The organism is Limibacter armeniacum (assembly GCF_036880985.1).
Taxonomy (GTDB): Bacteria; Bacteroidota; Bacteroidia; order Cytophagales; family Flammeovirgaceae; genus Limibacter; species Limibacter armeniacum.
Window position 1 is genome coordinate 2017594 of sequence record NZ_JBAJNO010000008.1, and the last position, 115343, is coordinate 2132936.

Sequence of the window (115343 nt, forward strand, 5' to 3'; positions counted from 1 at the left end):
CATCGTCCATCTTGATAAGTTCAACTAAACCTTCTATCTGGTTGAGTGGACTTTTCAAATCGTGAGCGACAATGCCAATCAAATGATTTTTTTCACTGTCAAGCTCCATCAACTCTTCATTTTGTTTCTGAAGGACGATTTGCTTTCTCTTAAGTGACTTCCTGCTGTTTTCAAGCTCTTCTTTTTGCTGAAGGAGCTGTTCTTTTTGTGCCTGAAGTTCTTTGGTGCGCTCTGCTACTTTTATTTCAAGCATCTTGGCGTCTTCTTCCAACTGGGAGTAGGCAGCCTTTAGATTCGTGAAAAGTTTCTTGTTTTCCTTCTTTAGTTCAAATGCTTCAATTGCATTATCCAAAGTGACTTTCAGTTCATCACGATCCCAAGGTTTGGTAATATACCTGTAGACTTCTCCTTTACTGATTGCATTGATGATGTCCTGAACATCACTGTAACCAGTCAGAACAATTCTCATAATATCAGGGTAGAGTTCTCTTACTTGTTCAAAGAGTTCTACACCCGTCATTTTCGGCATTCTTTGGTCCGATATGATTACACTTACTTTTTGGTGATTGTCTGTTAGTATTTCAAGTGCTTCATGCCCACTGTTTGCAGTCAGGACATTGTAGACTTTTCGGAACCCTGCTCTAAAGGATACAAGGTTCTGCTGTTCATCATCTACGTATAGGACAGTTGGTTTCTCTTTCGGCGTTGATTCTGTATTCATGGTGTTCCCAACGTTGTTTAGGAAGAGGTGCATTCCCTTCCAATTCAATTAAGTGCAATATTCCTGTTACGAATCACAGATTCTGTTTTTCGTTGAGGTGATGCGGTAAGTTAGTTGTCATATTTCATCAGTATTACAAAAATACTGTATAATCTATAAACTGAAAATATAAAGTATAAGATGCTTTAATCTAATGATTAACTGATTGAATATCTGATATTTTAGGCAGGTTAGAGACTTTTGATGCTTCCATTCTTTTGCTAGAAGGTGTCAAGCCTTGGATACACATTGATTGAAGTTGCTCCAAAGTGCCTCGGAAGACATTTAAATCTACAGAACCTGTAATTCCATTAACAGAACCGCTGTCTGTATGTTGCCAAAACATCCAGTTTTCTTTTCTATTGGAAAGCTTAGGTGGTATTATTTTGTTATAGGCAGCAATCCATATTGGATATTCCACAAAGTTACCTTGTAGGTAATCCTGATAAAAAGACACATTGGTGTATAGGATTGGTTTGATTTGGTAGTGACTTTCGATCAATTCAACCCATTCTTTTACAGCTTTTCTGAAAATTTTGGGAGGAATACCATCCAATGTCTCCAGATCAAGGACTGGAGGTAAGTCACCTTCTTCAAGCTTTACATTTTCAATGTATTTTTTTGCTTGTATATGCGGCTTCACTGTTGGTCTGAAAAAATGATAAGCCCCTCTGATAATACCAGCCTCAGATGCTTGTGCCCAATTGTGGTGAAATTTTGAATCCTGAATGCTGATACCCTCTGTAGCCTTGATAAAACAAAATACTATTTCATCCTGACTAACCTTACTCCAATCAATTTGTTCTTGGTAGTACGAAACATCGATGCCATGAATTTGAAAACCAAACTTCTTTTGGTTAATCATTTTGTATAAAAGAAAGGCGCATAAAAATGCCATACAGCATCTGAAAGCTGTCTTTATTCTCATTGATTTTAATTACGTCTGCTAATGTTAAAATGATAGTCAGCGCGAAATAAATATTTTTTATTTAGTTTTCATTTTTGAAATAGAAAAAAACCGGATAGTTTTTTTGAAAAACTACCCGGTTAGAGTTTTGTATACTATCTTTTTTGTTTGATTTTTTTCATTGTCTTATAAAGCTTTCCTTGCTTTTTGTCCTTTTTTCGTTTTTCAAAATTGTTCATTGAGAACCTTTCTGCTTCCCGCTTTAATTTTATGTAGCTTTCATATCTATGTTTAGAGATGGAGCCATCTTCTAGTGCTTCTTTGACAGCACATCCAGGTTCATGGATATGCGTACATTGCTGAAACCTACAGGATGAAGCTAAGGCTGAAAGTTCATGGAAACTTTCCTCAATTCCATTTTCATCTGCCGTAATGCCAAACTCTCGCATGCCGGGAGTGTCCATTAGGATACCTCCTTCAGGCAAGAGTATGAGCTCTCTTGAGACAGTCGTATGTCTCCCTTTGTTGTCATAATGGCTTACATGACCTGTCTTAAGAGCGTTCTTCTGAGTTAACGTATTGATAAGCGTAGATTTCCCAACTCCTGACGAACCTACAAAGCCAATAGTCTCACCCGTATTAATTAGCAGTTTGATTTTTTCAATTCCTATGCTTGTAACTGTACTTACAGGGATGACGGTTGTTTTCTGAATGATCTCCTTTATTTGGTTGAGGTACCCATCCAGATTTTGGCATAGGTCAGCTTTACTCAAAATGATCACAGGTGTAATGCCGCTTGAGATTGCTTGAGCCAAGTAACGTTCCAACCGTCTCGGGTTAAAGTTTTCATTGAGGCTTTGTACAATGAATATTTTATCCAAGTTGGTTCCCAAAACATGCTCTTGACCGTGACTACTTACGGATTTACGGGAGAAAACAGTTTTTCGCTCCAGTACTTCGTGAATAAATACTGTGTCATTGTCAAACACTGTACAGTGTACCCAATCACCCGTTTTTGGCAGTTCTGTAGTTGAGTCACTGCAGAATAGGAGTTTGCCCGTAATCTGAGCGTTAAATGTTCCTTTTGAGGGAATGACGATTGTATAATTATTTTTGTGCTCTGATATGACTCTAGCGATATCAAATGAAAGATTTCTTTGCGCTTCAAAAAAGGCATTCCAGCCTAATGATTCTTTAGATGGATTTTCCAATGCTTTAAGAATTTTGGTGAGCCAACACAATGTCTGTTGGCGGAAAATAGGGTAATATGATTCAGGGCAGGTCTTGAATAAGGCCTGCAAAAGGTAGGAGTGTCACTTTATCCGGCTTTGTTAAGAAGCAGGGATAAAGTGCCTTAAGCTATTGGAAGAGTGATATGTAGTACTGATTTTGTCATACAATGTAAAATTAACTCCAAAAAATAGGATTGCAAAATTTATAGATAAGATCAACGTGAAATGTATGAGAGAGAAAGGATTTTGCGTAGATTTGATTTTGTTAAAAAAAGTTAGTCTTGATTAGGTAATTCAGAAGACAGGAATTTTATACTATTTTTGACCAGTTAACTAATGCTTTTTTGTAGCATTAGGTTTGGTTCGGCAGTTGTATTTTACTGCGATATGCAGTTGCTGTTCGAAAGAAAGTATGGAGCATTCCCAAATTCTGATAACAGAGGTTTTTATATGATACTGAAGGCAGATAATCTAGTTAAACATTATGGCGCACGTACTGTAGTCAATGATGTGTCAATTGAGGTAGAACAAGGTGAGATTGTAGGTTTGTTGGGGCCAAATGGAGCAGGTAAGACTACTTGTTTCTATATGACAGTTGGGCTTATCAAACCGAATAATGGTATTATTCATCTTGACGGAAATGACATCACTAAGCTTCCGATGTATGAGCGTGCCAAGTTGGGAGTAGGTTATTTGGCACAGGAGCCATCTGTATTCAGAAACCTGACAGTGGAAGAAAATATTTTGCTTCCGTTGGAGATGAGAAAAATCCCGAAGGCCGAGCAAAAACACAAGGCGCAGGAACTGATGGAAGAATTCAGTTTGACGCATGTGAAAGACAATTTGGGTATGTCACTTTCAGGTGGTGAGAGAAGACGTACTGAGATTGCACGTACTTTGGCGACAGATCCTAAATTTGTCTTGTTGGATGAGCCATTTGCAGGGGTGGACCCGATTGCAGTAGAAGAAATTCAACGCATTGTCTATAAACTGAAGCACAAAAATATTGGTGTGCTGATCACTGACCACAACGTAACGGAAACACTTTCGATTACGGATAGGGTTTATATCCTTCAAAGTGGTAAGCTATTCAAAGAAGGTACACCAGAGCAATTGATCAATGATGTTGAAGTAAGAAAAGCATACTTTGGGGAATACGCTGAGTACAAAAAGAAAGATTTTTCTAACTCTTAAATCATGATATATCAGTAGATTGAGAGTTTAAGGATTTGTTAATAATGAAAGGGATGTGATTTCACATCCCTTTTTTATTGTACTTTTTATATATTTCGCAATAAGAAATAACCAATATTAGTCCATAGAGACACTCTTTAAAAAAGAATAGAACAATCAATTGACAAACCCAGTCATTTGGAATTCGGCTTGATTAATGCATTTTGTAAATACTAACTGAAATCAGTTGTTAAAAGCTGAATTTTGGATTCTGCTACTACCAAACACATGTAATGCAGTCAGGCTGGAGACTGAAAGCTAAGTTACGAATCAATGATTATGGCAATACATCTTTTTAATTCCGCAGTAAATTGGATGCTTAAGCGCAGGATGGAAGAAGTGGAATACTTCATGCAAAATCCTTTGGAAGTGCAGGAGCGGACTTTTCAGCAGTTGATTAAAAGTGCAAAAGACACTGAGTGGGGTAGAAAGTATAATTACCGTAACATAAGAAATGGGGAAGATTTCAAAAGGGATGTACCTGTTTCTACCTATGAAGAACTTTACCCATATATCGAACGCCTCATGCAGGGGGAACAAAACCTGTTGTGGCCAACTAAAATCAACTGCTTCTCAAAGTCGTCCGGCACTACTAACGCCAGAAGCAAATTTATCCCAGTATCGGGAGAAGCCTTAGAAGAAACCCACTACAAGGCTGGCAAAGCCATGTTTGCTATTTATGTTAACCGCTACCCTGAAACTAAATTCAGTATTGGAAAGTCTTTGGGAATCGGAGGGTCATATCAGCAGAACCATCTTAATGATGAAACCTATTATGGGGACGTTTCTGCCTTGATTATGAAAAACCTGCCTTTTTGGGCTGAACTGATGCGTGCTCCCAGTATTGAAATTGCTTTAATGGATGAGTGGGAGAGTAAAATAGAAAAGATCGCCAGAACAACCATTAATGAGAATATTACGAGTTTGGCAGGTGTGCCAACTTGGACTTTGGTGTTGCTTCAGCGTATTCTGGATATAACAGGCAAAAACAGTATTGCAGAGGTTTGGCCTGGTCTGGAAGTGTTCTTTCATGGTGCTGTTGCTTTCGGTCCGTACAGAGACTCATTTCAGAAGTTAATACAACATCCTGATATGCATTATATGGAAGTTTATAATGCTTCAGAAGGCTATTTTGGTATTCAGGATACAAATGTCGCCGATGAGATGCTACTGTTACTGGATTATGGTGTTTATTATGAGTTTATCCCAATGGATGAGTGGGGGAAAGAAAACCCTAAAGTGATAGACTTAGGAGATGTGGAAGTGGGGAAGAACTATGCCATGATTATCTCTACCAATGCAGGACTTTGGCGTTATCATATAGGAGACACCGTGAGGTTTACTTCAACCTCACCATACAGAATTAAGATTACAGGACGAACCAAACATTTTATCAATGCATTTGGGGAGGAGCTTGTAATTGAGAATGCTGAAGAGGCCATTACGGCTGCGTGTCAGGTTACAGGAGCATTAGTCAATAACTTCTCGGCAGCACCCATATATTTGGAAGCAGGGAAGCAAGGAGGGCATGAATGGGTGGTGGAATTTGAGCATTCTCCAGAGAATATGGATATATTTGTCAATGTACTCGATTCTAAACTCAGGGAAATTAACTCTGATTATGATGCGAAGCGTTACAAGGACATTGCACTTATAAAGCCAATTATCCATAACGCACCCAAGGGTACGTTCTATGAGTGGATGAAAAGAAAAGGAAAGCTTGGAGGACAACACAAAGTGCCAAGGTTAGCCAATAATCGGGAACATATTGATAGCCTCATAGAGGTGATGAATTCAGTAAAAATATAATTGAAGGAAAGCAACTGTAGAGGTTGCTTTTCCTTGTTTAAGCTAACAAGAACAACAGACAACAAATTCAGCAGATGATGATGAAAAAGGAAAGAGAAATGGCCTTCCACACTGCTTATATGCAATGTGCAGAGGCAATTGCAGACTTGAGTAGGTGTGAGCGGCTTAAAGTGGGGGCAATCATTGTTAAGGATGGAAACATAATTTCTATGGGGTATAATGGAACCCCTAAAGGTTTCGACAACTGTTGTGAAACTGAAAAGATGGTTGAAAACCCTGAGACAGGGAAGTTGGACAGAGTGCTGGTCACCAAACCGGAAGTACTCCATGCTGAGGCAAATGCCATTACTAAGGCTGCAAAGTCAACTTATGCTACAGATAACTCTACATTGTACTGTACCAATAGCTGTTGTTTTGATTGTGCGAAGCTGATCGTGCAGGCGGGGGTCAAAGTCTTTTGCTTCAAGCATGCTTACAGAGACCTTTCGGGATTAGAGCTGCTGGAAAAAGCAGGAGTGGAAGTTATCCAATTGCCATAAGCCCATCTTAAAAAAAGAAGCCCTTGTTTTCTGTCCCGAGAACAAGGGCTTCTGCTTTTTTTTAGGAGAGGTAAATTGCTTTATGTGTCTTTGGGAACTTCGAATTGTTATAAATAGTGTGTAAGCTGTGTTGAGCGAAAGTGAAAAGATTCTTCTGATTCTCGGCAAACAAAAAGCTGCGACAACTTGTAGATAGTTCGAAGGAAATATGGAGGTGATCAAAAAAATGTCACTGAAAATAAAGAAATAATGATACTTGATAGGTAAAAAGTATGATGAAAATCACTTCGGTTAGAAAATGTTTGATATATTTGGGCGATTTTCCTGTATGGGCACATGCGAGATATATAGTGTTTACATTTTTGATCAAAGGTTTTATACAAACTTCACACTCGGATTAGTATGACAGCTTTATTAGTAATTACCGGTACGATTCTAACAATTGCGGTACTCGCTTTGGTGTATCGTATCATTACATTGGTAGGAATCGCCAAGGGGGATTCGGAGCAAAAGGTCGGGACCAGCAACAAGATCAACGCGATCCTGTTCCCTATTCTTTTCTTTTTAGGTTTTGGGGGCATTTTCTGGTATTCCGGTATTGCTCAAGAATACTTCCTTCCTGAGGCAGCTTCTATTCATGGCAAAGAAACAGACCAACTTTTTTGGGTAACAATGGGTGTAGTATTCGCTGCATTTATGATTACACACATCCTGTTGTTCTTCTTCCCATTTATTTATCAGTACAATGAAAAAAGACCAGCACACTTTTATCCACACAACGATAAGCTGGAAATCATCTGGACAATCGTTCCTGCGCTAGTAATGACAGGACTTGTATTGTCAGGATGGAGTCTTTGGTCAGAAATTACTTCACCTGCTTCTGACGATGCAGTGAAAGTAGAACTGATGGGTAAGCAGTTTGCTTGGGAGATCAGATACCCTGGTAAAGATCAGGATCTGGGAAGGTACAGCGTGAAAAACGTTGACGCGACAAACTCAATGGGTATTGATTTCAATGACAAAAGCAGCTACGATGACTTCACTGCAAGAGAAATCTATCTTCCTAAGGGTAAAGAAGTAGAATTGAACATCAGAGCTTTGGACGTGCTTCACTCTGTATTCATGCCACACTTCAGAGTAAAAATGGATGCCGTTCCTGGTATGCCAACTAGATTCAAATTCACTCCTACTACGACTACAAAGGAGATGAGAGAGAAACTGAACAACCCTAAATTCAACTTTGAACTTGCTTGTACTGAGGTATGTGGTTACGGTCACTTCGGTATGAGAAAAGTAATCGTGGTTGTAGAGCCAGAAGAATATGAAGTATGGGTTGCTTCTCAGACACCTTGGTCTGAGAAAAATGCAGACTACGTAAGTGAGTGGAAAGCCAAGAAAGCTGAGAAAGCAGCTGTGGCTAAGAACTAATCACTAACTGAGAAGGAATCAAATTGTAAATCAGTTTAAAGAACTTTTATAGATATGTCATCTGTAGCTTTAGATATTGAAAACACAAAGCCGGAAGCTCATCACGACGAGCATGAGCACCACGGCAACTTCTGGACGAAATACATTTTCTCCACAGACCACAAGGTGATTGCTAAGCAATACCTGTTCTCAGGTATTTTCTGGGCATTGATCGGTGGTTCATTGTCTCTTTTGTTCCGTATTCAGTTAGGTTTTCCTGATGCTGACCTTTCTTGGTTGAAGCCGTTCTTAGGTCACTGGATCAACGATGCTGGTAAACTGGATACAAACTTCTATTTGGCAGCTGTTACAATGCACGGTACTATCATGGTATTCTTTGTATTGACAGCAGGTTTGAGTGGTACTTTCTCAAACTACCTTATTCCTTTGCAAGTAGGAGCTAGAGATATGGCTTCAGGTTTTATGAACGCCCTTTCTTACTGGTTCTTCTTTATTGCATCAGTAATCATGTTGATCTCTCTGTTCTTGGAGACTGGTCCTGCTGCTGGTGGTTGGGTAATCTACCCTCCATTGTCTGCACTTCCTCAGGCTTCTCAAGGTTCAGGAGATGGTATGACACTTTGGTTGGCTTCAATGGCAATCTTTATTGCATCTCAGTTGTTGGGTGGTATCAACTACATTTCAACTGTGATCAATATGAGAACGGCAGGTATGTCATTCTCTAAACTGCCTCTGACAATCTGGTCATTCTTCATTACTGCGGTTATCGGTACACTGTCATTCCCTGTACTGTTCTCAGCAGCACTGTTGCTGATCTTTGACAGAAGCTTCGGTACTTCATTCTTCCTTTCGGATATCTATATCCAAGGTGAAATGCTTCACAACACAGGTGGTAGCCCAATCCTGTTCCAGCACTTGTTCTGGTTCCTGGGTCACCCTGAGGTATATATCGTACTGTTGCCAGCACTTGGTCTGACTTCAGAGGTAATCGCAACGAACGCTCGTAAGCCTATCTTCGGTTACAGAGCGATGATCGGTTCAATGTTGGGTATTGCATTCCTATCGTTTATCGTATGGGCGCACCACATGTTCGTTTCAGGTATGAACCCATTCCTAGGTTCAGTATTTATGTTCCTGACTCTGATTATTGCGGTACCTTCAGCGGTAAAAGCATTTAACTATATTACAACGCTTTGGAAAGGTAACATCAGATTTACTCCAGCGATGTTGTTCTCTATCGGTTTGGTATCATTGTTTATCTCTGGTGGTGTAACAGGTATCATCCTTGGTAACTCTGCATTGGATATCCAGCTGCACGATACTTACTTCGTAGTAGCTCACTTCCACCTTGTAATGGGTTCTGCATCATTCTTCGGTATGTTGGCAGGTGTATACCACTGGTTCCCTAAGATGTTCGGACGTATGATGAACGACAAGTTGGGTTATGTACACTTCTGGTTGTCATTCGTAGGTGCTTACATGGTATTCTTCCCAATGCACTACATTGGTATTGCAGGATTCCCAAGAAGATACTACTCTTACACGAACTTCGACTTTACGCAGTCTTTCACTGACTTGAGCGCTATTATTTCAGTAGCAGCAATCATTACAGTGAGTGCACAGTTGTTGTTCCTGTTCAACTTCTTCTACAGTATATTCAAAGGTAAATTGGCTCCTAAGAACCCTTGGGGTGCTAACTCACTGGAGTGGACAACTCCAAGAGTTCCCGGTCACGGTAACTGGCCAGGTGCTATCCCAGTGGTTTACAGATGGCCTTACGACTACTCTAAGCCGGGTAGTGACAAGGACGGTTTTGGTGACCACATTCCTCAGCACATTCCTTTCTCTCAAACTCCTGAGTCTAACTTGGAAGGTGAGAAAGACCTGATCGCTTTGGAGCCTGAGCTGAAGAAGCTTGGAGAAGAGATTTACAAGAATGAAGACTTTCACTAAGAATCAGTGATAGTTCAGATATAAATGAAGCCCCACAATTCAATTGTGGGGCTTTTATTTTTTTGTAGACTAGCATTGAACCTACTATTTTAGCCCTTGATAGAAACATGACTGAAACCAGTTTTTTTAATATATGAGAAGGTATTTTTATTGGCTAATAATGCTTCTTTTGGGTGCTTGTAACCTAGGAGCAGTTGAAGACCCAAATTACTCGATCCAGTCCAGTTACTTCCCTTTGGAGGAAGGACGCTATGTTCACTATAATGTTACTGAGCGTAAGGTAGCAGAGCTAGGTGGAGAGCTAGGAGGTGGGTATGACAGTCTTTTTCAATATCAGTTGAAAGAAAAAATAGGAGCGTCATTTTCAAGCCTTGAAGGAATTGAAACCTATGAAATGCTGCGTTACAAAAGGACTGGAGATGAGGAGTCTTGGTTACTTGATTCTGCATGGTATGCCTATGTAGATAAGGGAAGGGTTGTGAAAGTTGAAAAAGGCTTGCCTTTTATTAAGCTACTTGTACCGCCACGTAAGGGACAGACTTGGGATGAGAATGCCATGAGTGAGCTGGAGACCAGTACAAGGGAGATTATAAGAACGCAGGCACCATATCTGTCAGAACAGGATACTTTCTTAAATACTGTCGTGATAGGCTTCTTAGGAGATCAAGAGTATTTGACTATCCAATATGCAGACTATACTGGTCTTAGATCCCTGTCACAGGATGTGTATGCAGATACTGTGGGGTTGGTTTCCTCTAATAATGTTGATTACAGGTTTGAGTTTGAGCCATTCACTTTTGACAATAAGATGGAAACCATTGAAGGAAATCCATTTTGTGAGTACCCTCAATCGTACATTTTTAATGATTCTACGCAGGTAAATGTGCCTAACCCTTTTTATATCAATGACAAGCTAGAATGTGAGGATAACCCGTACTTTGGGAAAACCTATGAGGAAATTGAAACAATGCTGACACCTATAAAAAGCTTCATTAGCCTGACGGCAGGAGCGGATGGTTTGGTGACCATCGAATGCATGGATCCTACCAAAGGAAAAGTGCTTAGTGGGTACTTTTCAGTACAGGAAGCATATCAATATGGTAAAGAATAACATATTTTAGCGTTATTCTGGCAAGCACTTTTTTCTATTTAAGAAACAAGGTGTAAATTGCAGATTGCATTAATTAAAGGGTATTTTTCACTTTTTTTGACCTCTATGGCACAAACAGCAGAGTCTGTTCTTAAGGATTTAGAAGCAAAGAAGTTCGCTCCTCTGTATTTTCTACAGGGTGACGAGCCTTATTTTATAGATAGCATTACAGAATTTATTGAACAAAATGCCTTGACTGAGGCTGAGCGTAGCTTCAATCAGTCTGTGGTATACGGTAAAGATGTTACCATGAATCAAGTACTGGAAAGTGCACGTCGCTTTCCAATGATGGCAATGAGACAAGTACTGATTGTCAAAGAGGCACAAGGAATTCAGGATATAGGAAGAAAAGCAGCGCAGGAGCAGTTGATTACCTATGCTCAAAACCCTGTACCTTCGACAGTATTGGTATTTGCTTTCAAGAACAAGTCCCTTGATGGACGTTCACAGCTGAAAAAGACCCTTGAAAAGCATGCAGTATTCGTTGATTCCAAAAAGCTGTATGACAATAAGGTACCAAGCTGGATCAAGCAACATTGCAAGCTGAAAGGTTTCAATATCAAGGATAGGGCAGTAGGGCTGTTGGCAGATCATATTGGTAATGATTTGGCGAGAATTGCCAATGAGTTGGACAAGATGATGCTCAATTATGAGGACGGCAGTGTGGAGATCACTGAAACAATGATCTCAAAACACGTAGGTATAAGCCGTGAATACAATGTATTTGAGTTGCAGTCTGCATTGGGTAAGAAGGAGGTTTTCAAAGCGAATCAGATCTTGAATTACTTTGAGGCAAATCCCAAGAATAACCCGGTTATACCTATTATCTCGATGCTGTTCTCTTACTTTTCAAAAGTAATGTTGGTACATCAGAATAGGAGTCTTCCTAAAAATGAGTTGGCTAGGCTGTTGGGGGTAAATCCATATTTCGTTTCTGAGTATATGTTGGCTTCCCAAAACTATCCACTGAATACAACACTTAATATTATCAAGTATTTGCATCAGGCAGATTTACAGTCGAAAGGTGTAGAAAGTGTCGCTTCAGAGAGTCAGCTGTTAAAAGAACTTGTATTTAAGATTATGCATGCTTAAACGCGTTAGCACAAAAATATAAAGCAACTTTCGGTTGCCTTTTAGACCTCTGGAGATAAATATTCATCCAGAGGTCTTCTTAATTCAGTGATTATAATTCTTAATTTTTCTAAACTATAGAATTATACCAAGAGTGATTTTTGTTTTGCAAGGGTTGACGACAATAGTATTGGAAAGAAAATTCTATTATTGTTAACAGTTCCCGATAATTGAGAGATTGATGAAAAAAGATATTCAACCAACGCCACCAGTTGAGGATGTGGCAATTGTAGCAGTAATTGAAGAGGAGCATCAGGGTGAACTGGAATGGAGTATTTACCTGTTCAACATGAAAGAGCATGAAATCCAAACCGTATTGGTCTCATCGTCAGGGTATGGTCAGGTAGACGGCAGAGATGTGAAAACATCAACTTTAAGATACTTTTTGGAAGATGTGCCTAAACTTTCTTTCAGAAAGATTGAACCGATCAAAGATGACCTGTTTGTGTTGCACAATGAATATTGGGTAAGCTTTTATGAGAATGGTCGACTGTTGGATAAGAAATTTACATTTGAACCAGGACAGATTACGCAGGAAAACACAATCCCATTACCTTTCATTGGAAAGAAAGGTGTACTTATTCGCTAGCTTCTATCTGAAAATTTGGTTGACTTTGTAAGTGTCAACCCATTTATATTAAAAAAAGCCCATACATCGGGATGTTTTTTGTTTTTTTTAAGACTTAGTAGCATCCTTTTTGCTAAAAAGTGGATGTTATGATAATATCATTTCAAGGTATTGTTGATCTGAAAAATTGATTGTTAATTATGGCGTAATTATCTAGGCGCCATCATAAAGTATTATTTTCTATGAGGTCTATTAAAATTTATTCAATCCTATTTCTATTGACACTAGCTGTATTCACTTCTACTTCAGTTTCGGCACAGGAGACAGAAACTACTACAGAGTCAGTTACTGAACAGCAGCCTGAAACGCTGACACAGCAATATCAGACACTGAAGCAGAAAGCCAATACTTGGAAAAAGTGGAAGCTGATCAAACCTGAAGACTTGGATGCTCTTTGGGGGCAGGTACAGGACTCATTGGGTGCGGAACGCAATGAGATTATAGAATCAAATAAGAAATTAACTGAGTCACGCAGTGAAGTTGAGTCTCTGAACAAGGAACTTGAGACGAAGAAGAACGAACTGGCTCAAAGCGATTACATTAATGTTTTGGGTATTGATATGCTCAAGCCAAGCTATGTAACGTTTAACATGATCGTTATCTTGGTGCTGATTATTCTGTTGGCTGTTGCTGTACTTAAGTTCAAGAGCAGTAATAAATTAGCTTCAGAAAAACGCAAAGAGGCTGAAAAGATAGAGGAAGAGCTGAAGTCAATCAGAAAGAGAGCACAAGAAAAAGAAATCCAGCTTAGAAGAGAGTTGGTGACAGAAAGAAATAAAGTGGAAGAGCTGCAGCAGAAAGTGATCTCAATGAAGAAAGACCGTCTGTAATCAGTGATTTCAATAGAATACATAAAGGTGTGTAAAGCCTCATACCTGTAAATAATGATTAAAGGAAATTTCAGCGATGGAATTTCCTTTTTTCGGTTTTTTCAATTAGTGTTTGAACAGTTATGCAGATTTTTAAAGAGTACACTTTTGAAGCCGCTCACAGGCTTCCTTATATGCCAGAGGGACACCCTTGTGGGCGTATTCACGGACATTCATGGAAAGCAGTATTGTTTCTTGACGGTGAATTGGAAAGCCAGAAAGGGTGGGTGTTGGACTTTAACGTTCTTGACGAGTGTTTTAAGCCGACTTTGGCTCTAATTGACCACAATTACCTCAATGAGATTGAAGGACTGGAGAATCCAACTTGTGAAGTAGTGGCAAAGTGGATTTGGGAGCGTATTAAACCTGAGATTCCCCAGCTGAGTAGGATAGAGGTTTGGGAAACCAAGGATTGCGGCAGCTCATATGCAGGCAGCTAAGTGAGTTGTATTTTGGCAGGAATGGTAAAAAGGTCGTAAATTATTGTAGCTGTTGATGCAGCATTAGTCAACAATTCAACCAATCAGCGCTACAATATGAAAAATGGATCAATTGTCAAATCATTCCTGTCAGCACTCAATGAGGCAGACTATGACGGAATCATGAAGCTGTTTGCCGAAAATGCTTCTGTTTCTGCTCCACATTATGGAGAAATGACTGCTACCAGATTTGCAGAAGCACTCAATGGTGATACCAATCTCTCAAATACCACATTACTCAATGTCTTTGAAAATGAGAGTGGGAATACGCTAGCAGGTCACTTCGAATTTGAATGGGAGTTGACTAATGGGGAGAATACCAAGTTTGAGTGTGTAGGTATATTTGAGATTGATGGCCATAAAAAGGTTACAGCCTTATCTATCATATTTGATACAGCTAAGATTCCACTCGATAAGATAAAGGTACTGTAAATACAAAACCCTGACAGATATGTAAAAACTGTCAGGGTTTTGTTTATTCAGGCACGACAAGTTGCACCCGCTCTACTGAATAGGCAACGGGTTTGTCATCAAAAAGTACTTTTGTTTTAGCCCAAGTACTTTTAAACAACTCGGAGTGCCTATATTTCTCCAAAGCATCTGGGCTGTCCCAATAGCTGTATGTCATCAGGATGTTAGGTTTATCCATATCTCGCATCAGCTCAAGGTGGTTGCACCCCTCAAATGAGCGGATATGTTTTTTGGCTTCATTAAAGACGGAAAGAAAGGTATCGATTTCTTCTTTCCGAAAAGTCATTCTTACAATTCTTACCAACATATTGGTTTGTTTTAGGTTGTTTAGTATGTATTTGCGATTGGGGCAGCAGTCTTCAGAAAAAATTACGATCTTTGCACCTCAAATCGGAATATCCGGTACCCGATTAGGGAACTGATTATATAATTGACAAACTATTACACTGGACAATGAGAGAATCAGATATCAGATTCAAAGTAGAACTGGACGACCAGAACGTACCTGAAAAAATCATGTGGGCAGCTACTGACGCCCCTCACGTAGGTCTGTCAGAGACAAGAGCAGTAAACATCTCACTTTGGGATCACCTTAATAGAGAAACACTTGCAATTGGCTTGTGGGGTAAGGAAATGACCACAGATGAAATGAAGTACTTTGCAATCGATACCATAGGCAATATGGCCAATACCATTATGACTGCCACAGGTGATCAGGTGATGGCAAAGGAAATGCAGGCACTTTGTCAGAAGCTTGCCAAGCACATTGAAGAAACAAGAAACAAAGAAGAGTAGTCCTCTTACAGATAAGTATAAAAAGGCAGAGTGGGTAATTAACCTTCTCTGCCTTTTTTGTTTACTTTTTCCATTGCACAATTGCGTCTGCAATTTTCCTGTCATTGGAGAGCCTTGGTACTTTATTTTGACCACCAAGCTTTCCAATAGATTTCATATACTGCTGAAAAGCATCCTTTTGTAGGGAGGTGATTTTCAGTGTGCAATTGATATTTCCTTGGATCAGGTCTTCGTAGTATGAATTCAGTTCACAGAGTTTGCTGTCTATGTCCTTTGCAAACTGTTCAATATCATTTGGTTCTTGTTCAAATGCGATGAGCCATTCGTGATGAGGAAGCCCTTCAGCTGGGCTTACCTGAGGTGCTACGGAAAACTCCAGTACTTCGGTCTCAGGGTGTTTGGACATGCCATATCGTAGAGCCTTTTCTACTTCCTCCCCAATTACGTGCTCACCAGAAGCAGAAATAAAGTGCTTGATCCTGCCGCTTACCACAAGTTTATGTGGGTATTTACTGACGAATTTGACTGTGTCGCCAATTGAATAGCCCCAAAGACCAGCGTTTGAGTTGATGATTAAGGCATAATTTTTACCTACTTCGATATCATGAATGCTCAGTCGGGTAGGGTTTTCGTCAAAAAACTCTTCAGCAGGGACAAACTCGAAGAAGATACCAGACTTAAGCTGCATGAGTAGTCCTTCGTCCTTTTGGGAGTCCTGAAATGCAATAAACCCTTCTGAGGCAGGATATGTCTCTATTGTATCTACTCTTTTACCAATAGACTCAAATAACTTTTTCTCATATGGCTTGAAGTTGACACCTCCATAAATGAACAGTTCAAATTCAGGGAATACATCCTTGATTTGTTTGCCGGTACGCTCCTGAATTCGGTCAAAGTACATCTGAACCCAAGGCGGGATACCCGAAATCAAGGACATAGGCTCTTTCAGCGTTTCATCTATGATATGATCCAATTTATCTTCCCAATCCTCAATGCAGTTCGTCTCATAACTAGGCATTTGATTGGTACGGAGATATGCCGGAACAAAATGATTGGAAATACCAGAGAGTCTACCTGTAAGGATGCCGTTTTTCTTATCCAGTTTTGGACTACCCGAAAGAAAGATCAGTTTTTTGTCCAAAAACTCAGACTTTCCTGTCTCATGGATATAGGAAAGCATCGCATTTCGAGCAGAGTTGATATGATTGGGAATAGAGTCCCTCGTGATTGGAATATATTTGGCTCCTGAGGTAGTTCCTGAGGTTTTTGCAAAATAGGTTGGTTTCCCTTTCCAAAGGATATCGCTTTCACCTGCAACTACACGGTCTATATAAGGCTTCAGGTCTTCATAATCCCTGATAGGAACATGTTTCTTGAAGTCTTCATAGGTGTTGATCTGATCAAAATGATGATCTTTTCCAAACGCTGTATTTTTTGCTCCAGCAATCAGGGAGGCAAATACCTCATCCTGAGATTTTTCAGGAGCCAATGACCATTTCTTCTGTTGCCATGCTACATAAGCCGCAAGCGGTTTGCTTAGCAATGATTTAATCCCCATTCCAGTCTCTTTTTATTTTATGCTTCGAATTATGCAATTCAGAGCAATAATAATACATTTTAGGGATTCGACAGCTTTTCATCTATGACTCTTTGGTGTAATTATTTTCAATTAACAGATTCTTAAAATTTAAATTTAACTATACAGGAAACGGAATAATATATTAAATGATTTTTTCTCAAAAGAAATAGGGTGAAGGCTCTAGGGTTTTTTACTAATAATTTAGTTTGGCAAGTCGGTTTGATTTGAACCTTCTGAGCCATTCGTTTCTATGGTTGAGATCAAATTCTTTATTAAGGGATTGTACCTCAATCATAAACCTGTTTCCAACGAGCATAACAGTTCGCTCATCGTCTGTATCTAAAACAGGGCACTCATTGATGGTTTTCTTTGCATGTTGAAAATCTGCAATCATATCAGGATCATTGGCAATATCCAAAACCATGAATTTTGCCATTTCTACACTGTCCTTGGTTAAAATAGCTTCAGCGACTCCCATTTTTTTCTCTGTGAACGCCATTTCATAGACACCCAGAAATTCAGGAAAGCAAGGGGCAAATTCTTTCCCTTTATGCAATGCTTCTTCAGGGCTGCCTCTTTTGATTTCCGTGTCTTTTTGCATGGTAATTTCACCACTGTCATTTACATCTTCTTTCTTGTCAGAGTGGCAGGCTACTGTGCGGGTTAAGGATATAGCCATAACTATTGCAATCACCTTATGAGTAGATAATAATTGTACTATTCGCATACTGAGTAGGGGATGTAGTTAGTAATAGATGCTTTGCAATAGAGAAACACCAGATAGTAAAAGAGCATTCTTATGAAAAATAAATATGTTGTCGATGTTCTATAACTCATTGGAATAGTGCTGAAAATTGATCAGAAGAAGTACTGAAGTAGAAATTATTCAGGATGTTAAATTGTCTTATTCTTTGGTAAAGTTGTCTCAACAACAAGAAGGAGGAGCCAACACCCTTGCTTTTTGGCAAGGTTTTGTAGCCTTTGAAGGCATACAAAAAGAAATAACCGTAAAGCGACCAGTACTTATTTCTCCATTATTTTTTCTAAAGAGAACAACTATTTAAACCAATTACACCATGAAAAGACTTTTGTCTTCAGCCTTATTCCTGGCTTTAATATTTCTGATGATTTCTTGTTCTGATGATGAGGGAAAAGGCTTTTTGCCGCGTTATGAAATGTCCTTGATTGATCAGGATGTTTTGCCTGAGAAAAGAGAAGTGAAAATACTATTTCAGGTTTTGGATGAAAACGGGGGAGGAAAGCCAGACCTGACCGTAAGTGATTTTACGATCATTGAAAATGGAAATCCAATTGATACAGAAGGACGCCCAACTATTGCGCCTGACAGTATTCCATTCGAGATGAAAACAGTCTTGTTGCTGGATATGTCAAGCAGTGTAGAAACCTTTGTTGACAAGATCAAGGAAGCTTCTTCTGCCTTGATTGATGCGAAATTGGATAATCAGGAAATTGCCATTTACACTTTTGATAAGCAGCTGACCTTATTGCAGGATTTCACAAATGACAAGGAGCTACTGAAAGAAAAGGTCAACATCTTGAATGGACAGGAGTTAACAAACTCAACCAATCTTTATGGAGCGATTATTAACCTGACTGATAATAGCAGGTTTATTTGGGATGAAAAGCAGGATATTACTGAAATTCTGAAAAGAAACCTGATCGTTTTCACTGATGGGAGACATAATGCAGATCCAGGTATCGAAATCAATGATGTGTTGCAGGAAATCGCAGATAAAGAGGTTTATGTAGCAGCTTTGAACAGTCAGGATCTTGATGTAAATAACCTGAAAAAAATAGCAGGTACTTCTAATCGTTATTTGTCTGCTGATAATGTAGGAAAACTGAGAGAGCAGTTTGTGGGTATTCAGCAGCAAATAATAGATTACTCCAAAAGTATTTATTATTTGTATTATCAGAGCCCGATTACAGTCCCTGATAGCCGTGAAAACTCATTGGAATTGAAATTGAAAGTCAATGGCAACCAGTCAGAAACAGGTTACATCGAGACAGCTTTCAATAGTGAAGGATTTGAATAAATATTATTTGTTGGATAAATAATAAAAGAAAGCCCTTCGGAAGTAATTCTGAAGGGCTTCTTTGTTCTGTCTATATTTTGAATAGTTGCTTATTCAGCGTTTTGCTGTGCTTTAGCCAACTCTTCTTTTCTTTTAAGACCTCTATATGGATTGTAACCGTTTTGCTCTTTCGCATAGTACCCTTCCATATTGTAAGGGCGTTTGTCTGGAGACTCTTTACACTCATGAGAGCAAGTACCTTCCATCTCAACCATACAGCTTTCGCAAATTGGAGCATGGCGGTTACAAACTGAATTGGCACAGTTTACCATGTGGTCAGATTTTGTGCCACATACATAGCATTCACTTACCACTGAAGGGTTTACTTTGTTTACATCAACTGTTACCCGGTTATCAAATACATAACACTTACCTTCGAAGTCTTCACCTTCTGCTTCAATGCCGTATTTGATAATACCTCCATGTAACTGATAAACATCCTCAAACCCATTTTCAAGTAGGTAAGCTGATGCTTTTTCGCACTTGATACCACCTGTACAGTAAGTCAAAACCTTCTTGCCTTTGTATTGCTCTAGGTCCTTGATCTTGTCAGGGAATTCACGGAAGTTATCAATGTCCAAGGTAACAGCATTCTTGAACTTACCCATCTTGTGTTCATAGTTTGAACGAACGTCAAGGATTACAACATCATCGCTGTCTTTCAGTTTTCTGAACTCGTCTGGCTCAAGGTGTTTACCTGTTTTTTCGTAAGGTTTTACTTCAGGCAAACCAGCATGTACGATTTCAGGTTTGTAACGTACATTCAGTTTTTGGAAAGCGTGTCCTTCATGCTCCTCTATTTTGAATTCCAATGCATCAAATCGAGGATCAGCCTTCACGATCTCCATATATTTCTCACAGTCTGCTTTCAGACCTGATACAGTACCATTCAAACCTTCTTCGGCGATAATGATTCTACCTCTCAGGTTTAATGACAGACACAGTCTGTGGTGCTCTTCTCTAAAAACTGCTGCATTTTCAATCGGTGTGAAGCAGTAGTACAGCAGTACGTAATAATCTTTCATTGTCTTGTTTTCCATCTTTCTTAGTTGCCGGCTAAGTGATTAACTGATACATGAAACAGGTGACTTTTATCAACCCTTTCGTTTTAGTGGTGCAAAGGTAATACTTCAAATTGAAATAGAAAAAGTAACCTTGTGTTCATCAAAGGTAAGTTAAGGTTACCTTAGTTTGAATTTGCAGTTTGGATTCTTTGTAGTTGCATGGCATGTTTTATAAAAATGGGAGGAAATTTATTGTATTTTCATGATTTTTAGTAGCTTAAGTTTAATAGCGAATTGTTCCTAAGCAACAATTGAAATCTATTTTGGGATACAAATGAGGTTTTAACATGGCTATTTAATTATTAGGAGCGGTTTTCGTTATTCACTATCGTTGAATTCAGTACTAAATTTAGCAGGACAGGTATTTTAGTTTGTATAATATATCTGTCCCCAAATCGTGTAACCACACACAGTTTTTACCTACTATTGTTTACCAATTCAGAGATGAATTTATGCGTTTAAACACTTTTACCCTATTGTTTGCCGTCCTTGTTAGCTTCGGCATTGCTTACTCTTTTGCACAGACAACTCCTGAGCAATTACGGCAAAATGAAATGGCTAATGCTGCTTCTGAAAAATATTCAGAAGCGATGCAGGAGATAACTCACCTTCAGCAACTACTCTCCATTCGCAATCAAGAACGATATGTAATGGGCGGGATCATAGCTGGCTTGATATTCCTTATTGTATGGTTGTTCGGTAAAATGTTTTCATTGAAAAACGACACCGTAAGACGATTGGAAGCCAAAAGAACCGAAATGGCTGAGTATAGAGCTCGTATCCATTACTTAGAAAAGCATCTTGAGGAACTGAAAGAAGAGTTAGAAACCCGAAAGGCCTCAGAAAACCAAATCAAAAGCACTGCTGAAAAAATACTGGACTTTGCTCATGGAAAGTTGAAAAGCCTTAAATCTGCAAGTACTTCTGCCCATTCTGATTTGACGGACTTCTTGGTAGAGGAAGAGTTGTTACCTGTAGAAGACCTCAATCACCTTCGGAAGTTGACCGAATTAACAGAAGCAGGAAACAAGGAGGCTACACAATCAACTACCATTGAAAGCATTGTAAAAAGAGCATTACAACTTACTGGAAATACTTATGACCCTGAGAAAATTACTTTTAAACTATCTTTTGCTAAACTCCCTGACCTTTCTTGTCACCCAAAACAATTGAGTGCTGCTTTTGCCCAAATCTTAGACTTTTCAATACATTCGATTAAAGATAAGGGTACAATTGTCATCTCTTCCTATATGAGTATGGGAGATTTGCAGGTCAGTATTTCTGATAACGGAGAAGGCTGTTCAGAATCACTTTCAAGATCTGTGATGAGAGGTGAAAGTGGTAAAATGGCTTCCAATGAAAGAGAGAAAGGACTGTATGAGAGCAGAAAGGTAATCGAAGAAGATCATGGTGGCAAAATGGAAATGGGAAGTGTAGAAAATGTAGGAACCGAATTTGTTATTACTCTTCCTTCCAATAAATGACTTACAAAATTTTCAAAAGAAAAGCACTTAGGCATTTTTAGGCTTAAGTGCTTTTTTATTGTTTTTTTACACTGATCAGATAATGAAATCGATAGGTGAGTTAGCTTCTGATTTCTTGTTGTTCCTTACCTTGACCTTACTAGTATGATAAACGATGGAGTTAGGGGCGACACTTTCCGTTAGCCAAACATTACCACCGATTACGGTTCCATGTCCAACAACAGTGTTACCTCCTAAAATAGTACTACCCGCATAAATGACAACATCATCTTTAATGGTTGGATGGCGCTTAGTTTCAGCAAGGCTCTTGTCTACACTAAGCGCACCCAACGTTACCCCTTGATAGATTTTAACGTTGTTGCCGATCTCTGTAGTCTCACCGATTACGATACCTGTACCGTGATCTATGCAGAAGGAACGTCCTATTTTTGCCCCAGGGTGCAGGTCAATTCCCGTTTTACCATGAGCATATTCAGAGAATAGTCTAGGAATTACAGGTAGCTTTATTTGGTATAACTCATGTGCTATACGGTATACATATATACCAAAGAAGCCTGGGTAGGCCAATATTACTTCTTCCAAGTAATTGGCTGCTGGGTCTCCTTTCAGGATAGCTTGTGCATCCTCCAGCAATAGGGTATAGGCTTTCGGAAGGTTTTCAAAAAAAGCCTGACTGATAGCATTACAATCTATGTCAAATTCAACTCTGATAGGGATCAGTAATTCTTGAAACTGCCCTTTCAGCTGATGAAACTTTACTTCTGCTGCATATTTACCTTGTTCCATGCCTGACACTACAGGAAACAGAAATTTATAGAGTTCATCAATAAATTCTTCTGCTTTCTTTTTGGAAGGCATGTTGACCATGCATTGGTTTTGCTGAATGTGATTGTAGATATCTTCGAACTCCTTCATGACGCTGTTGTGAATGGTTTGGAATAGGCTAACAGCTCCTGTTGCCGGATTGTTTAGAATAATTTGGTTTGAGATAAAAATAAAGGAATTCCTTACAAATAAGGAGGTATCGACTAAAAATAAACCCTTTCAGGTTCTATTGTATTGAACCTGAAAGGGCTATGCTATCTCTTGCTATATTATTGTTGTCAGATTGCCTGAAGAGCAGCAGCTTTATCTTTATCAAGCTGTTCAACAAGGTGTTCTACACTTTCAAATTTCTGTTCATCTCTCAGGTGTTTGACAAATCGGATGGTGAGACTTTTACCATAGATGGATTGGTTAAAGTCAAAGATATTGACTTCCATAGTGCGTTTGCTTCCATCCGTTACGGTCGGTTTGTTGCCAATATTTAGCATGCCCCCATAAGTGTTGCCTTCAAATTCTACTCTTACAGCATAGATGCCATTTTTAGGAATCAACTTGTAAGTCTCTTCCAAAGCGATATTAGCTGTCGGGTATCCAATGGTTCTTCCTAGCTTGTTACCATCCGTTACAGTTCCTGTGACAGGGTATTCATACTCTAGGTAATGATTGGCTTTATCTACTGCACCTTCTTCAAGGGCGACTCTGATCTTTGTAGAACTTACCGCAACTTCTTCCAGTTCCTGTTTTGGGATTTCTTCCACTTCAAAGCCAAACTTGCCTGAGTTTTCTTTAAGGTACTCAAAGCCACCCTCACGGTTTCTGCCAAATCGATGATCGTATCCGATGACCAGCTTGGTGGTGTTGATTCCTTTGATCAGAATCTTATCGATAAATTCGAGTGAAGTAAGCTGTGAAAATGGCTTGTCAAACTTTAGGATGATCAGGTGATCTATACCTAGTTTTTCCAACAGTGAGATCTTCTCTTCAAGAGTTGATAGGAGCTTCAGTGAGTCGCTTTTTTCGGGTGCTAGCACAAAACGAGGATGAGGCCAAAAAGTAATCATAACGGTTTCCGCTTGCTGTACACGTGCAATTTCCTTTAGCCGTTCTATGATTTTGCGATGTCCATAATGAACACCGTCAAAAGTTCCGCTTGTTACCACCGCTTTTGGGAGTGCGGTGAATTCCTCAATAGAGTAGTAAACTTTCATATTGTGAAGGAGAGAGATTGAATGTGGCTCAGCCTCTTTTACTCCTTTGTATTATTGCTCTTGGATGATATCAATAAACTCTTCCAGCTGATAGGCATCTTCCAGCTTGTATTCTCCGATTCGGGTACGTTTCAGTGCTGACATATATGCACCAGCCCCCAATGCTTCACCAAAGTCCCTGACAAAGCTTCTGACGTATGTGCCTTTTGAGCAAACCATACGGAAATCCACTTTCGGGAAATCTACATTGATGATCTCAAGCTCACGGATTTCTACCTCACGTGGATCGAGCTTGATTTCTTTACCTTGTCTGGCTGCACTGTAAGCACGTTTTCCGTTTACTTTAATGGCAGAATGAGCAGGTGGAATTTGCTGAATTTTCCCAGTAAACCTAGGGAGCAATTCATGCAGGTTTTCAACTGTAATATGTGAAATGTCCTGCTCATTTTCCACTTCTGTTTCAAGGTCATGCGAAGGTGTGGTTTGACCGATCACCATTTGCCCAATATACTCTTTTTCTTCAGCCTGGATAAACTGAATTTGTTTGGTCATTTTACCTGTACAAAGGATCAGCAATCCTGTTGCCAATGGATCCAGTGTTCCAGCATGACCCACTTTTTTGACTTTTACTTTATAACGCACCTTGTTGACTACATCAAAGGAAGTCCATTTATAAGGTTTGTCGAAAAGGAGAACTTCTCCACCTGCAAAATCAAAATCTTCTAGTCTCGTCTTTTTCTCCATAACAGGTTGAAGTGTTATCGCAAAACATGCGTCACTTCATGAATTTATACTTATTCGATAATCATTGCATAAATGATAGACCCTGCGCCTACGGCAAAACAATATGCTGCAAAATAGCTAAGCTTACTGTTCTTAACCAATGAGATCATCCATTTACAGGCAATCAATCCTGCAAAGAATGCCGCTACAAAACCAACAACCATTGGTAAAGTAGCATTAGTCTCGGCAGTCAGTGCTCCATCCAAAATGTCTTTAGCCATTTTTCCCATAATCAATGGAACAACCATCAAGAATGAAAACCTAGCAGCTCTTTCTCGGTCAATTCCCAACAATACTGAAGTGGAAATTGTTGCTCCAGATCTAGAAATTCCTGGCAAAATGGCAATTGCTTGAGATACGCCTATCACTACCGCACTGAAAAAACTCACTTTCTTTTGGGTAACTTGAGATTTATCAGCCAATAGCAGCAGTGCAGAAGTAACAACCAACATGCTACCGACCAACATTACCTGTCCGCCGAAGAGTAATTCTATGTAATCGTTGAAGAATACACCAACGAATGCCGCAGGAAACATCGAAACCAAGATTTTAAAGACAAAAGCCGTTTCTTCGTTAGCCTCAAACTTGAACAGTTGCTGAAGGATGTATAAGATGTCTTTACGGAAAACAACAATAGTACTCAATGCTGTAGCTGCATGAAGCACAACCGTAAAAAGCATACTTTCTTCAGGAACACTGTTGCCTCCCAAAATTTCTTTAGCCAGCTCAAGGTGACCGCTGCTGCTTACAGGTAAAAATTCAGTAAGGCCTTGAATGATACCTAGGATGATAGCGTCAAAAATGTCCATTGAAAGAATAATTTAGTCAATAGTAGGATAGATTGTTTGTTAATGTGCTGCGTCCAGCACAAGGATTATAATTGTATAAGGTTTCTGTATTTCATGTAGGTAATGAAAGCAGCAACTTATAATTCTTCTTCTGTGGTTTCACCTTTCTTGCTGAAGATGGCGTAAAATTCGAGAATAAAACCTGCCATTACTGTAATTGGTCCGGCAGTCAGTCCAAGGAATCCAAATCCATGAGGTGTACTGTCCATTCCCATCAAGATAAAGCCTAATGCAATGATTACTATACCTGCAACCATGATGGTATAGTTCTTTTTACCGAAAGCCAAGTCTTTTTTTGATTCACTCATTGTATAAAAAGTTTTCAGTTATTAGTTCCATTTTCATTTATCAGACAAAGTAGCAGTAATGGTATCTTGCCTAAGAAATTAATATAGCTCGTCCAGTTTCATTTTTAGGTAGCGGTTGACTGCGAAATGAACGCTTAAACAACCAATTGCGATACCTGAAAGCATAAGTCCAGCACCTACCAAAGCGGTGAATGGATAGTTAACAAGGTCATTGAGTTCTGGCCATGTTTTCCCTAAGCCATACTGAAAGCCAATCAGCATCACAAATGCGATAAGTCCTCCAGACAGTCCTTGAAGCAGTGACCTTATCAGGAATGGTTTCTCAATAAATAAAGATGTGGCCCCAACAAGCTGCATACTCCTGATCAGGAATCGCTGCGAGAAAAGTGCCAACTTGATGGCATTATTGATTAACACAACAGATGTTATGATAAAAGCAATAGCCATCAGGCCGAGAATGGAGCTAATACGCTGTACATTTCGGTTTATTTCCTGAATAATCTGTTGAGTATAGATGATCTCGTGGACTCCTTTTACTTTTCTGAGGTCGGCAGCAACCTGCTTAAGGCTTCCATTTACAAGAAACTCCCGCTTTACCCTGACTATGAAAATATCTCTAAGTGGATTATCTTCCAGCAAATTCATAAAGTCTTCACCAGTCTCCTCAAGAACCCTTTTAGCTGCATCTTCCTTAGACACAAACCTGATAGCTGATTCCTTGTCAATAAATGGGAGGGAAGTCAAATTGGCTTTTACACTTTCCAACTGTTCTTTATCCTGCCCTTTGCTTAGCACTACCTGTACTTCAACAGCATTCTGCATAATGCCAGTCAGCTTATTGGCATAAAAAGCAAACAGGGAGATCAGCCCAATCATAAATAGGGCGCAAGTCATACTGAACAGCACATTGGCATAAGGGTAACTACCAACTCTTCGCTTGTTATAAGAAGTCATTTAGTCACTTTAAGGTTTTCTGATCTGGGTGAGCCTTTTTCACTCAATTGCAAAGATACTACGAAAATGCATTTATCATAGAAGGAATAGGGGATTAGCGTAGGAAAGAACGGAGAGTGTTAACGAGAAAGGCGATTGCAGGAGGGAATAATAAGTAATTGTTTACAAAATTCAGTCTAGTTCCTTTCAGGATAGAAATGAAAAGCCCCTTGCAGCAATGGCCACAAGAGGCTTATTATTAGCTTGTAAATTCAACATTTGCAAAGTCATTTAGAGTTGACTGTTTTGTTAGGTTTATCTGATGGCATTTTTCAGAAGTGTGACCGTTATCAGCGCTTCTTCACCCGCCTCACTTCTTATAAGTTTACTGCCTACTTTATTACCCGAATGACTTCTCCATTCATCCATCTCTTTTCTGAAAACATCTTCCAGTGAAGTAGTTTCTTTCTTGTTTTCATTAGAATGGTCTTTTGTTTTCTTTTTAGTTTTTGCAGTCAAGAAAAAGATGACCGCAAAAAACAGTAACAGAAACAAAAGTGGCAATATCGCTTTGAGCCAGGTTAAGAAAAGTGCTTGCCAAACAGTGGCTGTTACAGCCAAAGCTATACAAAACAACAGTGTGAATATTTTTATTGTCTTTTTCATTTTGTCCTCCTTCGGTTTGGAGGGCATAGTCCTTTGACCAGTCTAAGGGTACGTATGATGGCTATGCCCAGGTGGTTGATAGTTATGGTTAGGTGTTAGTTCTAGCGTTAAGCTGTCGGGAGCTGCTATTTTGCTGTCGCCGTTTGCTCCGTAGTAGGCGATAAATACTGATGCTTGCATTTGAATTTGTTTTAGAAATTGATTTGAAAAATATATAAACGAAAAAAGCCGGTTACTCCTGAAGAGAACCGGCTTTCGTCAATGTATTGTTTATTGAACGAAGTTCTATGTATGGATTAAATCGGTTTTCAACCATACAGCCGGTCTCTCCTGTACAACTTTTAAGCTGACAGTAGCCTCATCTCTGAGGTACATTGGAGTGGCAATAATATGTTGGAAACGCGATTTCATTTCAAATTAAAGTATTAGTGTGATTTTTACGTGACGCAATTATGAGGTTTTTCCTATTTATTCCAAATACTTCCTCTTAAAAAAGTGTTATTGAGAACTTTTCTAAAGTAAAAACACCCCTTTCAATATAAAGTACTGAAAGGGGTGTAGTGAATGCGAGTTCAATAAAATTCTTACTTATTGATATCTAATTTCGCTCGAAGGTTCGGATCAATAGGTAGGTTAGGAGGAGTGTTTTTCCTGTTCCTAAGCCTTTTGATTATTTCTTCCCTTGCTGGACGTTCTTCTGTTCTCAGTCTGAATCCAGGTAAATGACTATTTTGTTTGTTGATATCTCCTGCTGGTAATAGTTGACTGTCGTTTTTGTCATTGTAAATAAGGTCTTTTAAACTACCTTTTTCTTCGAATGTCATGGTCATTTTAGAGCACTTTACAATATTCAGATTCTTGATTTGACCTTCTTCTAGTATATAATATATACTTTGGCCATTGCCATTGACATTCACATTATCGAGTGTTTTACCATCCTTGAAGTTGGCAACAATCTGTCTACCTTTTACTTGGTTGTGGTTTTTCAGAGAGTCTTCCGAAATCACAAAGGCGTTTTTGTCAAGGTATAGCTTTTCCATACCTCTTGAAGTCATCATCGCTCTAATGGTACGACCTACCATTTGAGTCCCTTGTGCCCAAATTACAGGATCTTCATAGAAATAGATCATTGAGTCATTGTAGAAATACACCAATGAGTCACATTTTGCTTGAAGGTCTCTGTTTTCAACTTCAACTGAGTGGAAAGCATATAATGTAGTTTCCTTTGAAGTACTATCATGAACTGAATGCAATGTATCAGCAGCCATGTAGAACATGTTTTCAAAGTTACCTTGGATTGGACGGCTCATCAATGCGTTTCCGTATGCTCTAGTGTCATTACCTTGGTGGAAAAGCTCATCGGCATAGATCGTTACAGAGTCAGTTTTGCTATAGAAAATGACGTTTCCTTTTGCATAGCTGTCTCCTGTATCCTTTTGTGTGTCAATAAAATCACCAATGATTAGGTAATCATCATTTTCTACAACCGCATCACCTTTAAACTTCACATCACCTGTTTTGGTGTTGTAAGTACCTGATTGAGCTACTACATCACCATCTTGAGATGTGATATGTGTTTCTGTATTGAAAGTGGCAATTTCAGTATCACGCATATAAGTGATGGCTTCACTTTCAAGGTGTCTGTGCTTTTCAGGGTCATCAATGACAACATTTCCTTCAAAGTCCAGCTGCTTATCTTTCAAGTAACCTTTTTTACTTGTCAGGATCATGCTCTCCTTGTGAACTTCACCGCCAGTAAGGTACTTGGCAGTTTGTGTATCGGAGTAGTAATAAAGCTTGTCAGTATAAAGTGTTACCTCTTCGTCCACTAGCTTTACACGCTTATTGTCCGTGATTACAATTTCGCCTTTGGTACGGTCATAAGTTAGCATATCACCGTAGATCTTGGTTTTCTTGTCAATTACAATGACGTTACCTGTAGCCGTTACAAATTTTGTTTGGGTGTTTTCTTTTGCTTTGTCACAGTAAACAGTTGAAGTTCCCTTTTTGATAATTACTCTTTTCTCAGGAGAACTATAGAATACCCTGAATTTCTGTGAACCTTGTGTCTCACCCTTTACTCTTGCAGCACTGAACTGAACCTGATCGCCATTTTGTGCAAATGCACCAGCTGTAGTCAGTGTCAATAATATCATTAATAAGATATGTGCTTTAGTCTTCATTAGCATAGCTATTCAATGATTGATTTGATATACCGTTTTTTCTTGACAGTCCTTGTTTGTTACTATTTGTGTTTTGCCTATTAACTCAGCAAAGATAAAACGAACGGTAAAATTACGTCTATAAAGATAAAATATAGGCTGTTTTTGTATTTTTTAGGGATTTTTATCCTTTTCTTGCTGTCATTTAACACCTGATTTGACAGTGTAAATATTTAAAATCCTTAATGATAAAACAATATAAAGCTGTCATAGAGAGCAGTACTGTTTTACCTTTGTACTAGCAATGACAAGGAAATTATCATGGTTGACCAATTTTTAACATACATTAATTCACATAAACTCTTCGAACGTTCCAATAAACTGTTGCTTACTATCAGTGGTGGAGTAGACTCTGTCGTTTTAGCATATTTATTGAAAAGAGCTGGGTTTGAGTTTGCAATGGCGCATTGTAATTTTTGTTTAAGGGGAGAAGCATCAGACGGTGATGAGTCATTTGTGAAAACAATGGCAGCCAATTGGGATTTACCTTTCCATACTGTGAAATTTGACACAAAACGATATGCTAAAGAGAATGGCGTATCAACACAAATGGCGGCAAGAACCCTTAGGTACGATTGGTTTCAGGAGCTGATGAGTGAAAATGGTTATGACTACCTGCTAACAGCACACCATAAGAATGATATTATAGAAACTGTGCTGTTCAATCTGGTGAAAGGAACAGGGATTGAAGGGATACATGGGATTCTTCCTAAAGCAGGGACAACAGTTAGGCCGATGCTTTTTGCAGAAAAAAAAGCCATTCTTGAATTTGCTGAACTAAACGAACTGAGTTGGCGGGAAGATGCGTCGAATGCTGAAGATAAGTATGCCCGTAACCTGATTCGGAATCAGGTTGTGCCATTGCTGAGGCAAATCAACCCGACGCTTGAAGAAGGGGTAGGCAAAACTGTAGAGAGAGTTTCTCAGGTAGAAAAGGCATTTTTTGCAGATCTGGAAATCCTTCAAGAGAAGGTGATGTATGTAGAGGAGGGATTGACTTATCTAGATTTGGGGTTGTTGTTGGAAGAGCAAAACCCTTTCATAAAATTGTACTATCTTTTGAAACCTTTTGGATTTCATTATGATCAAGTAGAGCAGCTATTTGAACGTTTAGGGTACGGTGCAGGAAGGAAACTAGTGTCTAAAGCGTATCAGCTTTTTACAGATAGAGGAAAGTTGGTGATTGAAAAAAGATATGAAAATAGCGATACTGATAATACAGTAACTGAAATTACGGAGGATTTTGAAGAGATTCAGCTATCCTACGGTAAATTGAATTTGAAAGTATTTGAAAGCGAGCATTATCATTTGGAAATAAGTCCAAAGATTGCTGCTTTGAATCTAGAAAAATTGATTTTCCCATTGCAAGTGAGAAATTGGCAAGAAGGAGACAAGTTCCGCCCAATAGGGATGAAAGGTAAAAGGAAGGTCAGTGATTTTCTTAAAGACTTGAAATTACCTCTTCCGATTAAGGAAAAAGTACAGGTGATGTTGTCTGGAAATGAAATTGTGTGGGTAATAGGGTACCGTATTGATGACCGTTTTAAGTTAAATAGTAAGACCAAAAATGTATTAAGAGTAGAACTGAGCTAATCAAAATGACTATTTTGATGTGTAATAAATAAATCCTTAAACTAACAATAACCAACTATATACCGATTACAAAATTGAAGATGTTTAATCCATTCAAGAAGACATACTCTGTTGAGGATAAGCGAATTTTCAGATTTCTGAAGCAGAATACTTTTTTTAATTCTCTCAATGAGGATGAGATGGCGGAGTTCCTTCCATTTATGCATATGAGGCATTATGAGAAAGGAGAGGTGATTTTCTTTAGAGATGACCCAAGTCAAGCCATTTACCTGATTAGTAAAGGAATTGTGACGCTGAATATCGATATCGAAGATAAGTTTGAAGAGCTGACTCATATGAGGCAGACGGAGGCTTTTGGCGTAAATGCATTTTTGGAAAACCGAAAGAGAACCTACAATGCGATTTGCTTCTCCGACAGGTGCGATTTGTATGTGATTCCCACCACGAATATTCAGGAAATATTTGAAGCAAGCCCAAACATTAAAGCCAAACTTATGACGGCTATGGCTGAGTACTATGATCGTTATATGGTGAATCTGTTTCGAGTGTATAAGGAATCTTTTGGATTTTTTGATTTGGGAAGAACTTTTTCTGAAGGGAGTTAGTCCATTCTTTTGAGAAAACTACTTGTAATTTATTGTGCACCAGTGTTGTCAGTTTTGATAACCTAGTTATACTTCAATGTGTTGATGGGAAAAGGCAAAAGGCTTTTTTGCCTTTATTTACTCGCATATTAAGGAGAAGGTAGCTATCTTTGCACGAAATTTTACAAATAGTTATGAAAATCAGTCAAAATAATTCGCAGGGTCATTGGTTCCGTAAATTTGGCGTTATCACGATTGCTGCGGTATTCTTTCTGGTACTTGTAGGTGGCATTGTGAGAAGTACAGGTGCCGGACTTGGTTGCCCTGACTGGCCAAAATGTTTTGGTCAATGGGTTCCTCCTACAGATGTAAGCCAGCTTCCTGAAGATTATAAAACTATCTATGCGATTCAAGGTAAGCAGATAGCGGATTTTTCAGCTGTACATACTTGGATCGAATATGTCAACCGCCTGGTTGGTGTCGTGATAGGCTTCCTGATTCTTACTACACTAATTTTATCAAAATCTTATTGGAAAACCGACAGGGTAGTTGTGTGGCTTTCATTCCTAGCCTTTATTCTTGTTGGTTTCAATGGATGGTTGGGTTCTGTTGTTGTCGCAACGAACCTGAAACCTGTTACCATCACTTTGCATATGATAATGGCACTGATGGTAGTAGGTACATTGATTTTTGCAGTGGCAAGGTCTTATAAAGGTGTTTTGGATATTCCTGCATTCAGTGACAAAAAGAAACTGAACCTATGGCTAGGGATATGTGTAGGACTTTCCTTGCTGCAACTGGTGTTTGGTACGCAGGTGCGTGAAGCTATCGACCATATTGCAGCCTCTTACGGAGGAGAAACCCGTCAGTTATGGGTAGGAGAAGTAGGGCTTTATTTCTATATCCACCGTACATTCTCAATCATCGTGCTTTTGGGTAATGTATACTTGGCAAAACTGTTTTTCAGTAGTGTCAAAGGATCTCAGAAAGTGAAGATGCAAATGTGGAGTTATGTGCTGGTAGGACTTTTGGGCATGGAGATCATGACTGGAGTTATCATGGCTTATTTTGCTATTCCGGCATTCTTACAGCCTGTACATCTATTGTTGAGCTCATTGCTGTTTGGTTTGCAGTTCTATATGGTGCTGTTGGTTAACTATGAAAGTGTAGTTAAACAAAATGTTGAATCAGAAAGAAAGGCAGCAAAGCTTCATAGCTAGTGACAAAAAAAAGGGCAGTTACCTGTTCCTATTTTGACCTTGAAGAATATAACTTGAGATGGTGAAAGAGACATTAACAATTGAGCAAGATAAAATAGTAGCACCAAAAGCTAGCAAACCCAAGCTTTATTGGGAACTGGCTAAGCCAAGATTGACTTGGCTAGTCGTGTTTTCAGGGGCTTTTGGTTTCTTGTTGGCAAGCAAAGGTGATATTGAGTGGGGTAAGTTACTTTCATTAGTTGTAGGTAGCTTTATGATCACTAGTGCTGCCAATACGATAAACCAGATTATCGAGAAAGAGCTGGACAAAAAAATGAAGAGAACCTGTAACCGCCCGCTACCTTCTGGAGCGCTTACAGTAAATGAAGCGATCATTTTTACATTGATAATGTCTGTAGTCGGGACATTTATACTTTGGTTCTTTGTCAACGGGATTGCCGCTTGGCTTTCATTGCTTTCATTGTTGCTGTATGCATTTGTATACACACCAATGAAGCAGATTTCTCCAATTTCTGTACTTATCGGAGCTTTTCCTGGTGCATTTCCTCCAATGATTGGTTGGGCAGCTATGACAGGAGAGGTTTCGACAGAAGCATTAATCCTGTTTGGAATTCAGTTTTTCTGGCAGTTCCCTCACTTCTGGGCAATCGCATGGATAGGGGACACGGAATACAGAAAGGCAGGTTTCAAGATGCTTCCTTACAAGGAGAAAAATGAGACTACAGTAATTCAGATTATCATCTATACACTTATTCTTTTGCCGCTTGGAGTAATGCCTGCTCAGTATGGTATTACAGGGATTGCATCGGCATTTGTAGCAATTTTGGCTGCTCTAGGAATACTTTGGCAGGCTTATGGACTTCTGAAAGACCGTTCGGACAAAGCTGCCCTGAGAATTATGTTTGCTTCGATTATCTATCTGCCTGTGGTGATGATCGCCTTCTTGGTGGATAAGATTTAAGATAATTTTAATAACCAAATTGTTATAAGGGTAAATAAAATGGACAACACAAGTATTGAAAAACCGGAGAACACGCTGAAAATGCACCCGCAGAAGTTTGCGTTGTGGATATTCATCGTCAGTGTGGTGATGATGTTCGGCGGTTTCACAAGTGCCTACATTGTAAGGCAGGCTGAAGGTAACTGGGATGTTTTTGAGTTGCCTAACATATTGTATGTGAGCACTGCAGTGATTATCCTGAGCAGTGTGACGATGCATTGGGCTGTGATGGAGGCAAGAAAAGACAACTTTGCTAAATTGAAGTTGGCAATGGTGGTAACCACAGTACTTGGTGCTGCATTTTTGGTGCTTCAGTTTTTAGGATGGGGTGAGTTGGTAGACATCAACGTTTATTTCTCATTCTCGAATCCATCCAACTCATTTGTGTATGTACTTACAGGGCTGCATGCAATTCACGTAATCAGTGCAGTGATTTACTTGCTTGTTACGTTGTACTCTGCGATCAGCATGAAGGTACACTCAAGAAATATGGCTAGAATAGAGATGTGTGCAACGTATTGGCATTTTCTGGATGGCTTGTGGGTGTATTTGTTCCTGTTTATGTTATTAAATAGATAATGGCATAGGGAATCCTGATGCAATGCTTTCTTATGACACCGTGCAAAAGCAGACAATCTTCCATTGAAACTTCCATAGGTGAAGCGAATGAATAGTGTTAGGGTAAAGGTTCGGTTTCATTTATGAATAAAAAATAATCTAATAACTGATTAATAATCAGTGTAAAAAAGGATCTTTATTTGCCAAGCGTGATAAAAATCACCAAGAAATGTTGATTTAATCCAAAAACACACGTTTTTTTGTGCTTGGTTATACTGTTACGTAAGTATTACAAGTATCCTTTTGAAAGTAAATCGTTAAAAAGTAATCTCAATAATTTTAAACTACTTTTTGGTATGTCATCAACAGCGACACTTACAAAGACTCCTAAAAAAAGTATCTGGGATGGGGGCGTGGAGCCGATGAAGGCAAGCTACGGAAAACTAATGATGTGGTTTTTCTTAGTTTCTGATGCCTTCACATTTTCGGCGTTTTTGATTAGCTACGGTGTGGTAAGATTCATGCACCCAGCTTATGAGGGAGCTTACAGCGCCTTCGAATTTGCAACAAGTACTGACAATCTTTATTGGCCAATTCCTGAGAAAGTGTTCAATGCTTTCCCTTTCCTTCACGGAGTTGATATGCCATTGGTTTTTGTTGGCTTGATGACATTCATTCTAATCCTGAGTAGTGTGACAATGGTATTGGCTGTAGAAGCTGGTCAGAGAAAGTCACAGAAGGAAGTAGAGAAGTGGATGCTTTGGACTGTCATCGGTGGTATTACTTTCTTGAGCTGTCAGGCTTGGGAGTGGTCTCACTTTATCACTGGTTCTGATAGCGGTGTGATGAGAGACGGTCTGAAGATTGTGGGTGCGAACCTGTTCGAGAACCAATACGGCCCTCAGCTGTTTGCAGATTTCTTCTTCTTCATTACAGGTTTCCACGGTATGCACGTATTTAGTGGTGTAATCCTGAATATCGTAATCTTCTACAATGCAGTTGTAGGTACTTACGAAAGAAGAGGACATTACGAGATGGTAGAAAAAGTAGGTCTGTACTGGCACTTTGTAGACTTGGTGTGGGTATTTGTATTTACATTCTTCTATCTGGTATAATCAAGACTTTGTCGATAAGGAGTGAGTAATTTTAACAATAATTGCTCACTCCTTGATATAAGCATATTTGTTAATCTGCAAAACAAGAACCGAAATGGCTAATTACGATACTACGCTATCTCCTGAGGAGTTGAAGAAAAAAAATGTATTGCATATCTGGAAAGTTGCAGGCATTCTGGCAATTATTACAGGTATCGAATTTGCTTTGGCATTTATGTGGCCTGAAAGCATTGACAGAAGTATCCTGAACGTATTGTTCGTTTTACTGACGCTTGTAAAGGCATTCTACATTGTGGCGGAGTTTATGCACCTTAAGCATGAGATGAAGTCACTGATCTGGTCAGTATTGCTTCCACTTGCATTCCTTGTTTGGTTGTTGGTGGCGCTGTCAAAAGAAGGTAGCGCTATTACAGAAATGATCATGCAGGTGATGAAATAACACAGGCAATTCTCCAATTCTGTTGGTAGATAATAAAAATGGTTTAGTAACTTTGCAGCGCTTGGTTACTAAACCATTTTCTTTTTTATAGGAACTTGGTTTTGTGGCAGACAAACAAACACAAGTTTTTTCAACTGGTTATAGCTATAGGCACTAAGAGAAGATCTTACTTTGCCAACTGTAATCATCATAATAAACTAAGCTTATTCACATATGAAGAGAGGTACTCAAATACTCTTATTAGCCATACTTCTATTAGCACCGGTACTGATTTTTGGTTTCCTGAAATTGTTTGGAGAAAACAAGTATGCACTGAACATGATCAATCCGGCTGAATTGAAAGTCTACAGCATGAAGGCTGTAAACTGTGAGTCAAACGAAGTGGATGGTGTACACAGAATTCCTGACTTCAGTTTTACCAATCAGGATGGAAAGGTAATTACCAATAAAGATTATGAAGGGAAGATCTATGTAGCAGATTTCTTTTTTGCTACTTGTCCGGATATCTGTATAGTAATGACTTCTGAATTGTTGAGGGTTCAGGAAAAATACAAGGACAATCCTGATGTGAAAATTCTTTCACATACAGTAAACCCAGAGCACGATACACCAAAAGTATTGAAGGAGTATGCGAAAAGCTATGGGGCTGATACGAATATGTGGAACTTTGTGACAGGACCTAAAGAAGCTATTTACGAGCAGGCGAGATGTGGTTATTTTGTGACTGCAAAACCTGAAGAGAATAATCCGGATGATTTTATTCATAGTGATAAGTTAATCCTTGTGGATAAGGAAAACCGTATCAGAGGTTTTTACAGCGGAACTGACCGTGATGATGTAGACAGATTGATTACTGAGATCAACCTGTTGATGCAGGAATATGAGTAAGCCAAAAACATTTTTGGCTGACAGTCTATTTTCAACTGAAAGATAAGCGCCTATATACGGCATAAACAATATTCTAAACGATGAACACGATTACCAAATCTCAAGAGAAAAAGTACCTTACCCTAATTGGGGTCTTGTCAGTGGCTATTCCTGTTGTGGTCGCAATTTTGCTTTTTATTCCGCAAACAGGGAAACTGGGCGATCTTGATGTATCATTTTTGCCACATTTGAATGCTGTGATGAACTCAGCTTGTGCTGCTTGTTTGATTGCAGGTTTTATAGCTATCAAACAAGGGAATCAGGACCTGCACAGAACTTTGATGATGGCTGCTTTTGTATTGGGTTCAATCTTTTTGGTATCTTATGTAGTTTACCATTTTCAAGGTACTCCAACCTACTTTGGTGATTATGATGGAGATGGTGTTGTTACAGATATAGAGAAGGCAAATGCAGGTGTTTCTCGTACCATTTACTTAGTGGTATTGCTTACACACATTGTCTTGTCTGCCATTGTAGTTCCTCTTGTACTGCTGGCTTTGTACTTTGCATGGACAAAGCAATGGCTAAAGCACAAAAAGATTGTGAAGTGGACTTGGCCTGTGTGGACGTATGTAGCAGTTACAGGTGTAGTTGTTTACATGATGATCAGACAGTTTTACGTGTAAGGTTTCATCAGCAAAATTTTTCCTAATTTCACCAGCTAAATACAGTTATGAAGTTAATCTATAAATATATCGCAGTTGTACTGTTATTCGTTGTGGCATTCTCACAGCAGGCTATGGCCCAATGTGCTATGTGTCGTGCAACGGTTGAGAATAATATCAGTACAGGAGAAAGCTCTATTGGAGCAGGCCTAAATACAGGAATACTTTATCTGATGATATTGCCTTATATACTGATTGCTTTGGTGGGGTACTTCTGGTACAAAAACAGCCAAAAGCAAGCTGCAAACAGAAGGCAAATAGATCAGGCTCTTAGCGGTATCCGTTAGTAAGAGATTAGTTATGGTGGCTAGGTCTGGAGAGGCCGGAAAGAATTTTACTTTTTTCCGGCTTTTTTCGTACAATAGTTGCTGATGTAAGAAAAAGTCGAGATAGACAATGAATGTGAGATTGAACAGAAACCCTTTTGTATACCTGACAATATCTGTATGTATGTTGTTGCTGGCAGTGGCCGGAGTTGGACTTTTTCAGCAGCAGCATGATGAAGATGCGTACGTTCATGGTGTGCAAAATGGAATGACTCAACTTTCCAATACAGCTCAGGTAGGAATTTATAATCTGAAGCAACAGATCAAATCTGATGGAGGGTTTAATTTTTCAAACCTTCTGCAAGTAGGTGGGGAAGAGGTTTCCTTGGTTTACTTTATCTACAATGATAAGAAGGAACTGATCTATTGGTCTGATAACCGTTTGGACTTGACCTATGAGGATTTTAAAGGTTATTACCTTGAACGTTGCTTGCAGAAAGGAAAGTCAGTTTATTTTGTCAGGAAGTCGAATATCGTTTTTTACAATCAGGACTACGAAATTGTAGCCGTTAAGCCTATCTTTTTTGATTACCACTTAGAAAACTCTTACCTGCCGAAGGGAGGAGATATGAAGGTGTTTCCTGAGACTGATAATATCCAGATCAGGGTAGATAGAAACTATGACAGAGGAGAGAAGATAACGAATAGAAGTGGTGCATACTTGTTTACTCTTGAGGTGGCTTCTGATGCTGTTGCTATCAAGGAAATCCGTTGGTTTGCCTTACTATGTTTGTCTATATCACTGGTCTCATTCTCTTGTGGTTTCTTTCTTTTGTTGAGGAAGTTAGTTAGGGCAGAGAAGGTTGTGACAGGCTTGCTGGTACTAACTGTAACAGCCTTGCTAATCAGGTTGGTGATGGAGTCTTACAATTTTATGTATGACCTGTTTCCATATGAGATGTTCAGACCGCATGATTTCAACTTTGTCACATTCAGCAAAACACAATTTGGAACTGTTCTGAATGCTGTAGCGATCCTTTTGCTGCTGATCTATATATCAAAGACATTCAGCTTTTTGGTGCCACTAAGAGAGGTGTTTTCGATGCCACTCATGAAGAAGCAGATACTAGGGGGGATAATAACTTTCTTGACTTACTGTATCAGCTATTACTTGGTGGATGTGTTACAACATTTTTTCAAGCAGGCCAATACTTCTGTTGCCATATTTGACAGTTTTCAGAACATGCCATCCTTTACATTGGGGGTATGCCTGTTAATCTGTTGTGCTGCGGTTTACTTCTGGACTTGTCATGTTGGAGCAAAGCTAATCCTGAAAATGCTGCCAGTTTCATCCATGATGATCACAATGGCAGTGAGTACATTGCTCTTCTTTATGACGGTGGTGTTTCAGGATAATGTCAGTATGACCATCTTCAATGTCAACGCAGTTTACTTTACTTCCATCGCATTGTTAGGGTTGCCTCGACGGTTCCTTTTAGGTCATTATACAGCATTCTTATATGTGGTAAGTTGTGCATTGGCGATGTCCGTTTTGGGGACATATGCGGCATATGAATACAGTAAGAAGAGTTCTGTTTATAATATGAGGCAGTTTGCAGCGGGGTTGCTTAATAATGAGGATATGTTGGAATCTTACCTTGGTGAGATTGTGACTGAATTGCGCAATGATAATGAGTTGCCTGAAATTATAAGAGAGCATAGGTCTGAATATTGGGAGAAAGACAGATTCCTGCAACGTCTGTATTTGAATAATTACTTTGAGAAGTATGATATAACAGTTTCATTCTTTGATGGCATTGGGAAACCATTGAACGGAAAGAAAACACTGAATCAGGAAGTTCGCCCGTTTATGAACTCCCAATCTGAAAAAATCAGAAAGTATGTATTTGCACTGAATGACCCTAATACAGGTACACGTAGTTACATCTGTGCAGTTCCTATTGAGCAGCAAAACAGTGACCGAATCGTCGGTTATGTATTACTTAAGATGAAAGCAAAAAGGTTCAGCTTCAGTAATGCGCATCACTTCTTTATCAAGAATGGTCATTTCAGGGCTTGGCAAAATGACTACAGTTACGCTATTTACTACAAGAATGAACTGGTATATAGCTTTGGTGACTTTAAGTACTCCAATGATTTCTTGAACTCCTTCCGCTATAAGGACTTACCTCATTTGATGAGAAGGGAGACAAGTGCAGAAAATCATAGCCATTTGAGGATACCTGATGGTATTGATAAGAATATTGTTGTTTCTGTCGCAGATTACTCATTCAGAGATCTGTATGCCATTTTCTCTTTCCAATATCTCTTGCTGGTGTTTGTCCTGTTGACAGCACTTTCAGCTTACAATTACATGTCAAAGCCAAGAGATTATCAGGTGAATTTCTCGACAAAGATTCAACTTTACCTGAACGTGGCATTCTTTGTCCCAATTATCATTGTAGGTATTGTAGTTATGACTGTAATGAGTTCGCAAAATAGTCAGGAACTCAAGGATACTTATATTGATAAAGCCCAAAGTGTGGCAACTTATCTTTTTAATGATGTTCTCAATTATAATAGAGGAGATATCCAAGCAGATAAGCTGAAGGAGAAAATTTATGACTTGTCAGGTGTTGTACAATCGGATATTCACTTCTATGATAGAAGTGGTAAGTTGGTTGCTTCAAGCGATGATTACCTATTTGAAGTCGGGTTGTTGTCTGTCAATATCAACCCTGAGGCTTATGCAGGTATTGCGGAAGATAAGCTGGATAAATTGATGCTGTTCGAGTCAGTAGGTTCATTGGATTACAATACAGTTTATGTTGGTATCAAAGCCTTGAATACAGGCGAGTTGCAAGGGTTTTTCAGTATACCATTCTTCAGGTCTGCATATAATCTTGATAGGCAGGTGATAGAGGTACTGGCAACAGTGATGGAAGTGTTCTCAGTTGTGTTGATGCTACTGCTTCCATTATCGTTTATGACTTCATATTCCCTGTTGAAACCGTTGAAGTTGATAAGGCAGAAGCTTAGTAATACAACCTTCAGTGCGCAAAATGAGCCTCTAGAATACCATGCGAGGGATGAGTTTGGATTGCTGATTGGAGAGTATAACCGAATGCTGAACAATCTCGAAGATAGTAAGAAAGCACTCTCAAGAAGTGAAAAGGAGTCTGCTTGGAGAGAGATGGCTAAACAGGTAGCACATGAAATCAAGAACCCATTGACACCTATGCGTTTGACTATTCAGCAGTTGCAGCGGGTAATCAATACACAGGAAGATCATCGAATAGATAGGGCGTTGAATATGATGCTTACTCAGATAGATACTTTAAGTGATATTGCTACTTCTTTCTCAGCTTTTGCACAGATGCCGCTTCCAAAAGAAGAAGTGTTTGAAATCTCAAGAGTATTGAAACAAGCAGTTACACTACACCGCTCTCAGGAGGATGCCAGCATTGATGAAATTATTCCTGAAGGAAAGTATCTTGTACTAGGAGATGAAAAATTGATGGGGCGTGTGTTTACCAACCTAATTCTGAATGGTATTCAGGCTGTTGAAGAAGGAGTGTACCCTCATATAGTCGTTTCACTTAGGGTAAATGCAGCGAATAAGGTAGTGATTGAGTTTAAGGATAATGGTCAGGGAATTCCAGAAAATATTCAACCGAAGGTATTTACACCAAACTTCACAACTAAAACTACTGGATCTGGTGTTGGATTAGCTCTCTCTAAAAGAGGTATTGAACATACGGGTGGTAGTATTTGGTTTGAAACAGAAGATGGAAAAGGAACCTCATTCTTTGTGGAAATGCCTTTAGTAGAAATTATTGAAGCCAATGTAGGTCAAACGTATCCATCTTTGAAAAAATAATAGAAGAGAATTGAAATTAAATATAAAAGCGACTGTATAATATTGATTATGCAGTCGCTTTTTCTTTTTCAAATATGAAGCTTGAGAAATTGATGTATACATTACTTTCTGTCAGGTGGGTAAAGCAGGTCAACAGGTTGTTTTCGAAGTAGGGCATTAGCAGCATATCCTGCAACACCCAAAAGGAAGGACGCAACACCTAGAGCAAACCCTGCTCGAAGGACTTGTCCACTACTTTGTTCACCTGTAATAGCCCATTCAACAAAATGCTCACAGTTATTGCCCCAAAGGGTGTAGCCGTTTTCACCAAGTCTACTAAAAGCCCTTTCAACAGCTTCAGTAGGTGAAAACTTACGCTTACCATATTGTTTGATTTTAATTTCTGCACCACGAGCAAACTCATTGATAGCAATTATTTCTACTGGTCCTATTTCCCAAGCTTCAGAAAAACCGGCATAGTGGATTACACGATGATCATCCAAACCAATACCATGATGGGTGTAAATACCCTTATCCACGAAAATGTGTTGTCCGTAATATTCACTCATATTCGATATGGTTATGTTCTGAATAAAGTAAGCTTTGAAAGCTGAATGTAGGATAGGTATAGAATAGATGTGAGATTCTCTAAATATGAACTGATTGCAGCGTAGAAAGTTTTAGAAATAGATAGTGATTTGTTTGAGATTTGATAATGAAAGCGAATGTTGAAAAACATTGCACTATTATAATTTACTTATTTTTTGATTAAAAATAAAAACACATTGATGAACCAGTCCTTCTCAAATAGGACATTTTAAAAAGGAAGTATGTCAATTAGAAGTAAGGGTAAGTCTGAACTAGGTGAGTATGTACTTTTTTCCAGGAAGTGGTTTTACAATTCCATGAAACTCCAGTTGTAACAAAATTCCCGACAACTTACCCATAGGGATTTTACTTTGAAGACATAGATCATCAATTAGCATAGGAGAGTTGTGTAGCAACTGCATGATCATTTGTTCCTGAGGAGAGAGGTCAATAAAGATTTTCTTCTGAATAGGTTGTGAGTTGCCTTTATCCCAATTCATATGTTGAATCAAATCCTCTGTATCAGTAATAAGGTTAGCTTTATGTTGCTTGATTAGGTTCAGACACCCTTCAGAGGCAGTGTCAGTAATCCTGCCCGGAAAAGTAAATACTTCTACACCATAATCGTTTGCAAATTCAGCAGTAATTAGAGCTCCGCCTTTTGCTTTTGCTTCTACAACGATTACAGCATCAGACATTCCTGCTATTATTCGGTTTCTTGCTGGAAATTTAGCCCCATCTGGTTTTGAGTGAAATGGATTTTCAGTGAGTAATCCTCCATTTTGGGTGATTGTTTGGGCTGTTTGGTAATGAGCGTTAGGGTATACCATTTTTAAGCCATTAGCCATGATGCCGACTGTAGGTATTTGGTGCTCAAGGCAAGCCCTATGTGCACAGATGTCGATGCCGTATGCTAAGCCACTAATAATCAGAATGTCATCTAGTTTTTGAAGCTCACTTATCATGAGACTGGTTATCCTTTTACCATATTCGGTTGAATTTCGTGTTCCAACAACACTGACAACTTTAGAAGCATTTAAATTAGCGTTTCCTTTATAGTAAAGAATAATAGGGCAGTCATGATGGTTTCTTAATCTTGTTGGAAATGCAGTGTCTGAAAGGAAAAGTGGTTGGATATTATGTTGTTGGCAAATGGCAAGTTCAGTTTCGGCTTCTGATAGAGCAGTATCAAGATGGGCTAAAATGTTTCGGGCTGTTTTTTCTCCTATTTGTGGAACGTGAATCAAGTCAGAGAAGGAGGAGTTAAATATTTTTTCAGCACTGCCTATATAACTAAGCAGCTGCCGACAAGTGGCACCGCCTACTTTTGGAAGTAAAGACAGTGCCACTTGGTAGCGCTTGTCATTCATATGACCTCATGTTGATTAAGTGGGTAAATACTTAATTGAGGATCGCAGCGCTTTTAGCAAGGTTCGTATGCAACTTTTCAGTTGGTGTTTGAATCTGTGCAATAAACTTGTTTGTATTTTCTAGCCATGCGAAAATATCCTCAACACTTCTTTGGAGATGCTCCTGAATTTCGTTGTCAGTAACATCAAAGTAGTAGCCCTTATTGGCATTTTGAGCCTTAGGCGTAATAGTGTTTTGCATCTTAGTAAAAAAAATTAGTACACACAATAGCAGAATTACCGTGTCATGGGTAATCCTGTAAGAACTTTTTGTAATAGAAAACCATTGCCTGTAAGCGATGGCGTCATGTTTTCACAATTGCTGATTCCTTTTTAATAAACTCCCAACTTGATGCTGGTGTTTGCCACACATTAAGAAAAAAGGAAGGCAATAGTGGTTTTATAGTCAAATAGCTTTTTGTTGTAACCCTGTGTCATATCAGAGTTGCAGGCAAATATAATAAAAAGAAGAATAGTCTATAATTATTATTATATTAATGGATTGTAACCCTAATGATAAACCTACACTTTAGGAGGTAAGTTTTTCAGCTTTGATAGCATCAGAATATCCTGTTGATCTTGTGTTCTATTGGCGTATTCTTTTAGCTTAATCAAGTCTTCAAGGGAGACAATATAGACTTCAATATCTTCGATTCTTCGTTTTTCTCTTGCTTTCCACATTCCATCAAACGATAAAGGTACATCTATAAGTACATCAATGTTCATATAGTTTAACCTTGTATTGTAGAATGAATAAGCAATCAGGTTACGGGAAGAAATCATTTCCTGACGTGCTTTCTCATCAGTCAGCTCACTAAGTTGAAGGGGCAATCTTGGAGCAAAGTCCAATGATTGGATTGCTTTATTAAACCTGGCAACGTTCTCTTCATCAAACTTAATCAGCAGATCTATATCAGCTGTCATTCTGGGAATTCCATAAATATTTACAGCAAGCCCGCCGCAAACGAGGTATTCTACTTCTTCCTCATATAGCCGTTTGAATAGGCTGGTATATTCCATGTCAAATTAGCTTAGTACAAGGCATATGCCAATCTGGCAAAGCCATCGGTTAGTTAGGTATTGTAAAGTGAATTTAAAAATATCAGTAAAATACTAGGATGTATTTTCTATGATTTCAGTACAGCCTCTACTTTTTGGGTCAGGTCAATAAACTCTTCTACACCAAGCTGCTCAGCTCTTTTGTTGAAAACATCTTGCTCTGTTAGTTCAATTGGTAGGTTAAAAGCTTTCATGGCATTTCTTAAAGTCTTGCGACGTGTACTGAATGCCTGTTTGACTACTTTCTTGAACAAAACTTCGTCACAAGGAACCACATCTCTTGTATTTCTTTTCATTGAGATAACAGCAGAGTCAACCTTTGGAGGTGGGTTGAAAACATCTGGTGGAACAGTGAATAAGTATTCCATTTCGTAATAAGCCTGAAGCAAAATACTTAGAATTCCATTTGTTTTCTTACCTGGAGGTGAGACAATCCTTTCAGCAACTTCTTTCTGAATCATACAAACCACTTCAGTGACTTGGTTTCTATTTTCATATACCTTGAAAAAGATTTGTGAAGAGATATTGTATGGGAAATTACCAATGATAGCTACAGGACTAGGAGCAATTGTAGGTAAGTCAAGCTTAAGGAAATCACCAGATATGATCTGCTCTTCTGCCAAGCCAAGCTCATTGCGAAGATATTCTACAGACTCTATGTCAATTTCAATTACTTGCGTTTCGAAATTGTCTTTTGTAATCAGCTTGTCAGTAAGGACGCCTGTTCCTGGACCAATCTCTAATACTTTTTTGTAGTCACCGTGCATTGTCAGTGCATCGACAATGTCCCATGCAGTTTGTTGGCTGGTAAGGAAGTGCTGCCCTAGGTGCTTTTTTGGTTTGACGTATGCCATTGAGATATTTTTTAATGCCCTTTATTGAATCAAAGTCCTTTCAGGTCATTTTGTTTCTACAACAATTTTGAATGCATAACCATTGCCAAATAGAATTGAAAAATAAGTTCAGGAAAGTGTTTTCCTGAAGGCAATGGGCTGCGAAGATAGTATATTTTTTAGTGAAAGTCTGTAAGATGCGCTTTCCAAATGGTATCTTGGAGGGAAGATTAGGGCAATAAGCGATAAAATTGAATATATTTGTCTCATTCCACTATCATCCTAATTAAATTGGATTAAATAAGGAAAGAGGAATGTGCTAAGTATTGTAAAGGCACTTGAGTATTGCCTGAATAAAAGTTTGGGTTTCAAATTGATAATCAATATCGACAAGAATGAACAAGGAAAATTATATGCTTCAGCTTCGGTCAGTGCCTGAGTTAAACCCTGTACATGATAGCGTAATCATTCTTGAACGGATAGAGGAAGCAAAAGCATTTTGTAATAATGAGGAAAAGCTCTCTTTTATTACAAGGGAGTATGAAGAGAAGAAAAGTGTAGTAGCACTCAATGAGTTTTCACATATTACTTATTTTGTCGTATTGCCTGAAAACCTGAAAGCTTTTCACCAATATGAATACCTTCGAAAAGCAGGGTTTGAAGTTTATCAGAAGCTTGGGAAGAGAAAAAGAATTTCATTACAGGTTGAATCTATCCAAAACAATCTTGAGTTTAAATATGCATTTGTAGAAGGTTTTGTACTCAGCTCTTACAAATTTGATCAATACAAAACTGAGCAGGCAGACCAAGATATAGAACTGTCAGTAGTAGGAGCGGAGGCGACAAGGCTTAAAGAGCTTTACAATATTTTTAAGGCAAACTTTAAATGCCGAGATCTGGTCAATACACCAAACTGTGACCAGTCCGCAGATCAACTGAGTGCAGAATTTAGTAAGATATGTGCTGAAGCAGGAATAGAGATTGAGGTTTTAGGGGTAGATCAAATAAAGTCACTCAAAATGGGTGGACTGTTGGCTGTGAATAAAGGAAGTGATACACCTCCTACATTTACAGTGATGGAATATTGCCCTGAAGAACCAGTAAATGCTCAGCCCATTGTCTTGGTAGGTAAAGGTGTTGTATATGATACTGGTGGTATCTCACTAAAGCCGTCTGTCAATGGTATGTTGGAGATCATGAAAAGTGATATGGCAGGTGCAGCTACCGTTGCGTCAGTGATTTATGCTGTGGCATTAAATAAATTACCATTGCATGTCGTGACGTTAGTGCCAGCAACAGATAACATGCCGGGTAATAGGGCTATTGTACCAGGAGATGTAATTACCATGATGTCAGGAACTACAGTAGAAGTCATTAATACTGATGCAGAAGGAAGACTAATCTTGGCAGATGCATTGCATTATGCTAAAAGGTATCAACCTGAGTTGGTGATTGATGTAGCTACTTTGACAGGTTCATCATTAATGGCTATAGGAAGAGAAGGTTTGGTATATATGGGGAAAGTACCATTTGCCTATAAAAATGACCTAGAGAATATTGGCAGGGAGGTATATGAGCGAGTGGTAGAATTTCCGCTTTGGGACGAATATGGAGACCAGTTGGTTTCTGAAATTGCTGACCTCAAAAACTTGGGAGGACCTACAGCTGGTGCTATCACTGCTGGTAAATTCTTGCAACATTTCACGGATTATAATTGGCTACATTTTGATATAGCGGGACCTGCTTACAATACAGGCAAAGCTAATTACAGAGGCATCAATGCTTCGGGGGTTGGAGTACGTTTACTCTACCATTACCTGAAAGCACAACTTGAAAGAGAATAAATAAGACTAATCAACCTTGGTGCAACTTTATTAGAAATAAAGTTTGCTTTGGCTGAAAATAGAACAAGAGAAATGGACAATAGCAAGCAACAGAACACACCGGAAAAACCGAAAATAGGGATTACCATTGGAGATTATAATGGCGTTGGTCCTGAAATTATAATCAAGGTAATGCAGGATAAACGCATCATGAATATGTGTACTCCGGTGATATATGGGTCAGGTAAAATTCTTACCAAATACAAGCGAATGCTGAATATGGAGGATTTTAGCTACCACCAGTACAATAGTAATAGTTATCTGAATGAGAAAAAGCCCAATGTTGTCAACTGTTGGGCAGATCCGCAGGAAGTGCAACCTGGTAAAGTGACAGAAAGTGCAGGCAAAAGTGCTTACCTCTCACTACAGAAATCAACAGATGATTTAAAAACAGGAAACATTGATGCAGTGGTGACAAGCCCAATTAATAAGGCGAATATTCAACGTGATGAGTTCCGTTATGCAGGACATACAGAGTATTATGCTGATAAATTTGGGAATGAGAATGACGATACACTTATGCTACTTTGTAGTGACGACTTAAGAGTAGGCGTGATCACGGGACATATTCCGCTGAGCAAAGTTCCATCAGCAATTACAAAAGAGCTGATTATAAGCAAAACAGAAGTGTTGATTAAGTCATTGGAAGAAGACTTTGGAATTCAGCGACCAAAAGTAGCTATTCTAGGGTTAAATCCTCATGCTGGAGAAGATGGATTGTTAGGCTCGGAAGAGTTGGAAATCATAGCACCTGCCATTACAGAGATGAATCAAAATGGCCAACTTGTATTTGGTCCATATCCAGCAGATGGTTTCTTTGGAACAATGCTTTATAAAAAGTTTGATGGGGTACTGGCTATGTATCATGATCAAGGCTTGATCCCATTCAAGACATTGGCATTTGAAAATGGTGTAAATTACACAGCAGGTTTGCCTGTAGTAAGAACATCTCCAGATCATGGAACAGCTTATAATATTGCAGGAAAAGGAATTGCTAATGAAGACTCTTTAAGAGAAGCGATTTACCTAGCTGTAGATATTGTCAAGAACCGCAGAAGTAAAGTTGAGCGCAAGATCAGACCAAACGCTAAGCAATTGCTTTCTGAAATGAAAGAAGAAAGTAAGAAGCAGGCACAAATTGATAGAGAGAAGGACGAGCAACGTCAATTAGAAGCCGAGTTGGCAAAACAACAGGCTGAAGAAGACAGGAAGAATGCTGAACAGAGAGGAAGGAAGGAGAATTTCAGAAACTCTGATAGGTCAAATTTCCGAGAAGATACTAGTGCTAGACAGGCTACGGAGGAGGAAAAAGAAGTCGCAGAAGAGAGTAGGAACGAAGAACAAGAGACTTCTGAAAATGCTGACCAGAATCAGGATAGACAACAACGTCCTCAAAAGCAGCATCAAAATAGGAATCGACAGAACAGAAATCAGAATTGGAAAGATAGGAAAAAGCGTAATAAACGTAACTTCGAAGGAAATCAGGGAGGAAGGCCTGATGGAAAGCAATCCAATCCTAATACTCCTGAGCAAGGTAAGCCTAACCCTGATACTTCCAGAGGGAATGATGAAAATAGGGGACAAGTAAGAAATGAAGGAAATAACTAATATAAAAAAGAGTAGTGTTTAGTATAACACTACTCTTTTTTTGTGGAAGCTATTTAGAACTTGTTAGGAGCGTCTATTGTAAGACCAATAACTTTTTCCTCTTCCATTTCGTGTTTTGGGAAAATATCTCCTTGTGGATAAGCCATTCTTGCTGGAGGTCCATAGCTACCATTCTGAATGTAGTTTAATGCAGCGCCAAGCATCGGGTCATTCGCGTCACCCCAAGGGTACATATATCCGTCAAGTGTTTCGAAATCGGCAGGGATTCCATCAAAATAATCTGTCTCGTCCTGAGCATTGAATACCCTGAAATTCATGATGTAATACATATAGTTGGTTTCATCATGCTCATAGGTATATCCACCGACAGGTTTACCAAAAGTAGTTTCCCCAATTACTTTTACATCAATGTATGGGATAAGTGCTTTAATAATCAGTTCACTTGCTGATGCAGTATTTCCTGTGGCTAAAACAAATACTCTGTCCAATTCTAGAGGAGTGGGTGAACTTTGGAAAGTAAGTGTTTCATTTAGTCCATCTTCTCCAGGTCCGACAATGTCATTGAACTGATAAGAAATAAACTCCTTTCCTGTAAAAGTAGAAGGTAATATTGCTTCAGCTATAAGCTGGGAGTTCACAACGTTACCTCCGCCATTATACCTCATATCCAGTACAAGGTCAGAAATACCTTCAGCTTGGAAGTTGCTTAAAACACTTGTGATTTCAGACTTAAATTGGTCAGGATCATAAGAAAAAGATCTGATGACTAGGTACCCAACTTTTTTGCCATCAATTTCTTTTACTTCGTGGTGAGGGAAGATATCTAAATAAACAGCCCCTTTTGTAACAGTCAAAGTTTTTGTTTCTCCACTACTTGTCAGGATCGTAAAATCTTTACTTGAACCACTGTCTCCTGTACCGATAAAACTGTAGAAGTCATTGATGTTGGCTCCATCTACAGATTGACCATCCACTGATAGCAATTGGTCACCTCTTCTGATGCCTTGCTGATAGGCGTCACTTTGAGTGTAAACCTCCATAAAGTACAGTGACTTCAGCGTGTTTTGGTCATAGACCTCACTGCCAAGAAGAACACCAAACCCTGCATTACTTACTTTACCACTTTGTTTTCTTTCTCGGAACTCTTCGAGATTCTGAATAAAACTTAGGTTACTGTCGTGTTCCTTGTAACGCATGGCATTAAGAACCTCGTGAGGCGTAGAGTAGCTTTGAGGGTTTATGCCAGCTGGAATTTCATTTACCCATAAATAATATTGGTTCATGTACTCAAAGATGAACTGTTTGGCTCTGTCTTCAACAGGTACATTGTCCGCATTATTTTCTTTGTCGCAAGAAAAAGTGAAGATTGACAGCAGTATAAGTAGACTGTAATAGATTTTAGAAATGTTATGTGTCATGTCAGTTATGAAGTTTTATTCAGGTTTAGATATTATTTGTTGTTTTTAGATTGATATCATGGAAGACAAAGGTAAACATATTCTCATAGAGTATTTTATAGTAAATATAGGAAACCAAGCGTATATGAAAAATGTTAAGTACTATGCAAGGCATTCCTTGAGTTAAATCTTGTCTTGGAATTTGACAATTTAGATCAGAATAGTCAAATTGATGTTAATACAAAATCGCAAGTTGTTACGATTATAGTTTGAGAAGAATAAATTATTTATTTTAGTGACTACAATTGTCTTATATTTGCACAAAAGAATCGTTTTCTAAACAAACAAGGAATCAATTTAGAGTAATAAAACTATTTAAATGTCTGAGATTCAACACAGAATTAATAACAGAATCAGAGTAAGAGAAGTCAGAGTCGTAGGAGAGAACGTAGAGAACGGGATCTACTCAAGAGATGAAGCTTTGAAATTGGCGAGTGAGCAAGGGCTTGACCTTGTTGAGATTTCTCCAAATGCAAAGCCTCCCGTTTGTAAGATTATCGACTATGCGAAATTCAAATACGAGCAGAAGAAGAGACAAAAGGAACTGAAATCGAAAGCTGCTAAAACAGTAGTAAAAGAGATCCGTTTTGGACCGAACACTGATCAACATGATTTGGACTTCAAAATGAAGCATGCAATCAAGTTCCTGAAAGAAGGAAACAAGGTTAAAGCTTATGTTCACTTCTTCGGTCGTTCTATTGTTTACAAGGATCGTGGACGTGACTTGTTGATGCGTTTCGCAGAAGGTCTGACTGAATATGGAAAAATAGAACAGCACCCTAAGCAGGAAGGTCGTCGTATGATTATGATGCTGACGCCTGTTAGTGCTACTCAAACAAAAAATTAATCAGCCACATTTGTGTTTGGTTAACATGATTTGTTTATATTTGCACGCTCATTTAGATGGGCGTGCATTTTGTTTTGATACTGTTACCAGTATTCAGGCTTAATGCATAGCAATTTATCGAGGCCGTTTTGGCTGCCGTAGGTAGTTGCGTAAATCAATTTCTAACATTTTTAATTTTTCTAAAAATGCCAAAAGTTAAAGTTAAATCAGGAGCAAAGAAGCGTTTCAAGCTTACTGCTACAGGCAAGATCAAAAGAAAGTGTGCCTTCAAAAGCCACATCTTGACTAAGAAAGAAACTAAGCAAAAGAGAAATCTGACTGGTACTACATTGGTAGACAAGTCGGACATGAACAATGTAAAAGCAATGCTGTGGATCTAATCCGTAGTAGTGCTACACATTTACTTTATTAATTTATTTTAGTTTCGATAATTCTTAAAAAAGATATAAAATGCCTAGATCGGTAAATCACGTCGCTTCAAGAGCAAGAAGAAAAAAGATTCTTAAGCTTGCTAAAGGTTACTGGGGAAGAAGAAAGAACGTTTGGACAGTAGCGAAAAACGCAGTTGAAAAAGGTCTTGTATACTCATACAGAGACAGAAAGCAGAAGAAAAGAGAATTCAGAGGTCTTTGGATCCAAAGAATTAACGCTGGAGCTCGTCTGCACGGTTTGTCTTACTCTCAATTCATGGGTAAACTGAATGCTGCGAACATCGACCTGAACAGAAAAGTTCTTGCTGACCTTGCAATGAACCACCCTGAAGCGTTCAAAGCCGTAGTTGAAAAAGTGAAATAAGAATAATCTATTCTTATTCAATTCAATAGGGAAACCTGAGAAATAAATTTTTCTCAGGTTTTTTTGTGTTTATTTGAACTTTCTTGACATTTTTACTGTCCTTTATCTGGTATGCCTTTGTAAAGGTATACTAATACTTTATATATTAACATTAACTACGAGGGCTCGCTAGCTAGGTAAGTCTTGACAACAACAAATGCTTTTTAGTCTGAACTGTCAAAAATGGATTTTAGGGTTCGTAACTATTCTTACTACTTTCTCATGCAGTCCTATTGGATTGGAAAACAGAAATGATATTGACGAGAATACTGAATTCGAACAAATTTTATTGCTACCAAATTCAACACAACATTTAGGAGGGTTGCCATCAACTAACTCTACAGTTGGTGCTGAAGATGCGAAGAGTATGGTAATGGAACCTGACGGTGAAGTTTCATCAAGTTTGCAGTTTGCCGTAAATGAACCAACGGCTGAAGGAATATATATTTCAGTATCGGGGACAGGCACCTATTATATGGTGCCAGTAGAGGCCTTCGATAGTGGGATTATGGAGTTTCCTATTGGTGTAATGAAGAACGTCTCTGGAGGCGTGTTGGAAATAGAGTATAAGGTGTACGGATCTAATGGAGAAGTAGGTACTCCTGAGAGTCTCTTAATAGGGGTGGATGCTCCTTCAAGAGAGGTGTCTTGTGGTGAATCTGTACAGGTAGAAGATCTTATTAATTCTATCACAACCAGTAAGGAAAAAGAGTTGCAGCAACTTGATACACTTTTGGATGATGGAATATTGACCTACTCAGATTATTGTGCTCAAACAGAGAAGATCCTTTTCAAGTTGATGATGGAGTTGAAAACATTGGGTACGAGCTGTAGTGAATTAACCGATAGTGAAATATTCCAGCTTAAACTTCAAGAATATGAGCTTGAATGGGAATCATATAAGTTATGTCCTGATACAGTAAGTGGTTTTAGTAAAGTTGAAAAACCTGTCGAAACTGACTCTTATTAATTGAGGGGGATTATTTTAAGATATGCAGGTTTAATTCTATAAAATGGTGGAGTTCTTCAAGGTCAATAAAATCATAAAAGTTTTCTGATGTGATAAATCTTGGACCTCTCATTTCAAGCGTCTGTTGGAATTGTTCTCGGAGCAATGCTGACAGACGTTCTTTGTTTTCATCCCAACTGTCAGTATAGCTCAGGTCTGCTACAAGCTTATTTTGTTCCAGTTCTTCTGCTGAAAACTCATATTCATCAAATTGCTCAAAAGGGAATCGTTTTTCTATGGCTAGTTTATAAATACGGTTAATATCCCTTACAGCTTCACTGTTGTGCTCTAGGTAGGTAATCGTAGAACGTAACCAAATAACGGTTCTATACTCAGGAAAACTAGCTAGTACAAAGACATTATACCAGTAAAAGTGAAGGTGCTTAGCCAAGAGTTCAAGAAATACCCCTGTTGCCCAACCTGTTCGTTCCCTGTTAGCCTTGTAGTTTTTTTTGTCAAGGTCTTGCAGAGAGGCGCTTAAAGCTTTTTCGAAGTCTTTGAATACCTGCAGCTCATCAGCATAAAAATCAATAGTATTGAACTTCTGATTGGCATTCTTGGTCCATACGAAAAAAGCTTTTTGAGCTGTTTGGAATAGGTTGCTGAAAGGGGTTGTATCCATTTGTAGCGTATTTATTGATATTAAAAATAGACTTCAGCCTTTGGAATTTTTAAGTACCGAAGGCTGAAGTTACAATTAATTATTCAGATGAGAGTCAATATAATCCAGCACCTTCTCGATAAGGTGGATGCGGTCTTTTCCTCTAACATTATGACCGTGCATAGGATATGTGAAGTAATCTAACTGCACACCTTCTTGGACACACGATTGTAAAAATTTGTAGGCATGCTGTGGCACTACAACATCATCACCTGTATCATGGATAAGCAGTAATTTGCCTTTAAGGTTACTTACCTTGTCAAGTAGGTTAGCGTTTGCATATCCTTCTTCATTTTGCTGAGGAGTACTCATATAACGTTCTGTGTACATGATTTCATACAAACTCCAATCCATTACTGCACCGCCTGCAACACCCACTTTGAACGTGTCAGGAGACTTCAGCATTAGGCTTGTCGTCATAAACCCGCCAAAACTCCATCCATGTACAGCCATTTTATCTGCATCTACATAGGAAAGTCCTTTGAGGTACTCAACTCCTTTAAGTTGATCCTTGATCTCTACATCACCAAGGTGTAGGTGAGTAGCTTGCTCAAATGCTTTACCTCTATTTTCAGAACCTCTACCGTCAACTGTAAAAACAATGTAACCTCTTTGAGCTGCATATTGCATCCAAAGAGGAGCAGAAGCTTGCCATGTATTTTGAATAAGCTGTACACCAGGTCCGTTGTAAACATATACAATGACAGGGTACTTCTTTGAGGCGTCAAAGTCTGAAGGCTTAATCATTCTACAGTTAAGAGGAGTTCCATCATCAGCTTTGATTTGGAATAGCTCTATTGGTGAAGTGGTGTAGTCTTTTAGAGTGTTTGCTGCTGTTAGCAGGTTTTTGACTTCTTTACCATTTGCATCCAAAATACTTGCCGTGTATTGAACATCATTGGCAGTGAATGAGGTCAGCAGCATTTTGGAGTTCTTCTCATATTGGACGTGGCTGTAGGTGCCTGATTTCTGACTAATCTTCTTTTGTCCGCCTTTCTTGATATCTGCTTGATAGATGACACGGTCCATTCCAAAGTTATCTGAGCCAACAAGGATTACTTTTTTATTGGTTTTGTCAAAGCCAATAATGTCAGTTACAATCCAATCTCCTGATGTTACTTGGTTCAGCAGTGTTCCGTCAAGGTTATACCTGTAAATATGCTCATACCCATTTCTTTCTGATCTCCAAAGGAACTCATTAGGTGAGTTAGGGACAAACATCATTGGGTGAAGAATAGACAGGTATTTGTCATCTTTTTCTTCTAGAATGGTTTTGACAAAATCTCCAGTTGCAACATCGTACTGATTTAGTTTCAGGTGATTTTGTGCCCGGTTGAGTACCGCTATGTAGATGAACTTCTCTTCAGGTCCCCAAGCTACATTTGTGAGGTATTGTTCTTTTGGTTCCCCTGTTTTGACAAATACAGTGTCTCCTGTAGCTACATTGTAGATACCCAATCTTACGTGATGACTTTTCATCCCAGCCATAGGGTACTTGATATTGTTGACAGTGGCAGGGTGTGTATTGATATCAACTAATGGATAGTCAGTAACCATAGTCTCATCCTTCCTGTAAAAAGCTAGGAAGTTGCTTTTAGGAGACCAAAAAGTACCTTTCTCGATACCAAACTCAAAGCGGTGTACAGCCTGACCAAATACAATACCTTTATTGTTCTCATTGGAAATAGCCTTCTGACCGTTAGCATCGCCAATATAAAGGTTATTGCCAATCGTATAAGCCACGTGATTGTGATCAGGCGATAGTTCCTGATTTGCACCTCCTTCAGGTAGGCTAGATATGAATGATGATTTTTTTGAGCTTAAATCATATTTGAAATAATTGCGGTTAGCAACAAAAGTGAAACTATTGGCACCAGACCACTTTACAGTAGGAAATGACTCCAAAGATGAAAGCTTCTCATTGCTTTCTTGTAGGTCAGACAAAGACACTAACCCAGTGGCATCACCTTTTATACCTTGCTTGACAAGGCCATTGTCTTTTTGGTAAACATATATTCCTTTTGCTCCTTCTAGCCAATGAAGCTGTTCGATGTGTTCAGGATAAAGGTAAGTCCATCTTCCAATGATGGCATCTTTAAGAGAAAGTTTCTTTTTGGCTTCCTGTCCAAGAAGTTGCCCACTGAATAGCACAGGCAGGATAAGCAAAAGCCACACTTTCATTTTTTTCATATCAAGTTGAGATTAAAAATTGATGATATATTGAATTTTAACTCCGGTTGGATGTCTGTATATCAAAGATGGGTTAGCCCATTTTATTCCATTTGACTCAGACCTATCAAAGGTATAAAAAAACATAGTGAATGCGATAGTTCTTAAAGGTGTGAAAGGATTCGGTAGCTTATAAAATGTAACAATTATTACAATTTATGTAGTGCCAAACATCCGATATTGTAAAAGTGAACAAACTGGATTCTCCTTTTACTGAACTATACCACTATCTTTTAGACTTTAATTTAAGCTATGAAAAAATTACTATCAGCGGTTTTCCTATTTCTGTTTTCATCAATGTTAGTTTATGCCCAAAATGGGAAAATCCAATGGCTCAGTTTTGAGCAAGCTGTAGAAAAGGGCAAGAAAGATCCTAAGCCAATCATTGTGGATGTGTATACTGACTGGTGTGGGTATTGCAAAAAAATGGATAAGACCACTTTTCAGGATGAGAAGATTGCATCATATATCAATGAGAATTTTTATGCGGTAAAGTTCAATGCTGAAAGCAAACAACCAATTAAATTCCAAAACCAGACATATGAATATGTAGGACAAGGAAAGAAAGGAGTGCACGAGTTGGCATATGCTTTACTTCAAGGGAAGATGAGCTATCCTACGATTGTTTTTTTGGATGAAGAGTTTCGGCTGATTCAGCCTATTCCGGGGTTTATGACTAGAGAAAACCTTCACCCAATTCTCACCTTCTTTGAAGGAGATGACTACAAAAACACTCCTTGGGAAGAATATACCAAGCAGTACAAATCGCCATACGCCGAATGATTGGAGTATTGATAAAAAAGAAAGCCGTAATCATTTGAGTAATTACGGCTTTTATATTGCTAATGATTAGTTGTTTTCTGGAATACGCTTCAATGTTTCCAATAGGTATTGCCAGAAGCGTTCAACAGTATCAATCTTACACATCTCATCAGGAGAGTGAGGGTTTTTGATAGTTGGACCAAATGAGATCATATCCAAGTTTGGATAGTGCTCTCCAATGATTCCACACTCCAAGCCAGCATGAACAGCATTAACAATGGCTTCCTTGTCAAACATTTCAACATGCAAGTCTCTCATTACATTCAAAATGTTTGATTTAGGATTAGGAGCCCATCCTGGGTACTCACCACCATGTTCTATTGTAGCACCAAGCATCTTGAAGGCAGCCTCAATCTGATGAGCAACATCAAGTTTGGCTGAGTCAACAGAGCTACGAGTCAGTGACTGAGCTGAGAAGTTTCCATCTTTCAAGATAATTCTAGCCAAAGAAGTAGATGTTTCTACAAGTCCTTCAATATCGGCGCTCATTCTGCTTACACCATTAGGACAAGCATAAACTGCAGCGATGATGTCTGTTTGTGCTTCAATGCCCATTACATTTTCAGGGCGATCTGTTGGTGCAGCAAAAACTTCAAGTTTTGGTTCAGTTGTGCTTAATTCAGCCTTTACAGTTGAGGCAAATTCAGCAACATACTTTTCAAACTCAGCAGCTTTTTCTTCAGAAACAACCACCTTAGCGAAAGACTCTCTTGGAATAGCATTGCGAAGACCACCACCGTCGATCTCACTTACACGCAGACCAAATAGGTTGTATGTACTCCAAAGCAAACGGTTCATCAGCTTGTTGGCATTCCCTCTACCAAGATGAATGTCGCAGCCTGAGTGACCACCTTTGAGTCCTTTTACAGTCAGTTGGTATGCTTTACCATTGACAGGCGCTTGCTCTTGAGCGTACTGCCAAGTGATGTTTGTATCAATACCACCAGCACATCCAATACACAGCTCGCCTTCATCCTCTGTATCCATGTTCAAAAGGATGTCAGCTTTCAATAGGTTTTCCTGAAGGTTCATAGCTCCAGTCATACCAGTTTCTTCATCTATTGTGAATAGCGCTTCGATTGGACCGTGCTCAATATCGTTAGAACGAAGTACTGCCATAGCTGCAGCTACACCAATACCGTTGTCAGCTCCAAGAGTAGTTCCTTTTGCCTTTACCCAACCATCTTCGATGTATGACTCAATTCCTTGCGTGTCAAAATCAAAGTCCACATCTGCATTTTTTTGGCAAACCATGTCAACGTGTGCTTGTAGCACAACCGTTTTCTTGTTTTCCATGCCTTTAGTGGCAGGTTTGCGGATAATCACATTGCCAGCACTGTCCAAAAGTGTTTCAAGACCCAAGTCTTCACCAAACTTCTTGACAAATGCTACCACTTTCTCTTCTTTCTTTGAAGGTCTGGGGATAGAATTCAGTTGCTCGAATGATTCCCACAGAACAGATGGATTCAGTTTTGCTACTTCTTTGTTCATTGTTAGTACTTTTTATAGTGACGCTTTTTGAACAGCAGTTATTTGTAATGTATTGCTTAATTGTTTACTTCTAGTTAATTGGTTTGAATCGACGTGGAGACATTACCTTTTCGGCGAATTTACATATTATTTAATTTAAAAAGAGTGATGCCTGTTTAGCCTTTCCAATTGCAAAGCTACTAAACAGGCTCTGATATAACAGTTTTGGGAACGTTTTGTCTAAATCTTTTAAGAAGCTGTCCTAAATAACAGATGCAGGTATTGAAGTTAACCTGTTGTTAATATGCAGAATGTTATTCTGTTTGGCGTGAGTTCAGGCAATGTTGCATGTATCTATTTATACTTGGAGGAGGGGAATATTGCTTCCAGACAGGCAAGTTTTTTCAAACTTTTATGTAAATTCATTTGAAAATAATGCGATTACTCGGGCAAAATTTCACGACTGCTTTCAAATATTTAAGCTAATGTGAGCGCAAATTAATTACTTTAAACTAATTATTTATGGACTTTCAGTTTGTTGAGCACAGATGAGGGGTCAATAAGCATAACCTATTACTTACAAATTACCATTTATTGACCTTAAATCAGCTACAGTAAGATGAATTCAACTACCTCAAATCTCAAGCACCTTCCGATGATTAAACAAATTGAAGCAATCGCCAAATCTGCCCATAATTCCCGCTTGGATATGACTGCCGTGCTAAGAGAAAAAAAAGTCGTAAGGGCAGTAGCGGAAAGCATTCAGGGAGATGAAATAGAAGCGGTCTTTTTTTCCGTATTGTTTACACTCAACTTTCAAAATGATGAAATTTACCTAAAAGATATTGCTGAATACTTTGATTGTGAAACCATAAGATTGGCTGAATACCTTAACGTCATAGACCGTTTGGTGGAAAAACGCCTTGTCCGAAAGTTTTCCAGTGGGAGTATTATGCGAAGACGTACTTACAACCGCAAGAAGGAACGGATTAGTAGTATTGGATACTTTATCACAAAAGATGTTTTGGATGGCGTACTTCAGAATAACCTAATGGGCTTTGAGAATAGCTCAGAACAACTTTCATTGGTCTCGTTCCTTGAAAGGGTGGATGACTTGATGGAAGAGCGAGAAGATGAAGAAATGACATACTTCGAGATGCGTAAAGAAGTGTTTGATTTAATAGATCAGAATACACAACTGCACATCTGTAAGAGTATGAAAGAACTAAAGCTAGGAGAAATAGAGTCTTTGTTCTTGTTGCATTTGGCTTACGAGACAATCAGTGGAAACCCTGAAGTGGATGTTGAAAGGGCTTGCAATAGGGTTTTTGAAGACTTGAATCACCGCTTTATGCTTCGGAAGTTACTTTTGAAAGGTTCAGCCAACCTATGCAAGATGGAGCTGATCAAACTTGAGGAAGGAATGTTCCGAAATGATAGGGAAGTGATGCTTACTGAAAAAGGGATTAAAATCCTTTTTGGTGATGATGCAGATGTAATTCAGGTTGAAAGAACAAAAATCGAAACTAAAAACCTGATTACGATAGACCAGATAAAGGTTCAGGAACTTTTCTATAATCAGGAGGAGCAGTCACAGGTAAGAAAACTGACTTCGGTATTGCATGAGCGTAAACTGAAAAAAATTCAGAAGAAGCTTGATGAGTATAAAATGCAGCAAGGCTTTTCGGTACTGATGTATGGTGCTCCTGGTACTGGCAAGACAGCGACAGTTTATAAATTGGCTAAAGAAACAGGCAGGTCGCTATACAGAGTAGAAGCCAGTGAAGTGAAAAGTATGTGGCATGGAGAGTCGGAGAAAAACCTGAAGCGTATCTTTGATATTTATTCAGAAATGGTGAAGCAATCTGACAAGGCGCCAATTTTATTTTTGAACGAGGCCGATGCCATTTTGAGTAGAAGAATTGATGTTCATCACGCTATAGATCAGACAGCAAATGCCTTGCAAAATATCCTGCTTCAGGAGATGGAAGACCTGAATGGGATTCTAATTGCAACAACTAACCTTGCCAATAATTTGGATAAGGCTTTTGAAAGAAGGTTTTTGTTTAAATTAAGGTTTAATGCTCCTACAGCAGAGGTGAGAAGGAAAATTTGGAGATCAAAGATTGTCTCTTTATCAAATAAGGAGGCTAAGCTGTTAGCTGATGAGTTTGAATTTTCAGGTGGTCAGATAGACAATATCGCCCGTAAATACTTGATGAGTGTTATACTCAATAACAGGGAACCTGATTTGGATGAATTGAGAAGTTACTGCCTGAATGAAAGTATTCAGGATGTTAAGAATTCGAGATTAGGTTTCTGAAAATAGATAAAACTATAAAGGGGATGAATCATAAAATTCATCCCCTTTTTTTTAAAATTCATATGATGTTTGGAATTGGGTATTCCAGTCTTCTTTTACAAAATCCTTTTGAAGGTTTCTTTCAACTACTTCCAAAAAATCAAGACGTGGAATCATCTCAGCACCTAAGCTCTCAAGGTGGCGGGTATGAACCTGACAATCTATAAGTTCAAAACCATGTTTATGCAAATTTTTGGCTAGTACGATAAACCCAACCTTGGAGGCATTGCTTACTTTGGCAAACATGGATTCACCAAAAAAGCATTTGTTCATACAGCCTCCATATAGCCCACCGACTAGCTTGTCATCTTGCCAGACCTCCACAGAGTGTATAAACCCTTTTTTGTGCAAATCTAGATAAGATTGTTTCAGTTCATCAGAAATCCAAGTTTCACCACCCTGCCCAGGGCGATAAATCTGCTGACAATTTTCTAACACAGCGGCACAGTCCTGATCAAAAGTAACCTTGAAGTTACCCTTTCGGAAAACTTGCCGCATGCTTTTCGATACCTTCACTTTCTCAGGATACAACACAAACCTAGGGTTGGGGCACCACCAGAGAGGTTCTTCTCCAGGGTTGAACCAAGGAAAAATACCATTGGAGTAGGCTTCCAACAATCTGTCAGGGGAGAGGTCACCACCTACGGCAATAATACCTGGTTCTTCTGCCAAATATGGAGGGGGAAAAGCTGTATCCTGCTCATCTAACCTGAAAATCGGCATAGCTTTTTCTAATTAATAATGATCAATAATATTAATTGAGTTCCATTTTATAAGCAGTCATCATAAAAATTGACTCAGTTTTGGAACAAAATTAGGAAGAAGTAGTGGATTTGTACAACGTACTTAAGGAAATGATGCCGTTGTATGGTACCTCATTACTTTCTCTAAAATAGCAAAAACAGCTTCCTTTTACCATAGGTAGTAAAAGAGGAAGCTGTTTTTTATCAAGAAAACGAACAATATTACTGAATAATAATGCCTGTTTCTTATTTGTATTATTAGGAGACTGATTCCTTAGTACAGTACTCTGACCTTGATGGTATCATCAATGTTCTTCAGTTCTGTAATCAGTTCAGGTCCGTATTCCTTGTCAATGTCAGTGATTACATAACCAATTTTTTCATTGGTTTTTAGGTACTGACCTTCAACGTTGATATTGTGTTTAGCAAAAATCGTGTTAATCTTAGCCAAGATACCAGATACGTTTCTGTGAATATGCAACAACCTGTGCGCGTCATCTAGCTTAGGCAATTGCAGGTTCGGGAAGTTAACACTGTTATAAGTACTACCTGAGTTGATATATTCAACAATCTTGCTAGGAACAAAGTCTGCAATATTTACCTGAGCTTCTTCAGTACTACCACCAATATGTGGCGTCAGGATGATGTTTTCGTGCAGTGCCAATGGAGACTCAAATGGCTCGTTGTTGTTTTTCGGCTCTACAGGGAACACGTCTACACCAGCACCTCTGATCTTACCACTTTCCAGTGCATCATTTAGTGCCTTAATGTCCACTACAGGTCCTCTGGCAAGGTTTACGAAAATGGCACCATCTTTCATTTTGGCAAATTCAGCTGCTCCGAAGAAGCTTTTATTGCTTTCTCTACCATCAACGTGAAGTGAGATGATATCGGCAGTAGCAAGCAATTCATCCAAAGAAGATACTTTAGTTGCATTACCAAGCGCCAGCTTTTCTACAATATCATAGTAGAAAACATTCATACCCATCGCTTCTGCCAGTACAGAAAGTTGAGCACCAATATTACCGTATCCGATAATGCCCAGTTTTTTACCTCTTATTTCTGAGCTATTGTTGGCAGACTTCTTCCACTCTTTTTTATCCATCTGGCGCATGCGCTTCGGAATACCTCTCATCAGCATGATAATCTCGCCAATAGCCAATTCTACCACACTACGTGTGTTACTGAAAGGAGCATTGAACACCGCAATACCTTTTTCCTGACATGCTTCCAGATCAATCTGGTTGGTCCCGATACAGAAAGCACCAACTAGCATTAGTCGGTTGGCATTTTCCAGCACCTTGCGAGTAACGATAGTTTTTGAGCGGATACCCAGAACATGAACGCCCTTGATTTTTTCAGCAAGTTCATCTTCATCCAAAGCACCTTTCATCAACTCTACGCTATAACCTTCGGATTCAAGTTTAAGCTTGGCACTTTCGTGAACGTTTTCCAGCAGCAAGATCTTGATCATACTTTTTGGGTATGATGTAGCCGTTGGAAGGTTGTGCGTAAACAGGATTTCATCAAAGTTTTGAGCTACTTGATCCGCATTAGCCACTACAATTTCCCTTTCAACATTTTCAGTGAATGCATAGAACTTGTCAGCAAGACCAGCTTTACGGATTTCATAATCTGTATAGCCGTCACCGATAACGATCACTTCACCGTTTAGCTGAAGTTGCTTCATCAGTTTCACCTTTCCTTCATGTTCTGAAAGTGGGTTACTGCGGTCAAAACCTGTGATATTGCCGGATGCATCATAAGTAAATGTGTTGGCATACACATTTTCGGGCTTGATGCCGTACTCTACCACAATCGGCTCGATAAAGTCTTTGAATCCGCTGGAAATGATCAAAACATCATCAGCGTAATTTTCAAAGAAATGCCTGTTACGTTTCACTGAATCGGAGACCTTTCCTTTCAGTGCTTGAATAAGTTTCTCGATCTCACCTTTACCTGCCTTAAGCAAGGCCAATCGTGATTCGAGCGCCTCACGAAAAGAAAGTGAGCCTTCCATTGCCTGATCTGTCAGGGACTTGATCTGTTGGGCAATTTCATCTTTGTTCTCCTTGCCTTCGTACGCAATGTCACATAGTACATCTAGTGCTTCTACTTGAGTAAAAGTACTGTCGAAGTCAATCACGAAGTGTTTCTTGGATTCCATGCTAACTTTAAAGAGTGTGTTGATTCTAATCAGAGCTATTTTTCATTGTAAAGATTGTAATATTTTAAGTCTTTATTAAATATCTCATGAAAAATATGTGAATAATCTTGTCAATTTGTGAAGGGAAAGTAAAGAGGCAATGATGCTAGGAGGAGGTAAGAATTTATAAAGTATTGACTGATTGCAGCCTACGTAAGTGCAAATTTAGTTAGGAGCGGGAGAAGAAGTGTAAGAATGTTGAATATTAAAGATAAAATAGAATAACTTAGGGCAGAAAATAACCTCGCTTTATTTATTCCAATTTTTTAAGTGTGAGATAAAGCCCATAACTATTTATAAAAGCGTCAAAAACTGAAAGAGTGGACAACTTTTTCTGATTGCTATTAACTAACTGATGAGATGAAAGTTTTTTTAGGTGGCGCTGCAGACCAATCGCAGTGGCGCTCATTGCTAATATCTGAACTAAATACCGATTATACTGATCCAACTGAAGCCCGTAAAGCCAAGACTGAATTTATTTTGGCAAATGAACAGGAAATTCAGGATAGCAGTATTTGTCTGTACATACTTACTTCTTCTACCATAGAAGAGCACCTTCATGAGGCAGTTGAGCAATCTGAAAGATATCCAGACAAGACCATCTGTGGGTATTTTCAGGAGGAAGGAACAGAACTACCTTTTGAGACCATTCATAGTGCCAGAGAAAGCATCACTTCAAATGGAAGTGTATGGCTAGACAGTTTGGAGGAAGTCCTCACATACCTGAATGGAGAAAAACCAAGTGGAGAAAGCGGAGAGGAGCTTCAAGAAATCAATGATGTATTTATTTCCTATGGTAGAAGGCACAGTAAGGCTTTTGCTGAAAAGCTTTGTACACAGTTACAGCAAAATGGATTTAAGGTTTGGTTTGACCAAAATAACATTCCGTTGGCTGTAGACTTTCAGCAGGAAATCGATGAAGGTATCCGCAAGGCTCATAACTTCTGCTTTATCATTTCACCCCATTCTGTTAAGTCAGCCTATTGCCTCAAGGAAATAGTGCAGGCTATTCGCTTTAAAAAGAAAATCATCCCTGTTTTTCATGTAGACCCTGAGGATGCATATGAATACATGCACCCTATAATCCAAAAGCTGAACTGGCTTTATGCTGATGGAGAAGAGAAATTCAACGGCTTTTTTACTAGTCTGGTAAGTGTACTGCAAGAAGATAAACAACTGGTTGAGTACCATACACAACTGCTTGACTTGGCATGGGAGTGGAAGCGGCACAAGGAGCATCCTTCTATGTTGCTTTATGGGGAAGATAGATTGGCTGCTGAAGGCTGGATGAATCGATTGCTAAATGGTAATTTTCCTTTTACCCCATCAGGGATGCATTGTGAATATATCACGGCATCACGCAAAGAGGCTCTAGTAGGGAAGACAGATACCTTTTTGATTGCAGCAAAAGGTCATCAGAAAGCAGGTGAAAGAATAGCTGAAAGTTTGTTAGGGAAAGGGGTTACGGTCAGCAATTCTGAAATGATGGACGAAGACGAAATTGTCGGAAACATCGTCAGGGCTGATAATATGTTGATTGTAGCAGGGAAAGATCAGTATGCTGACCCTGAGATTGAACGTATATTAAAATTTTCAGATGAGTATCAGAAGCGTGTGATATGGCTCAGTACTACAACAGGGATTTCTGATTTTGTAAATCAGGCAAGGGGAATCTTTGGTGTCCAGGTCACTGCTTTCAATAAAGAAGAAGACGACAAACAGGTACTGCAATTAAGGGATATATTGAATATCCTTGAAAAGGAAAAAGATTACCATGCTTACCATACTAAACTCTTGGCGCAGGCTTATGACTGGCAACAGCATAAAAAGACGGATAGCTTTCTGCTAAGGGATAAGGAATTGGAAGTAGCCGAAAGTTGGTTGAAAATTGCCCGATTGAGAAACATCTTTCAACCTACACCTTTGCAGGTTGGACTGATTGAAATGAGTCAGGAAATGACGGCTCACCTTTTCAGTGAAGTCTACTTGGGATACGCCCCGAAAGACCATGACTTGGCGGCAAAATTGAATCAGTCTCTCCGTGAACACCAAAAGGTAACCTGGATGGATGAGCAGGATATTCCTATCAGGGATACGCCAACGGAAGGTTTGAAAGAAGCACTGAACGTACTGATACTGTTGACTGACGGTATTGCCCATATCTATCAGGATGAAATTGCCTATGCTGAAACCAATAAGAAAAGGATAATTCCTTTACTGATGAATGGCTTTTCAGGTAATGAGTTGCCTGAGTTATGTCAGGCTTACCAGCAAAATGCGGTTGACTTCAGACAAGATTTTAATACAGGATTGATTGAGCTTTTACGAAAGCTCGACACAGATAAAGAGTACCTGAACAGTCATGCCCATTGGTTAAGGAAAGCAACTGAGTGGGAGCAACATGGCATGAGTACTGAGAAGCTCTTGACTTCTACAGAAGTGGTTTTGGCTGAAGAGTGGCTCATGAAATCTGTGGCAGAAGGAAAGCAGCCTTTACCGACGGAATTGCAACATTCTTTAGTGGAGGAAAGTAAAACTGCCATTGAAAATAAAAGGCTGAAGGAAATTCGAGAAAAAAGCAGGCTCAAACGCTTGATTATTGCACTTGCAGGCATTTTGATCATTTCCATTGGATTGGGAGTAGTCTCATTCCATGAGCGGGAGCGTGCAGAGAGTAACGCACTCAAGGCTATGGTAGCGCTAGGTAAGGCTAGTGAGAGTGAGAAGCGGGCATTAGTTGAAAAAGAAAATGCAAAAAAGAGTGAGAAAGCAGCAAAAGAAGCTGAAAAGGAGGCGGTAAAGCAAAGCAGATTGGCTTCTGCTCAAAGGAAAATAGCCATCGATAATGCTTTGATTGCAAAAGAGAATGAGCAGAAAGCAAAGGAAAATGAGAGAAGGGCATTGGATAGTGAGCAAAAGGCAAAAGACAATGAAAGAAAGGCGAAGGAGGAAAGGGACAAGGCTGATGCGCTTTACAAAGAAACGATGGCACTTAGAAGTGCGGATAATGCCACAACTTACTTTGAGTACTTTGACCTGAATAAAACCCGTTCGAACGGGGAGATACAGGAAACGATCCAGCATTATGATACACTTCTCAAGTACAAACCTGAGGAAGTGTTAGGCAATCAGACCGTTTACCAGGCGCTGTTGAACTGCTATAACCAATTAAAACCCAAACACTTTAAAGTAATTGAGCAGCTGAAGAATGCTTATGTACTGGCAAATGAGCATGACGGACAAAACCTTCTGGTTGGAGATAGCCGTGCTATATACCGTTTGGGAATAAATACTTTCCAAGTAATAGGACTGAAGGAACGTTTGGTCGCACAGTCGGAAGGGCTGACTTATATTCACCCATCTTACATGCGAAAATTAGCAATGGTCCAGCCGAACTCTGAAACAGAGTTCAGTATAATTCAAATGCCTATCCCTGAGTTAAACCCGATCTATTTTTGGGCTTTTGAACCCGAAACAAACCACTATTTCTCCATTAACAGGGACAATCATATTTACAAGGTTAGGTGGAATGAGGTCCCTGTAACACCATTCAGAGCACACCCGAATGGGGGCAGGTATTTGTCTATGGCGCTTAGTACACAAGAAGGACTGTTGGCAGCAGGTGATGACAGAGGGCGAATCGAGTTGTTGGAACTGAATGGCAATGTGACAGGGACATTGATAGACACAGGAAATCACAGGATTACCGCTATCCGGATTGTAGGTAGTAGGTATTTGCTTGCAGGAACGGATAATGGGACTGTAATGCTTTGGGATTACCTCAATCAAAAATTGCTCAGTAGTCATGACCTGAAATCGGGATCCATTTCTTCTCTTACCTTGAGTACAGACAATTCTGTTTTGTTGGCAGGGGCAGGAGATAGGGTGTTTATTTGGAGGTTAGGTCAAAATATGACTTTCAGTAGGGATCATAAGCAATTACTTTTTCCAAGAGAGGTACTACTTAACAATACAGAATTTTTTGGAGGGGATAAAGTAATTACAACAGGTCAGAAAGGAACCTACATTTGGATGGCATCTACCCATGCACTTCGAAATGAGCTTGAGAAGCTCTTAGCTAAAAATGAAATAGTATCGGACGATCAGTCCAACTGAATGTTTTAAACTGATTTCCGAACAGATAAAATAAACCCAATGAGAAAGTTTTTTTTACTGATTCTACTTTTTACTGGATTTACAGTAAAGGCTCAGGTAAAATATGACCGAAGCGCCACGCATATCTCCAATATCAAGGAGTATTTGGATAAAGGTGGACATGAATGGAAAGCACTTGACCACTTTGATTCTTTGGAGGTGAACTCTAACAAGAAATGGACAAGGGAGGAGCGGATAAGTTTGCTCAAATGGAAAATTTATACAGACTATAGAACGTACCCAGATTTGATGAAACAGGATCTGGTCACGCTGATGGAAAATGATCCTAGTTTTTCTCCAAGTGATTTGCCTCGTTATTCTGAAGATGAATTGTTTAGGGAGCGAGTAGACCATATTTACCAAACGCAGCAGCAGGAGTATATTTTTGTCAGTAAGTTCAGGCAGGATCGTGATATGGCGCCCTTTGTCCTGAAGGTATTTACCTCAAAGGATATTGAAGCTTTAGGGGCTACCAATATCATGGACTTATTGCGTATTACACCGGGGTTTGCTGAGTTGGGAGATTCCAATGAAAGAAATTTTGGCACAAGAGGTGTCAGTGGTTCAACCGTACAGCACGTACTTTTCCTGATAGATGGTCATCGTGTGACAGACTTACTTACATCTTCTACATCCCCTGATTGGATTAGCTTGGATTATGTTGAGCAAGTGGAAGTTGTCCGTGGCCCTGGGTCGGCGCTATATGGTGGGAATGCTTTCAGTGGGATTGTCAATATCATTACTAAAAACGGTAAAACCTTTAGTGGAGGGCAGTTGTCAGCCTCTATTGGTACTGGAGCGACAGCAGACTTAAGTTCGAGTAACCTGCTGGACAGAAGTATGTACAAGATGAACTTCCAGTATGGAAATAGCTTCAATGCTACTTCCAACTTTTACCTGTCGGGCACTTTTTATAGGTCAGGAGGGAATGAATTCGTCTATAACCCTTCACAAGCAGACCAATATTACTTTTCGGCAAACCCTGAGGATAAGCAACAATACAATGAGACAGTTGGCAAATACAACCCTAGTTATAGCTTGCTGATGAGTTATAAGTCTCAGAATGGTATTTCGGTAACAGCCAATGCTGAGTCAACGACCATGGTATATGCAAGGTCTGGTAACAACCTGTTTTGGGCGAGTGATTCAATACCTCGCACCCGATTGGATAGGAGAGAGTTTCTGAAAGCCGATTATGACTTTTTTCATAACAAAGAGGATAGACTTGTCTTATCTGGTGCCATTAACCTGTTCCATAAGGATTTTTACCTGAATAGTGATAATACCCACAAAGGTGTTCAGCGACTCTTGGGGGATGAAACCCGAATTGATATTGCTATGGAATACACCACCAAGAAATTGCAGTTCAAGGATGAGAAAGCGCTAACCATTTTTGGGTTTGAATCCTCACTGAACTGGTGGAATTACCAGTACTTGAGGCAAGGCATGGTTACCGCAGGAAACAATACATTTCCCGGCTTATTCTATAATGAATTGGATAATTACTTTAAGCCGCCTTCTTCAGGGTTCTTTAATCCGGGGGAGAATGTAGCAGCAGCTTTTGTTCAGACACAACGCCACTTGATAGAAGATAAATTGCAGGTGACAGCCGGATTGCGTTATAACTGGCACCGACAGTATGCCCCATTGAATGACTTTGTGTTTCGAAACCATTTGAGCCCACGGTTCTCAATGGTGTATATTCCTTTTTCGGGAAAAGTAAAAAGGGATAAGTTAAGGATTAAGGCAATGTACGGTTCGGCATTTTTACCACCAATGTTCCTTTACAGACAAACACCAGGTATTGGTACATTTATAGACGATCCGGACGATGCAAAAGGCTTGTCTTCACAGCTGATAGACAGTTTTGAATTGGCAATGGCAGGGGAAATCCCTTTCAAAGGAGTGACACTTGCTTATGAAGCCAATGTGTATCATAATGAAATAGAAGGGTTAATCTACCGCCAACCGACTGTTTCGGGGAGTAGTTATTATCAAAACTATGCAAAGACCTATGTGCTCAATGGAATGGAGGGAGAGTTAAGGTTGACACTTCCGGTAAATAGTGAGTTGACTTTAACACCGTTTGCAAACATTACAATGATTGACTCCAAGTCTGATATGAATTACCAATACGAGGGAGTTGTATTCGAGGACTCAGAATCACCACTACTATTTTATCCTTCATTTAAATGGAGTGCTGGAACAGGAGTTGCATTCAGAGAACGATGGAACATCCAACTGATGGCAAACCATTCCGGAAAGTCTTATGTGATCGTAAAGGACGAAGGGGAAGATCAAACTACAAATGAAGATGATTTTCATAAAGTGGAAGCAAACAATGCCTATACACTTGTACACGCTAATGTGTCATTCAAACTGTCAGAGACATTGAAGTTCTCACTAAAAGGACAAAACCTTTTCAATAAGGCTTACTTTCTTCCTGCTTTGATAAATACTGACAATATAGGCCGTACTAGAGGGGAAGGGAGACTTTTGTTATTTACTTTATATTATAAATTTCAATAAAGTTACAATCTGAAATAACTAAGGAGGTTAGTATCAAAAGGAGTAAATCTTTTTGTAACAAGGGATGAGGATGAAATTGCTAGTGTCTATCGTATTATTATTTGTTTCACAAACTGTTATAGGGCAAGTCCCTTATCTTAAGCCACTGGCAGAGCTGGTTGATCATGAAGAAAGAGGGTGGCGGAAAGTGAGGGACTGGGTGCATCAAGGGAGAAACTCAGTGGAAATACTCTACAGGTACCAGTCGGATGCTGATTCAGTACTGTTTCGGACACAGGTGCCGTCGGAGTATCCACTTGGGGCGATTATTTACCATACAGGAGGTCTGCTTGTTGAAGGTGGTTGGCTGAGAATCCTAGGCTCAGGCTCTCACAGATTGCAGCGGACAGTCTCTGGTTGGAACCTTCATAAGTCATTTGAGCAGTACGGAGAAGTTCCTGATTTTTTGTTGGTGGCAGATGATGCAATTGGTGGGTTCTTTGCCGTGAATGGAGGTGAGTTTGGAGATGACATTGGTATGGTCTATTACCTTGGCCCAGATACACTGGAGTGGGAGTCATTAGGGATAGGGTACGAAGACTTTATTTGGTGGGCTTTCAATGGTGATCTTGATGAGTTTTATAGTAAGTATAAATGGCGAAACTGGAGAAATGATGTCCGAAGATTGAGAGGAGATGAGGCTTTTCACTTTTTTCCGCCATTATGGTATGGGGGAGGAATTGATGATGAGAGTAGAAAGATGCCCGTTTCGGTAGAAAAGTTATGGGAATTTCATTTAGCCATGATGACAGACAATACTGAAAATAAATAAGCGACCATTAAGTCGCTTTTTTCTTTCCCTAAAGATTACTTCATCTTTTTAAGTTGCGTGATAATCTCTTGTAATCCATTCAGTTTGATCTCATATGTGGTCTCAAGAAGAACGCCCAACCTTCCTTGTGGAAATCCTTTTCTTTGAAACCATTCAAGGTAACTCACAGGCAGGTCACAGATTAAAGTTCCTGCATATTTTCCGAATGGCATTTTCATTCTGACAATTTCCAAAAGTATTGTTTTATCAAACATATTGCTTGTGTTGAAAGGTGTTGAATCAAAAGGAAGTAAATGCTGATTTAACCATGTTGGATAAATAATCCTAAAAGGCTTTTTGAAGTTTTTTGCTGTTTCTAGTTTTACTCCTAAAGGTTTTTGAAGTGTAAAAATACAAAGCAAAACCTGATATAATAGTAAGCATTCCTAAAACAGAAAAAAATCTTAAAAGCCAGTTATTGATATTGTCCCTGCCTTCATAATCCATTGTGTGTAACATCCATAGGAAATCAAATACTCTCCAGTCATTATGCCTTGCCATATGGAATCTCCCATCCTTGGTGCTGATATAGCCTTTTAAATGGTCATTACCTGCATAATGAATTACCCATGCAGGGAGTGGTCGTCCTCTGTACTCACTATGTTTACTAGTTTCGGTAATATATGATACACTGTCAATGGAATAAGCATCCAAGACGTTTTCTTTTGCGATAGCTACAGCTTCATCTTTTGTGATAGGCCCTTTATCTGTCCATGTAATCGGGTCAATCAACTGTTGCTTGTTGACCCATAAATACAGTTTTCCATTGAATTTTCGGGTTTCCAATTGCTGAACCTTAAGCGTCGTGTTGACCATGTTTGCCAAAATTGCAGCATCAATGGCAGGTGGTGTTACTTTGGGTTTTCGGAAATGGTCACCATGAATTGCATCAAGGTTGCTCCAACTGAAATAAAGTCCTCCCAGTGTCCAAAAGAAAAACTGGATGCCAATCAGAATGCCAAGGTAACGGTGTGACTTTCGTATAAACAGGTGTGTTTTACGCCTCATAAGAATCAGATTAAGCTGCAAGGATACAAAAAATCATTAGTTGAATTGATGTGTTAGGTGAAATAATTATTAAGTATCCATAAGTGAATAATGATGGGTTTTTATTGTTTGACTATCAATATTTTAAAACTATAAGATAAAGCCAAAAATCCAAATGCATTAAGATTACTAATTATCATTACATTTTTCTACAACAGTAAAAGCTTGTTTTAACATTAAAACTCATTTATATTTCCAACTTTTACTTTACCCATACTTTTTTATTAAATGAGAATTTTTTACAAAACGATTTTTTTATTGAAGGTTTTATGCTGTTGCATACCTTTTAGCATTTACGGTCAGTCTACTTCCCAAATGATTATCGATTGGGGAGAAACCACAAATGGACAGTTAGCAGAGCCTTATCGGGCAGTCAATGTATCTTTGATTTCAGCAGGCTACACCCATACAGCCATTGTAATGGATGGGGAGCTCAGAATAAATAATACTTCTACAGGTATTACCGATATTAAAGCAATTGCTGCTGGTTTCTATTATACCATGTATCTGAAAAATGATGGAACAATTGGCGTGTTGGAATTTGATATTGGAAACGATTATATCACTTCAGCATCAATTCCCACAGTAGTCAACTCAGGTTCACCGGTTGTACAGATCGGTGCTGGAGATGACCATGCAGTTGTCCTAAAAGCAGATGGTACGTTGATCGCTTGGGGAGATGATAAATATGGTCAGATATCCATTCCATCTACCATTACAGATGTGAAAAGCATTAGTGTAGGTAATTTTCATACCCTTGTTGTGAAGAACGACAATACCGTAGATGGTTGGGGTAGAAATGACTATAACCAGACCGATGCAGCAACGATGTCAGCTCTTTCGGATGTGAAAATGGTAGCGGCGGGGGAGTTGCATTCAGTTGCGCTGAAGAATGATGGTTCTGTTGTCGCTTGGGGTGACAATACATTCCACCATCAGACTGAAGTCCCTACCGAGGTTGGTAACAAAGCAGAGTTTATTGATGCAGGAAACCACCATACTGTAGCAGTATTGAATGACAATACGGTAGTGTCGTGGGGAAACCAAACCTTCAGGCAATCGAACGAGGTAGCCTTGTTAGAAGGAAGAAGCGTGAGTTTGGCATCGGCAGGTTATGGACATACGGTTGTGGTAGCCGATAATAAAGTGCCAACAAGTATTTCGTTGGATAATCTGGAAATTCCTGAGAACGGTGATGTTGATTTGGTTGGCCAGTTGATCGCTACAGACCTTGATGCTGTGGACAGTTACGAGTTTGAACTGCCTATTGGTGAGTTAGATAACAATTCATTTGGGATACTATACCCTGACGGACTTTATCATAGCAATGATGCATTCTATAGTAATCCGCCACTGAACTCATTTTTAGTTGCCAATCAGGAATTTAATTATGAGGAAGATAGCCTGTATGAAGTAAAAGTGATAGGGACTGATTTGGGTGGCCTTACAGTTGAAAGTGTATTTACTGTAAAAGTGACTGATGTCAACGAAGAACCTACTGCTATACATTTTTCGGGTGACAGCATTAGTGAAGATGCGCCAATCGGCACGTATGTAGGAACGCTTTCAACAGAAGATGAGGATCTCTACGATACGTATATATACAGCTTGGTAAGTGGTCAGGGAGACGGGGACAATGCCTCATTCTTTATTAGAAATGACAGTCTATTTACCAACGCGGAGCTTGATTATGACACCAAGAACACACTTTCGTTTAGGGTTGAATCATACGATGGTGCATTTAGAATTCAGGAGAACTTCATCGTAAATGTGATAAAGTCAGATCGAAATGAAGCTCCTACAGATATTCTTTTAAGCAACAATCAGGTAGATGAAGCACAACCTGCAGGGACAACAGTGGGGGTTTTTACAGCAGTAGACCCTGATGATGGTGATACACATGTTTTCTCACTGATCAGTGGAGAATTGGATAATGCACTTTTCAGCCTTAATGGTGATGAGCTGGTGACAGCTACTGAGTTAGACTTTGAAACCAAGGCAGCCTACAGGATTTCTGTTGAGGTTAAGGATCAGGATGGTGAAACTTTTACCAAGCAGTTTGATATCATCGTCAATAATGTAAATGAGGCTCCAGTTGATATCAGTTTGTCTAACAACGAGGTTGTAAGAAGTGATGCAATTACTGCCAATGCTTTGGTAGGAATCTTTACAGCTGAAGATCCTGATAATGGAGATACACATTCTTTTGCACTGGTGGATGCTGCAGGATATGATCAGGCCTTCTTCGGAATGGCTAATGGCAATGAGCTAAGAACCACTTCAGCTTTCCTCACATCAGATAAGACATCGTTTACAATTCTGGTTGCTGTTACGGATAACGGAACACCTTCCCTAAGTTTTGAGAAGGAATTTGTAATCAGGGTGCTGACACCTCCTGAGTTAGCAAATGCGGCTGTAACGGTAGAGGAAACGGTTGTTGCCAATACAATATTGGAAACACTTGTGGCGACAGGGGGTACACCCAACTACTTGTATAGGATAGTTGGTGGAAATATCAATAGTCTCTTTGGCGTAAATGCAACGACAGGTGCATTTTATATAACTCAGGAAGGTGTATTGGACTACGCAACTAGAAACTTTTATGAGATTCAGGTGGAGGTGAAAGACCAAAACCTATTGGCTGATATTGCTACTGTCACTGTGGAGGTTGAAAAGCCGGTAGCACCGCCAGTAGTGGAAGATCAGGTATTTACAATTGCTGAAGATATTGAAAATGGGACCATTGTTGGAAAGGTGACAGCAAGTAGTGAGAAAGCAACTTCATTTACTTTTGAAATCATTGAGGGAAATGAGGATGGAGTATTTGATATAAGTGAGGTGGAAGGAAATCTGTTGGTTGCGAACAATAGCACTATTGATGTGTTGGTGAAATCATCATATGTGTTGAAGGTTGAAGTAACAGACAACTTGGGACTTTCTACAACTGCTACCATAATTGTTCAGATTGAAAATAAGAACAATGCACCTTATGCAATTTACTTGGACAATGATGTAGTAAAAGAACTGACGCCTTCGGGTACTTTGGTTGGCAACCTGACTGCGGAAGATATTGACGTGGAAGATCAGCATTCATTTGAGTTGGTAGGAGAAGGTGATACTGATAATGCATTTTTTAGGATTGCTGGAAACCAGCTTTATGTGGCACAGGCCATTGTAACTGAGGAAATCACCCTGTTTGTGAAAGTAAGAGCAACAGACAACGGGAACCCTACTTTATCTTATGAGGAAGTTTTGGCAATCAGTATCGAAACGCTACCAGAGCCTGTGGTTTACAACTCATTTACACCAAACGGTGATGGTTTCAATGATACTTGGTATATCACAGAACTGGATGATTACCCAGGCGTAAAGGTCGAGGTTTTTGATGCGACAGGACAGCGGGTATTCGAGTCAGTAGGTAATCATGAATGGAGTGGAAAGTACAATGGCAAAGTCTTGCCGGTTGGTAGCTATTTCTATGTGATCACTTTTGCTGAAGGAATCAAGCCAATGAAAGGTACAGTTACAATTCTTAGGTAGACATTTTTTTAACTGTAAATTTTTTGAAAATGAATTTGTTTAAATATATCAGTTCAGTGCTGTTGTTGCTGTTTTTTATGGCACATCAGGTGCATGCACAACAACCGCACGTTACCCAATACTCAGAAATTATTTCCACCTATAACCCAGCCTTTACTGGGATAGAGAATTTCTCGGACTTCAACCTAGGCGTAAGACAGCAATGGGCAGGTGATGAAGGTGCTCCGACTACAATGTTCTTCAATTCGAACTTCACGATCGAAGGGAAGAGAAAGCGTTTTGGTAGACGTAAGTTGAAGTATAAGAGCCCATATGATATTGACAAGTTGGCTGAAGAGGTGGAGTACCCTGAAAATGCTTTGATGATCAGTGATCCATCCCTTTTTCACCGATATGTAAAAGACAGTATCAAGACATCAGTTAGAAGAATGGATTCCAAAACCAAGTCAGCGTTGAGGAAGAAGTTAAGGCAGAAGTCTTTTAGGTCACAACTGAAACATGGACTTGGAGCTGCTGTACTTTATCAGGAAGCGGGTGTTTTTACCTCATATCAGGTCAATGGTTCATATGCATTTCATATGCCTATTTCTAGAAAGTGGCAAGCAGCGATAGGGGTTGCCGGTGTGTACAGCAATAACCGCTTGAATGTCTCAGATTTGACTATCCGTGATGTCAATGACCCTACTTACATTGATTACCAGAGTATAGGGGGAGCCGAAGGTTATGGTTATTTGAATGTAGGAGCAACCATCTATAATGAGCACTTCTATGCAGGTTATTCATATACCAATATGTTAGGCAGCAGTTTGGGCGAAAGCCAGCTTCAACTTAATGAGAAAGCTATAGAAGATGTCCATAATATCTTGTTGGGACTGAGAATTGAAGCTGGAACAAAAATGTTGCTAACGCCTGGGATTCTAGTTCAGCAGAAACAATTGTCGCCATCAGTGGTCAACTTGAGCATGAAAGCTGTTTATGACAATAAGTTGATGGTAGGTGCCTATTACAGACATAAAGAGTCGGTAGATTTTATGGCAGGGATCATGATAACAGATGCCATCAAGGTGGGTTATGCATTTGATTATGCCCTTACAGAGTTGAAAACAAACAATGTGGGGACACACGAAGTATCGCTTCGTTTTATGATGGTTAAAGGCAAAGCCCCTTCTCCTTATATATGGTAATGATTAGCAAACTAAGAGATATTTTACCCATGATTTTTCGATATATAGGCAGCCTTATATTGGCGCTGCTTGCTGTAGCTTTTGTTCAGAAGGCAAGAGCCCAGGAGCTATTTGAATTTGACCAACCTAGGAAGCTGGTAAGTGAAGAAATAAATTCCGGTGCGGAAGAAATCCTGCCACTACTCTCACCTGATGGGATGACATTGTATTTTACCCGATTTATCCATCAGGACAATAAAGGAGGAAAATTTAGAGGTCAGGATATATGGAGAAGTATCCGCAAGGATGGCAGATGGCTGACACCTGAACCGATGTCTGAATTCAATACCATCGGAAACAATGCAGTGATTGGTATTCACAAGGATGGGAAGCGCCTTTACTTGATGGAATCCTTGAAAGGGAATGTCCAGATTCAGTACTCTGACTTGAAAGATGGTAAATGGCAGAAACCTGTTTCTATGAAGGTCGAGGGGCTAAATGATATCAGTGCCATGTATATGAACGGTGATGGCGATGTATTGCTTTTGGCAATGAGAAGAGGTGATTCCGTAGGTTACGATGACCTCTATGTTTGCTTCAAGTACAAGGGCTGGCACCGTTTCCATCAGGTAAAGGAAGGGGAATCTGAACAGGAGTGGTGGTCAGAGCCAATCCATTTAGGAGAAAAGCTTAACTCCTCAAAAACGGAAATGTCCCCATACTTAAGTCCTGACGGCAAGACTTTGTATTTCTCAAGCAATCGCCATGGAGGTAGGGGAAGTGCTGACATTTATTATGCTCATAGGTTGGATGATACATGGCAAAATTGGTCAGAACCTGTAAACCTGAGAGCCGTCAACTCTGAAGGATATGATGGTTACTTTGTCATGGCAGACAGCAGTAGAGCACTTTTGGCTAGTAACCGTGAACATTACCGCAGGTTGGCAGACATTTTTGTGGTTAAAATGAGGGAAAAGAAAGAGGCTGTTTTAGCTAAAAAGGAAACCTCAGAGAATACTGAAGTCGCTAAGGATGGTGAAAATAAGTTAGAGGACAGTACCTCAACTGAAGAAGTCATTAATGGAGAAGAAAGGAAGAAGGTGTTAAACAAAGACGAAAAACATTTTTTCCTGTTTGCTACAGGCTCATCTGAGTTACTACTCAATCATTTGCCTATGTTGGAACAGTTGGTTTATACCATGAAACAGTTACCTTCTTTAACGATTCTTTTGGATGGACATACGGATTTTGTTGGGGATAAAAAGGCGAATATCAAGCTTTCAGAAGACAGAACAGCTGCCATTCGTGACTTTTTGATTGCCCATGAGATCACAGAAGATAGAATTGCTATTGAGTATCATGGAGAGGAAAAGCCACTAGCCGATAATTACAGCAGAGAAGGTAGACAACAGAACAGAAGGGTCGAATTCACTTTAATGGATTCCCGTGACGTTTCTACCTCAAGTCTTAAAAAGTAGTTTCTTTTTAGGGGTAAATTGTTACCTGAAGTCTTTATGGCAAAGCATTTGCAATCTTAGTTGGTGTATTTTTCACTATGCGACCAAAGCATGTGAATTCATTAAAATGGATTAACAAATGAGAATGAGTTCAAACCTACTAAGACGTTCAGTTAGCATCATCACTATTGCCGCTATCTCTACTTTTATGTACAGTTGTACAGGTATTTACCATGTAGGAGCCAAAAGACCAGTTTACAGATCTTCAGGCAGCAGTAGTAAATCAATACCTCCGGGACAAATGAAAAAGATGACAGGATCGAAGTCAGCTAAATCATATGCTCCTGGGCAAAGAAAAAAACACTAACGTAAATTTTCAGTCAAAAAATTTACTTCAGCGTCTGATCTCATTTGAAGGTCAGACGCTATTTTTTTGTGAAAATTGTTCCCATTTCTCCACAATTTGTAGTTGAATTCCAACATACAACCTCTCAAAATCTTCATTTCAGACTCATTTTCAGTTTGGTACAGTACTTTCACTCTATTAGGTAAACAAGACAATAACGTCAATGGAATAAAATCATATAGCGATGCTCTATTTAAAATATAAGACTGCTGGCTTCCTGTTGGTTTGCTGGTTACTTCCTCTTTTTATACTTGCTCAAGAGACAAGCTTGAATCAAGTCGAGCAAGTAACAGAAAGAGGTCAATCAAGCAACACTTTGGAAGTAGCAGTAGAGAATGTATTGACAGGAGAGGGTAACCTGATGCTCGAACTGAGAGATGTCCATAAGAGATCGATATCCAGAAAGATGGTTGATGCTTTGGAGGGCGAAACACAGGTTTACTTTGAAGATATTCCAGATGGTCAATACGAATTACGTGTTTACCATGATGCAAACGACAACAAGAAATTAGATAAAAATCTGGTAGGTATCCCGCAAGAAGGGTATGGGTTCTCCAATAATCCGGATGCCAGCCTTGGAAAACCCTCTTTCAAGAAAAGGCTTTTTGAGGTAGATGGAGATAGCCAAATATCCATAGGACTTACTTATAGAAGATAATATGGCAGTCTGATCGTACTGCTTTGTGACAGTAATTGATGTACAACCCAAAACAGATAGAAAAATGAACAAGCTAATCACAGAAGGTAACTGGAACGAGTTCAAAGGTATCGTAAAACAGAAATATGGTAACCTTGTAAATGATGATGAAACATGGGCTGAAGGTAAGGCAGATGAGATCATCGGACGTATTCAGCAGGAAACTGGTAAAACAAAAGAACAGATTGACGCTGAGCTGAAGAAGCATTACGAGGCTTTCAGGACTCGACACTAGTAATGAGCTGAACCCAACAGCTAATTGAATTTTCAACCACAACTAACTAAAGTCATGAGTAATTTATTGTATTTGATCGCCGTCATTTTAATCATTGGTTGGGTACTGGGGTTCTTTGTATACAGTGCCGGTAACCTGATCCACATTCTGTTGGTGATTGCTGTTGCAGCAGTTGCCCTAAGATTGATTAGAGGTCGATCAATTTAGGAAACAACACATACATATAATATCAGAACGGCTCGAATTACTGTTGGTAATTCGAGCCGTATTTTTGTGTGCTAAAGTAAACTTAAGTCATTGTGTATGTTGCATTGTTTTCAATTTCAAGTCAGAAAGAAAGGAATGAAAAAGAAAGCCATGATGTTTATTGCAATAATGTGTTACTTCACCCAAATTGAGCGGTAAGCAAAATTAAAATAATAGACTATGAAAAGGGTTTCTACTATCATTCTGCTGTTTTTGATAATGGGGTGTGCTACCAATGAAAAAAAACAGGAGCAGTCCAAGGGTGAAAATAAGGAGATTGTATTGCGCTCAACGGAAGAAGAGAACACTCATGATTTTATTGCTGAAGGGCATCAGCCCAATTGGACACTGAGTATAGACTTTGATAAGAAAGTAACATTTAAGCTGGCTGACGGCAAGGGGATCGAAACCCCTGTTCCTTCTCCGGTTTGGGCAGAGTCCAGTGTTACTTATTATTCGGAAGTGGAGAGTGGAAAGCTGGCAATTATCATTAATGACAAGCAGTGTGAGGATACGGAGAACGAAAAAGTGTATCCGCATAATGTAGAAGTAAAGTTTGATGGCAAAACCTACAGTGGTTGCGGACAACATTCCTTCAATTACAGGTTGCACGATATCTGGGTGTTACACACTTTTGAAGGACACAATGAGGAGTTGGATGCAGCAAAGGAAAGACCCAGGTTGGAGCTGTTTCCTGCTCATGAAAAAATGTTGGGGCAGGCAGGGTGCAATCAGATTCAGGGACAGATCAAAGCCAGAGGTGAGCGTTTGGCATTTAGCAGTATTACAGCCACACGGAAAAGTTGCCCTGATATTCAACTTGAGACAGCTTTTCTCAAAGCACTTTCAGATAAGGAATATACCTATGAGTTTATCGAGGGTGTGTTGTCTTTGATGGAGAATGACAAGGTAATTATGACCTTCAAGAGAACAGATTGAAACAGTTTTAGGAACTAAATAAAAAGGGCACTGTCAAGTAATTAGCATTACTGACAGTGCCTTTTTTCAATCAAATAACCAAATTAACTATAACCAATTCAATGAATTCATTAGATAAACAAGTATAAATGTCAGGATAAGCCCCATCATACCAACCAATACACCTGTTCGGATCAGGTCTTTGGTTTGGATGACACCAGTGGCATGGGCCAAGGCATTAGGAGGCGTACTGATAGGTAACGCCATACCCAAAGAGGACGCAAATGTTACGCAGACCATAATGGCTTTCAGCCCTCCATAAGGAATCAGGCTTTCCATTGAAATGGCCAGAGCTACCACAATTGGCATCAGTAGGTTGGCAGTCGCTGTATTGGACATAAAGTTTGCCATGACAATACTCAGCACTGCCGCTGATAGGATAACTACATATGGTGAGAAAGATGCAAATGGGATAGAGGCAACGGCGGCACTTGCCAACCCGCTTTTTTCCAACGCCATACCAATGGCAATGCCGCCTGTTACTAACCACAGTACATCCCAACTTATTCTTTTCAAGTCGTCTTTTGTGATGATATTGGTAAGGGTAAATACCGCTACAGGAATAATGGCAACTACATAGGCATTCATTCCGTGCAACCCTCCCAATAACCATAGTAGGATAGTCACAACAAAAGTGACATATACGGTAATGGCCTTTGGAGATTTGTCAAAAGCCCCTTTAATATTGATGGTGATCTCTTCTTTCTTGCATGGGTAAAACTTCTGAAGAATGAACCAAGAAGCCAAAAGAATGATCATGACAAATGGTACTGCAAAAGCCATCCAGTGACCAAAGCTGATCGCATTTTCACCTGTGAGGTACTTCATGGCGATGGCGTTTGGAGGAGTCCCGATGGGCGTTCCTATTCCCCCCGTATTGGCAGCGATTGGAATTGCCAAGACAAAACCCAATCTACCTTTTTCTTTTGCAGGCAAGCTAGCCAACACAGGGGTTAGGATTGCAAGCATCATAACGGTTGTTGCCGTATTGCTCATAAACATTGAGAAAAGAGCGGTTATGAGCATCAGTCCCAACATCACATGGGAAGGTTTTTTGCCAAATGGTTTTAGCAGCACCCTTGCAAGGTTCTGATCCAGTTGGTATTTGGTTGCAGCCATTGCCAAAAAGAAACCGCCAAGGAATAGCATGATGATCGGTGAAGCAAACGTGCTGAGTATATCTTTATAGGGCAGAAGCGCTCCGAAAATAGGGCCTTCATCCATTTTCATAAAAATGAGGGCTTTGTCAGATGTCAGCATCAGCAACATGGTGACAATCAGTACTGAAGTAGCGTAAATAGGAACTGGTTCCAAAATCCAAAGAAGAGTTGCCATCACAAAGATCGCCAGTACCCTTTGCTGGATAATTGTCATGCCTTCAATCGGGATATACCCTTGAGGGATTAACAGTACGAGAATTGGAATTAACACACATGCCGCTATTTTAAGCCAAAGAGCAAGCTGAGGGTTACTGTCAGGGTCAAGCAGAAGTCGTTTGGTGGTCCTGCCAGAAACTTCCGAATATTGCTCTTCTTTTAGCGTAGTAGCGGTCATACTTTTGCTTTTAAAAGTTTGACCAATGCTGTTCATAAATAGGTGGTGGTTTTTGTTGTTCGTTTAATTATCTGTAGCTAAATAAGTATTACTTAAAAAACTTTTTAGTGAGGATGGTCACCATTTTTAAATGAATGTTATTTGAAACCCAGTTTTGGAGAGAGGATAGAAGGCAGGTACTGAAACTTTTGATATTTGTTATGTGTTTGCAACAAACATGTAATCAGTGAGATTGGTTAAATTAGTATAAAGGTGGTGATGTATTCTGTGTTAGTCAGGGATTGGAGTGGTAGTGGATTATTTTTGGGTTTGGATTGAAAAGGTTTAGCAACTTCTTTTTGTATTACGGTTGTTTCCATAATCCAATAAATGGAACTTCTACTGTCATACCTGCATCCTATAAAAGGAATAAATTGTATTTATCTTTAATAAGTAATATTTTTGCCACTTCGAATCGTTTAACGGGAAAAAATTGAAAGCAGATAAAACCCACGTATAAAAATTGGAAAGCAAACATCTGGTTTTTATATATGCCTGTTTAGTAGGAACTTTATCTCTTTCAGCATCCAAAATATAAGAAATACATGTTTGATAATTTAAGTCAACAGTTAGACCGTGCGGTCAAAAACCTTAAAGGTGAAGGACGCATCAGCGAAATCAACGTAGCGACAACGGTAAAAGAAATCCGTAAAGCCCTGTTGAATGCCGACGTTAACTTTAAGGTAGCTAAAGAAATTACCAATGATATTAAGGAAGAGGCACTAGGTCAGAAAGTACTGACTGCCGTTTCACCAGGTCAGTTGTTCATTAAGATTGTAAGTGACAAACTTACAGAACTGATGGGTAGTACGGTTGTTCCTTTTAACCCAACAGGTAACCCTGCCGTTGTGCTTATTTCAGGTCTTCAAGGTTCAGGTAAAACGACCTTTACGGGTAAGTTGGGTCTGAAAATGAAGAAGGCTGGCAAGCAGGTGCTTTTGGTTGCAGGTGACGTTTATCGTCCTGCTGCGATTGACCAGCTGGAGACTTTGGGTGAGCAAACTGGTGTTGAAGTTTACACTGAAAGAGAAAACAAAAACCCAGTTGAAATTGCGCAAAACGCAATTGAATATGCAAAGAAAAACGGCAAAAGTCTGGTGATCGTCGATACTGCGGGTCGTTTGGCAGTAGACGAGCAGATGATGAAAGAGATCGAGGCAGTAAAAGCAGCGGTCAAACCGTCAGAAACACTTTTTGTTGTTGACTCGATGACTGGTCAGGATGCTGTAAATACAGCGAAGACCTTTAACGAGCGTCTTGACTTTGACGGTGTTGTACTGACAAAGCTGGATGGTGATACACGTGGTGGTGCTGCCCTTTCTATCAGAAGGGTTGTAGAGAAACCAATCAAGTTTATCTCAACAGGTGAGAAACTGGAGAATACACTTGACGAGTTCCACCCTGATCGTATGGCTCAGCGTATTCTAGGCATGGGTGACGTTGTTTCCCTGGTAGAAAGAGCGCAACAGGCTTACGATGAGGAAGAAGCAAAACGCCTGAACAAAAAACTGAGAAAGAACCAGTTTGACTTCAATGATTTGCTTTCTCAAATTCAGCACATCAAGAAAATGGGTGATATCAAGGACTTGATTGCGATGGTTCCTGGTATGGGTAAAATGCTGAAGGATACAGAAATTGATGAAAACGCATTCAAACCAGTTGAGGCAATCATTTCATCGATGACTCCTGAGGAGCGTACAAAACCTGAGATCATGTCTACTTCAAGAAAGCAGCGTATCGCTAAGGGTTCAGGTACTTCAATCCAGCAGGTAAATAACCTGATCAAGCAGTTTGAAGAAATGCGTAAGACCATGAAGAAAATCAACCGTATGTCTGGTGGTGTACCAGGTATGAAAGGTGGTAAGAAAGGTGGTCTTAAAGGAAGACTGATGGGTAGATAATCTATCGTTTTTAAGATATAAGATCGAAAGCAGCATACATTAAAAACGTATGCTGCTTTTTTATGTCATGATTTTTAGTTGTCGATTCCTAGTTCCTGTTCTATTTCTTCTAAAGACTTTCCTTTTGTTTCTGGAACCATTGTTTTGGTGAAAACCCAAGCGAGCACACTAAAAATACCAAACAACCCGAAGGTAACAGCCCCTCCAAGGTTAGAGAGCATCCATGGGAAAAACTGAACCAATATAAAAGTGCAAACCCAGCTGATGGCAGTTGAGACAGACATGGCAGCGCCTCGAATGTTATTAGGGTAAATCTCAGAAGTGACAATCCACATAACAGGAGCCCAAGAAGCGGCAAAGAATGCAATGTACCCCAGTAGTGAAATCAAGACACCGATTCCTTGTGAGTCAACCGTAAAGGAATAAGTCAGGTAGAACAAGAAAACGCTCATTCCGGCAGCTCCATACAAAAGCAGGACTTTTCTGCCAGCCCTATCTATTACCCAAAGTGCCACCAAGGTAAAAAGAAAGTTTACTACTCCAACCAATATTGACTGGAGCAAAGCAGTATCTCCACCAACTCCTGACTGCTGAAATATGACAGGAGCGTAGGAGATAACCGCATTGATACCGGTAACCTGTTGGAAGGTGGCGAGCAGTATTCCAATTCCAATTACCTTTCCCATTCCTCCCTTAAAAAGAGAGGATAGTGAGGTTTGCTGTACGGACTCAGACTGTACACCTTTGACGGAAGCCATTACTTCAAGGGCATAAATTCTGCCACCCATCTTTTCAAGTATAACAGCGGCTTTCTTTTCCTTTTTGGCATTGATAAGCCATCTAGGACTTTCGGGTAGGAAGAATATTAGTAGGAATAAAAACAATAAGGCAAAAGGGAGGGGCTGACCCAACATAATCCGCCAATTGTTTTCCAAAGGTGAGGCAGCATAATCAATAATGTAGGCAAGTAATATACCGATGACGATCCCGAGTTGATTGAGTGTACCCAAAGTACCTCTTACTTTGGCTGGTGATACTTCACTGATGTAAGTAGGGACCACCACTGATACAGTACCAACCCCAATTCCTCCCAATATTCTGGCAAATGCCAATACCCACATGGAGTTAGCGATATAACAGCCAATCGCTGAGATTGAAAATAAAATAGCTGCATAGATAAATGTGGCTTTTCTTCCTCTTTTGTCACTTAAGGAGCCTGCTGTAAAAGCCCCTATCATGCAACCGATAATCATGGCACTTACAACAATTCCGATTTGAAAATCGGATAAGGTAAATGCAGCCTGCACAAGGGAAACGGCTCCTGATACTGCAGCCATATTAATCCCAAACAGTAAGCTGCCGATTACAACAATTCCGATAGCCCTGTAGAGATATCCGCTTACTTCCTTCATATCATCGTTTATTTTTCTTTGAGAAGATTCTATAATTGATGAATAGGTATTTTAAAGGTCAGTTTCTCAATATTTGAGATGCTCTGGAAGTTTTGGCATGGCGCCATGTTGGGTACAAACAAAAGCAGAAACATCTACCGCTTTCTGATGGATTTCTTGTAAAGGTTTATTCATTAGCAGCCCAATTATTAAGGCGGCAGTAAATGAGTCTCCAGCACCAATGGTATCTGCTACTTCTACTTTTGGGGTTGGAAGCTCAGAGACATCACTGTCATTGATCAGAATGCTGCCATTTTCCCCTTTGGTAAAAGCGACCAGCTCAAGGTCAAAGTGCCTGATCAGTTTAGGTAATACAAATTCATCAGAGACTTCCCATCCCATTTCATAAGCCAGAATAGGTAATTCCTCTTCATTGATTTTCAGAATGTCAGCATGGCGTAAAGCATTTTTCAACACTTCTTTTGTATAAAAATCCAACCTTAAATTGATGTCAAATACTTTTATACAGTTTTCTTTGGAGGCCTCCAGTATGGATATGATCGTTTTTCTGGAGTCAGCAAACCTTTGCGCCAAAGAGCCAAAGCAGATGGCATCAGCTTCTTTAGCAACTTCCATTACTTTTTCTGTGGCAGGAATGTGATCCCAAGCCACATTCTCATGGATGGTGTAGGTCGGGATTCCCTTTGGGGTTACTTCTACATCCACAGTACCTGTAGGGTAATCTGTGATGCTGATCAGGCTGTTCAAGCCTCTTTCATGTATTTGGTGGAGTATTTCTTTTCCTAGATTGTCTTTACCAACTGCACTGATTACATATGCTTCAGCTCCTAATTGCATTGCATGGTAGGCAAAGTTGGCAGGAGCACCTCCAAGTTGTTTACCTGAAGGAAGCATGTCCCAAATAATTTCTCCTAGTCCAATTATTTTAAATGGTTTCATCTGGTGGCGCTTAGATTTTAATTATTGCCAAATGGAAGTAAGATTCCAGCGTTCGAGTGTATCTATGACAGCCTTGCTGTCTGCCGAAATAAGTAATTTGTTATAAGGTTTGTCAGGGAATATAAGGTTTGTCACTTGCAGTTGTCCTTTGTTGATAAAGATTTCCATTGAAGCCTTGTCTACAAAAAGGTGAAGGTCGATTTGTTTCTGGTCAAGTGGAGGCAGCGGTCCTTTGACAATGGCAGGGAAATGGCTTTCAAAAGCCACATTTCCGGACCTGGTTCGGTCAATGACCAATTCATTTGTTTCTGTATTAATCAGAATGGTGACTTGTTCGCCTTCTCGGTTAGAAAGTTTTACTTCCAACTTTTTGGACATGTTGAGGCTTATATTGGCTTTGAGTTCAAACTGGTTATTGGTGCCATCCAGTATGTCAAGCTCCACGGGAGGATCACTCACTTCAATATTAGATTGTACAGCATGGTCTTCCCTTAGTGTTTTAAGTTCCTCTACAGGAGTGCCTGTCAGGAGGTAACCGTCTGTCGTTTTTACAAGTCCTAAAGATCGAGGTAGTGTCATGGCACTCCTCCAGGTTTTGGTGGGTACAGCCTGACCATATTCCCAGTTGCTCATCCAGCCAAGGAAGAGCCTTCTGCCATCTTCTTCAGGGATATTGGACCATGTGACTCCTGCATAGTTATCCTTTCCCCAGTCAAGCCAAACAGCACTGTCCAGCGGGTATTCAAGGTTAAATTGTTTTCCGTCAAAGTCTCCAACAAAGTATTGTGTAGCAGAGCCACCGTTTGGTCCTCCAGGGTTGATACTGACCAGCAAAACCCATTTGTCTTTGTCATCCACTTTAAGGGTAAATAGGTCAGGACATTCCCAAACACCGCCATGAGCCCCCTTGTCTTTTCCGAATTCACTTTCCTTCTTCCACATTTTCAGGTCAGGAGAGGAGTAGAACTCGATATGGTCCTTTACCGCCAAAGACATAATCCATTTCTTGCTGGGTGCGTGCCACATGACTTTTGGGTCTCTGAAGTCGGGTATTCCTGAACTTTCCAGTACAGGGTTCTTGTCATACTTATTCCATGTCTCGCCATTGTCATTGCTGAAAGCGATGCCTTGTGATTGTACATCACGCGCATTTTCAGAGGCTTTTTTGGGGTTGTGGTAAGTGAATATAGCGACAAGGGCAGGGTCTCCTTTTTTTCCAAAACCACTACTGAATTGTTCGTCTACTACGGCACTTCCGGAAAAGATATAGCCCATTGTGTCGGGGTAGATCGCAATGGGGAGGTTTTCCCAATAGACCATATCTGAACTGACTGCATGTCCCCAGTGCATAGGTCCCCAGACTGTACTGTCTGGGTAGTACTGGTAAAACAGGTGATACATGCCTTTATAAAAAACCATTCCGTTCGGGTCATTCATCCAGTTGGCAGGTGGAGAGAAATGATATTGGGGTCTGAAAGGCTCCTGATAAGGCTCAAATTGGGGTTCATCGGTTCCTGTCTGTATTTCCTGTTTCTTTTGTTCAGGAACACTGCAGGCTATCATAAAAAGCAATGATACCAAAAATGCTCTGTTCCAATATGAGTGGGAAGTCATCATGTGTGCTTGGTAATTAGTCGAGTGAAAACAGGACTTAATATATAATTATTTTGCAATGTTTTTTAATGTCAGAACAACAATACCTGTTAGGCAGTTCCGCGCTTTATTTTAAGAAAACAAAGCATTTGCACAGTGTTATTTTTGTCCGTTAGCCAAGTGATTCCTTTGCCATCTATTTTAGATTTCTGATTTGTATGAGTGTCAAAAAATGGATGTAGGAAAATTTGATCGATTATATATATTGCACTTTTTCAAAATAAATCTGGGAAAGACCTGTATCTGTATGAGCGAACTTTTTTCATTCGGACTTTTGTGTTTTACTTCATTTTTTACGCTGATTAACCCTTTGGGGACAATGCCGATTTTTGTAACCATGACTTCGGAGCTTGATCAGCAAGAAAGGGTCGCTACAGCCAAGCGAGCCAGCATAGTTTCTTTCTTCACTATCTTGGCATTTGCTTTTTCAGGGCAGCTTCTATTCAATTTCTTTGGGATTTCAGTAAACAGCTTTCGGGTTGTTGGTGGTATTATCTTTTTCCTGATGGGAATGGACATGCTTCAGGCGAGACTGAACAAGGTAAAGGTGAAGGAGTCTGAAGTGAAAACTTATGTACGGGATATTTCCATTACACCATTGGCAATTCCAATGATTTGTGGTCCGGGAGCTATTACCAATGCTATTGTTCTGATGGAGGACGCAGAGACTTTAGAACAAAAAGTAACCCTGATTGTTGCTATTTTGTTGGTCATGGTACTGACGTATTCAATTCTTTACAGTGCGTCAAAGATTATCAGATTTTTGGGTGAAACCGGAAACAATGTCATGATGCGACTGATGGGATTGATTGTGATGGTCATTGCGGTGGAGTTTTTCTTCAGTGGACTAACACCAATTATCCACCAAATGATGGCTAAATAAACCAATATTTGTACCTGCTAATTTGAGATAGCGATGAATAAAGAATTTTGGGATGAAAGGTTTGCCAGTCAGGAATATGCTTATGGTAAACAAGGTAGTCAGTTTGTAAAGTCACAGTTGGAACAACTCAAACCGGGAAAACTGTTGCTACCTGCTGAAGGGGAAGGACGCAATGCCGTTACTTCCGCTTTACAGGGATGGGAGGTGACAGCCTTTGATATCAGTGAAGAGGGTAGAAGAAAGGCGATGCTTTTGGCAGATGATGCAGGTGTTCAGATAGAATATGAGCTGAAAGGCTTTGATACATTTGAAGCTGAAGCGGAAAGTTTTGACGCTGTTGCATTGGTTTATGCGCATACCTTTCCTGAAGTCAGAAATGCGTATCACCGAAAGCTAATCGGTTTTTTGAAACCTGGTGGAACGTTGATTTTGGAAGGATTTTCCAAAGAGCAGTTTGGGAAGCCTTCAGGTGGACCAAAAGTGCTGGAGATGCTTTTTGATGAGGAAATGCTGATGTCTGATTTTGGTGACTTGCTAACAGATATTCGTATAGAGAAAGTGTCACAATTATTGGATGAAGGTACATACCATCAAGGGGAGGCATCCTTGATTAGGTTGGTAGGCAAGAAACGATAATATATAACTAAGCCAAGAGAAGTGCGGCAAAACGGACTTCTCTTGGCTTTTGCTTTTATACAGTTTTGGTTAGTGCCCTTCTCAGCGCAAGCAGGTAACCGAAATGCATGCCTTCGTGTATGTTATTGAAAACAACTGCCTCTTCAATATTGGAAATGGTATTGCCAAAACTGGTTGATATTTCATTATACTCTCCAAAAAGTCCATTTCTGAAGTCTTCCTCCAATAGGCTTGGAGTCTGTGTTAGCCTTTTTCTGATAAAGGTAACTTCCTCTTCCGGAACAAGTGCTTCTGGCTTGGTTCCTTTTCTAAATTGGTTGATAATCTCATCACTGATACGACATGGAACTCCTGCGTTTTTGTAACAAAGCAGCTGCTGTGTCACCAAAATATGCCCCATATGCCATATAATATTGTTGTTGAAGCCTTCAGGAACCTCGTTGAGTTCCTCTAGGGTAAACTGTTCAGTAAAGCGAAGCAGGTTTTGGCGTGATTGTCTCAGCAGTTTGAATTGGTAATCCATGTGTTGTGTGAGTTTAATTTTCCAATGCTTTATTTATTTCATCCTCAGCTGAACGAAGTTTGGTGCGACAATAGAGCAGCAGCTCATTCGCTCGTTTGATCTTGTCAGCAATTTGGTCAATGGGAATTTCGTTTTTTTCCAGTAATTGCTGAATGTTTTTCAATTCTTTTAAAGCGTCTTCGTAGGTTATTTTTTCTTCCATGTTTCTTCAGTTTCAGCCTGTGCTAAGTTTGTATCCCTTACTTCATCAACAGTACTTTCAATCTCAAAATCATGGTGAATGGTTTTGAGTTTATCGCCTGCTTTGGGTGTATTCTCTGCATTGATGGGTTTGCCATCCAATAGTGTAATGGAATAGCCTTTTCTCATCAATTCCAAAGGATCCAGTGTTTGGATCTTCCATTCCAAGGTATTGAGTTCCTCATTTTTCCTTTCAAACAGGTACTTGGTCTGCTGTTTAAAGCTTTGCAGAAGCAGTGTCAGTTCCTCTGATTGCTTCTCCGTAATATGCTTGGCATTAAGCCTGACAGAATGCTGTATTTGGTTCAGCTCTTCCACTTTTTTATCCAGCAGGTATTTGGCATTGAGTTTTAAACTCAAAAATAACTGATCGAGTTCGCCTTTGTTTTTGTTGACTGACTCTTTTGCCAATTGACCAATACGCTGACTTATTGAGTTGATTCTATCCTGCTGGGTGAGGATAATCTGTAGTGCAAGCTTTGAAACTTGCTGATAACCTTCTTCCATTGCAGCTTCAAAATTTGAAGCCAGCCTTAAGATTAACTCAGCGGCTGCTGTAGGTGTTTTGACCGCCGTATGCGCCACCATATCTGCCACACATTCATCTGTATGGTGTCCAATACCTGTAATGACCGGAAGTGGGAGCTGGGCAATGGCATGTGCAACATCGTATTCATCAAATGGCTGAAGGTCTAATTTGGAGCCTCCGCCTCTTATGATTACCATGATGTCAAAGTTGTTGCAGTCAATTTCGGCTATTCTGGAAACAATCTCTTTTGAAGCCTTCTCACCTTGTACACTGACAGGAAAAAGGGTCAACTGATAATGGTAGCCATAAGCATTGTTGACCAGCTGATTTACGAAGTCAGCATAACCGGATGCATTTTCAGAACTGATTACAGCAATTTTTTGGGGAACAAGCGGCATTCTTAGATAGGATTGCCTGTCAATCAGTTGTTCCTTCTGTAGCCTTTCAATTGTTTGCCTTCTCTTCAGTTCAAGTTCACCAACAGTATAGGCAGGGTCAATGTCATATACCTGTAAGGAGAGACCATGTACAGTATGGTAAGTGACTGTCACCTTGATCATCACTTTGGTGCCGGTACTTAACAACTGATCTGTATCATGTCCTCTATCCGTTTTGATGACTGATAATTGCGATGCCCAGATCATTGCCCTCGCCTTGGCTACAATCTGTGTATGGTCTTTTTGTACCAGTTCCAGATAGACGTGACCATTCCGCTTCTGGGAAGAGGCAATTTCTGCCGTAATCCAGATACTTTTGCCAATGCCATCAATCACCTTCTGAATGCTGGTATTTAGCTGTAGTAGGGAATATGCCTTTGGACTGTTACCACTCATCTTCGTCGTCGTATAGGAAGTCGTTGTAAGCTCTTTGAAGTTCGCTCAGTGCGTGTCTGTCTTTCTCCTGCTGACAGATCAAGATACCTTTTTTGTAAATGCTTTCTGCTTTTTCTCTATCACCTAGCTGTGTATACAGTGCCGCCACATGGTAGTAAGTACCCGTATAGTTTTCGTGCTCGTCAAGCAGTTGATTGTAATATTTTAAGGCAGTCTCATTGTCGTGCCCATTGTATTCATTGGCAATGGCATAAATGATAAATGGATCATTCGGATCCTCTTTTTGAAACTCAAACAGCTTGTCAAGTCGTTGCTGATTCATTCGTTTATAAGTACGATTTGTAAAATTTGAAACAGATATTGAACAAAGATAAGAAGGAAGAAGCTGTATACAAGACGGAGTGAGGCATTCGCGTGTGGACACAAAAAAACACCTCAGGGAATAAGGATTCCTTGAGGTGTCTTAATTGTATTAATTTCTGAAATGTGACTATCTCAAATCCACTACTTCAACATCAGGGTTAGCTTTTACGCTGAATTCAAAGTCAGCATCTGTAACGCTTACATTTTGCTTGAAGTCTTTTACCGTAAACAGGTAGCGAGTTTGGTTACCTTTCTCAAATACTTCCCATTTTGTCAGTGAGTTGTCTTTTGTGTCGATATACATGGTTAACTTGTAAAAGTTTGCCTTGATATCCTTGTTTGGAGACAAGTCAACTACATGGTAAGTAGTGCCATCCTCTGATTTTGTGCCCATATAAAGGTATTTGAAACCATCCTTATAGATAGTGTAAATCTTCGAAGGCGCACTCAACAGGCTTTCAGCACTGTTGTTGGCATTTGAAACGTTTACCTCCTCAATATCCTTCATATATGTCCAAACTGTTTCGGTATTGTTGTAAATGATTTGGTCACCGATTTTCAGTCTGTATTTATCTCCTTTAACAGTTGCTTCAATTTCCATTGAACCCAATTGCTGGTTTTGAGCAACACTAAAAATCTTTTGCTCAATATCAGCTTTGAATGAATTCATCTTTTGGTATTTGGCGCTCATGGCATCCAAGATTTCTCTTGCTTTTGCATCTTGTTGAGCAAACGAAGCTTGAGCAATCGAAAAAAGTATTGTAACAAGAAGTGTTAGCTTTTTCATTAGGTAAATCATTATTGGTTGTTGTATAATTTCAAGCAAAAATATATAAAAAAAGACACATCCGAGACCTTCCTTTTCTTTTTAAGATTTTTTTGAGATCCTCCTTTTGTACTTTGGTCCGATATAGCCTTTGACAAAAACCATGACCAAAGTGACATAATTGGAACTATTTCTTAACACAATTTATGATCAACAATATTGGGATAGTACTAATCTGACCCTGATGTGCCCCGTTTGATTGGGTGATTTAAAGCATATTGGAAGAACAGGATTTTTGGTAGCTTTCAGTTAAAAAGTATTGATTGTACACTTTATGTTTTTAAAACGACTATAGTATTTTGCGTTTAGAGTTTAATGTATTGAATAGTAGGTGGTAATAATGTTTTTGATAGGTAAAATAACAAGTGTTTTTTACCTCTTAAAAGACGCCTTATGTGTTGGAGATAAGCTTTTTTGCTTTGTGTTTTTTTGACAGGGAGATATGTTTGGGCTATCAATCTGTTAAAAGGATAATAAAGGGGAGTAACCATCAATTGGTTATGAAAGTACAGCATCTACATTTTTTAATAACAACAATTTTGGTCACTGGATGAAAGGGTACTCCACTTTGGGACAACTTAATAGTAACTGACGATATTCTGAAAGGCTTCAAACGCTACAATCGTGCAATTGAAATAGGTGATGTGCCTGAGGCATCAACAAAGGGATAAGAATAACTGAAACAACAGCTAAATAATAAATATTGTACTAATGAAAAAACTTCTGATCAGCTTAACTATGTCACTTTCTATCTTGACAGTGGCATTTGGACAGTCCAAACCGACCAAAGTGACGGCAGATGGATATGATAGTCATATAGAATTGAAATGGGATTCTTCTGAAAAAGAAGGAACCAAGTTTAATGTCTATGCTTCATTTGATGGTGGAAATGAGTTTGTGCATAGAGGGACAACCGATGAACATTGGTATATGGACTTTGTCAATGATCAGGGAAGAAATATTACAGTACAGTATAAGATCACGGCTGTTACGGAAAAAGGTAAGGAGTCAAAACCAACTGATATGATCTCTGCAAGTATCCGTGACTTCTCGGATGAAGAGCTGATGGAGATGGTTCAGCAATATACGTTCCGATATTTCTGGGATTTTGCACACCCTACAACAGGGATGTCACGTGAGCGTGATGCGCATAAGCTTGGAGACAAAGTGGTAACTGTAGGTGGTTCGGGCTTTGGCGTAATGGCAATTATTGTAGGTGCTGAAAGAGGTTGGATCACTAGAGAGCAAGCAGTAGATCACTTGCTGAAAGTTACGAAGTTCTTGGAGGAGACTGATAGGTTTCATGGCATGTGGGCACACTGGTATGACGGTGATGCAAAGAAAGTAGTGGAATTCGGTCATAAGGATAATGGTGGCGATATCGTAGAATCATCTTTTATGGCACAAGGACTGCTGACAGCAAGACAATACTTTGATGGAAATGGAAAGAAAGAACAGCAACTTCGTGAACGCATCACCAAGTTGTGGGAAGATATGGAATGGGACTTCTATACCAATGGACAGGAGTACCTGATCTGGCACTGGTCTCCAGACCATGGATTTGAGAAAAACCACGGAATCAGGGGTTATAACGAGTGCTTTATCACCTATATTCTGGCAGGTAGTTCACCTTCTCATAGTATCCCGACAGAAGCGTACCACAAGAGCTGGGCTGGTTGGGACAATCCAAACTTCGCCAATTATGAGACATATTTTGACATGATTCTTCCATTGGGAAGCAAACGTTGGTATGGTGGGCCGCTATTCTTTGCCCACTATTCATATCTGGGTCTTGACCCAAGAGGGTTGTCAGATATGTATGCTAATTACTGGGAACAGAACAAAGCACATACTTTGATTAACCGCCAGTATTGTATCAATAACCCATATGGGTATGAAGGCTATGGTGAGAACTTCTGGGGATTGACAGCAGGTGATAAAGTGCCAACAGGATATAATGCGTTTTGTCCTGGTTATGTAAGAGATGGAGGAAATGTTCAGCCAACAGCTGCTTTGTCATCAATGCCATATACGCCTGAAGAGTCAATGGGCGTGCTTAAGAACTTCTATAGAAACTATGGTAGAGAGCTTTTCGGACCTATGGGCTTTTATGATGGCATCAACCTGAATGTAGAAGGACCTTTGAAAAATCAGGTGAGAAAGACCTACATCGCGATTGATCAGGGACCTATTCTAGTGATGATTGAAAATCACCGCTCAGGTTTGCTTTGGGAAAACTTTATGAAAAACACGGATGTTTTGAAAGGGTTGAAGAAGCTCAATTTCAAGATCAATAACCGTGAGATTCAGGTAAAATAAATTAGTAAAAGGTCCCCGCATGTTGTGTTAAGTACAAGATTACATTTCAGGAATGTTGGATAAATAAATGTAATGGGGACCTGATACTTCAAATAAGGCAATTTAATAAAAGGCTATGATGCGATATTTCTACATAATGGTAGCTGTGATGGCAGTAATGCTCCCTTTTGGAGTGACTGCTCAGGAATCACTTCCAGCAACTTATTGTAATCCTGTAAATCTGGATTACACATATATGATCTATAACTCACACAAAGACATTTCATACCGTTCGGGTGCGGACCCAGCAGTAGTTGAATTTCGTGGTGAGTATTACATGTTCGTGACAAGGTCAATGGGTTACTGGCATTCAACAGATTTACAAAACTGGGATTTTATTGAGCCACAAAGATGGTATTTCCAAGGTTCTAATGCTCCGGCAGCCTTCAACTATAAAGACTCCGTATTGTATGTGGCAGGTAACCCATCAGGCTCCATGAGTATCCTGTACACTGATGATCCAAAAAAAGGGGATTGGAAAGGAGCGCCTTCCATTATCCATAATATTCAAGACCCTGCCTTGTTTATCGACGATGATGGGGAAGCATATATGTATTGGGGTTCTTCAAACAAGTTCCCAATCAGAGCCCGCAAGATGAATAAGAACAAGCGTTTTGTGGCAGAGGATAAGAAGTATGAGCTTTTTAACCTTGATGAAGCAGCGCATGGTTGGGAGAGATTTGGTGAAAACAACTTTCACCCAACTTTGAAAGAAGGTTATATAGAAGGTCCGTGGATGACAAAGCACGATGGCAAGTATTACCTTCAGTATGCAGCTCCCGGAACGCAGTTTAATGTATATGGGGATGGTGTATATATTGCCGATCATCCACTAGGACCTTATAAGTACATGCCAAACAACCCGATGTGCTTTAAGCCAGGAGGGTTTATGAATGGTGCAGGACATGGTTCGACAATGGAAGATACAAGTGGTCAGTTCTGGCACTTTGCCTCAATGGCTTTGGCTTCCAATGCACATTGGGAGAGACGTATCTGTATGTTCCCTACACATTTTGATAAGGATGGATTGATGTACAGCAATACCCATTATGGTGACTACCCTCGTTTTGCCGCTACCGAAGAGGGTAAAAAAGGCGAGCCAACTGGGTGGATGTTACTCTCATACAATAAGCCAACAACGATTTCATCTGTTTACTTGCAGGAAAGAAGAAGTACTTCTACTGATGGACATTACGATACTGAAGAAATTCCTACAGTACGCAATAAGAAAGGGGAGATTGAAACGACTGTTTTGACTGACGAGAATACAAAGTCCTTTTGGGTAGCCGAAGCTAATGATGACAGCCAGTGGGTGAAGATTGACTTGCAGAAACCAAGCAATATTTATGCGCTTCAGGTTAATTACCATGATCATAAGTCAGATATCTACGGTAGAAAACCCGATATGTACCACCGCTATAAAGTAGAGGTCTCAAAGGATGGCAAGAAATGGGAAACTGTAATAGACAAGAGCAATAATGATAAGGATGTACCGAATGATTATGTTCAGCTTAAAACGCCTGTCAAGGCAAGGTATGTACGTTACAATCATATCCATGCACCTACACCGTATTTTGCTTTGTCAGAGATCAGAATCTTTGGCTTAGGTGAAGGAGCCAAACCAAAAATGGTGAAGAACCTAAAGATTAATAGAGAAGAAGATAGGAGAGAAGCGCAGTTTAATTGGGATGCAGTAAAAGGCGCGCAAGGTTATAATATCTATTGGGGTATTGCACCTGACAAGCTTTATAACTCTTGGCTTGTTTATGATAAGAATGAGCTGAAAATTCCTTCATTTGACCGTGATACTCCTTATTACATTTCGATTGAGGCATTTAATGAGAATGGTATCTCAGAAAGAACGGAGCCTGTATTGATGAAATAATCGCTAAGGTGAGTTATAACATATAAAACTAAATGGATTCAGTATAAGATAAAATATTGCTGATTTTCAAAAAGTTACCGTAAAGTCAATTTTAGGCTTTACGGTTTTTTTATTTAAAATGAATTGATAAACAGTGATTTATGTAATAGTGGTAACTAAATATTATAAATTTTAGTTAGCGCTTGTCATTCTCTCTTCTGATCAGTCAAAATGTATTTTTTAATAACTCAATTTCTTGATTTAAACCAGATTATAAGTGTCATAAAATCAATAAGTAAGCATTTTATTGAAAGAGGTTTAGGAATGCTATAATGAAGACTGAGAAAAATTATTTTAATTTTTTAAAAAAGTGAGGGGGAAAAAAGACTTCTTATCTGTTATATATTAAAGGAACACCCTACAATTAGTTTTGTACGGGAAAATAAACACCACTAAAGCCTGTCGATATTGGATAGGCTTTTTTTATTTCCTGTGAATTATTCTATTTGTAATGAGGGAGTTGTATCCTGATGTGGAAAGGTGATTTATTAATTCCTTTTGATGAAACTCCTTTAATAACTTACTTAAGCCTGTTTGAGCTTGATAGATATTTTTATGGAGTATATTATCTGAACTATTGAAGATACTGATGGAAGTGAGAAAGGGAGAATGTAAATGATAACCTATCCCATCCAATTTCAGTTTGTTTTTCTACTAATTCAATAAAAGAATATAGCTAAGCTCTAACCATCATTAAATAAGAAAGCCTTCAAGCAGTATACTGTTCGAAGGCTTTTTATATGTAATTGTATTTCAGTTTTCTTTAAGAAAAGAGCTGTTTTATAAGCTACTTAAGAGCATTTCAAGACTTACTTCGTCATTTACCAATACCTGTCTGGCTTTACTACCTTCAAATGGACCAACTACACCGGCAGCTTCTAACTGGTCAATGATTCTGCCTGCACGGTTGTAACCAAGGCTTAGCTTTCTTTGTATCAGGGAAGTACTTCCTTGCTGATGTCTTACCAGCAGTCTGGCAGCTTCCTCAAACAGTTCATCCCGATCTGCAAGGTTAACACCTCCTGCACTTGATTCATTTTCACCTTCAAACTCAGGTAGCATATAAGCAGTATCATAACCTTGCTGGTTGCTGATATACTCACATAATCGTTCTACTTCTTCTGTATCAACAAAGGCACATTGGAGACGAATCATCTCATTGCCATTGGATAGTAGCATATCACCACGACCAATCAATTGCTCAGCGCCCCCTGCATCCAGAATTGTACGTGAGTCAATCTTGGACGATACTCTAAACGAAAGACGGGCAGGGAAGTTTGCCTTGATCATACCCGTAATGACATCTACTGAAGGACGCTGTGTTGCTACTACCAAGTGAATGCCAATCGCACGGGCAAGTTGTGCCAATCGAGCTATAGGTGTTTCAATTTCTTTGCCTGCTGTCATCATCAAGTCAGCTAACTCGTCAATGACCAACACAATGTACGGCAAGAATCTATGTCCCTTGTTCGGATTAAGTTTTCTGTTTTGGAACTTCTTATTGTACTCTGCAATATTCCTTGTTCCTGCCTTTTTCAGCAGGTCATACCTTGAATCCATCTCGATACAGAGTGAGTTCAAGACATAAACCGCCTTTTTGGTATCTGTAATAATTGCTTCTTCCGCATCAGGCAAACTCGCCAGATAATGACGCTCAATGATATTGAAAAGAGAAAGTTCAACCTTTTTAGGGTCGATCATCACAAACTTCAGTTCTGATGGGTGTTTTTTGTAAAGCAGTGAAGTCAGAATTACGTTGATACCTACTGACTTACCTTGACCTGTCGCACCTGCCATCAGCAAGTGAGGCATTTTAGCCAAATCTGCGACAAATACTTCATTCGAAATGGTTCGTCCAAAGGCAACAGGAAGTGCCTTATCTGTATTGACAAACTTTTTGGTTGCCAAAACAGAACGCATAGAAACCAGTTCGGAGTTTTCATTTGGAACTTCAATACCGATAGTTCCTTTTCCTGGAATTGGCGCAATAATACGGATACCCAATGCGGCCAGACTCAAGGCAATGTCATCTTCAAGACTTCTGATTCTTGAAATCTTAATACCAGACTCAGGTACAATTTCATATAGTGTAACTGTAGGACCAATCGTCGCTGAAATGGATTTGATATTGATTTTAAAGTCATTCAGCGTTTCTACAATCTTTTCCTTGTTTTTGGCAAGTTCCTCTTCAGTTACTTTGATTTTATCAGTTGGAGCTTCATTCAGCAAGTCAAGGTCAGGGTATTGGTATCTGCCAAGGTCCAGTTTAGGATCGTAGTGGTCCATGTCCTCGATTGTCAACTGTTCGCCTACCAAGTCTTTGATGCTTTCTACATCAGCCTTGTCCACTTCAGAAGTATCAGTCACGCTAAGTGTATGTCCTTCCTCTGTGTCCTCAATTTCAAAAGTTTCTTTTTGAGGCACTGGGGCAGGTGCTGCTTTTACAGGATACTGCTGTTTGGTCTGCTCAACCTTTGTGATTTCTTTTATTACTTGTTTTTCAGGAGCTTGATTCTCTTTGTCAGGGAAATTGACATTGATTGAAAACTCTTGCTTTTCAGGTTGTCTAACCTCCTGTTGCGCCTGCTTATCCTGTCTGATTTGTGTGCGATTCTCGTCACCGTGGACAATTACCTGTCCTGCACTGTGAATGACAATATTGCTGCCTTGTTGAGCCGTAGCTTGTTTTTCATACTCTTTAAGCTGTTCGGCAGTGGCAGGGTAATAACGTTCTTTTGCTGCTTCAGGCTCATCTTCCTCGTCTAGGTCTGATTCGTCATCAGCTTCCTCATCAGCCTTGGACATTTCTTCATCCAAGTCTTTAGGCATTTCATGCTTATCAGCGTCAGTTGTTTCGGGTTCTTTGCCAAAGTACTTTCCGAACCATTTAACAGCCAAGCCTTCCAAGGTAGAAGTTCGGAAGTTGTAAATGATGAAAATACCCATTGAAGCCAACAAGATCAGGATTGTTCCCCATCCTGTAAGGCTGTAAAGTCCTTCAGCTAATAAGTACCCAATAGAGCCTGAAAGAAAACCAAGCATGTTAGGGCTTTCCTTAATCACTACATAGTATCCAAAAAGAATACTGGTCCAAATCATAAGAAAGACACCCAGCCAAAGCAGTTTTTGGGTAGGGAAAATTTCATGTTTGGTCAGTAGTTTCAACCCTCCCACAAAGAGTACAGGGATAATGGCAATAGAACCAATTCCAAATGTATGGTATACAAGGAAGTGGGCAATTGCTGCTCCGACAAGGCCAATCCAGTTTTCAACTTCAAGTCCTGATGAAAGTAAGTTTTGAAGTCCAACAGATTCGATCACACTCTGATCAGCCTTTCCTGTAAAAATAAAGGAGAGTAAAGAAAATAAGGTAATGATAGAAGAGAACACCAGCAACAAGCCGATACTCATTCTGAAGCGTTTATCGTCCAGAAAAGCCAGTGAAAACTTCGGGTTGAATTTAGGTAAGGTAAATTTCTTCTCCGGGGTTTCTTCCGTAGGTCTTTTATATGTATTCTTTCTGACGTTTTTGTTTGTCGTTGCCATAAAAATCTTGTTAGTAGTCAGGTAGTTTTTGGTCAGATACATTGACCATTGGCTATCAAGTATTTACTTAATTGGTTTGTAAAAGTTGATGTTTCAATTCGAAAAATAGAAAACATGTAGAAAAAAATGAACTTTTCATGGATAAAGATAAATACGGATGACTGTGTGTTAGGAAGGGGATAAACCAGTCACCCGTATTTATCAGGGGAGTTTATTCTTCATTTTTGTGCATCAGGATCAATGCAGATTTTTTATCGTATAAGCTTTCTTCCAATCCTACAGGGTAAATATGCGGATTGCTGAAACGCTTAATACCACTGTGGAATAGACTCATTTGCTGCGCCACTCTTTCCTTTATTTCCTTGATTTCAGGTCTTTTATATACCAGGTCTCCCTTTTTGAAGATAGGTTGTAACAGGTCTTCATATTCAGTATAATCAGGAATTCGTTTGTTTCGGAAACTATCAGATGGGTCAATGACCTTTATTTTTGTTGGTAGTTCTTCTATCTCATCAAATATCATATCAGCCATACATTGTCCGTCAGGATAATAATATCTGCGAACCTGCTGTATGCCAGGGTTAGAAACCTTGATCAGTTGTTCTGACAGCTTGATCTTGTATTTCCAGTGTGAATCTTTATTTTCCTTCACTGCGCCAATCTTGTACACCCCACCTAAGGCAGGTTGGTCAAATGAAGCGGCCAGTTTGGTTCCAACTCCCCAAATATTGATCTGAGCATTCTGTTCATTCTTAAGGTTGGCAATCAGGTATTCATCCAAATCATTGGAAGCAACAATTGCAGTACTTTCAAACCCTGCATGATCCAGCATTTCTCTTGCTTGGATACTCAGGTAAGCAAGGTCACCAGAGTCAAGACGGATACCATTTAATTCGTGACCTTGGGCTTTTAGTTTTTTTCCAACCTCAATGGCATGGGCTACTCCTTGAATCGTGTCATACGTATCTACCAAGAAAACACAGTTATTCGGCATGGCTTCTGCATAGGTTTCAAAAGCTGAAAGCTCAGAATCAAAAGACATGACCCAACTGTGAGCATGAGTACCTTTTACAGGGATTCCGAACAGCTTTCCTGCCAATACATTGGAGGTAGCATCACAACCACCAATATAGGATGCTCTACTTGCTGCTAACGAACCGTCTATCCCTTGTGCTCTTCTTAATCCAAACTCAAGTAACTGATCGTCCTTAGCAGAGAGTCTCAGTCTTGCTGCTTTTGTTGCAATAAGGCTTTGGAAGTTGATGATATTCAAAATGGGCGTTTCAATAAGCATACATTCCAAAATCGGACCTTTCACCCTTACAAGAGGCTCGTTGGGGAATACAACAGTGCCTTCCGCAACAGCTTCAATGTCACAACTGAATTTAAAGTCTCTGAGGTAATCGATAAACCCTTCTTCAAACAGAGGTTTTCCGTCACTGCCGTTCAGGGATGCAAGGTAAGCGACTTCATCAGCAGAGAATTTTAAATTTTGAAGAAAATCAATCAGGTAATCAAGGCCACAAGCTACCGTAAAACCACCTTTAAATGGGTGCTTTCTAAAGTAAGCATGAAATACGCCTTCCTTATTCAGATGTCCTGTTTTCCAATAACCATATGCCATTGTGAATTGGTACAAGTCTGTTAGCAGGGAAAGGGATGTACCGTAAAGGTCTTTTGTAATATTCATAGTTTTTTAGGGGTTGATCAAAGAATGTTCAAAAGGCAATAGTCAATTGCTGCGTGAATTTATCAACTTTCTGTTAATTGAGTATACCTAACGTTAACCGCAACCAGTAAAATTTACGGGCAGGCAATTGGAAAACCCATGTCTTACAGAATTGACCTGCTATTATCATGTGCTAAAACAATCACAAAATGAGAAAAATACCTTTCATTCTCATCTTATTGATGCTTATTCTTACTTCTGCTGTTCAGGCACAATACCCGTCAACTGTGCAATGGGCAGATACGGTATTAGGTGTTTCATCAGAATATATTGTTGCAGAGAATTCGCAGCAGTACCGTGCCGTACAGGTCTTAGGAAAACCCAACAAATTGCCTGATCCTGGAGCTTCTTTTACCGCTTGGTCTCCTGCCGAAAAAAGTAATAAGGAAGGAGAGTGGATTAAAGTAGGATTCAGGCACCCTGTTGCTATTCAGCAAATAGCAATTGCGGAAAACTATAATCCAGGAGCAGTTCAGAGAATTTATCTTTATGATATGAATGGTGGTGAACATCTGGAGTACGAGAAAAAGAACCTGAAAAGCATTACCATGGAAGGCAGAATGTTCAGAATCTTATTGAGAAGACCTACAAACTATAGGGTTCAGGGGTTGAAACTGGTATTGAACACTGAAGCAGTACCTGGTTTTAATCATATAGATGCCATTGGTATTTCAGAAGATAGGGATGTGATAGAACCTAAGATAAATATTCAGGAAGGGTTATATGAAGACGAAGATAAGGTAGTGGTAGAGAGGTTAGGTGGTGGAATCAATACCAAGTATGATGAGGCCTTGCCTGTGATCTCACCAGATGGAAAAGAGTTGTACTTCACAAGAAAAGACCATCCAATAAACTTTGGGGATAAAAAAATGGATGATATCTGGTTTGCTGAACTAGATCAGTCCGGTAAAAAAGAACCATATCGATTGCCTGCACCACTCAACGATAAGAACCATAACTTCGTTTGTTCTGTCTCGGCAGACGGTAAAGCACTCCTTTTAGGTAACGTGTACAATAAGGGTGGGGAAGCGACAGGAGGTGTTTCGATCTCTTACAGAAAACAGGATGGCAGTTGGACTTTTCCTGAGAAACAATTGATAAAAGACTATTATAATAACAGTAAGTATAGTGAGTTCAACTTGTCCAGTGATCAGAAGATCATGCTTCTGGCGATCGAAAGAGATGATTCTTTTGGAGACCGTGATATCTATGTATGTTTTCGTCAACCAAATGGTTTGTGGACTTCTCCAAAAAATTTAGGAAAAGGAATCAATACAGCCAGTACAGAGTTGACCCCATTTTTAGCAGCAGATGGTAAGACGTTATATTTCTCTTCAATGGGATATAGTGGCTTTGGCATGACAGATATGTATGTGGCAAGGCGTCTTGATGATAGTTGGACCAGATGGACTGAACCAGTAAATCTGGGTCCTGAATTTAATTCTCCTAATTGGGATGCTGGCTATACTGTAGAAGCATCAGGCAAGTATGCTTATTATGTATCATACAGAAACTCCAAAAGCAGTGGCGCAGATATTTATCGTGCAACCTTGCCAAAAGGAAAGCAGCCACAGCCAGTAGTAATTCTAGAGGGTAGGGTGATAGATGGTGATACAGGCAGCCCAGTCGAAGCAGAAGTTTTCTATGAAAAGTTGGGAGAAGAGAAATCCAAAGGAATAGGGCGGTCAAGTGCATCAGATGGAACATATAAGATTATTTTACCGATAGGTGAAAAGTATGCGATTTGGGCAAATTCAAAAGGATATATTTCTCAGAATGAAATGTTCGATTTGACGGATGTGACCAACTATAAGGAAGTAGAAAAAGACTTAAGGTTGACCTTACTGGATGCAGGTAGAAAACTCACCCTAAAAAATGTATTCTTCGGGCAGAGTGAACATAATCTACTCAGTGAGTCATTTCCAGAACTGAATAGGCTAGTGAAGTTATTTGAGGAATATCCAACCGTAGAAGTCGTACTGGAAGGACACACAGATCTGGAAGGTAATCCATTCCTGAATATGGAATTGTCGGAAAAACGGGTTCAGGAAGTTAAAAAATACCTGATTGAACATGGGGTAGATACCGGTAGAATTTCAACAAAGGCTTTTGGTAGCACACAACCTCTTTCGAGGGAAAGAACCGAAGAAGCAAAACAAAATAACAGAAGGGTAGAAGTACGAATAAAAAATATATAATCGTCTTCTTTTGTTAATAGCATAACAGGCATAAATTATCTGTTATGCTATCTCTTTTATAAATAAACAAACCTCTTTACTGCCAATGAAAATACAACATTGGTAGACAAATTAACCCAATAATCTATGCTACATTCTATTCTCACCTTAGGGACCAATGAGGAAGCCTTTAGGTTGGATAATAAGTATATCCGTAGGACAAACTTGATAACAGTTGGTGCTATTAGTTTTCTCCTGATTTTTACCATAGTTGCTATCGCTATTTTCCCCTTTTTGGCTCTTGTTCCCATTGTAGTCTTGTTGACACAATTATTGGTGTTAGCACTAATGGCCGCGAAAATGACGGGGTTTGCCAAAATGTTGCTCAGTGTCAGTTGTCTTTTGGCAGTACATTATCTTAATGCATTCTTGGTTACTAGACCAAAAGATTTACAGGCAGGGATGTATATGTTGGAAGTGGTGATGTTGGTATTGCCTTTTTCGCTATATCATAGAAGGGATTTGATACAGTTATTGGGAGTGTTGGTCATTAACCTGATTATTTTCAGTTCAATGGATGATGCTGTGCATTGGTTGAATATGTTTATGGTTGAGCGACCAATAGACTTGTTTGGAATTTCTATTATTGAAGGCTTAGTAGCTGTCGCAATACTGTTTACCATGTTCTTTGTCATGCTGGATGATTATGGAAAAAGTAACCAGAAGATTTCTAAATTGGAAGCAGAAATTGAAGAGTTGAACAACTCATTGTCAAAGGCACAGGAAGATATTCTGAAGCTAATTAGAAGCGAAGAAGAAAAGGAGCAACTGAAGAGGAAAGAAACTTGGAAGATAGCGCAATTGACATCTTTTACTGAGGTTATACGTTCGGTGAAAGACCTACAGAAGTTGTATGATGAGATAGTAAGCAAAGTTGTACAGACACTATCTGTCAATCAGGTAGCATTATACCTGATGCTCAGTGAAGATAATCCTGTTTTGCAAAGGGTTTCTTGTTTTGCCTTTGACAGAAAGAAGTTTTTAGGCAATCAACTTGTTCATCCGAATGAAGGACTTGTAGGGCAGTGTTTTGTAGAAGAAAAAGCTATTCGTTTAGATAAAGTGCCGCAAGGGTATTATGTCATTACCTCTGGCCTTGGAGAAGCGTCAGCTGAGTATTTGGTACTTATCCCATTGAAAGTTGATGATAAAGTGATAGGCGTTATGGAATTGGCTTCTTTCAGAAGTATTGAAGACCATGAAATTGACTTTCTGGAGCATATGGGAGAGTCCTTGTCTTTTGCAATTGCCAGCAGGTTAGCGACAGAATCTACCAAGGAGTTGCTTAACAAGACGAAGGCTCAAGCTGAAATATTGATGAAGCAGGAAAGTCAGACAAATGAAAAGATTCAGCAACTTGAACAAAGGGAAAGGGAATTAATTAGGGAACTGAATGAGTATAAGGTGATGGTCAATGGATTGGAAGAACAGGAAAACAAAGATTAGAGACTGAACGTCTATTTCTTAAAAATAAGAAATGCCTAAGCAATATATCGCTTAGGCATTTTTATTGATCAGTTGAGAGTCAGTAACCTAGAATCTCAAGCATTTGTTCAGGTTTTTGCTGTTCCCTATAGACTTTGTATGTGAAACCACCCATGCCGTCATGATCAACGATGACATGTTTAGGATCAGGGATAAGGCAGTGTGAAGTACCTCCATATCCAGCCAAAGCCTCTTGGTATGCTCCTGTATGGAAGAAACCAATATATTGTTTTTCCTCCTTCATCTTATCGAAGTCAGGCAGGTAAATATTGGCACTGTGTGTTTCTGAGTTGTAATAGTCATCAGAGTCACATGTGATACCACCGATATGAACCTGTGTGTAGTCATTGTCCCAGTTATTGACTGCAAGCATCACAAATTTGTGGTTTTTACCCCAAGTGTCAGGGATATGCGTTATCAATGAGCCGTCAATGATGTACCAAAGCTCCTTGTCGTTTTGTTGCTTCTTTTCCAGAATGGAATAGATCGTAGCACCGCTCTCGCCTACAGTGTAACTTCCAAACTCTGAAACGATATGAGGACAAGATACACCAGCCTGCTTACAGATACTTTGAATAATTTCCACAATTGCCTCAGCCATATAGGCATGGTCATACTCATAAGTAAGGGAGTACTTGATTGGGAAACCACCACCAATATCTACAGAGTCAATAGTATCGCAAATCGAACGAAGCTCAGTGTATTTGGTGATAAACTTATTCAATTCGTTCCAGTAGTACTGAGTGTCTTTGATGCCTGAGTTGATGAAATAGTGAATCAATTTCAGGTCAACCTTATCACTATTCTTAATTTTTTCTTCATAAAGCTTAAGAACACGGCTATAACGGATTCCAAGTCTTGAAGTATAAACTTCAAAGTCAGGTTCCTCGTCAGCAGCTACTCTGATTCCGACATTAATTTTTTGTTCTGCATTTTCAAGGTAATAGTCGATTTCTTCGATATTATCTAGAACAGGGATACAGTTATGAAATCCGTCATTGATTAAATCAACAATGGCTTTCTTGTAGTTATCTGGCTTAAAACCATTACATACAATCAGAATATCTTTTGAAATTAACCCTGACTCATACAGCCTTCTAATGATATTAATATCGTATGCGGATGAGGTTTCAAGCTTACAACCTTCACCAAGTACCGTTTCCATAACGAACTTGAAGTGGTTGGACTTGGTACAATAAGCATAGATGTATTTACCCTCGTAATCTAGTTTTTCAATTGCTTGGTTAAAAACAGAATATGCTTTTTGAATCTGTTGCCTAATCTTTGGCAGATAAGAAATTTTAAGTGGAGTACCGTACTTTTCGATAAGCTCCATCAATGGTACTTCATTGAAAGAAAGTTGACCGTTTTCGACCTTGAACTCTTTTGTAGGGAAGTCAAAAGTCTGTGTAATCAGATCAGAGTATTTTTTCATTTCACAGATTAGGAATAACTCCAATAAATTAAAACAAAAACCCTTAATCCATTATCCATAAATAGCCTTTATGAATAGTGGTGAAGGGGTACCTACCTCGTTTTCCCAACACTAAGCATTAATAATCAATCCTCAACACGCTAAGTTATGAATATGCCGCTTAGTCACGATTAGATACAAGCCGCAATTATAGATATAAATCAGTTAGTTTGAAGATTTTTTGGAACAAATATTATGTTAATTATTGGAAATAATATTCAAGAGGTTTTTCACAGTTATAAACTAAGAGGCATTTGTTAAAATATCAACTGCTTTCAGTATTTGTTTCTGTATTTAAAAGTCAAATGGGTTAAAAGGTGGTTATAGTTGTTTTCTCACCTTCTTTGCGAGGGCTTTTGCTTTTATTAAAAAGGCTAAATAATGGGTTGGGATAAGGTAAAAACATTGCTTCAGACTTATATCTATTTCTTTTTTCAATATCAAAATGAGTACAGTAAATCCTGCTGTTTCTGAAATAGTTGTGCCTATCACAGCACCCCAGAGTCCCCATTCCTTCATGGCAAAGAAGGAGATACTAATGTTAAGAGAACTTGTCATTAGGAGAAGGTAAGTATTGACCTGTGGTTTTTCCAAAGCATTGATAACACTGCCAAATGCATTGCCAAATGGCATAAACAAGGCAGTCAAAAGCATGATGATTAGAATTATAGGAACGCCTGATCCATATTCTTCCCCATGAATTAGAGGAATAAGCCAGTGGGCAGTAAGAGAGGCGATAACCATCAGCAGTAAAAATAGGCTAAGAAGCAGGGAGACACTTTCCTCAAATAAGGTCTTTACAGTCTGCTTGTCATTCATATTGGCGGCTTCACAAAACTTGGGCAGTACCAATGATTGAATTGCCCCATTGGGTAACAGGATAAGCTGCGAGTACCTGTATGCCAAACCAATCATAGCAGTATCAACAAAAGTCAATAGGGATGCAGTAAAAAAGATGTTGATCCGGTTGGAAATGGTATTGATGCTACCTCTCATCATACCGTGTGAGCCATAATAGACAATCCCCTTAAATACTTCTCTACTCATTTGTGCATAAAACAAAGACTTGAAACCAATAAGTCTGATGCCGTTAATTGCGCCAATCGTTCCTGCGATGCCCATTACAATCAAAATATTTTCTACAGGTAAAGTATAATAGGCGATATAACTGAGTCCCAGTATAAGAATGATCATTACGCCAATATTAGACTTAAAAATGTTCTCAACCTGATGACTCATTAAATGTGCAAAAATTTGCCACCTATAAACTGCCCAAATGACAGCACAAATAGGGTAGTAGAGAAAAAACTCGGTGAGGGAAGGAAAGGTATTTAGTATTCCCAATACAAACAGGATAATGGATGCAAGTGCCTCAAATAGAACGGTAAATAGAAGTGTGGCTTTGAGTACAGCCATCTGTTGCGTGATGGTACGGCCCGCTGCAAGTTTGTTCATTGCAGTTTGCATCATGGTTTCCCTGATCTTGGTGATCATATAAAAAATGGTGATAAACAGAATCCATTTTCCGGCAATCTCTGGGTTGTAATATCTTGTAACTACAACCAGAATCCCCATACCAATAAGAATGTCAACGATATTGTTGACAATACTCCAGATAATTTTTTTGAAAGTAGGCATCAATGTAAAATTGACAGAGTGAAAAGTCAAAAAGGACAGTTGTTGAAAGAAAGTTGAAAAGACATTGTGAGCTAATTTGTCTTTTGTTTGAAAGGGATTTTAGCTAAGCAGACATAATTGGGTTAATAGTAATGAGTTGCTTTTATTCATCGGATAGCGTTAACTATTTGTATTAGTGTTTTTTTGGGAAACGTGTTTTTTGATCATAGCGTGAAGGTCTTCTGGTATAAATGGTTTTGAGATAAAGTCAGTTAGTTTAAAGGTGTGGAGTTCATTCTCAGAAGATGGAGAGGCTGAAATGGCAATAATCGGGAGAGAGGCATACTTTTCCTCACCCAAGACCCTGATCTTTAAGGAAGCTTCTCTACCATCCATTACAGGCATAGCCAAGTCCATTAAAATAATGTCATATTCTTTTTCTGAAACCATCTTGATACTTTCTGCACCATTTTTTGCAAAATCAGTCTCACAGTTCCAGTTATTCAGGAATTCCTTCATTACTCGCTGATTCATCGCATTGTCTTCAACTACCAAAACTTTAACACCATCCAAGTTTTCAAGTTCCTTACCGGGAGGTAAAATATCAGTTTTGTAGACAGGGCTTTCAACTTTATTGAAGGTAATGTTAAAGTAAAAAGTTGAACCTTTGTGCTGATTGCTGATGACATATATTTTGGAATTGAAAAGGTGTAACAGTTTCTGACAAATTGCTAATCCTAGGCCTGAACCACCATACTTGCGGGTAGTGCTTGAGTCAGCTTGTGTGAAATGTTCAAAAATATTGATTTGCTGAGCTACGGGTATTCCTATGCCTGTGTCTTCTATTTCAAAATGAAATTCTTGCTTTTTATCAGACTCATCAATGTTAGAGATATTGACAGTTACTGAGCCTTTGTCCGTAAACTTAATAGCATTGTTAATCAGGTTATTCAATATTTGGGATAGCCTGGTAGGGTCTCCCATAAAAAGGGTATCAGCATTTCTAGTGACGTTGAACTTGAGGGTAATTTCTTTTTCTTCTGCTTCTGATTGCCAAGTTTGTCGCAAAGTATATGCGAGTTTCATCAAATTGAATGGCACTTCTTCCAGTTCAAGCTTTCCTGCGTCAATCTTGTTATAGTCTAAAATATCATTGATTAAAGAAAGTAGGTTTTGTGAAGCAAAATTGAGTAGGTTTAGCTTCTCAATTTGGTCAGATCTTGGGTCCTGTTTGAGTAGCCAATAGATCATGCCTGTAACAGCATTCATCGGGGTTCTGATTTCATGGGACATGGTGGAGAGAAACCTTGTCCTAGAAAGCATGGCCATTTCAGATTTATATCTTGCTTCCTCCAAATCAGCATTGAGTTGTTGCATTTTGCGGTAGGCTTTCTCAAGAACAGCAGTCCTTTTTTTGATTTGGTCTTCCATGGTACTGCTCATGGAACTGATTTCTTCTTGTAAACGCTGTATCTGTAGTTCTTGAGTTTGAATAATTTTTTTGGCCTCCGATAATGTCATTTTCCCTTGCTCTATTGAGGTTACAGTTTCTTTTGCATTTTTCATACTGTAAGACATTGTAGATTATAGTAGTGAAGCAAGTTTGGGTTATTCTATCTTGAAGTTAACTAAGAAATGTGCTAAAGCCTAGCACTAATATCTTTATTATAAAGATGAAAGATATTAATTCTAGGCCAAATAAATGGATGTATAAAGAGGGGTGAGTTACCTGTTTCGGAAGTAAGAAAACGCCAATTATTGAAAACTATTGATAATTAAACCTGAAAAAAACTGGATGGTTTCCTTCTTAAAAGGTAACAAATTGGTGTAGATACTTTTCTTGGGAGCCTCCTTCGGTTGAATGGCGTTGCTCTCGTTATGAAACTTGTCAATGCTAGTCACCAAGTATTTAAAACTATGAATGTCTTTGGCTTCCTTGTCTACAAATGTAGTTTGGTCAGCAGATAAAATAGCTATGATATCAGCTGGGTTATTGATGTCAGGGTTTTTACTATTCGTGGTGCTATAAATAATATATTGATTGGGTGAATCGCCATCTTGTGCCTTATCCGGTTTTTCCCAACTTAACAATACACCTTCAGATTTCTTCTCCACCTTCACTTTGGCAGGAGCGTTTGGTGGTACATTATCAATCCAAGGCATAGTAGGCAGCAAGGCAGGGTGAAAGTACAGATTGTTTCTCAGTGAGTCCGTTAAATGTTCCTTGTTATATTTCAATGCTTTTGAACTATACATAACACTTCCATTGGTGCTTACAGCCCTGTTATGTCTTACCTGTTTGGGTAGTTCTTCCTTGTTTCTCCAACCGTTTTCAAGACTCTCACCAACCCTGTATGCGGCGTGTCCTATATAAAGGTGTTTTCCGAATGTATTATGGCTCCACCAGTCCACCAGTTTTTCATAAGGAATATTTTTGTGCTCAGTGCTTTGGTAAACTTGAGGAGCTACATAATCTATCCAACCTTGCTGCAGCCAAAACCTTACATCAGCATACAAATGGTCATAACAAGTATAGCCAGAACGTGTTGGAGATCCGTAGACACTTTCTCTTTCATTGCGCCAAACACCAAATGGACTGACACCAAACTTGATCATAGGCTTTTCGTTGATGATCAACTTGTGAATGCCTTCAATAAACTGATTGATATTTTCTCTGCGCCAGTCATGTATATTGGCTGCGTCATTTCGGTATCTGTAATAAGTGTTTTTATCTTTTAGCGTAGCACCAAAGTCAGGGTATGGATAAAAGTAATCATCAAAGTGGATAGCATCGACTTTATAATTTTGAATGATTTCTCTAATAACCTCTGTCAAATGTTCCCTGACTTCAGGTATGCCTGGGTTGAGGATTTTCATATGCCCATAAGTAAGCACCCATTCAGGATGAAGTTTACTGATATGGTTGGCAGATAAGTCAGCCCTCTGAATGTTGGATACTACTCTGAAGGGGTTTAGCCATGCATGGAACTCCATGCCTCTTTTATGAGCCTCATCAATCATAAACTTTAAGGGGTCATAAAATGGCTCAGGAGCATCTCCTTGCTTGCCTGAAAGTGAAGCAGACCAAGGTGCTATATTGCTTGGGTATAGGGCATCGCCAGCAGCTCTAACCTGAACGATAATAGCGTTAATCCCATTGCTTTTATGAAAATCTATAAGATCAACCAGTTCTTCCTTTTGCTCATCCGAAGTAAGACCTTGCTTTGATGGCCAGTCAATATTGTTGACAGTAGCAATCCAGACACCACGAAATTCTCTTTTGGGAGACATTGGTTTATTTTGTGAGAATGCCCCAAAAGCCCCAATAAAGATTATGGCTATACAAAAAGCTGAGCTGATGATAGAAAGACGCATTTCGTTGAAAAAAATGTTGGCGATAGTTTTAAATAATTTGGTTTTAGTACCTTTGCAAGGGCGACAAATATTGGCTAAATAAGCCTTAATTGCAATGCCTGAGAAAGATTAATGTAGTTTTTATAGTCAGAAAATAGGAGATTTCAGTTTCAAATTATTTCACCATATTTATGTGAGTCTTAAAAGGCTTCACCTGACATAAATGCACAATGTGAACCGAAAAAAACTATTGTCAATAAATCACTCTTTATGAACCTTTTGAAAAAGGAATTTTTTCTGAAATTCATTGTTGGTGTTTCAATTCTTTACCTAAGTATCCTGTCCAGTTGTTTAAGCCCATATTTGGATGAGCTGAAAATCAGGGAAGGTGAGTTGATAGGCAGGGTAGTTATCCCGAATACGATCAATGTAAAAGTCAAGACAGAAGTCGATGGGGATTCAGTAACACTTGATAGAGATTCTTTATTGGCAATCAATTACGTCGATTCCAATAGAATAAATCAAGTGAATATAAATACGCTAACCATGACGATGCTCACTCCATCTGATTGTACTTTTTTCGCAATTGACTCAATGGATGTATATATCAGTAATGGAGAGCGGGATGTACTAGTAGGTCATCTGGACTCGCTTCCTGTTCCAATCAGCCGTACACTTGAGTTTAATACACGAAATAATGGCGATGTAAGGAGTGTGTTTTTCAGTGATACAGTCTTTTATAAAGTATCTGTGATTACGAGGGATACATTATTTAATCCCTACTTTACAGAAGTCGAAGCGGAATATATAATGATTGGAGATTAAGTGAAAAAAGCGTCAGTGAAAATAATTTGCTGACGCTTTTTGTTTTTTAATACAAGTTCATTTTTTAACTATATTAGTGCCCTTTTTGAAACATCTACACTTGTGAAGTAATTAATTTTTTAAAATGAAAAGCACATTATTTTTCACCTTATTTCTTTTAAGTTATTCATTGTTTGCCCAAAAAGCTTATAAATATCCTATAGCAGCAAAAGATTCAGTTACAGATGAGTACCATGGTGTGCTAGTTAGGGACCCTTATCAATGGATGGAAAACTCTAATGACCCAAGGCTGACTGAATGGGTTGAAAATCAAAAGCAAATAACGAAAAGAGAGGTAAATAGACAGACGCATGTTTGGGACTTAAGAGCACAGTTAGCTTCTATGTATTTTGATACTAGAAGAACTGAAACTGATGAATATGCTGAGCAAAACTATAAGCTAAAGAGTAAATATTATTTTAAAGATAAGTTTACATCAACTGAAAAGACACCTGACCTACTTTATAGAAGAGAAGGAGAATCTAATTATCAATACTTAGTACGCATCAAGGATTTTAGGCAAAGTAAACATGATAATTTATTCATCAAATCAAGCATTGTAAATGAGGAAGAAGACCTTGCTCTCATTACAATTTCTAGAAATGGAAGTGATTGGGTTACAGGATATTTTTTTGATTTAAGAACTGGACAACAGTTACCTGATACTCTTAAGAATATAAGGGGAAGTAGTGGGTTGGAGTGGAATAAGAGAGGGTTGTTCTATGATAGTTATGATAATTCTGAAGAAGAAAAGAATGCTTTAAAGAAAGCCAGAGGACAGAAGTTGTGTTACCATTCGCTAGGTCAGCCACAAAGCGAAGACAAGGTTTTGTTCCGTAATCCAGATAGGTCAGGGACTAATCCATTCTATTTTTCAATACATGAAGATAAGTTAATTCTACATCATTTTCTGAAAGTAAAGGGTACTATATACAATGCTCTTTCTGTCGCCAATACAGACCCTGAGGCATTCTTACTGAATAATTTTTTAGTATACCCGAATGGGGATAATATTCAGATGAATATTGAGCTAATTCAAGGTGATTCGGTTTATATAAGGTCAAATTGGAGTGCTCCAAATGAAAGAGTTTTGTTAGCTAACTTTAATCTACCCAACCAAATTTCTGAAATTGTTCCAGAGTATGATGTTAACCTGTTTGAGGTAAATAAATTGGGTAAAGGCAAATTTGCCTGCCTGTATAAAAAAGAAGGAAGTTATTTTACTTTAATTTTTAGCACTAAAGGAGAGTTACTGAAAAAGATTGATTTTCCTAAAGGGAAAAAGTTAGAGTATTTTTATGAATACGAAGATGATGTGGAGGTGACAAATTTCTGTCTGGAATCTTTTTATCATCCACCATTATGGTATCAGATTTCATTAGATGATCTAAATTTCAAACCTATTGAGTCTGTTTCTGTACCATACGATCCAAATTCTTTAGAAACTAGATATGTGAAGTATAAATCAAAAGATG

General features: G+C 39.2%; 96 protein-coding genes (2 of these 96 only partly in view). 53 read left to right on the plus strand and 43 right to left on the minus strand.

Annotation, left to right across the window (positions count from 1 at the left end; all coding sequences use genetic code 11):
- From V6R21_RS14220 to rsgA, 3 genes are all read right to left on the minus strand, one after another.
- A protein-coding gene (locus tag V6R21_RS14220; RefSeq protein ID WP_334244289.1) for a hybrid sensor histidine kinase/response regulator crosses the window boundary here: on the minus strand, nucleotides 1-721 show its 5' portion. 623 nt of this gene lie to the left of the window's left edge; the window shows 721 of its 1344 coding nt (coding positions 1-721); the start codon lies at nucleotides 719-721; its stop codon lies beyond the left edge, outside the window.
- A 190-nt stretch (nucleotides 722-911) separates the two neighbouring features.
- Entirely contained in the window at nucleotides 912-1625 is a 714-nt protein-coding gene (locus V6R21_RS14225) for a glycoside hydrolase family 25 protein (protein ID WP_334244290.1), read from the minus strand.
- Between the two features lie 197 nt (nucleotides 1626-1822).
- Nucleotides 1823-2878: a ribosome small subunit-dependent GTPase A gene (rsgA, locus tag V6R21_RS14230; RefSeq protein WP_334244291.1), complete on the minus strand. Its 1056-nt coding sequence runs from the start codon at nucleotides 2876-2878 to the stop codon at nucleotides 1823-1825.
- A 471-nt stretch (nucleotides 2879-3349) separates the two neighbouring features.
- On the opposite strand from rsgA, the gene lptB reads away from it, so the two are divergent.
- The 11 genes from lptB to V6R21_RS14285 all read left to right on the plus strand — a co-directional run bounded on the left by lptB (nucleotide 3350) and on the right by V6R21_RS14285 (nucleotide 14550).
- Nucleotides 3350-4093 carry an LPS export ABC transporter ATP-binding protein gene (gene lptB, locus V6R21_RS14235; RefSeq protein WP_334244929.1) on the plus strand — a complete coding sequence of 248 codons (744 nt, stop codon included), beginning with the start codon at nucleotides 3350-3352 and terminating at the stop codon, nucleotides 4091-4093.
- Nucleotides 4094-4411: 318 nt separating this feature from the next.
- Complete coding sequence (locus tag V6R21_RS14240; RefSeq protein WP_334244292.1) at nucleotides 4412-5941, plus strand: GH3 auxin-responsive promoter family protein; 1530 nt, start codon at nucleotides 4412-4414, stop codon at nucleotides 5939-5941.
- Nucleotides 5942-6015: 74 nt separating this feature from the next.
- The gene (locus tag V6R21_RS14245) at nucleotides 6016-6480 is read left to right on the plus strand and encodes a deoxycytidylate deaminase (RefSeq protein WP_334244293.1); all 465 of its coding nucleotides are present in this window, start codon (nucleotides 6016-6018) and stop codon (nucleotides 6478-6480) included.
- 402 nt (nucleotides 6481-6882) lie between these two features.
- A complete protein-coding gene (locus tag V6R21_RS14250; RefSeq protein ID WP_334244294.1) occupies nucleotides 6883-7908 on the plus strand; it encodes a cytochrome c oxidase subunit II in 1026 nt (341 codons plus the stop codon).
- Between the two features lie 54 nt (nucleotides 7909-7962).
- Nucleotides 7963-9861: a cytochrome c oxidase subunit I gene (locus V6R21_RS14255; RefSeq protein ID WP_334244295.1), complete on the plus strand. Its 1899-nt coding sequence runs from the start codon at nucleotides 7963-7965 to the stop codon at nucleotides 9859-9861.
- A 133-nt stretch (nucleotides 9862-9994) separates the two neighbouring features.
- Nucleotides 9995-10972 carry a hypothetical protein gene (locus V6R21_RS14260; RefSeq protein WP_334244296.1) on the plus strand — a complete coding sequence of 326 codons (978 nt, stop codon included), beginning with the start codon at nucleotides 9995-9997 and terminating at the stop codon, nucleotides 10970-10972.
- Between the two features lie 105 nt (nucleotides 10973-11077).
- Nucleotides 11078-12103, plus strand: coding sequence for a DNA polymerase III subunit delta (holA, locus tag V6R21_RS14265; RefSeq protein ID WP_334244297.1), 1026 nt, complete (start codon nucleotides 11078-11080; stop codon nucleotides 12101-12103).
- Between the two features lie 220 nt (nucleotides 12104-12323).
- Nucleotides 12324-12731, plus strand: a complete 408-nt coding sequence (locus tag V6R21_RS14270; RefSeq protein ID WP_334244298.1) for a hypothetical protein — start codon at nucleotides 12324-12326, stop codon at nucleotides 12729-12731.
- Between the two features lie 221 nt (nucleotides 12732-12952).
- Entirely contained in the window at nucleotides 12953-13600 is a 648-nt protein-coding gene (locus tag V6R21_RS14275) for a hypothetical protein (RefSeq protein ID WP_334244299.1), read from the plus strand.
- A 122-nt stretch (nucleotides 13601-13722) separates the two neighbouring features.
- Entirely contained in the window at nucleotides 13723-14079 is a 357-nt protein-coding gene (gene queD / locus V6R21_RS14280; RefSeq protein ID WP_334244300.1) for a 6-carboxytetrahydropterin synthase QueD, read from the plus strand.
- Between the two features lie 96 nt (nucleotides 14080-14175).
- Nucleotides 14176-14550, plus strand: coding sequence for a nuclear transport factor 2 family protein (locus V6R21_RS14285; protein WP_334244301.1), 375 nt, complete (start codon nucleotides 14176-14178; stop codon nucleotides 14548-14550).
- Nucleotides 14551-14593: 43 nt separating this feature from the next.
- On the opposite strand, the gene V6R21_RS14290 is transcribed toward V6R21_RS14285, so the two are convergent.
- Nucleotides 14594-14896: a putative quinol monooxygenase gene (locus tag V6R21_RS14290; RefSeq protein ID WP_334244302.1), complete on the minus strand. Its 303-nt coding sequence runs from the start codon at nucleotides 14894-14896 to the stop codon at nucleotides 14594-14596.
- Between the two features lie 146 nt (nucleotides 14897-15042).
- Between V6R21_RS14290 and gldC the strand changes: the two genes are divergently transcribed.
- Nucleotides 15043-15384: a gliding motility protein GldC gene (gldC, locus tag V6R21_RS14295; RefSeq protein WP_334244303.1), complete on the plus strand. Its 342-nt coding sequence runs from the start codon at nucleotides 15043-15045 to the stop codon at nucleotides 15382-15384.
- Between the two features lie 61 nt (nucleotides 15385-15445).
- On the opposite strand, the gene V6R21_RS14300 is transcribed toward gldC, so the two are convergent.
- A complete protein-coding gene (locus V6R21_RS14300) occupies nucleotides 15446-16942 on the minus strand; it encodes a GH3 auxin-responsive promoter family protein (RefSeq protein WP_334244304.1) in 1497 nt (498 codons plus the stop codon).
- A 214-nt stretch (nucleotides 16943-17156) separates the two neighbouring features.
- Nucleotides 17157-17690 carry a hypothetical protein gene (locus V6R21_RS14305; RefSeq protein WP_334244305.1) on the minus strand — a complete coding sequence of 178 codons (534 nt, stop codon included), beginning with the start codon at nucleotides 17688-17690 and terminating at the stop codon, nucleotides 17157-17159.
- Between the two features lie 349 nt (nucleotides 17691-18039).
- Here V6R21_RS14305 and V6R21_RS14310 point away from each other — a divergent pair, with 349 nt between their 5' ends.
- Nucleotides 18040-19020: a VWA domain-containing protein gene (locus V6R21_RS14310; RefSeq protein ID WP_334244306.1), complete on the plus strand. Its 981-nt coding sequence runs from the start codon at nucleotides 18040-18042 to the stop codon at nucleotides 19018-19020.
- Between the two features lie 89 nt (nucleotides 19021-19109).
- Here the strand turns inward: V6R21_RS14310 and trhO are convergent, their stop codons facing one another.
- On the minus strand, nucleotides 19110-20099 hold the full coding sequence (gene trhO / locus V6R21_RS14315) for an oxygen-dependent tRNA uridine(34) hydroxylase TrhO (RefSeq protein WP_334244307.1): 990 nt from the start codon (nucleotides 20097-20099) through the stop codon (nucleotides 19110-19112).
- Between the two features lie 476 nt (nucleotides 20100-20575).
- Here trhO and V6R21_RS14320 point away from each other — a divergent pair, with 476 nt between their 5' ends.
- On the plus strand, nucleotides 20576-21607 hold the full coding sequence (locus V6R21_RS14320; protein ID WP_334244308.1) for an ATP-binding protein: 1032 nt from the start codon (nucleotides 20576-20578) through the stop codon (nucleotides 21605-21607).
- 75 nt (nucleotides 21608-21682) lie between these two features.
- On the opposite strand, the gene V6R21_RS14325 is transcribed toward V6R21_RS14320, so the two are convergent.
- The 8 genes from V6R21_RS14325 to V6R21_RS14360 form a co-directional block, all read right to left on the minus strand.
- The gene (locus V6R21_RS14325; protein WP_334244309.1) at nucleotides 21683-22522 is read right to left on the minus strand and encodes a serine O-acetyltransferase; all 840 of its coding nucleotides are present in this window, start codon (nucleotides 22520-22522) and stop codon (nucleotides 21683-21685) included.
- 188 nt (nucleotides 22523-22710) lie between these two features.
- Entirely contained in the window at nucleotides 22711-23640 is a 930-nt protein-coding gene (locus V6R21_RS14330; RefSeq protein WP_334244310.1) for a bifunctional riboflavin kinase/FAD synthetase, read from the minus strand.
- A gap of 51 nt (nucleotides 23641-23691) precedes the next feature.
- Nucleotides 23692-24384, minus strand: coding sequence for a tRNA pseudouridine(55) synthase TruB (gene truB / locus V6R21_RS14335; protein ID WP_334244311.1), 693 nt, complete (start codon nucleotides 24382-24384; stop codon nucleotides 23692-23694).
- Nucleotides 24385-24434: 50 nt separating this feature from the next.
- On the minus strand, nucleotides 24435-25232 hold the full coding sequence (locus tag V6R21_RS14340; protein ID WP_334244312.1) for an undecaprenyl-diphosphate phosphatase: 798 nt from the start codon (nucleotides 25230-25232) through the stop codon (nucleotides 24435-24437).
- Between the two features lie 116 nt (nucleotides 25233-25348).
- On the minus strand, nucleotides 25349-25579 hold the full coding sequence (locus tag V6R21_RS14345) for a DUF3098 domain-containing protein (protein WP_334244313.1): 231 nt from the start codon (nucleotides 25577-25579) through the stop codon (nucleotides 25349-25351).
- A gap of 78 nt (nucleotides 25580-25657) precedes the next feature.
- Nucleotides 25658-26533: a cell division protein FtsX gene (locus V6R21_RS14350; protein ID WP_334244314.1), complete on the minus strand. Its 876-nt coding sequence runs from the start codon at nucleotides 26531-26533 to the stop codon at nucleotides 25658-25660.
- Nucleotides 26534-26827: 294 nt separating this feature from the next.
- Entirely contained in the window at nucleotides 26828-27178 is a 351-nt protein-coding gene (locus tag V6R21_RS14355; protein WP_334244315.1) for a hypothetical protein, read from the minus strand.
- Nucleotides 27179-27762: 584 nt separating this feature from the next.
- Nucleotides 27763-29361 (minus strand): OstA-like protein, encoded by a 1599-nt coding sequence (locus V6R21_RS14360; protein ID WP_334244316.1) that lies wholly within the window; start codon nucleotides 29359-29361, stop codon nucleotides 27763-27765.
- A 300-nt stretch (nucleotides 29362-29661) separates the two neighbouring features.
- On the opposite strand from V6R21_RS14360, the gene tilS reads away from it, so the two are divergent.
- The 11 genes from tilS (at nucleotide 29662) to V6R21_RS14415 (ending at nucleotide 41647) form a co-directional block, all read left to right on the plus strand.
- Entirely contained in the window at nucleotides 29662-30993 is a 1332-nt protein-coding gene (gene tilS / locus V6R21_RS14365) for a tRNA lysidine(34) synthetase TilS (RefSeq protein ID WP_334244317.1), read from the plus strand.
- 80 nt (nucleotides 30994-31073) lie between these two features.
- Nucleotides 31074-31598: a Crp/Fnr family transcriptional regulator gene (locus V6R21_RS14370; protein ID WP_334244318.1), complete on the plus strand. Its 525-nt coding sequence runs from the start codon at nucleotides 31074-31076 to the stop codon at nucleotides 31596-31598.
- Between the two features lie 173 nt (nucleotides 31599-31771).
- Nucleotides 31772-32797: a COX15/CtaA family protein gene (locus V6R21_RS14375; RefSeq protein WP_334244319.1), complete on the plus strand. Its 1026-nt coding sequence runs from the start codon at nucleotides 31772-31774 to the stop codon at nucleotides 32795-32797.
- A gap of 61 nt (nucleotides 32798-32858) precedes the next feature.
- Nucleotides 32859-33758, plus strand: coding sequence for a heme o synthase (gene cyoE, locus V6R21_RS14380; RefSeq protein WP_408613006.1), 900 nt, complete (start codon nucleotides 32859-32861; stop codon nucleotides 33756-33758).
- Between the two features lie 39 nt (nucleotides 33759-33797).
- Nucleotides 33798-34376 (plus strand): cytochrome c oxidase subunit 3, encoded by a 579-nt coding sequence (locus V6R21_RS14385; RefSeq protein WP_334244321.1) that lies wholly within the window; start codon nucleotides 33798-33800, stop codon nucleotides 34374-34376.
- 335 nt (nucleotides 34377-34711) lie between these two features.
- A complete protein-coding gene (locus V6R21_RS14390; protein ID WP_334244322.1) occupies nucleotides 34712-35470 on the plus strand; it encodes a cytochrome c oxidase subunit 3 in 759 nt (252 codons plus the stop codon).
- A 94-nt stretch (nucleotides 35471-35564) separates the two neighbouring features.
- Nucleotides 35565-35909 carry a cytochrome C oxidase subunit IV family protein gene (locus V6R21_RS14395; protein ID WP_334244323.1) on the plus strand — a complete coding sequence of 115 codons (345 nt, stop codon included), beginning with the start codon at nucleotides 35565-35567 and terminating at the stop codon, nucleotides 35907-35909.
- 213 nt (nucleotides 35910-36122) lie between these two features.
- A complete protein-coding gene (locus V6R21_RS14400) occupies nucleotides 36123-36797 on the plus strand; it encodes an SCO family protein (protein WP_334244324.1) in 675 nt (224 codons plus the stop codon).
- 80 nt (nucleotides 36798-36877) lie between these two features.
- Nucleotides 36878-37462, plus strand: a complete 585-nt coding sequence (locus V6R21_RS14405; RefSeq protein WP_334244325.1) for a DUF420 domain-containing protein — start codon at nucleotides 36878-36880, stop codon at nucleotides 37460-37462.
- A 47-nt stretch (nucleotides 37463-37509) separates the two neighbouring features.
- Nucleotides 37510-37788: a hypothetical protein gene (locus tag V6R21_RS14410; RefSeq protein ID WP_334244326.1), complete on the plus strand. Its 279-nt coding sequence runs from the start codon at nucleotides 37510-37512 to the stop codon at nucleotides 37786-37788.
- 109 nt (nucleotides 37789-37897) lie between these two features.
- Nucleotides 37898-41647: a HAMP domain-containing sensor histidine kinase gene (locus V6R21_RS14415; protein ID WP_334244327.1), complete on the plus strand. Its 3750-nt coding sequence runs from the start codon at nucleotides 37898-37900 to the stop codon at nucleotides 41645-41647.
- A gap of 101 nt (nucleotides 41648-41748) precedes the next feature.
- Here V6R21_RS14415 and V6R21_RS14420 read toward each other — a convergent pair whose 3' ends face one another.
- The 5 genes from V6R21_RS14420 to rsmA form a co-directional block, all read right to left on the minus strand.
- On the minus strand, nucleotides 41749-42195 hold the full coding sequence (locus V6R21_RS14420) for a lecithin retinol acyltransferase family protein (protein ID WP_334244328.1): 447 nt from the start codon (nucleotides 42193-42195) through the stop codon (nucleotides 41749-41751).
- Nucleotides 42196-42486: 291 nt separating this feature from the next.
- Nucleotides 42487-43584: a DNA-processing protein DprA gene (gene dprA, locus V6R21_RS14425; protein ID WP_334244329.1), complete on the minus strand. Its 1098-nt coding sequence runs from the start codon at nucleotides 43582-43584 to the stop codon at nucleotides 42487-42489.
- Between the two features lie 31 nt (nucleotides 43585-43615).
- The gene (locus V6R21_RS14430) at nucleotides 43616-43825 is read right to left on the minus strand and encodes a hypothetical protein (protein WP_334244330.1); all 210 of its coding nucleotides are present in this window, start codon (nucleotides 43823-43825) and stop codon (nucleotides 43616-43618) included.
- Between the two features lie 320 nt (nucleotides 43826-44145).
- Nucleotides 44146-44643 carry a nucleotidyl transferase AbiEii/AbiGii toxin family protein gene (locus V6R21_RS14435; protein ID WP_334244331.1) on the minus strand — a complete coding sequence of 166 codons (498 nt, stop codon included), beginning with the start codon at nucleotides 44641-44643 and terminating at the stop codon, nucleotides 44146-44148.
- Between the two features lie 107 nt (nucleotides 44644-44750).
- Nucleotides 44751-45536, minus strand: coding sequence for a 16S rRNA (adenine(1518)-N(6)/adenine(1519)-N(6))-dimethyltransferase RsmA (gene rsmA, locus V6R21_RS14440; RefSeq protein ID WP_334244332.1), 786 nt, complete (start codon nucleotides 45534-45536; stop codon nucleotides 44751-44753).
- 374 nt (nucleotides 45537-45910) lie between these two features.
- On the opposite strand from rsmA, the gene V6R21_RS14445 reads away from it, so the two are divergent.
- Together V6R21_RS14445 and pdxA are read left to right on the plus strand one after the other, a co-directional pair.
- A complete protein-coding gene (locus tag V6R21_RS14445; RefSeq protein WP_334244333.1) occupies nucleotides 45911-47359 on the plus strand; it encodes a leucyl aminopeptidase family protein in 1449 nt (482 codons plus the stop codon).
- A gap of 48 nt (nucleotides 47360-47407) precedes the next feature.
- Nucleotides 47408-49006 carry a 4-hydroxythreonine-4-phosphate dehydrogenase PdxA gene (gene pdxA, locus V6R21_RS14450; RefSeq protein ID WP_334244334.1) on the plus strand — a complete coding sequence of 533 codons (1599 nt, stop codon included), beginning with the start codon at nucleotides 47408-47410 and terminating at the stop codon, nucleotides 49004-49006.
- Between the two features lie 53 nt (nucleotides 49007-49059).
- Here pdxA and V6R21_RS14455 read toward each other — a convergent pair whose 3' ends face one another.
- Nucleotides 49060-50424, minus strand: a complete 1365-nt coding sequence (locus V6R21_RS14455; RefSeq protein WP_334244335.1) for a S41 family peptidase — start codon at nucleotides 50422-50424, stop codon at nucleotides 49060-49062.
- A 358-nt stretch (nucleotides 50425-50782) separates the two neighbouring features.
- Here V6R21_RS14455 and infC point away from each other — a divergent pair, with 358 nt between their 5' ends.
- The 4 genes from infC to V6R21_RS14475 all read left to right on the plus strand — a co-directional run bounded on the left by infC (nucleotide 50783) and on the right by V6R21_RS14475 (nucleotide 53114).
- Nucleotides 50783-51310: a translation initiation factor IF-3 gene (infC, locus tag V6R21_RS14460; protein WP_334244336.1), complete on the plus strand. Its 528-nt coding sequence runs from the start codon at nucleotides 50783-50785 to the stop codon at nucleotides 51308-51310.
- Nucleotides 51311-51495: 185 nt separating this feature from the next.
- A complete protein-coding gene (rpmI, locus tag V6R21_RS14465; RefSeq protein ID WP_334244337.1) occupies nucleotides 51496-51690 on the plus strand; it encodes a 50S ribosomal protein L35 in 195 nt (64 codons plus the stop codon).
- A 70-nt stretch (nucleotides 51691-51760) separates the two neighbouring features.
- On the plus strand, nucleotides 51761-52105 hold the full coding sequence (rplT, locus tag V6R21_RS14470; protein ID WP_334244338.1) for a 50S ribosomal protein L20: 345 nt from the start codon (nucleotides 51761-51763) through the stop codon (nucleotides 52103-52105).
- A 196-nt stretch (nucleotides 52106-52301) separates the two neighbouring features.
- Nucleotides 52302-53114, plus strand: a complete 813-nt coding sequence (locus V6R21_RS14475) for a hypothetical protein (RefSeq protein ID WP_334244339.1) — start codon at nucleotides 52302-52304, stop codon at nucleotides 53112-53114.
- Nucleotides 53115-53124: 10 nt separating this feature from the next.
- On the opposite strand, the gene V6R21_RS14480 is transcribed toward V6R21_RS14475, so the two are convergent.
- A complete protein-coding gene (locus V6R21_RS14480; protein WP_334244340.1) occupies nucleotides 53125-53775 on the minus strand; it encodes a hypothetical protein in 651 nt (216 codons plus the stop codon).
- Between the two features lie 75 nt (nucleotides 53776-53850).
- Nucleotides 53851-56004 (minus strand): S9 family peptidase, encoded by a 2154-nt coding sequence (locus V6R21_RS14485; protein ID WP_334244341.1) that lies wholly within the window; start codon nucleotides 56002-56004, stop codon nucleotides 53851-53853.
- A gap of 291 nt (nucleotides 56005-56295) precedes the next feature.
- On the opposite strand from V6R21_RS14485, the gene V6R21_RS14490 reads away from it, so the two are divergent.
- Nucleotides 56296-56826, plus strand: coding sequence for a thioredoxin family protein (locus tag V6R21_RS14490; RefSeq protein ID WP_334244342.1), 531 nt, complete (start codon nucleotides 56296-56298; stop codon nucleotides 56824-56826).
- A 66-nt stretch (nucleotides 56827-56892) separates the two neighbouring features.
- Here V6R21_RS14490 and V6R21_RS14495 read toward each other — a convergent pair whose 3' ends face one another.
- Nucleotides 56893-58356 (minus strand): aminoacyl-histidine dipeptidase, encoded by a 1464-nt coding sequence (locus V6R21_RS14495; protein WP_334244343.1) that lies wholly within the window; start codon nucleotides 58354-58356, stop codon nucleotides 56893-56895.
- Nucleotides 58357-58990: 634 nt separating this feature from the next.
- On the opposite strand from V6R21_RS14495, the gene V6R21_RS14500 reads away from it, so the two are divergent.
- A complete protein-coding gene (locus V6R21_RS14500; protein WP_334244344.1) occupies nucleotides 58991-60658 on the plus strand; it encodes an ATP-binding protein in 1668 nt (555 codons plus the stop codon).
- Nucleotides 60659-60709: 51 nt separating this feature from the next.
- Here the strand turns inward: V6R21_RS14500 and aat are convergent, their stop codons facing one another.
- Together aat and serA are read right to left on the minus strand one after the other, a co-directional pair.
- Nucleotides 60710-61420, minus strand: a complete 711-nt coding sequence (gene aat / locus V6R21_RS14505) for a leucyl/phenylalanyl-tRNA--protein transferase (protein WP_334244345.1) — start codon at nucleotides 61418-61420, stop codon at nucleotides 60710-60712.
- Nucleotides 61421-61714: 294 nt separating this feature from the next.
- Entirely contained in the window at nucleotides 61715-63607 is a 1893-nt protein-coding gene (gene serA, locus V6R21_RS14510; RefSeq protein WP_334244346.1) for a phosphoglycerate dehydrogenase, read from the minus strand.
- A 399-nt stretch (nucleotides 63608-64006) separates the two neighbouring features.
- Here serA and V6R21_RS14515 point away from each other — a divergent pair, with 399 nt between their 5' ends.
- From V6R21_RS14515 to V6R21_RS14525, 3 genes are all read left to right on the plus strand, one after another.
- Nucleotides 64007-67762, plus strand: coding sequence for a toll/interleukin-1 receptor domain-containing protein (locus V6R21_RS14515; RefSeq protein ID WP_334244347.1), 3756 nt, complete (start codon nucleotides 64007-64009; stop codon nucleotides 67760-67762).
- Nucleotides 67763-67801: 39 nt separating this feature from the next.
- Nucleotides 67802-70330, plus strand: a complete 2529-nt coding sequence (locus V6R21_RS14520) for a TonB-dependent receptor plug domain-containing protein (RefSeq protein ID WP_334244348.1) — start codon at nucleotides 67802-67804, stop codon at nucleotides 70328-70330.
- Between the two features lie 70 nt (nucleotides 70331-70400).
- Nucleotides 70401-71141, plus strand: a complete 741-nt coding sequence (locus tag V6R21_RS14525; RefSeq protein WP_334244349.1) for a DUF2625 family protein — start codon at nucleotides 70401-70403, stop codon at nucleotides 71139-71141.
- 35 nt (nucleotides 71142-71176) lie between these two features.
- On the opposite strand, the gene V6R21_RS14530 is transcribed toward V6R21_RS14525, so the two are convergent.
- Entirely contained in the window at nucleotides 71177-71395 is a 219-nt protein-coding gene (locus V6R21_RS14530) for a DUF3820 family protein (protein ID WP_334244350.1), read from the minus strand.
- 70 nt (nucleotides 71396-71465) lie between these two features.
- Nucleotides 71466-72188 (minus strand): PepSY domain-containing protein, encoded by a 723-nt coding sequence (locus V6R21_RS14535; RefSeq protein ID WP_334244351.1) that lies wholly within the window; start codon nucleotides 72186-72188, stop codon nucleotides 71466-71468.
- A gap of 354 nt (nucleotides 72189-72542) precedes the next feature.
- On the opposite strand from V6R21_RS14535, the gene V6R21_RS14540 reads away from it, so the two are divergent.
- From V6R21_RS14540 to V6R21_RS14575, 8 genes are all read left to right on the plus strand, one after another.
- On the plus strand, nucleotides 72543-75767 hold the full coding sequence (locus V6R21_RS14540) for a cadherin domain-containing protein (protein WP_334244352.1): 3225 nt from the start codon (nucleotides 72543-72545) through the stop codon (nucleotides 75765-75767).
- A 29-nt stretch (nucleotides 75768-75796) separates the two neighbouring features.
- Nucleotides 75797-76951, plus strand: a complete 1155-nt coding sequence (locus V6R21_RS14545) for a PorP/SprF family type IX secretion system membrane protein (protein WP_334244353.1) — start codon at nucleotides 75797-75799, stop codon at nucleotides 76949-76951.
- A 29-nt stretch (nucleotides 76952-76980) separates the two neighbouring features.
- Nucleotides 76981-78408 carry an OmpA family protein gene (locus V6R21_RS14550; protein WP_334244354.1) on the plus strand — a complete coding sequence of 476 codons (1428 nt, stop codon included), beginning with the start codon at nucleotides 76981-76983 and terminating at the stop codon, nucleotides 78406-78408.
- A 118-nt stretch (nucleotides 78409-78526) separates the two neighbouring features.
- Nucleotides 78527-78754 (plus strand): hypothetical protein, encoded by a 228-nt coding sequence (locus V6R21_RS14555; RefSeq protein ID WP_334244355.1) that lies wholly within the window; start codon nucleotides 78527-78529, stop codon nucleotides 78752-78754.
- A 223-nt stretch (nucleotides 78755-78977) separates the two neighbouring features.
- On the plus strand, nucleotides 78978-79451 hold the full coding sequence (locus tag V6R21_RS14560) for a DUF2141 domain-containing protein (RefSeq protein ID WP_334244356.1): 474 nt from the start codon (nucleotides 78978-78980) through the stop codon (nucleotides 79449-79451).
- Between the two features lie 64 nt (nucleotides 79452-79515).
- Nucleotides 79516-79725: a CsbD family protein gene (locus V6R21_RS14565; RefSeq protein WP_334244357.1), complete on the plus strand. Its 210-nt coding sequence runs from the start codon at nucleotides 79516-79518 to the stop codon at nucleotides 79723-79725.
- A gap of 54 nt (nucleotides 79726-79779) precedes the next feature.
- Nucleotides 79780-79932, plus strand: coding sequence for a lmo0937 family membrane protein (locus tag V6R21_RS14570; protein ID WP_334244358.1), 153 nt, complete (start codon nucleotides 79780-79782; stop codon nucleotides 79930-79932).
- A gap of 219 nt (nucleotides 79933-80151) precedes the next feature.
- Nucleotides 80152-80910, plus strand: coding sequence for an META domain-containing protein (locus V6R21_RS14575; protein WP_334244359.1), 759 nt, complete (start codon nucleotides 80152-80154; stop codon nucleotides 80908-80910).
- Nucleotides 80911-80997: 87 nt separating this feature from the next.
- Here the strand turns inward: V6R21_RS14575 and V6R21_RS14580 are convergent, their stop codons facing one another.
- Nucleotides 80998-82539 (minus strand): SLC13 family permease, encoded by a 1542-nt coding sequence (locus V6R21_RS14580; protein WP_334244360.1) that lies wholly within the window; start codon nucleotides 82537-82539, stop codon nucleotides 80998-81000.
- A gap of 548 nt (nucleotides 82540-83087) precedes the next feature.
- Between V6R21_RS14580 and ffh the strand changes: the two genes are divergently transcribed.
- Nucleotides 83088-84443 carry a signal recognition particle protein gene (gene ffh, locus V6R21_RS14585; RefSeq protein ID WP_334244361.1) on the plus strand — a complete coding sequence of 452 codons (1356 nt, stop codon included), beginning with the start codon at nucleotides 83088-83090 and terminating at the stop codon, nucleotides 84441-84443.
- Nucleotides 84444-84517: 74 nt separating this feature from the next.
- On the opposite strand, the gene V6R21_RS14590 is transcribed toward ffh, so the two are convergent.
- From V6R21_RS14590 to V6R21_RS14600, 3 genes are all read right to left on the minus strand, one after another.
- Complete coding sequence (locus V6R21_RS14590) at nucleotides 84518-85855, minus strand: sugar porter family MFS transporter (protein ID WP_334244362.1); 1338 nt, start codon at nucleotides 85853-85855, stop codon at nucleotides 84518-84520.
- Nucleotides 85856-85921: 66 nt separating this feature from the next.
- Nucleotides 85922-86794, minus strand: a complete 873-nt coding sequence (locus V6R21_RS14595; protein WP_334244363.1) for a carbohydrate kinase family protein — start codon at nucleotides 86792-86794, stop codon at nucleotides 85922-85924.
- Nucleotides 86795-86815: 21 nt separating this feature from the next.
- Complete coding sequence (locus V6R21_RS14600) at nucleotides 86816-88411, minus strand: glycoside hydrolase family 32 protein (RefSeq protein ID WP_334244364.1); 1596 nt, start codon at nucleotides 88409-88411, stop codon at nucleotides 86816-86818.
- A gap of 283 nt (nucleotides 88412-88694) precedes the next feature.
- Here V6R21_RS14600 and V6R21_RS14605 point away from each other — a divergent pair, with 283 nt between their 5' ends.
- Nucleotides 88695-89330: a MarC family protein gene (locus V6R21_RS14605; RefSeq protein WP_334244365.1), complete on the plus strand. Its 636-nt coding sequence runs from the start codon at nucleotides 88695-88697 to the stop codon at nucleotides 89328-89330.
- A 33-nt stretch (nucleotides 89331-89363) separates the two neighbouring features.
- Nucleotides 89364-89966, plus strand: coding sequence for a class I SAM-dependent methyltransferase (locus V6R21_RS14610; RefSeq protein WP_334244366.1), 603 nt, complete (start codon nucleotides 89364-89366; stop codon nucleotides 89964-89966).
- Between the two features lie 55 nt (nucleotides 89967-90021).
- Here the strand turns inward: V6R21_RS14610 and V6R21_RS14615 are convergent, their stop codons facing one another.
- From V6R21_RS14615 to V6R21_RS14635, 5 genes are all read right to left on the minus strand, one after another.
- Nucleotides 90022-90489 carry a DinB family protein gene (locus V6R21_RS14615; RefSeq protein ID WP_334244367.1) on the minus strand — a complete coding sequence of 156 codons (468 nt, stop codon included), beginning with the start codon at nucleotides 90487-90489 and terminating at the stop codon, nucleotides 90022-90024.
- Between the two features lie 13 nt (nucleotides 90490-90502).
- On the minus strand, nucleotides 90503-90691 hold the full coding sequence (gene xseB, locus V6R21_RS14620) for an exodeoxyribonuclease VII small subunit (protein ID WP_334244368.1): 189 nt from the start codon (nucleotides 90689-90691) through the stop codon (nucleotides 90503-90505).
- Nucleotides 90676-92091, minus strand: coding sequence for an exodeoxyribonuclease VII large subunit (gene xseA, locus V6R21_RS14625; protein WP_334244369.1), 1416 nt, complete (start codon nucleotides 92089-92091; stop codon nucleotides 90676-90678). The genes xseB and xseA overlap by 16 nt, the downstream gene beginning before the upstream one ends.
- A complete protein-coding gene (locus V6R21_RS14630) occupies nucleotides 92081-92413 on the minus strand; it encodes a tetratricopeptide repeat protein (RefSeq protein WP_334244370.1) in 333 nt (110 codons plus the stop codon). Before V6R21_RS14630 ends, xseA begins: the two co-directional genes overlap by 11 nt.
- Nucleotides 92414-92581: 168 nt before the next feature.
- Nucleotides 92582-93241 (minus strand): LolA family protein, encoded by a 660-nt coding sequence (locus tag V6R21_RS14635; RefSeq protein WP_334244371.1) that lies wholly within the window; start codon nucleotides 93239-93241, stop codon nucleotides 92582-92584.
- Between the two features lie 750 nt (nucleotides 93242-93991).
- Between V6R21_RS14635 and V6R21_RS14640 the strand changes: the two genes are divergently transcribed.
- Together V6R21_RS14640 and V6R21_RS14645 are read left to right on the plus strand one after the other, a co-directional pair.
- Nucleotides 93992-95599: a glucoamylase family protein gene (locus V6R21_RS14640; RefSeq protein ID WP_334244372.1), complete on the plus strand. Its 1608-nt coding sequence runs from the start codon at nucleotides 93992-93994 to the stop codon at nucleotides 95597-95599.
- Between the two features lie 115 nt (nucleotides 95600-95714).
- Complete coding sequence (locus V6R21_RS14645; RefSeq protein ID WP_334244373.1) at nucleotides 95715-97523, plus strand: family 43 glycosylhydrolase; 1809 nt, start codon at nucleotides 95715-95717, stop codon at nucleotides 97521-97523.
- Nucleotides 97524-98342: 819 nt separating this feature from the next.
- Here the strand turns inward: V6R21_RS14645 and V6R21_RS14650 are convergent.
- Both V6R21_RS14650 and V6R21_RS14655 read right to left on the minus strand, forming a co-directional pair.
- Nucleotides 98343-101108 carry a DNA translocase FtsK gene (locus tag V6R21_RS14650; RefSeq protein WP_334244374.1) on the minus strand — a complete coding sequence of 922 codons (2766 nt, stop codon included), beginning with the start codon at nucleotides 101106-101108 and terminating at the stop codon, nucleotides 98343-98345.
- A gap of 211 nt (nucleotides 101109-101319) precedes the next feature.
- Nucleotides 101320-102798: a nicotinate phosphoribosyltransferase gene (locus V6R21_RS14655; protein WP_334244375.1), complete on the minus strand. Its 1479-nt coding sequence runs from the start codon at nucleotides 102796-102798 to the stop codon at nucleotides 101320-101322.
- A gap of 188 nt (nucleotides 102799-102986) precedes the next feature.
- Here V6R21_RS14655 and V6R21_RS14660 point away from each other — a divergent pair, with 188 nt between their 5' ends.
- Both V6R21_RS14660 and V6R21_RS14665 read left to right on the plus strand, forming a co-directional pair.
- On the plus strand, nucleotides 102987-105035 hold the full coding sequence (locus tag V6R21_RS14660) for an OmpA family protein (protein WP_334244376.1): 2049 nt from the start codon (nucleotides 102987-102989) through the stop codon (nucleotides 105033-105035).
- Between the two features lie 126 nt (nucleotides 105036-105161).
- Nucleotides 105162-106520, plus strand: a complete 1359-nt coding sequence (locus tag V6R21_RS14665; RefSeq protein WP_334244377.1) for a GAF domain-containing protein — start codon at nucleotides 105162-105164, stop codon at nucleotides 106518-106520.
- A 79-nt stretch (nucleotides 106521-106599) separates the two neighbouring features.
- Here the strand turns inward: V6R21_RS14665 and V6R21_RS14670 are convergent, their stop codons facing one another.
- From V6R21_RS14670 to V6R21_RS14685, 4 genes are all read right to left on the minus strand, one after another.
- Complete coding sequence (locus V6R21_RS14670) at nucleotides 106600-107994, minus strand: type III PLP-dependent enzyme domain-containing protein (protein WP_334244378.1); 1395 nt, start codon at nucleotides 107992-107994, stop codon at nucleotides 106600-106602.
- 360 nt (nucleotides 107995-108354) lie between these two features.
- Nucleotides 108355-109671, minus strand: a complete 1317-nt coding sequence (locus V6R21_RS14675; RefSeq protein ID WP_334244379.1) for a lipopolysaccharide biosynthesis protein — start codon at nucleotides 109669-109671, stop codon at nucleotides 108355-108357.
- A 159-nt stretch (nucleotides 109672-109830) separates the two neighbouring features.
- On the minus strand, nucleotides 109831-111216 hold the full coding sequence (locus V6R21_RS14680) for an ATP-binding protein (protein ID WP_334244380.1): 1386 nt from the start codon (nucleotides 111214-111216) through the stop codon (nucleotides 109831-109833).
- Between the two features lie 189 nt (nucleotides 111217-111405).
- Entirely contained in the window at nucleotides 111406-112941 is a 1536-nt protein-coding gene (locus V6R21_RS14685; RefSeq protein WP_334244381.1) for a glycoside hydrolase family 10 protein, read from the minus strand.
- 333 nt (nucleotides 112942-113274) lie between these two features.
- Here V6R21_RS14685 and V6R21_RS14690 point away from each other — a divergent pair, with 333 nt between their 5' ends.
- Together V6R21_RS14690 and V6R21_RS14695 are read left to right on the plus strand one after the other, a co-directional pair.
- Nucleotides 113275-113829, plus strand: a complete 555-nt coding sequence (locus V6R21_RS14690) for a hypothetical protein (RefSeq protein ID WP_334244382.1) — start codon at nucleotides 113275-113277, stop codon at nucleotides 113827-113829.
- Nucleotides 113830-113953: 124 nt separating this feature from the next.
- Nucleotides 113954-115343, plus strand: partial view of a prolyl oligopeptidase family serine peptidase gene (locus tag V6R21_RS14695; protein ID WP_334244383.1) — the 5' portion only. 770 nt of this gene lie beyond the right edge of the window; only the first 1390 of its 2160 coding nucleotides appear in the window; it begins with the start codon at nucleotides 113954-113956; its stop codon lies beyond the right edge, outside the window.

Bases quoted from the DNA above. Each gene is read 5' to 3' on its own strand.
- V6R21_RS14330 (WP_334244310.1), bottom strand. From the start codon at position 23,640: ATGAAAGTTTACTACTCTATTGAGGAATTCACCGCACTCCCAAAAGCG.
- V6R21_RS14565 (WP_334244357.1), top strand. From the start codon at position 79,516: ATGAACAAGCTAATCACAGAAGGTAACTGGAACGAGTTCAAAGGTATC.
- V6R21_RS14530 (WP_334244350.1), bottom strand. From the start codon at position 71,395: ATGTTTGATAAAACAATACTTTTGGAAATTGTCAGAATGAAAATGCCA.
- gldC (WP_334244303.1), top strand. From the start codon at position 15,043: ATGAGAGAATCAGATATCAGATTCAAAGTAGAACTGGACGACCAGAAC.
- V6R21_RS14645 (WP_334244373.1), top strand. From the start codon at position 95,715: ATGATGCGATATTTCTACATAATGGTAGCTGTGATGGCAGTAATGCTC.
- V6R21_RS14245 (WP_334244293.1), top strand. From the start codon at position 6,016: ATGATGATGAAAAAGGAAAGAGAAATGGCCTTCCACACTGCTTATATG.
- V6R21_RS14670 (WP_334244378.1), bottom strand. From the start codon at position 107,994: ATGAAAAAATACTCTGATCTGATTACACAGACTTTTGACTTCCCTACA.
- V6R21_RS14300 (WP_334244304.1), bottom strand. From the start codon at position 16,942: ATGGGGATTAAATCATTGCTAAGCAAACCGCTTGCGGCTTATGTAGCA.
- V6R21_RS14435 (WP_334244331.1), bottom strand. From the start codon at position 44,643: ATGGAATATACCAGCCTATTCAAACGGCTATATGAGGAAGAAGTAGAA.
- V6R21_RS14540 (WP_334244352.1), top strand. From the start codon at position 72,543: ATGATTATCGATTGGGGAGAAACCACAAATGGACAGTTAGCAGAGCCT.
- V6R21_RS14305 (WP_334244305.1), bottom strand. From the start codon at position 17,690: ATGCGAATAGTACAATTATTATCTACTCATAAGGTGATTGCAATAGTT.
- V6R21_RS14290 (WP_334244302.1), bottom strand. From the start codon at position 14,896: ATGTTGGTAAGAATTGTAAGAATGACTTTTCGGAAAGAAGAAATCGAT.
- V6R21_RS14345 (WP_334244313.1), bottom strand. From the start codon at position 25,579: ATGAGTGAATCAAAAAAAGACTTGGCTTTCGGTAAAAAGAACTATACC.
- V6R21_RS14515 (WP_334244347.1), top strand. From the start codon at position 64,007: ATGAAAGTTTTTTTAGGTGGCGCTGCAGACCAATCGCAGTGGCGCTCA.
- trhO (WP_334244307.1), bottom strand. From the start codon at position 20,099: ATGGAAAACAAGACAATGAAAGATTATTACGTACTGCTGTACTACTGC.
- V6R21_RS14560 (WP_334244356.1), top strand. From the start codon at position 78,978: ATGCTCTATTTAAAATATAAGACTGCTGGCTTCCTGTTGGTTTGCTGG.
- V6R21_RS14310 (WP_334244306.1), top strand. From the start codon at position 18,040: ATGAAAAGACTTTTGTCTTCAGCCTTATTCCTGGCTTTAATATTTCTG.
- V6R21_RS14615 (WP_334244367.1), bottom strand. From the start codon at position 90,489: ATGGATTACCAATTCAAACTGCTGAGACAATCACGCCAAAACCTGCTT.
- V6R21_RS14250 (WP_334244294.1), top strand. From the start codon at position 6,883: ATGACAGCTTTATTAGTAATTACCGGTACGATTCTAACAATTGCGGTA.
- V6R21_RS14385 (WP_334244321.1), top strand. From the start codon at position 33,798: ATGGACAACACAAGTATTGAAAAACCGGAGAACACGCTGAAAATGCAC.
- V6R21_RS14520 (WP_334244348.1), top strand. From the start codon at position 67,802: ATGAGAAAGTTTTTTTTACTGATTCTACTTTTTACTGGATTTACAGTA.
- V6R21_RS14550 (WP_334244354.1), top strand. From the start codon at position 76,981: ATGATTTTTCGATATATAGGCAGCCTTATATTGGCGCTGCTTGCTGTA.
- V6R21_RS14390 (WP_334244322.1), top strand. From the start codon at position 34,712: ATGTCATCAACAGCGACACTTACAAAGACTCCTAAAAAAAGTATCTGG.
- V6R21_RS14575 (WP_334244359.1), top strand. From the start codon at position 80,152: ATGAAAAGGGTTTCTACTATCATTCTGCTGTTTTTGATAATGGGGTGT.
- V6R21_RS14375 (WP_334244319.1), top strand. From the start codon at position 31,772: ATGAAAATCAGTCAAAATAATTCGCAGGGTCATTGGTTCCGTAAATTT.
- rpmI (WP_334244337.1), top strand. From the start codon at position 51,496: ATGCCAAAAGTTAAAGTTAAATCAGGAGCAAAGAAGCGTTTCAAGCTT.
- V6R21_RS14680 (WP_334244380.1), bottom strand. From the start codon at position 111,216: ATGAAAAATGCAAAAGAAACTGTAACCTCAATAGAGCAAGGGAAAATG.
- V6R21_RS14555 (WP_334244355.1), top strand. From the start codon at position 78,527: ATGAGAATGAGTTCAAACCTACTAAGACGTTCAGTTAGCATCATCACT.
- V6R21_RS14255 (WP_334244295.1), top strand. From the start codon at position 7,963: ATGTCATCTGTAGCTTTAGATATTGAAAACACAAAGCCGGAAGCTCAT.
- infC (WP_334244336.1), top strand. From the start codon at position 50,783: ATGTCTGAGATTCAACACAGAATTAATAACAGAATCAGAGTAAGAGAA.
- V6R21_RS14500 (WP_334244344.1), top strand. From the start codon at position 58,991: ATGATTAAACAAATTGAAGCAATCGCCAAATCTGCCCATAATTCCCGC.
- V6R21_RS14400 (WP_334244324.1), top strand. From the start codon at position 36,123: ATGAAGAGAGGTACTCAAATACTCTTATTAGCCATACTTCTATTAGCA.
- V6R21_RS14270 (WP_334244298.1), top strand. From the start codon at position 12,324: ATGAAAAAAGATATTCAACCAACGCCACCAGTTGAGGATGTGGCAATT.
- V6R21_RS14275 (WP_334244299.1), top strand. From the start codon at position 12,953: ATGAGGTCTATTAAAATTTATTCAATCCTATTTCTATTGACACTAGCT.
- V6R21_RS14690 (WP_334244382.1), top strand. From the start codon at position 113,275: ATGAACCTTTTGAAAAAGGAATTTTTTCTGAAATTCATTGTTGGTGTT.
- ffh (WP_334244361.1), top strand. From the start codon at position 83,088: ATGTTTGATAATTTAAGTCAACAGTTAGACCGTGCGGTCAAAAACCTT.
- V6R21_RS14685 (WP_334244381.1), bottom strand. From the start codon at position 112,941: ATGTCTCCCAAAAGAGAATTTCGTGGTGTCTGGATTGCTACTGTCAAC.
- V6R21_RS14640 (WP_334244372.1), top strand. From the start codon at position 93,992: ATGAAAAAACTTCTGATCAGCTTAACTATGTCACTTTCTATCTTGACA.
- lptB (WP_334244929.1), top strand. From the start codon at position 3,350: ATGATACTGAAGGCAGATAATCTAGTTAAACATTATGGCGCACGTACT.
- V6R21_RS14605 (WP_334244365.1), top strand. From the start codon at position 88,695: ATGAGCGAACTTTTTTCATTCGGACTTTTGTGTTTTACTTCATTTTTT.
- V6R21_RS14260 (WP_334244296.1), top strand. From the start codon at position 9,995: ATGAGAAGGTATTTTTATTGGCTAATAATGCTTCTTTTGGGTGCTTGT.
- rplT (WP_334244338.1), top strand. From the start codon at position 51,761: ATGCCTAGATCGGTAAATCACGTCGCTTCAAGAGCAAGAAGAAAAAAG.
- V6R21_RS14240 (WP_334244292.1), top strand. From the start codon at position 4,412: ATGGCAATACATCTTTTTAATTCCGCAGTAAATTGGATGCTTAAGCGC.
- queD (WP_334244300.1), top strand. From the start codon at position 13,723: ATGCAGATTTTTAAAGAGTACACTTTTGAAGCCGCTCACAGGCTTCCT.
- V6R21_RS14350 (WP_334244314.1), bottom strand. From the start codon at position 26,533: ATGACTTCTTATAACAAGCGAAGAGTTGGTAGTTACCCTTATGCCAAT.
- V6R21_RS14445 (WP_334244333.1), top strand. From the start codon at position 45,911: ATGAACAAGGAAAATTATATGCTTCAGCTTCGGTCAGTGCCTGAGTTA.
- dprA (WP_334244329.1), bottom strand. From the start codon at position 43,584: ATGAATGACAAGCGCTACCAAGTGGCACTGTCTTTACTTCCAAAAGTA.
- V6R21_RS14480 (WP_334244340.1), bottom strand. From the start codon at position 53,775: ATGGATACAACCCCTTTCAGCAACCTATTCCAAACAGCTCAAAAAGCT.
- V6R21_RS14285 (WP_334244301.1), top strand. From the start codon at position 14,176: ATGAAAAATGGATCAATTGTCAAATCATTCCTGTCAGCACTCAATGAG.
- V6R21_RS14630 (WP_334244370.1), bottom strand. From the start codon at position 92,413: ATGAATCAGCAACGACTTGACAAGCTGTTTGAGTTTCAAAAAGAGGAT.
- holA (WP_334244297.1), top strand. From the start codon at position 11,078: ATGGCACAAACAGCAGAGTCTGTTCTTAAGGATTTAGAAGCAAAGAAG.
- V6R21_RS14475 (WP_334244339.1), top strand. From the start codon at position 52,302: ATGCTTTTTAGTCTGAACTGTCAAAAATGGATTTTAGGGTTCGTAACT.
- V6R21_RS14490 (WP_334244342.1), top strand. From the start codon at position 56,296: ATGAAAAAATTACTATCAGCGGTTTTCCTATTTCTGTTTTCATCAATG.
- V6R21_RS14320 (WP_334244308.1), top strand. From the start codon at position 20,576: ATGCGTTTAAACACTTTTACCCTATTGTTTGCCGTCCTTGTTAGCTTC.
- V6R21_RS14675 (WP_334244379.1), bottom strand. From the start codon at position 109,671: ATGCCTACTTTCAAAAAAATTATCTGGAGTATTGTCAACAATATCGTT.
- V6R21_RS14410 (WP_334244326.1), top strand. From the start codon at position 37,510: ATGAAGTTAATCTATAAATATATCGCAGTTGTACTGTTATTCGTTGTG.
- V6R21_RS14355 (WP_334244315.1), bottom strand. From the start codon at position 27,178: ATGAAAAAGACAATAAAAATATTCACACTGTTGTTTTGTATAGCTTTG.
- V6R21_RS14455 (WP_334244335.1), bottom strand. From the start codon at position 50,424: ATGACACATAACATTTCTAAAATCTATTACAGTCTACTTATACTGCTG.
- V6R21_RS14570 (WP_334244358.1), top strand. From the start codon at position 79,780: ATGAGTAATTTATTGTATTTGATCGCCGTCATTTTAATCATTGGTTGG.
- V6R21_RS14415 (WP_334244327.1), top strand. From the start codon at position 37,898: ATGAATGTGAGATTGAACAGAAACCCTTTTGTATACCTGACAATATCT.
- tilS (WP_334244317.1), top strand. From the start codon at position 29,662: ATGGTTGACCAATTTTTAACATACATTAATTCACATAAACTCTTCGAA.
- rsmA (WP_334244332.1), bottom strand. From the start codon at position 45,536: ATGGCATACGTCAAACCAAAAAAGCACCTAGGGCAGCACTTCCTTACC.
- V6R21_RS14360 (WP_334244316.1), bottom strand. From the start codon at position 29,361: ATGAAGACTAAAGCACATATCTTATTAATGATATTATTGACACTGACT.
- V6R21_RS14590 (WP_334244362.1), bottom strand. From the start codon at position 85,855: ATGAAGGAAGTAAGCGGATATCTCTACAGGGCTATCGGAATTGTTGTA.
- V6R21_RS14405 (WP_334244325.1), top strand. From the start codon at position 36,878: ATGAACACGATTACCAAATCTCAAGAGAAAAAGTACCTTACCCTAATT.
- V6R21_RS14430 (WP_334244330.1), bottom strand. From the start codon at position 43,825: ATGCAAAACACTATTACGCCTAAGGCTCAAAATGCCAATAAGGGCTAC.
- V6R21_RS14340 (WP_334244312.1), bottom strand. From the start codon at position 25,232: ATGGACATTTTTGACGCTATCATCCTAGGTATCATTCAAGGCCTTACT.
- V6R21_RS14370 (WP_334244318.1), top strand. From the start codon at position 31,074: ATGTTTAATCCATTCAAGAAGACATACTCTGTTGAGGATAAGCGAATT.
- V6R21_RS14600 (WP_334244364.1), bottom strand. From the start codon at position 88,411: ATGATGACTTCCCACTCATATTGGAACAGAGCATTTTTGGTATCATTG.
- truB (WP_334244311.1), bottom strand. From the start codon at position 24,384: ATGGAGAAAAAGACGAGACTAGAAGATTTTGATTTTGCAGGTGGAGAA.
- V6R21_RS14325 (WP_334244309.1), bottom strand. From the start codon at position 22,522: ATGAAGGAGTTCGAAGATATCTACAATCACATTCAGCAAAACCAATGC.
- xseA (WP_334244369.1), bottom strand. From the start codon at position 92,091: ATGAGTGGTAACAGTCCAAAGGCATATTCCCTACTACAGCTAAATACC.
- V6R21_RS14485 (WP_334244341.1), bottom strand. From the start codon at position 56,004: ATGAAAAAAATGAAAGTGTGGCTTTTGCTTATCCTGCCTGTGCTATTC.
- V6R21_RS14595 (WP_334244363.1), bottom strand. From the start codon at position 86,794: ATGAAACCATTTAAAATAATTGGACTAGGAGAAATTATTTGGGACATG.
- V6R21_RS14420 (WP_334244328.1), bottom strand. From the start codon at position 42,195: ATGAGTGAATATTACGGACAACACATTTTCGTGGATAAGGGTATTTAC.
- V6R21_RS14610 (WP_334244366.1), top strand. From the start codon at position 89,364: ATGAATAAAGAATTTTGGGATGAAAGGTTTGCCAGTCAGGAATATGCT.
- xseB (WP_334244368.1), bottom strand. From the start codon at position 90,691: ATGGAAGAAAAAATAACCTACGAAGACGCTTTAAAAGAATTGAAAAAC.
- V6R21_RS14635 (WP_334244371.1), bottom strand. From the start codon at position 93,241: ATGAAAAAGCTAACACTTCTTGTTACAATACTTTTTTCGATTGCTCAA.
- V6R21_RS14650 (WP_334244374.1), bottom strand. From the start codon at position 101,108: ATGGCAACGACAAACAAAAACGTCAGAAAGAATACATATAAAAGACCT.
- V6R21_RS14545 (WP_334244353.1), top strand. From the start codon at position 75,797: ATGAATTTGTTTAAATATATCAGTTCAGTGCTGTTGTTGCTGTTTTTT.
- V6R21_RS14580 (WP_334244360.1), bottom strand. From the start codon at position 82,539: ATGAACAGCATTGGTCAAACTTTTAAAAGCAAAAGTATGACCGCTACT.
- aat (WP_334244345.1), bottom strand. From the start codon at position 61,420: ATGCCGATTTTCAGGTTAGATGAGCAGGATACAGCTTTTCCCCCTCCA.
- V6R21_RS14655 (WP_334244375.1), bottom strand. From the start codon at position 102,798: ATGAATATTACAAAAGACCTTTACGGTACATCCCTTTCCCTGCTAACA.
- V6R21_RS14525 (WP_334244349.1), top strand. From the start codon at position 70,401: ATGAAATTGCTAGTGTCTATCGTATTATTATTTGTTTCACAAACTGTT.
- V6R21_RS14535 (WP_334244351.1), bottom strand. From the start codon at position 72,188: ATGAGGCGTAAAACACACCTGTTTATACGAAAGTCACACCGTTACCTT.
- V6R21_RS14665 (WP_334244377.1), top strand. From the start codon at position 105,162: ATGCTACATTCTATTCTCACCTTAGGGACCAATGAGGAAGCCTTTAGG.
- V6R21_RS14225 (WP_334244290.1), bottom strand. From the start codon at position 1,625: ATGATTAACCAAAAGAAGTTTGGTTTTCAAATTCATGGCATCGATGTT.
- serA (WP_334244346.1), bottom strand. From the start codon at position 63,607: ATGGAATCCAAGAAACACTTCGTGATTGACTTCGACAGTACTTTTACT.
- V6R21_RS14660 (WP_334244376.1), top strand. From the start codon at position 102,987: ATGAGAAAAATACCTTTCATTCTCATCTTATTGATGCTTATTCTTACT.
- V6R21_RS14395 (WP_334244323.1), top strand. From the start codon at position 35,565: ATGGCTAATTACGATACTACGCTATCTCCTGAGGAGTTGAAGAAAAAA.
- V6R21_RS14495 (WP_334244343.1), bottom strand. From the start codon at position 58,356: ATGAACAAAGAAGTAGCAAAACTGAATCCATCTGTTCTGTGGGAATCA.